We start from the raw sequence: 112,591 nt of genomic DNA, 5'->3' as shown, positions 1-112,591 counted from the left end.
CGGCGCTGCACACGCTGCTTTTCACGGTGTTCTTCTCCATGATGCTGCCGCAGGTCGCCTCGCTGGCGCTGATGCTGACCGGCCCGCGTGCCCAGGGCCTGCACGACCTGATGCTGGGAACGGCGGCGATCAACCGCCCGGCGGCGGTCTGAGAAAGGCTTGGCGGGTCGCCCGCGCTTTGCTAGCGTTTGTCACGAACCGCAGCAAATTTGGTAGCTGAATGCGCCATACCCTGCCCCTCGCGCCCCAGTTCTATGTGACGGCCCCCCAGCCCTGCCCCTATCTCGCGGACAGGATGGAGCGCAAGCTGTTCACCGCGCTGCAGGGCGAATACGCCGAGACACTGAACGACGCGCTGTCGAAACAGGGCTTCCGGCGGTCGCAGAACGTTCTCTACCGCCCCTCCTGCGCCGATTGCGCGGCGTGCCTTTCGGCGCGCATCCGGATCGATGATTTCGTGCCCAGCCGCGGCCAGCGCCGCACCTGGCGGCGCAACGCCGAACTGACCCGGCAGGCGACCTCACCCTGGGCCACGGAGGAGCAATACGCATTGTTCCGGCGCTATCTCGATGCGCGCCACGCCGATGGCGGCATGGCCGACATGGACATCTTCGAATTCGCCGCCATGATCGAGGAGACCCCGGTGCGCTCGCGCGTGGTCGAATACAGCCACCCGCCCGCGCCTGGCAGCCGCAAGGGGGAACTCGCCGCGGTCTGCCTGACCGACGTCCTCGATGACGGGCTGAGCATGGTCTATTCCTTCTACGATCCCGACCTGGAGGGCCGCAGTCTCGGCACCCATGTGATCCTCGACCATGTGGAGATCGCGCGTGAGGCGGGGCTGCCCTATGTCTATCTCGGCTACTGGGTGCCGGGCAGCCCGAAGATGGGCTACAAGGCCAATTTCGCGGCGCTGGAGATCTACAAGCACGGGCAATGGCAGCCGCTGGGCGATCCCGCCGGCCATGCCGAGGAGACCCACCCGCTGTCGGTCGACCCGATCGCCGAACAGGTGGCCAAGATCACCCTGCCCGACACCCGCGCCGCGCGCGGCTGATCCTCCGCGCCGGGCCCGAACGCGCCGGAACGAAAAGACCCGGAAGCGGCGCTTCCGGGTCTTTTCGTGACTGCAAAGGGCAAAGCCGCCCCCGAGGGGGCGGCTTTTCCGTTTGTCAGTGCGGCAGGAGGCTCGGCACGATCGTCACGATCGAGGGGAAGAACCAAAGGATCCCCAGCCCCACCACCTGGATCAGCACGAAGGGCACGATCCCGCGGTAGATGTGGCCCGTGGTCACCTCCGGCGGGGCGACCCCCCGCAGGTAGAACAGCGCGAAGCCGAAGGGCGGCGTCAGGAAGCTGGTCTGCAGGTTCACCGCGATCATGATGGTCACCCATTTCGGATCGAAGGTGCCGCCATAGATCACCGGCCCCACGATCGGGATCACGATGTAGATGATCTCGAGGAAGTCGAGCACGAAGCCCAGCACGAAGAGCACCAGCATCACGATCAGGAACACCGTCAACTCGTTGTCGAAGCTCTTCAGGAACTGCTGGATGTAATGCTCGCCCCCGAAGGAAATCACCACCAGGTTCAGCAACTGCGAGCCGATCAGGATGGTGAACACCATCGAGGTCACCTTCGCCGTCTCGCGCACGATCGGCGGCAGCACGCCCGAACGCCACAGCACCCAGCAGCTGTACAGGATGCCGAACAGCGAGAAGTGATAGGCGCCCTGGGCCACGAAGAAGGCGATCCAATCCTCCAGCGGCACGTCCGACCGGCTGATGCGCAGGTCGAAATTGATGCCCGCCAAGATCATGATCACCACCGCGAAGGAGGACCAGATGATCAGCTTGCCGCTCTTCTGCTCCTCGGCCAGCTTGCGGTAGGCCGCCAGCATGATCGCGCCGCCCGCCCCCAGCGCCGCTGCCGGCGTGGGGTTGGTGATGCCGCCCAGGATCGAGCCCAGCACCGCCACGATCAGCACCAGCGGCGGGAAGACCACGCGCAGCAGATCGTTCTTGCCCAGAAGCGTGGCCGCGTAGCGGCAGCCATAGAGCGTCAGCACCAGCGGGATGGCCAGCAGCAGGACGGTGCGTCCCGGCGAAGTGATCGGCGAGATCAGCGCCGCATCGACGACCAGCCCCAGCACGACGCCGGCGGCGCCGATCAGCAGCGGACGGGTGTCGGCCGAGGGCGAGACGCCGCGCGCCGAGGTCAGCACCAGCGACAGCAGCACGAAGCCGGTGAGGATCGCGCTGGAGAGCGGCGCCGCGGCGGCGATCTTCGCGGCCCGCGCGGTGGCGATCTCCTCTTCGCTCAGCTGGTGGCTCTTCTCCACGCCGCCGGCGGCGTCGATGACCTTCTGCTGCTCCACCGCCAGGTCCCATTTCTCCTGGCCGTGCAGCTCGATCAGTGAGGCCTTGCACTGATCCGAGACATTGGTGCGCAGCACCGCGGTCTCGCCGGCGTCGGAATAGCTGTCCACCGTCACGTCCTGGCTGCCCACCAGGCCGATATAGCCCGCCAGGATCGCGCCGCCGATCAGCGCGACAGGTGCGCCCAGGAACCAGGTCAGCCCCTCGCGGCGGGTCACCGGCTCGCCGGTGCTGGCCTCGACATGCACGGGCGGGGCCTTGTGCGGCTTGAGCATGGCATAGCCGAAGGCATAGAGCGCGTAGAGCACGGCCAGCATGATGCCCGGCAGGATCGCGGCCTGGAACAGCGTGCCCACCGAGACCACCGCCGCCTCGCCCAGATAGGTCAGCGCGTCCGAGCAGCCGGCAAGCTGCGCGCGCTGCTCCTGCGCGGCCGAGTAGAGGTCGCCGGCCAGCGTGCCCAGCAGAACGATCACGATCGAGGGCGGGATGATCTGGCCCAGCGTGCCCGAGGCGGCGATCACGCCGGTCGCGAGCTCGGGCGAGTATTTGTTGCGCAGCATGGTCGGCAGCGACAGCAGGCCCATGGTCACCACGGTGGCGCCCACGATGCCGGTCGAGGCCGCCAGGAACGCGCCCACCACGACCACCGACACCGCCAGGCCGCCGGGCAGCGGCCCGAAGACGCGCGCCATGGTGGTCAGCAGGTCGTTGGCGATCTTGGAGCGCTCCAGGGTGATCCCCATCAGCACGAACATCAGCACCGCCAGCAGGGTCTCGATCGAGGCCCCGGCCAGCACCCGCTCGTTCATGCGGTTGACGATGAAGCTGACGTTGCGGTCAAGCGCCTGTTCCCAGCCATTCGGGAAGATCGCCGTATCCATGCGCGGCAGCTCAGGATATCGGAAGACCGATATGTGGTCGGGATGAAGCCCGCTGGCGACCAGCGCGCGGTAGGCCTCAGAGCCGGTGTCGATGGCCTGGTGCACCAACAGCCCCGCGCTGTCCAGCGCGGCGATGATCCCGAAGGAAATGATCCCGGCGCCGCCGATGGCGAAGGCCACCGGAAAGCCCGACAGAATGCCCCCGAAGAGGCAGAGGAAGACGATGATCAGGCCGATCTCGACGCCATCAAGTCCGAAAAGCATGTGTTCCTGCCCCTTTTAGTGTGTGCCTTCGTAGGCTTCTTCGCCCGCGCCAAGGGTATCCTTGTCGAGGTATTTTCCGGTGCTGGCCTCGCCCTCCACGAACTCCAGGTAGGAGCGGTAGAAGAAGGCGATCGCCTGCAGGAACACCATGGCGGTGAAGAAGACCAGCAGGATCTTGAACAGGAAATACCCGTTGAATCCGTTGGGCGAGAAGCCGATTGTCTCGACGTTCCAGCGCACGGCGCGCGCCTTCATCAGCAGCCGGTCGAGCGTGTCCGAGGCCGAGGGCTTCGGCGTGATCAGGTGGCGCCACATGAAGTACCAGCCATACATCCAGGTCAGCACCGCCACCGGCATCATGAAGACCAGCGCGCCGATCATGTCGATCACCCGCTTGGTGCGGTGCGACACGGCGGAATAGACCAGGTCCACGCGCACATGGCCGCCCTGCACGAAGGTGTAGGTGGCACAGAGCGTGACCACCAGCGCGTTGTAGAACTTCAGCTCCTCCGCCCACCAGCTCACGTCGAAGCTGACCGGAGAGCCGAAGCCGAAGGTCAGGTCGGCCCGCGCGAAGATGCGCTGGACGAAGACGATGACGATCTGCTGCAGAACCATCAGCAGGCCGGCCCAGGCGAAGAACCGCCCGATGCTGTTTGCGAAGCCTTCGAGCACGCGCACCGCGCCCCACATGATGTTGCGCTTCCACAATCCCAGCGCCGTCAGCACCAGGAAGGCGGTGAACACGACGAAGAAGAACTCGATCGAACCGCCGTAATACACGAAGCGCATGATCGCTTCTTTGTTCGACCAGTCCAGCCACAGGCTCGGATGCGTCACCGCATATCCCAGATTGTAGAAGGCCAGGCCGATGTTCTGAAAGAACCAAAGGATGCCGTCCAGCATCACGTCCCCCGTATCCCCTCCGCGCCGGGGCGCGGGTCCTACGAAAAAGTACTCCCCGGCCGAAGCCGGGAAGCACCGTTGTCAGTCGTGTTTGACTTAGCCCAGAACGCGGTCGCGCTGCTCGCGGTAGGCGCCTTCCGACTTCTGGATCCAGCCCGACGATGCTTTCATCGAGGCGATGTAGCTGTCGTAGATCTTCTTGTACAGCGGATCGCCCATGTTCTCCTGGTGCACCTCGTCGGAGGCCTTGCCGAAGGCATCCCACACAGAGTCCGGGAATTCCAGGGTCTTGACGCCGGCGGCCTGCAGCCGCACCAGGGCGGCACCATTGTTGGCCAGGAATTGCGCCAGGTTCCACTGGTGCGCCTCGGCCGAGGCGATCTCGACGATCTTCTGCTGCGCCGGGGTCAGGCCCTCGAACACTTCGCGGTTGAGCGCGATCGACAGGCCCGCGCCCGGCTCGTGGAAGCCGGCGGTGTAGTAGAACTTGGTGATCTCCTGGAAGCCGGCCTTCTCGTCGGCCCAGGGGCCGATCCACTCGGTGCCGTCGATGGCGCCCGAGGCCAGCGCCTGGTACACCTCGGCGCCGGGCAGGTTCTGCACCGATGCGCCCAGCTTGCCGAGCGCCTTGCCGCCCAGGCCCGGCATGCGGAACTTCAGACCGTTGAAGTCCTCGGGGCCGGAGATTTCCTTGGCGAACCAGCCGCCCGACTGGGCGCCGGTGTTGCCGCCGAGGAAGGATTTCAGGCCGAAGATCTGGCCCAGTTCGTCGTGCAGCGCCGCGCCGTCGCCGTGGTAGTACCAGTTGGCCAGTTCCTGCGCGGTCATGCCGAAGGGCACGGAGGTGAAGAAGGCGTAGCCGGGGTGCTGACCCACGAAGTAGTAGTCGGCACCGTGATACATGTCGGCCTGACCGGCGGTCACGGCGTCGAACACCTCGAAGGCGCCCACCAGTTCGCCGGCGGCTTTCACGTCGACGGTGAGCTGGCCGTCGGACATGGCGGTGATGGTGTCAGCGGCGTGCTGCGCAGCGTCGAACACGCCCGCCAGGCCGCGGCCCCAGGTCGTGACCATGGTCAGGGTGCGCTTGCCCTGTGCGTAAACCGGTGCAGCCAGAGTGGAAGCTGCCGCAGCGGTCCCGCCAAGCGCGGAAGTTCTCAGAAAAGAACGACGATCCATAAGGTCTCTCCTCCCGAATGAAAGCCCGGCCAGAGGCGGGCGGATCGTTTTCAGTGCCGGAAACCCTAACGGCAGCAATCCGCCGAATAAATACCTAGTAGTGCGTAGAACGCTGCGTTTTATCGGCTTTCATGCCCATTCGGCCCGAAAAACAGGCAGGCTGAGAACAATTGACGCAGCGCGCCGGCCGTTTCATCTTGCGATTCGGCCACAACATGGGGATGAGGGGCCGATGAGCGTGCAAACCGGACCCACAAGGAAACGGCGCCGCCTGAGCTACGCGCAGAAGCTGTTTCTTCTGGCAACCCTGCCGCTGGTGCTGGCGGTGGCGGCGATCGCGGGGCTGGTGGCGCATCAGTCGAAACAACTGGCCGAGCGCGAGATCGCCGCGCTCGAGGCCCAGCTGATCGCGGCCAAGCGGGACGAGCTGAAGAACTACATCTCGCTGGCGCGCACCGCCTACGCCTCGGTCTATGGCAGCGCCCTGCCCGACGACGACGCGGCCAAGGAGAAGGTGATCCAGACCCTCGCCGCGATGCTCTATGGGCAGGACGGCTATTTCTTCGTCTACGACTACGACGGCACCAATCTCGTCAGCCCGCGCCAGACCGCGTTCATCAACCGCAACTGGGCAGGGCTGGAGGATCCGGAGGGAACGCCGGTGGTGGACCGCCTGATCGCGCTGGCGCGCACGGGGGGCGGCTATCACAGCTATCTGTGGACCAAGCCCTCTACCGGCGAGACCGCGCAGATGGTCTCCTACGTCATCGGTCTGCAGGACTGGCGCTGGGCAGTGGGCACCGGCATCTTCATCGACGACGTTCTGAACACCGTGGCCGCGGCGCGGGCCGAGACCAAGGCGCGGGTGCAGCGCACCTTCCTGTGGATCGTGGTGATCACCATCGCCGCGCTGATGCTGGTCTTCCTGTCGGGCCTGTTCATCAACATCCGCGAGCGCCGCCTCGCGGACGCCAAGCTCAAGCAGCTCACCCAGCGCATCTTCGACACCCAGGAGGAGGAGCGCGGCCGCGTCGCGCGCGAGCTGCACGACAGCATCAGCCAGATCCTCGTCGGCGCGCGCTATGCGCTGGAACTGGCGCGCCGGCGCCTGACCACCGGCGACGCCCGCGCCGGCGACAGCCTGGACAAGGGCATCGCGGGCCTCAACGGCGCCATCCAGGAGGTGCGCCGGATCTCGCGCGACCTGCGCCCCGGGGTGCTGGACGATCTCGGCGTCGGCCCCGCGCTCAAGGCGCTGTGCGAGGAATTCCAGGCCCGCACCGGCATCGAGACCCAGTTCGAGACCGTGGTGTTCCGCAACCGCCTCGACCAGGACGCCAAGATCGCGCTCTACCGCATCGCGCAGGAGGCCCTGACCAATATCGAACGCCACTCCGGCGCGACGAAGGTGGTGCTGAAGGTGCGCGGCGACACCGCCGGCGCGATGCTGCGGATCGAGGACAACGGCCGCGGCCTCACCGCTGCCCAGGGCGCCCAGACCGACAGCGGCGGGCTTGGCCTGCGCAACATGCAGGAACGGATGGAGCAGCTCGACGGCACGCTGCGGATCCTGTCCTCGCGCAACGGCACGATGATCGAGGCCCGCGTGCCTTTGACGCATATGCTGCCCCCGGAAAATCAGACAAAGGCCAGCGCATGAACAAACCGGTCCGCATCGCCATCGTTGACGACCACCCGATGGTGGCCGAGGGGATCGAGGCGATCCTCGAAACCTATGACGACCTGACCGTGGTCGGCACGCTCTCCAACGGCCAGGAGGCGATCGAGAGGGTCGGCGACCTGGCCCCCGACGTGATCCTGCTCGACCTGAACATGCCGCAGGTGGGCGGGCTGACGGCGGCCGAGATCATCCTCGAACGCCGGCCCGAGACGCGGATCGTGATCCTGTCCATGCATGACAGCGCCGAATATGTGATCTCGGCGCTGAGCCACGGCGCGATGGGCTACATCCTGAAGGACGTCCCCACCGAGGAGATCAAGCGCGCCATCGATTCCGTGATGTCCGGCGAACGCTATCTGTGCACCGGCGCCAACGCCGCGCTGACGCCCAAGGCCGGCACGCCGCGCGAACAGCTCACCAACCGCGAGCAGACCATCCTGCTGCAACTGGCGCAGGGCCGCTCCAACAAGGAAGTCGCCGCCGCGCTTGACATCTCGGTCCGCACGGTCGAGACCCACCGCAAGAACATCAAGCGCAAGCTGGGAATCTCCTCGACCGCGGGGCTGACCCGCTACGCGCTGGAACACGGGGTGCTGCAGGGCACCGGCGTGGATCTCTGACAGGGAGCTGCCATGATCGCCGTCATCTTCGAAGTCACCATCGCCGAGGGCCACAAGGACGCCTATCTGGACATCGCCGCCCGGCTCAGGCCGGAGTTGGAACAGGTCGAGGGCTTCGTCTCGGTCGAGCGGTTCCAGAGCCTCACCACGCCGGGCAAGCTCTTGTCGCTGTCCTTCTGGGAGGACGAGGCGGCGGTGAAGCGCTGGCGCGAGACCGCCGATCACCGCGCCGCGCAGGCCGCCGGGCGCGACGGCATCTTCGAGGGCTACCGCCTGCGCGTGACCCATGTGCTGCGCGACTACGGCATGACCGAGCGCGACGAGGCGCCGGCCGACAGCCGCGCCGCGCTGGAAGGCCAGCCCGCCGCCGGCGCCTGAGCCGCCCACCCCGATCCCGACACAGATCGCGCACGCCGCCGCCCCCCGGGGGGCGCGGCGCCGATCGGCATGGGCCGAGGCCGCGATCCGCCCCGCCAGCGCGGGCGCTTTTTCACGGTCGCCGCCCCCTGCCGCACCGCCCCGGGCGCCGCGATCGCTTTGCGAAAACGAACGCCGACGCGGGACTGCGCGCAACAAATGGAAATTCGGCGGCCGCTTTCGCGACACATTTCTTTCGTTTTGCCGGTTGACGCCCCCTGCGCCCCCCCCTAAAGTCCGCCCCACCTGAACGAAGGAACCCGGTGGAATGAACGGCATTCTGGTACTTGTAGGGAAATGGCGCATGGGCCGGTGACGGCAACCTGAATGGTCTCCCATGCGCCCCCGTCAATCGACCGGGGGTTTTTTTATGGCCGAAAAGGCCGGCGCAATAAGGCGCGACGGACGGAGAAAGCGATGACACAGGCGATGACCGGTGCGAGGATGGTGGTGCAGGCCCTGAAGGATCAGGGGGTCGAGATCGTATTCGGCTACCCCGGCGGGGCGGTGCTGCCGATTTATGACGAAATCTTCCTGCAGAACGACATCCGCCACATCCTCGTGCGTCACGAACAGGCCGCGGTGCATGCCGCCGAGGGCTATGCCCGCTCCACCGGCAAGCCCGGCGTGGTTCTGGTCACCTCCGGCCCCGGCGCGACCAACGCTGTGACCGGCCTGACCGACGCGCTGATGGATTCGATCCCGATCGTGGTGTTGACCGGCCAGGTGCCGACCTTCATGATCGGCACCGACGGTTTCCAGGAGGCCGACACGGTGGGCATCACCCGCCCCTGCACCAAGCACAACTGGCTGGTGAAGGAGACCGACAGGCTGGCCGACACCATCCACCAGGCGTTCCACGTCGCCACCTCGGGCCGCCCCGGCCCGGTGCTGGTCGACATCCCCAAGGACGTTCAGTTCGCCACCGGCGACTACGTGGCGCCGCGCGCCGCGCGCACCGGCCATTACCAGCCGCAGGTCAAGGGCGACATCGAGGTCATCACCCGCCTGGTCGAGGCGATCGAGACCGCCGAGAAGCCGGTCTTCTACACCGGCGGCGGCGTCATCAACTCGGGCGACGCGGCCACCCAGCTGCTGCGCGAACTGGTCGAGGCCACCGGATTCCCGATCACATCGACCCTGATGGGGCTTGGCGCCTACCCGGCCTCGGGCGACAAGTGGCTGGGCATGCTGGGCATGCATGGCCTCTACGAGGCCAACCTGGCGATGCATGGCTGCGACCTGATGATCAACGTCGGCGCCCGTTTCGACGACCGCATCACCGGGCGCATCGCCGATTTCAGCCCGAACTCGCGCAAGGCGCATATCGACATCGACCCCAGCTCGATCAACAAGGTGATCCGCGTCGAGATGCCGATCCTCGGCGACGTGGCGCATGTGCTGGAGGACGTGCTGCGCGTCTGGAAGGCGCGCGGACGCAAAGTCAACAAGGAGGGGCTGGCCAAGTGGTGGTCCCAGATCGAGAAATGGCGCGCCAAGGACTGCCTGCGCTACACCAACTCGGAAAAGACCATCAAGCCGCAATACGCGCTGCAACGCCTGGAGGCGCTGACCAAGGGCCGCGACCGCTACATCACCACCGAGGTCGGCCAGCACCAGATGTGGGCGGCGCAGTTCCTGGGCTTCGATAACCCCAACCGCTGGATGACTTCGGGGGGCCTGGGCACCATGGGCTACGGCTTCCCGGCCTCGATCGGGGTGCAGATCGCGCACCCCGACGCGCTGGTCATCAACGTCGCGGGCGAGGCGTCGTGGCTGATGAACATGCAGGAGATGGGCACCGCGGTGCAGTATTGCCTGCCGGTCAAGCAGTTCATCCTGAACAACGAACGCCTGGGCATGGTGCGCCAGTGGCAGCAACTGCTGCATGGTGAGCGCTATTCGCATTCCTGGTCGGAATCGCTGCCCGATTTCGTCAAGCTGGCCGAGGCCTTCGGCGCCAAGGGCATCATCTGCAAGGATCCGGCGGATCTCGACGACGCGATCATGGAGATGCTGGACTATGACGGGCCGGTGATCTTCGACTGCCTGGTCGAGAAGCACGAGAACTGCTTCCCCATGATCCCCTCGGGCGAGCCGCACAACAAGATGCTGATGGGCGAGGCCAGCACGCAGGACGCGATCGGCTCCTCGGGCGCGGTTCTGGTTTAAGAAAGGTCGACAAATGTCTGCTCTGAAAATCGAAAAAGGCACCTCGAAACATTCGGCCTACGATCTGCGCGATCCCAATGTCGAGGTGATCGAGACCCACACGATCGCCGCGATCGTGGACAACGAGCCCGGCGTCCTGGCACGCGTGATCGGCCTGTTCTCGGGCCGCGGCTACAACATCGACAGCCTCACCGTGGCCGAGGTGGACCACACCGGCCACACCAGCCGCATCACCATCGTCACCACCGGCACGCCGGCGGTGATCGAACAGATCAAGGCGCAGCTGGGGCGCATCGTGCCGGTGCACGAGGTGCACGACCTGACCGCCGAGGGCGACGCGGTCGAGCGCGAGCTGGCACTGTTCAAGGTGGCCGGCACCGGCGACAAGCGGGTCGAGGCGCTGCGGCTGGCCGATATCTTCCGCGCCAACGCGGTGGACAGCACGCTGGAGAGCTTCGTCTTCGAGCTGACCGGCACGCCGTCCAAGATCGACGCCTTCGCCGATCTGATGCGCCCGCTGGGGTTGGTCGAGGTCGCGCGCACCGGCGTCGCGGCGCTGGCCCGCGGCGCCCGCTGATGCAAAAAGCCCCGGCCGTTGCCGGCCGGGGCGCCCCGTCTCGATCCTGCGCGCCGCCCTCAGTCGGCGGCTTCGACCAGCAGGCCGGCCTCGATGGCCGCGGCCATTTCGTCCGCATCGAGCATCGCGTCGCCGCTTGCGTCCATCTCGGCGAAAGCCTCGGCGGTGAGATCGGTATAGACCACGATCATCTCGTCATAGCTCGCCACGCCGTCGCCATCGGTGTCGATGTCGCTCATTTCGGCCGCGAAGGTCGCGCCTGCCATCAGCAGACCGGCGACCAGGGTGAAACCTTTCAGTTTCATATCTGAAAACTCCTGCATTCAGATTCAGCGGCGGCCCGATGCCGCCGCTGACGATATCTGGGTGCGGCAAGCGCCGTTGGAAGAGGGAAAAAGTTCCTATCTTGGCGCCCTGCCCGCGCGCCCTGCGCGCCGGCGGAAAACCGCGCCAGTCCCGGCTCAGATCAGCCCGAACTGCGTCGCCCGGACCACCGCCTGGGTCGAGTTTCGGGCCTCCAGCTTTTCCTTGCCGTTCTTCAGGCGCTGCTTGATGGCGCCCTCGGTGACGCCCAGCTCCTCGGCGATGGCGCGCAGGGGCTTGCCCGACTTGACATGGCGCAGCGCCTCGATCTCGGCGCGGGTCAGGTTGCGCGGCGGCAGGGATTGCTGGTGCAGGCACCGCAGCCGGGCCTCCAGCACGCGCATCTCGGTCGCGGTGAACTCGCGGTCGGAGCGGGCGAACAGGCCGAAGCTGCGCTGCCCCGCCGCCGCGTCCGGGCAGCTGGCCGCCACGCCGTAGCGCAGCCCGGCATCGGCCGCCTGGCACAGCACGTTCATCGGGTCGGGAAGGTCGATCTCGCTCCAGCGGATCGCGCCGGAATGGCCGTGCACCCAGTGCATCACCGGATCATGCGGCATCAGCCCCTGCGCGGTGTAGGCCGCGATCCAGGGCGCGGGAAAACGGTTCTCCTCGGCGACCGGAAAGGCGAAGCCGACCCGCAGCGCCACGTAGTAGCCCGCGGGTGCCAAGCTGGCGAATTGCCGGTGCGCGATCAGGTTCCCCATCGCACCGGGAACTCCATGCGCTGTCTGTCGCGGCGCATCATGGCCATTTTCAATCGCACACCTTTCGTGTAATGCGTTGGATACCGGGCTTATCCCGCCCTGACAGCAAAAACAATACGCGTGACCGGAGGTCACATGTTCAGCAGCCTGAGCCTGGACGGCACCTTGGGCCGGATCGGAGAATTATGTCCCTCGGGCTATGCCATCGCGCTGCATATCCGATTCACCACGCCGCGCTACCTGTTCCAGGCCTATGACAGCGCCTGGGTGGAGTATTATTCCCAGAACGCGCTGGTGCTGCACGACCCGCTGGTGCGCTGGGCGCTGACCCATGAGGGCGCGCGGCGCTGGGAGGATCTGGAGCACGAGGACAGCATGGGCGTTATCGCCGCCGCCCGCCGCTTCGGCTTCGCCCACGCGATCGTGATATCGCATGTGCTGGACGGCTCGCGCAGCCTGGGCGGCTTCACCCGCCCCGACCGGCCCCACAGGGACGCCGAAATCGCCGAGCTCACGCGCCTGCTGGCACGGCTGGCGGAGATGACCGCAGATCCCGGCGCCCTGCCCGAGGCCGAGCGCGCCGCGCTGCACGCGCTGTCGGTGGTGCAGACCCACAGCTAGCCGATCGCCGGACAGAAAGAGGGGCGCCCGAGGGGCGCCCCAGTTTCGCTGGATCAGGCTCATCGTTGCTACCGCCCGTTTTTTGCCTGCGGCCCGATCCGCGTCAGGGGCGAGCGCACCCGCCCCGGTGACTTGTTCCCTCAACTGCAGCCGCTCGTCGAACCGCAGGTGTTGCACTTCATGCAGGTGCCGTTGCGCACCAGCGTGTAGTTGCCGCATTCGCCGCAGGGGTCGCCCTCGTAACCCTGCATCTTGGCGCGCGTCACCGCGTCCATGGCGATCGCGCTGGTGCTGGCGCTGGCCGTTCCGGCCGAGGCCACCTTGGCCTCCGGCACCAGGGTCTGCAGCGCCGCCTCGGCGTCGGCCGCGCGGCCGAAGGCGGTCGCGCCCATGCCGCCCTGCAGCACCACCAGCTCCTGCGGGACCCGCTTACGCAGATATCCGGTCGAGCTGATCTGCTTCAGCACCTCCAGCGATTTCGATGCGGCGCTTTCCGACATCTCCTTGAGGTTCGAGACGCCCTCCTCCAGGCCGCCGCCGAGATCGTCGAAGCTCGCGCCCTGCGGTTTCACATGGGCCAGGTCCGTGCGGTCGAGATAGGAGACCGCCAGTTCGCGGAAGATGTAGTCGAGGATCGAGGTCGCGTTCTTGATGCTGTCGTTGCCCTGCACCATGCCCGCCGGCTCGAACTTGGTGAAGGTGAAGGCATCGACGAACTCCTCCAGCGGCACGCCGTATTGCAGGCCGACCGACACCGCGATGGCGAAGTTGTTCATCATCGCGCGGAAGCCGGCGCCTTCCTTGTGCATGTCGATGAAGATCTCGCCCAGGGCGCCGTCGGCATATTCGCCGGTCCGCAGGTAGACCTTGTGGCCGCCGACGATCGCCTTCTGGGTGTAGCCCTTGCGCCGCTCGGGCATCTTTTGGCGGCCGCGGGCGACCTCCTTGACCACGATCTTCTCGACGATCTTCTCGGCCAGCGTCGCCGCCTTTTCCTGGGCAGATCCGGTGGCGAGGATCTCCTCGGCCTCCTCGTCGTCCTCGACCAGGCTTGCCGCCAGCGGCTGGCTGAGCTTGGAGCCGTCGCGGTAGAGCGCGTTGGCCTTCACCCCCAGCGACCAGGACAGCTCATAGGCCTTCTGGCAGTCCTCGATGGTGGCATCGTTGGGCATGTTGATCGTTTTCGAGATCGCCCCCGAGATGAAGCTCTGCGCCGCCGCCATCATGTGGATGTGGCTGTCCACCGACAGGAAACGCTTGCCCTTCTTGCCGCAGGCGTTGGCGCAGTCGAAGATCGACAGATGCTCGTCCTTCAGATGCGGTGCGCCCTCCAGCGTCATCGTCCCGCAGACATGGTCGTTCGCGGCCTCGATATCGGCACGGGTGAAGCCAAGGTGGCGCAGCATGTCGAAGGTCGGATCGGCCAGCTTCGCCGCCGGGATGCCCAGCGTCCGGGTGCAGAACTCCTCGCCCAGGGTCCACTGGTTGAACACGAAGCGGATGTCGAAGGCCGAGGGCAGCGCCGCCTCGATCTTGTCCAGCTCGTTCTGGCCGAAGCCGTGGCCGATCAGCGAGGTGTGGTTGATGCCCGGGCAGTTGCCCAGAGTGCCGTGGCCGACCGCGTAGGCGATGATCTCCTCGATCTCGGCCGAGTTGTAGCCGAGCTTCTCCAGCGCCGCGGGGACCGAGCGGTTGATGATCTTGAAGTAGCCGCCGCCGGCGAGCTTCTTGAACTTCACCAGCGCGAAGTCGGGCTCGATGCCGGTGGTGTCGCAATCCATCACCAGGCCGATCGTTCCGGTGGGCGCGATCACCGAGACCTGGGCGTTGCGGTAGCCGTGCTTCTCGCCCAGCTCCAGCGCCTCGTCCCAGGCGCTCATCGCCAGTTCCACCAGCCGCGCGTCGGGGCAGTTGGCGTGGTCGAGCGGCACCGGCTTCACCTCAAGCCCCTCGTAGCCCTGGCCGTTGCCTTGCGCCGCGTTGCGGTGATTGCGGATGACGCGCAGCATGTGCCGGGCGTTTCGGGCATAGCCCGGGAAGGCGCCCAGCTCGCCGGCGATCTCGGCCGAGGTGGCGTAGGAGACGCCGGTCAGGATCGCGGTCAGCGCCCCGGCCATCGCCCGGCCCTCATCGCTGTCGTAACCCAGCCCCATGTTCATCAGCAGCCCGCCGATATTGGCGTAGCCCAGGCCCAGGGTGCGGAAATCGTAGGAAAGCTGTGCGATCTCTTTCGACGGGAACTGCGCCATCATCACCGAGATTTCCAGCGTCAGAGTCCACAGCCGGGTGGCGTGCATGTAATCCTCGGCCTGGAACACGCCGTCCTTGTGGAAGGTCAGCAGGTTCATCGAGGCCAGGTTGCAGGCGGTGTCGTCGAGGAACATGTATTCCGAGCACGGGTTCGAGCCGCGGATCGGGCCGTCCTCCGGGCAGGTGTGCCAGGCGTTGATGGTGTCGTGATACTGGATGCCCGGATCGGCGCAGGACCAGGCGGCGTGGCCGATCTGTTCCCACAGGTCGCGGGCCTTGACGGTCTTGGCGACCGAGCCGTCGGTGCGGCGGATCAGCTCCCAGTCGGCGTCGTTCTCGACCGCCTTGAGGAAGGCGTCGGTGACGCGCACCGAGTTGTTGGAATTCTGCCCCGAGACCGAGCTGTAGGCCTCGGAATCCCAGTCGGTGTCGTAGGTCGGGAATTCGATGCTGTCATAGCCCTGGCGCGCGTAGTCCAGCACACGCTTGACGTAAGCTTCGGGGATCGAAAGCTTTTTCGCGGCGCGGATCGCCACCTTCAGGCCCTCGTTGACCTTCGGGTCATAGGCGTCCTCGACCTTGCCGTCCCAGGCGCCGATCGCCGCGAAGATCGCGTTCAGGCGCTCTTCGTGCATCTTGGAGCCGGCGACCAGCGAGGCCACCTTCTGCTCTTCCTTGACCTTCCAGTTGATGAATTCCTCGATGTCCGGGTGGTCGGCATCGCAGATCACCATCTTGGCCGCGCGGCGGGTGGTGCCGCCCGACTTGATCGCGCCAGCCGCGCGGTCGCCGATCTTGAGGAAGCCCATCAGGCCCGACGACTTGCCGCCGCCCGACAGTCTCTCGCCCTCCGCGCGCAGGCTGGAGAAGTTGGTGCCGGTGCCCGAGCCGTATTTGAACAGCCGCGCCTCGCGCACCCACAGGTCCATGATGCCGCCCTCCTGCACCAGGTCGTCGCTGACCGACTGGATGAAGCAGGCATGCGGCTGCGGATGCTCGTAGGCCGATTTCGATTTGGTCAGCTTGCCGGTCTTGTAGTCGACATAGAAATGCCCCTGCCCCGGACCGTCGATGCCGTAGGCCCAGTGCAGACCGGTGTTGAACCATTGCGGCGAGTTGGGCGCGGCGCGCTGGGTGGCCAGCATGTAGCGCATCTCGTCGTAATAGGCCCGGGCGTCCTGCTCGGTGGTGAAATAGCCGCCCTTCCAGCCCCAGTAGGCCCAGGCGCCGGCCAGCCGGTCGAAGACCTGCTTGGCCGAGGTCTCGCCGGTGAAGCGTTCGGCCTCCGGCAGCGCGGCCAGCGCCGCCTCGTCCGGGACCGAGCGCCACAGGAACTCGGGCACGTCCTTTTCGCGCAGCTTCTTGACCCGCGCCGGCACCCCCGCCTTGCGGAAGTATTTCTGGGCGATCACGTCCGAGGCGACCTGGCTCCAGCTCGCCGGCACCTCGACATTGTCGAGGCCGAACACGATGGTCCCGTCGGGGTTGCGGATTTCCGAAGAGGTGACGGTGAAGTCCAGCTCTCCGTAGGCCCCGGTGTCGGCTTTGGTGAATTTGCGTTCGATCTTCATGTTCTGCCCCGTCCTGTGACGTTCTTTTTCGCAACCCCGGACATGGACGAAACGCGCGCCCTGTCCCCTCTTCGCGCCGGTCGCAAGCGACAGAAACCCGTTCGCAGCCCGGCAGGGTTGCGCCGCTCTTCGGATGGAGGCCGAAGCTTGAGGTGAGGAATTCTGTTCCTTGCCGGGCGGACACTAAATCTAGTGCTGCACCCGCCGGCCAACACAAGGTGACGTATTTTTCGCCCCCCGGTCAACGGATAAATTTGCATCCGGGAGGGGTTTTTTCCGTTGACGGGCGCCTCCGATTCGGGCCCCCGGCCGGGCGAGGTCGATTCAACCCTGCCCGGGGCGTTGGGGACAAATCTGGGGATACACCCGATTTGTAACCACCATATATAGGCTTAACCGCCGCAGTTCAGACGGCCTCCGGACGGATTTCAGACGGAGTTCGGACAGCGATCGCGGCGGCACGCAACGCGTCGCGCCGCGGCCGTCTCGGGCCGCTGGGCTGCACACAACCTTGAGAGGAATGGTCGGGACGGCAAGATTCGAACTTGCGACCCCCTGTACCCAAAACAGGTGCGCTACCAGACTGCGCTACGCCCCGGACCTGCGGCCCTCATAGCGGCGCCCGCGGGCAAAGAAAAGGGCTAAGGCGCGGCGCAGGGCCAGGCCGCCTGCGCCCCGAAGAACGGGTGGCGCATCTCGCTGCCCACGCTGACCCCGATGCGGCGCGCCATGCCGCCGTTGATTTCCAGCACCGCCACCACACCGGAGCCGCCGTCGATCACCGTCTCGTCCAGCGGCCGGGCGTTCTCGTGGATGCGGGTGACGCGGCCCTGCGCGTCGAGAAAGATCATGTCGAGGGGAATCAGCGTGTTGCGCATCCAGAAGGTCGCGCGTTGCGGCCGCTCGTAGAGGAACAGCATGCCGCGGCTCGCGCCGAGGCTGTCGCGGTGCATCAACCCCTGCGCGCGCTCTGCCGCGTCGTCGGCGACCTCGACCCTGAATCGCGCCTGCCCCCAGGGGCCGCGCAGCAGCGCCACCTCCGGGTCGCAGGCCAGCGCCGGGGCCGCGCCGAGACACAGCGCGGCCAGCAGGATCACTCCTCGTCGCATCTCATCGCGCTTTCCCACGAACTGACCGCGGCGGCCATGCGCCCGCGCTTGCCGTCAACCACCTGCAGGCACACCGCCTCGCCCGGCTGCAGATCGGCCAGGCCCGAGCGGCGCAGCACCTCGACATGCACGAAGACGTCCTCGTCCTTGCCGAAGACGTTGGCGAATCCGAAGCCCTTGGCCTTGTCGAACCATTTCACCCGCGCCGGCTCCAGCGGCACCGCGGCCAGCTGTTCGCCGTCCTCCGCGTCCAGATCGTCCAGCACCGGGCCGGCGCCGGGCTCGGGCGGCGCGATATGGAGGACCTGGGTGGCCTGGAAGCCGCGCTCGGTCTCCTGGATAACGACCTGGATCCCCGCCGCATCGGCAACCGAGCTCTGGCCGAAATTCCGCAGCACATTGGCATGGAGCAGAATATCTGCGCCGCCGTCCTCAGCGACGACGAATCCGAATCCCTTGGCTGGGTCGAACCATTTGACGCGGCCGTTGACGGTGCGCGTTTTGTTGCTGTTCTCGTAGTTCATTTACCTGCGTGCACGCCTTAAAGTTGTCCCCCAGCCCGCTCCCCTTTTTTACACAGACGGCGTAGGTTTCAAGGGAATTTCATTTGTGAATACAAATATTTGCAATTCACGATGCGTGAACATCAGGGGTTCAGCCGCGAAATTTCCCAGCTTTCTTCGGGGCTTGCGCGGCGCCAGCGAAAGCGGTCATGCAACCGGAACGCCCCATCCGCCCAGAATTCGATTTCCAACGGCGTGATCCGGTAACCGCCCCAGAACGGCGGGCGCCTGGGGGCGACGCCGTGCTCGGCGGTGATTTTCGCGACCTTGGCCATCAGCGCCGCGCGCGATCCCAACGGCCGGCTCTGCTGCGAGGCCCAGGCGCCGAGGCGGCTTTGCAGCGAGCGCGAGGCGAAATAGGCATCGGCCTGCGGCCCCTCCTCGCGCGCGACCAGACCGCGCACCCGGATCTGGCGGCGCAGCGACTTCCAGTGCAGCACGAAGGCGGCCTTGCCGCTGGCCTCCAGCTCGCCCCCCTTCGCGCTTTGGTAATTGGTGTAGAAGACGAAGGCGGCCGGCTCGATCTCCTTCAGCAGGACCATCCGCACGTTGGGCAGCCCCGTGGGGTCGACCGTGGACAGCGCGATCGCGTTGGGGTCGTTGATCTCGGTCTTTTCGGCCTCGTCCAGCCAGCGCTGCGCGATCGCGAAGGGATCGTCGCCTGCAAAAATTCCACCACGGTCGCTCATCTTGTCACCTCCGGTCTGACCAGGCGCGCCTAGGCGTTCCGCCCCACGGGGTCAAGCAAGGCGCCAAGCGGCGGTCTTGATGACGTTACCCAATTGGCCTAAAGGTCTTTCAATTCAACGAATGGTGGTCGAGGGGCGCCGAATGTCAACAAAACTGATGGACGGGAAACGCGGCCTGATCATGGGCCTGGCGAATGACAAATCCATTGCATGGGGAATCGCCAGGGCCTGCGCCGAACACGGCGCGGAACTCGCGTTTTCCTATCAGGGCGAGGCGCTGCTCAAGCGCGTGGCGCCCCTGGCCGAACAGCTGGGCTCGGATTTCGTGTTGCCCTGCGATGTCACCGACGAGGCCTCGGTGGACGCGCTCTTTGCGGAACTGGACAAGCGCTGGGGCAGGCTGGACTTCATCGTCCATGCCATCGGATTCTCCGACAAGAACGAGCTGCGCGGCCGCTACGTCGACACCAGCCCCGAGAATTTCCGCCTGACCATGGATGTCTCGGTCTATTCCTTCACCGCCGTGGTGCGCCGCGCCGAGAAGCTGATGACCGACGGCGGCTCCTGCCTGACGCTGACCTATTACGGCGCCGAACAGGTGATGCCGCATTACAACGTCATGGGCGTGGCCAAGGCCGCGCTGGAGGCGTCGGTCAAATACCTGGCCGAGGATCTGGGCAAGCAGAACATCCGCGTCAACGCGATCTCGGCCGGCCCGATCAAGACGCTGGCGGCCAGCGGCATCGGCGATTTCCGCTATATCCTGAAATGGAACGAGCTGAATTCGCCGCTGCGGCGCAACGTGACGATCGAGGACGTGGGCAAATCGGCGGTCTATCTGCTGTCCGATCTCGGCTCGGGCACCACGGGCGAGAATCTGCATGTGGATGCGGGCTATCACGTCGTGGGCATGAAGGCCGTGGACGCGCCCGACATCGACGCCGTCACCGGCCGCAAGTAGGGAGCCGCCGAAATGGCCGACCGTTTGCCGCATGAAAAGGGCTTCCACATCAGCTGGGACCAGATCCACCGCGACAGCCGGGCGCTGGCCTGGCGGCTGGACGGACAGGGCCCCGACGACGGCAACTGGCGCGCCATCGTGGCGATCACCCGGGGCGGCATGGCGCCGGCGATGATCGTCGCGCGCGAGCTCGACATCCGGGTGATCGACACGATCTCGGTCAAGTCCTACAACCATCAGGAGCAGACGGAGGCCAAGGTGCTGAAGGCGCCCGACGCCGCGCTGGTCGGCGATGGCGCGGGCATCCTGGTGATCGACGACCTGGTGGACAGCGGCAAGACGCTGGAGCTGGTGCGCAAGATGTATCCCAAGGCGCATTTCGCCACCGTCTACGCCAAACCCAAGGGCCGGCCCACGGTGGACACCTTCATCACCGAGGTCAGCCAGGACACCTGGATCTTCTTCCCCTGGGACATGGCGCTGCAATATGTCGAGCCCTACCGCGGCACCGACTGAGCCGCCCCGATGGCGCGCCCGCCCTCCCGCGCAGGCCACCTGCTGCACGCAGCGTTCGAAGCCACGCTCGTTCTGAAAGCGCTGGAGGCGGCCGCGGAACTGCTGGCCGGTTTCGGTCTCTACCTTGTGCCGGGCGGCGCGATCGGGCATTTCGCGGGGTGGCTTACGCGGGCCGAACTGGCCGAGGATCCGAAGGACTGGCTGGCCAACACCTTGCTCTCGCTGGCGCAGGGGCTCTCCGTCGAAACCACGCATTTCTATGCCGCGTACATGGCCAGCCACGGGGTGCTCAAGCTGGCGCTGGTGGCGCTGCTATGGCGGCGGGTGCGGTGGGCCTACCCCGCCTCCGTGGCCGTGTTCATCGGCTTCATCGCCTATCAGATGCACCGCTACGCGCTCACCCATGCGCCGATGATGATCGTGCTGACGGTGCTCGATCTCGTGATCATCTGGTTGACCCTGCGAGAGTATCGGTTGCTGCGCGCGAAAAACCACGGCTAACTGCCCCGGTCTGCTGCCGTCCTTCGCAAAGGCAACCGCCATGAGCCATCCCCTTCCCCTCAACCCGCTGATCGCCGCCACTGCCCGCCCGCCGGTAATGGAGGCGGCGCGCTGGCTGCGCGAGACGCCCCTGCCCGAGGGGATGCCGCTGATCAATGTCAGCCAGGCCGCCCCGGCGGTGCCGCCGCCGCGTTCCCTGCGCGAGGCGCTGGCCGAGATCGTGGTGAACGAGCCCGCGGCGCATCTCTACGGCCCCGACCTCGGCCTGCCGGCGCTGCGCGCGCGGCTGGCCGCAGACTGGTCGGCCGCCTATGGCGGCGCGATCGGCGCGGATCAGGTGGCGATCACCGCAGGCTGCAACCAGGCGTTCTGCGCGGCGATGATCACGCTCGCCGGCCCGGGGGACGAGGTCATCCTGCCGACGCCCTGGTATTTCAACCACAAGATGTGGTGCGACATGATGGGCGTGCGGGCCGTGCCGCTGTCCACGGGCGAGGATCTGATCCCCGATCCCGACCGCGCCGCTGCCCTGATCACCGACCGCACCCGCGCGCTGGTGCTGGTCACGCCCAACAACCCCGGCGGGGTGGAATATCCCGCGCCGGTGATCCGCGCCTTCCACGACCTGGCGCAGGCCCGTGGCATCGCCCTGATCGTGGACGAGACCTACCGCGACTTCCACGCGCAAACCGGCGCGCCGCATGACCTGTTCGGCGATCCCGACTGGGCCGAGACGCTGATCCACCTTTATTCCTTTTCCAAGTCCTACCGGCTGACCGGACACCGGGTGGGCGCGCTGGTGACCTCGGCGGGGCGGCTGGCGGAGGTCGAGAAGTTCATCGACAGCACCACCATCTGCCCCAACCAGATCGGGCAGCGCGCCGCCCTGTGGGGAATGGAGAACCTCGGTCAGTGGCTGGCCGGCGAGCGCGCCGAGATCCTCGATCGCCGCGCCGCGATCACGCAGGGCGCGCAGCACCTCGACGGCTGGCGCCTGCGCGGCGTGGGGGCCTATTTCGCCTGGCTCGAGCACCCGTTCGACATCCCCTCGGACCGGCTCGCGCAGCGGCTGCTGGCGGAGCGCGCGGTGCTCGCCCTGCCCGGCACCATGTTCATGCCCGAAGGCGGCGGGGCGGCCGCCCTGCGCGTGGCCTTCGCCAATATCGACCGGGCCGGAATTTCGCGGCTCTTCGACCGGCTGGCCGGGTTTGCCGCATGACGCTTGCGGCCTTGCGCGCAACCTTCTACACATCACCGGCGGAATTTGCGGCAAAAGGACGAGGCCATGACGAGCACTGTCAAGAAAACCGGCAACATCGTGGTCTGGATCCTGCTTTTGCTGCTGATCGTGGGACTTGCCGGCTTCGGCGTGGGCAATTTCGGCGGCTCGGTCAATGCGGTCGGCAAGGTCGGCGACGAGGAGATCACCGTCGATGACTATGCCCGCGAGTTGCAGCGCGCGCTGCGCGAGCAGTCCGCCGCGCAGGGCCGCTCCATCACCCTGGCCGAGGCGCAGGCGACCGGCGTTGTCGCCCAGGTCCGCGCCAGCGTCGTCGCCGCCGCCGCGATGGACAACGAGGCCGGCCGCATGGGCCTGTCGGTCGGCGACGCGGCGGTGCGCGACCAGCTGCTCGCCATTCCCGCCTTCCAGGGCGTCGATGGCAAGTTCGACCGCGAGGCCTACCGCTTCGCGCTGGAGCAGAACCGCCTGACCGAGGCCGAGTTCGAGGCCCAGATCCGCGAGGAGACCGCGCGTTCGCTGCTGCAGGGCTCGGTCGTGGCGGGGCTGCGCGCGCCGCAGGCCTATGCCGACACGCTCTACGATTTCATCGCCGCGCGGCGCAGCTTCACCTTCGCCCGGCTCGACGCGGCGGCGCTGGACGCCCCCGTTCCCGCCCCCAGCACCGAGCAGGCGCGCGCCTATTACGAGGCCAACGAACCCGCCTTCACCGCGCCCGAGTCCAAGCGCATCACCTATGCCTGGCTGACGCCCGACATGCTGATCGACACGGTCGAGGTGAACGAGCAGATGCTGCGCGACCTCTACGAGGAGCGCCTCTCGGACTATGTGATCCCCGAGCGCCGGCTGGTCGAGCGCCTGGTCTTCGGCACGATGGAGGAGGCCGAGGCCGCCGCGGCGCGCCTCGAGGCCGGCGAGGTCACTTTCGACGCGCTGGTGGAGGAACGCGGGCTCAGCCTCGACGATATCGACATGGGCGATGTCAGCGCCGCCGATCTGGGCGCGGCCGGCGCCCCGGTCTTCGCGCTGCAAGAGCCCGGCGTCACCGGCCCGCACATGTCCGACCTCGGCCCGGCGCTGTTCCGCATGAACGCGGTCCTGGCCGCGCAGGAGACCCCGTTCGAGGCCGCCCGCGATGAATTGCGCGCCGAACTGGCGCAGGACCGCGCCCGCCGCATCATCGCCGACGACGTGACCGATATCGACGACCGCCTCGCCGCCGGCGCCACGGTCGAGGATCTGGCCAAGGAAACCGGCATGGAACTGGGCGAGATCACCTATTACCCGGGCCTGCAGGACGGAATCGCCGCCTATGACGCCTTCCGCGAGGCCGCCGCCGCGCTGCAGGAGGGCGACTTCCCCGAGGTGATCGAGCTGGAGGATGGCGGCATCTTCGCGATGCGGCTCGACGAGGTCACCGCGCCCCGCCTGCGCCCCTTCGAAGAGGTCTCGGACGCTGTAACCGCCGGCTGGCAGGCCGAGGAGACCCGCCGCCTGCTGGCCGAGAAGGCGACCGCGCTGAAGGCGCTGCTCGATGCCGGCGACGCCTTCGAAACCCTCGGCCTGACCGTCGAGACCGCCGAGGGCCTGACCCGCGGCGCCGTCACCCCCGTCGCGCTGGCCAAGCGCCTGTTCGCGCTGGAAGAGGTCGGCCAGACGGCCGTGGTCGAGGATGCCAGCGGCGTCTATCTCGCGCGGCTGGACGCGATCCTGCCGCCCGACGACGCAGATCCCGCCACCACCTTCCTGCGCCAGACGCTTGAGGGCCAGGCCGCGCAGAGCCTGTCGCAGGACATCTACGCCTATTTCGCCGAGAGCCTCGTCTCGGGTGCCGGCCTGACGCTGGACCAGACGGCGATGAACGCCGTGCACGCGCAGTTTCCGTGATCCGAGGCTGAGATGGCAAACCTGACCCCGTCCTTCGACGCCTTTGAAACCGGCTACAACGCCGGCAAGACCCAGCTGGTCCATGTCCGGCTGGCGGCCGATCTGGACACGCCCGTCAGCCTGATGCTGAAGCTGGCCGAGGCGCGTAAGGACAGTTTCATCCTCGAATCCGTCACCGGCGGCGAGGTGCGCGGCCGCTATTCGATCGTCGGCATGAAGCCCGACCTGATCTGGGAGTGCCGCGGCACGCAGAGCCGCATCAACCGCCAGGCCCGCATCGACCCCGACGCCTTCGAGGATCTGCCGGGCCATCCGCTGGACACGCTGCGCGCGCTGCTGGCCGAATGCCGCATCGACGAGATGCCCGACGACCTGCCGGCGGCGGCCGCGGGCCTGTTCGGCTATCTCGGCTATGACATGATCCGGCTGGTGGAGCACCTGCCCGACGTCAACCCCGATCCGCTGGGCCTGCCCGATGCGGTGCTGATGCGCCCCTCGGTGGTGGCGGTGCTGGACGGGGTGAAGGGCGAGGTCACGCTGGTCTCTCCGGTCTGGGCGGGCTCGGGCCTGTCGGCGCGCGCCGCCTACAACCAGGCGGCCGAGCGGGTGATGGACGCGCTGCGCGATCTGGAGCGCGCCGTGCCCGACGCCGCGCGCGAGATGGGCGCGGCCGCGCCCGCCGGCGAGCCGGTGTCGAACTTCACCAAGGCGGGCTACATCGAGGCCGTCGAGAAGGCCAAGGAATACATCCGGGCCGGCGACATCTTCCAGGTGGTGCCGGCGCAGCGCTGGCGCCAGCCCTTCGCGCTGCCGCCCTTCGCGCTTTACCGCAGCTTGCGGCGCACCAACCCCTCGCCCTTCATGTTCTTCTTCAATTTCGGCCCCTTCCAGGTGATCGGCGCAAGCCCCGAGATCCTGGTGCGGCTGCGCGGCGAGGAGGTCACGATCCGCCCCATCGCCGGCACCCGCCCGCGCGGAGCCACCCCCGAGGAGGACCGCGCACTGGAGGCCGAACTGCTGGCCGACCCCAAGGAGCGGGCCGAGCACCTGATGCTGCTCGACCTCGGCCGCAACGACGTGGGCCGTGTTTCGAAGATCGGCACCGTGCACCCGACCGAGAAATTCGTGATCGAGCGCTATTCCCACGTCATGCACATCGTCTCCAACGTGGTGGGCGAGATCGCCGAGGGGCAGGATGCGCTGTCGGCGCTGCTGGCGGGGCTGCCCGCGGGCACGGTGTCGGGCGCGCCCAAGGTCCGCGCGATGCAGATCATCGACGAGCTGGAGCCGGAAAAACGCGGCGTCTATGGCGGCGGCGTGGGCTATTTCGCCGCGAATGGCGATATGGACATGTGCATCGCGCTGCGCACCGCGGTGCTGAAGGACGAGACGCTCTATATCCAGGCCGGCGGCGGGGTGGTCTATGACAGCGACCCCGAGGCCGAGTTCCAGGAAACCGTGAACAAGTCCAAGGCGATCCGGCGCGCCGCCGCCGACGCCGGCGCCTTCGCCCGCGGCAACGGCTGAGGCGGCCCCCGATCTTTCCGCGAATAATCGCCCGCCGCGCGGTTCAGTTCGCGCGCAGAACGGCCGAGATCGGGGCGAGGTTCACCTCTGCCCCCTTGCCTTCCAGCGCCCAGGAAAACAGCGCCGTCACCGTTTCGGCATAGCTGTGGCCCAGCATCACCACATGGCCGTCCTGCGCCGCCTTGAAGGCCGCGCGGTCGAGATAGCGCTTGATCACCGGAGCGGCCTCGCGGTCGGCGTCCAGCCTGCGGAAGATGGTGGCCGCCGGAATGCCGTCCGACAGCGCCACATGGGCGGCGGTGTTGAGCGCCTTGTCGTAGGTGACGAGGCCGTGACCGCTGTCGCCCAGCAGGTCGGTCAGCGCGCGCAGCGCCGCGTGGTCGGTCAGGAAGCCGCCGCTTTCACCCTCCATCACGGCCACGGCTTCGGGCACGCTCCGCAGCCCGGCCGAGATCGCCTCGGCGTGGGTCTGCGGGTCGCTGTCGCCCGGCTGCGCGCCGGCCAGCAGGACCACCTCGTAGCCCGCGGCGCGGTAGGCGGCCATCGCCTCGGCCGCGTCGGGGCGGGCCGGGTCGATCGCGAAGGTCACCGGGAAGGAGAAGGTGGTCAGCGCGGCGCGGTCCAGCCCCGCCGCGCCGGCGTCGATCAGGATCACCGAGAACAGCGGCTTGCCAGACGCCGGCGCGAAAGGCACGGCATAGCGGGCCAGCGCGCCCAGATCGGCGGCCGTCGCGGCGGGCACCCGGTCCCCGGCCGCGCCGATGCTGGGCAGGCGGCCGGTGGTGACCTCGGGGCGCGCGATCTCGCCGCCGGGGACGGGCACGCGGATCGCCTCGGGCGCCGCGCCGATCATCCCGGCGGGCGCGGAGGCCGAGACCTCGGGCTGGACAGCCTCGGGCTCAGGCGCGGCAGCGGGCGTTTCGGCCCCTCCCTCGGGGGCATCGTCGGGCGCGGCAGCGGGCGTTTCGGGGGCGGCGGGCCGCCCTGCCGGTTCAGGCGCGGGCGGGGCCTCGGGGGCGGCTTCGGCCTCCGGGGCCTGCGGTCCGGCGGCGGCGGGGCTGGGCAGGACAGGCTGCTCCTGCCCCGGGGCGGGCGCGGCGGCCTCCTCCTCGGGGCTGGGCGGCGTCATCATCGGCGCAGGCGTCTCCGCCGCGGCCTGCGGCGTGGCGGCGGGCCGGGTGTCGGGCCGCGGCGCCGAGGTGATCTCGGCGGCATCGGGGGCGCGGACCTCGGGCGCGGGAGCGGGCTGAGGCTGGGCGTCGGGGCCCGGCAGGCGTGCCTCGCCCTCGGGCTTGGGACGGTTGAATTCCGTCCCCGGCGGCAGCTCCACCCCGCCGGTGGCGGGCGGTGCCTCGGGCGCGGGGACATCCTGCGGCGCCTCGGGGGCGGCGTCGGGCGCCGGCGCAGGTTCGAGCGCAGGCGCGGCCGCGGGAGCCTCGGCGGCGGGCTGCGCCGAAGTCTCGGCCGGGGCCTCGGCGGGCATCTCCGCCGGCGCCTCGGCAACCGGCCCGGCGGCCGGCTCAACGGACGCGGGCGTCGCCGCCTCGCGCTGCGGCAGCGGCGCCTTCAGCGACAGCGCCCCCAGCCCCAGCGCCGAGACCACCGCGCCGGCCACGATTCCGCTGACAACACCTCTGCCCATGCTCCGCCTCCGCCTTTCCGGCTGTTTCGCTGACGATTCATTTCGCCGCCCGCGGGCCTTGACCCCGGGGCGGCGCTCTGAACATGTATAGCCCGACCACGCGCGGGGTTCACCCCCCTTTCCACGAAGGCGCCGCCATGCTGCTCTTGATCGATAACTACGACAGTTTCACCTACAATCTCGTCCATTATCTGGGCGAGCTGGGCGCCGACGTGGTGGTGAAGCGCAACGACGCGCTGGACGTGCAGCAGGCAATGGCGCTGCGGCCCTCGGGCATCGTTCTCAGCCCCGGTCCCTGCGACCCGGCGCAGGCCGGGATATGCCTGGCGCTGACCCGCGCCGCGGCCGAGACCGGCACGCCTCTGCTGGGCGTGTGCCTGGGTCACCAGACCATCGGAGAGGCCTTCGGCGGCAAGGTGGTGCGCGCCGGCGAGATCGTGCATGGCAAGACCGATGCGGTGCATCACGACGGCAGCGGCGTCTTTGCCGGACTGCCCAGCCCGTTCGAGGCCACGCGCTACCATTCGCTGATCGTCGATCGCGACAGTCTGCCCGACTGCCTGGAGGTCAACGCCTGGCTGGAGGGCGGCATGGTCATGGGGCTGCGGCACCGCGATCTTCCGATCCACGGCGTGCAGTTCCACCCCGAATCCATCGCCTCCGAACATGGGCACAAGCTGTTGAAAAACTTCCTGGACATGGTGAAGGAGCCGGCATGAGCGACGAGCTGAAACCCCTGATCGGAACCGCCGCCGACCATGCCCTGACCCGCGAGGAGGCCGAGGCCGCCTTCGAGATCCTGTTCACAGGCGAGGCGACGCCGGCGCAGATCGGCGGCCTGCTGATGGCGCTGCGCACCCGTGGCGAAACGGTCGAGGAATACGCCGCCGCCGCCGCCGTGATGCGCGCGAAATGCAGACGGGTCCATGCCCCCGCCGGCGCGATCGACATCGTGGGCACCGGCGGCACCGGCAAGCCGACGCTGCAGATCTCGACCGCGACGGCCTTCACCGTGGCGGGCGCGGGCGTGCCGGTGGCCAAGCACGGCAACCGCAAGCTGTCGTCCAACTCGGGCGCGGCGGACGCGCTGGACCAGAACGGGATCAACGTGATGGTCGGGCCGGAAGTTGTTGAAAAGGCTCTGAAAGAGGTCGGCATCGCCTTCATGATGGCGCCCATGCACCACCCGGCGATGAAACATGTCATGCCCGCCCGGCAAGAACTCGGCACGCGCACGATCTTCAACATCCTCGGGCCGCTGACCAACCCCGCTGGCGTCAAGCGCCAGCTCACCGGCACCTTCGCCCGCAGCATGATCCGCCCGATGGCCGAAACCCTGCTGCAGCTCGGCTCGGAAAGGGCGTGGCTGGTGCATGGCTCGGACGGCACGGATGAGTTGACCATCACCGGCGTCAGCTGGGTCGCGGCGGTGGAGGACGGCCGTGTGGTCGAACGCGAGGTCCACCCCGACGAGGCCGGACTGCCCGTGCACCCGTTCGAGGCCATCACCGGCGGCACGCCGGAGGCGAACGGCCGCGCCCTGCGCGCCGTCCTTTCGGGCAGCAAGGGCGCCTACCGCGATGCCGTTCTGCTGAACGCCGCCGCCGCGCTGCTGATCGCGGGCCGGGTGGAGACGCTGCCGGACGGCGTTGAAATGGCGGTCGAAAGCCTCGACAGCGGGGCGGCACTGAAGAAACTGGAGGGCCTGGCCCGCATCACATCGGAGGCGGCATGAGCCAGACCATCCTCGACAAGATCAAGGCCTACAAGCTGGAAGAGGTCGCCGCGGCCAAGGCGGCCCGCCCGCTGGCGCAGATCGAGGCCCAGGCGCGCGCGGCCGGCCCCACCCGCGGCTTTGCCGAGGCGCTGCGCGCGGCCAGCCGCACAGGTTACGGCCTGATTGCGGAGATCAAGAAGGCCAGCCCCTCCAAGGGCCTCATCCGCCCCGATTTCGACCCGCCCGCGCTGGCGAAAGCCTATGAGGCGGGCGGCGCAACCTGCCTCAGCGTGCTGACCGACACGCCGTCGTTCCAGGGCGCGCCGGAGTATCTGACCGCGGCGCGCAACGCCGTCGCCCTGCCCTGCCTGCGCAAGGATTTCATGTATGACACCTACCAGGTGGCCGAGGCGCGTGCCTGGGGCGCGGACTGCATCCTGATCATCCTCGCCTCCGTCTCCGACGCGCAGGCGGCCGAGCTGGAGGACGCGGCGCTTGCCTGGGGCATGGACGTGCTGCTGGAGGTGCATGACGCCGAGGAGCTGGAACGCGCCTGCACGCTGAAATCGCCGCTGATGGGCATCAACAACCGCAACCTGAAAACCTTCGAGACCACGCTCGACACCACGCGGACCCTCGCGCCGCGGGTGCCCGAGGACCGGATGATCATTTCGGAAAGCGGGCTGAACACGCCGCAGGATCTGGCCGCGATGGCCGAATACGGCGCGCGCTGTTTCCTGATCGGCGAAAGCCTGATGCGGCAGAACGACGTGACTGCCGCCACCAAGGCGCTGCTGGCCGGCGCCGTCGCACCGGAGGACGCGTGATGGCCGAACTGACCCATTTCGACGCCAAGGGCGACGCCCATATGGTCGATGTCTCGGACAAACCCTCGACCGCGCGCATCGCGGTGGCAGAGGGTGCGGTGCGGATGACGCCCGAAACGCTGGCCATGATCACCGAGGGCCGCGCGAAAAAGGGCGACGTGCTGGGCGTGGCGCGACTCGCCGGCATCATGGGCGCCAAGAAGACCGCCGAGTTGATCCCGCTGTGCCACCCGCTGCCGATCACCAAGGTCGCGGTGGAACTGACCCCCGACGAAAGCCTGCCGGGCGTCCGCATCGAGGCCACGGTCAAGACCGGCGGCCAGACCGGCGTGGAGATGGAGGCGCTGACCGCGGTCTCCACCGCGGCGCTGACGCTTTACGACATGGTCAAGGCCGTGGAGAAGAGCATGGTCATCGAAGGCATCCGACTGAAACTGAAAGACGGCGGAAAATCAGGCCGTTACGAGGCGATGTGATGATTTCGGTCGAAGAAGCCCTGTCGCATGTCTTCGACCTGGTCGCGCCGGTCGGCATTGAAACCGTGCCGCTGGCCGAGGCCGCCGGCCGCGTGCTGGCCGAGCCGGTGCAGGCCAAACGCAGCCAGCCGCCCTTCGCGGCCTCGGCGATGGACGGCTACGCCCTGAAAGGGGCCGAGGCCGAGCCGCACGCCATGTTCAAGGTCATCGGCACCGCCGCCGCCGGCCACGGATTCGGCGGCCGCGTGGGCCCCGGGCAGGCCGTCCGCATCTTCACCGGCGCGCCGGTGCCCGAGGGCGCGGACCGGGTGATCATCCAGGAGGATGTGACCGCCCGCGGCGACATGATCACCCTGGGCCACGATCTGGATGCAGGCCCGCATATCCGCCCGGCGGGCAACGATTTCGCGAGCGGTGCCACCGTCGAGGCGCCGCGCCGCCTGAGCCCTGCCGACCTGTCGCTGCTGGCGGCGATGAACCTGCCCGAGATCCCCGTCCGCCGCCGCCCCGTGGTGGCCATCATCGCCACCGGCGACGAACTGGTGACGCCGGGCGAGAACCCCGGCCCCGACCAGATCATCGCCTCAAACAATTTCGGCCTGAAGGCCCTGGTCGAGGCCGAGGGCGCCGAGGCGCGCCTGCTGCCGATCGCACGCGATACCCGCGCCTCGCTGGAGACCGTGTTCGGGCTGGCCGAAGGGGCCGACCTGATCCTGACCTCGGGCGGCGCCTCGGTCGGCGATCATGACCTGGTGGGCGCGGTCGCCGCCGGCCTGGGGATGGAACAGAGCTTCTACAAGGTCGCCATGCGCCCCGGCAAACCTCTGATGGCGGGCCGGATGGGGGCCGCGGCGATGATCGGCCTGCCGGGCAACCCGGTCTCCTCGCTGGTTTGCGGCCATGTGTTCGTGCGCCCTGCGCTGCGCGCGATGCTGGGCCTCGGCGCCGCCCCCGCCCCGCGGCACAGCGGCATTCTCGCGGCGCCCATCGGCGCCAACGGCCCGCGCGAGCATTACATGCGGGCCAGGATCACGCCTGACGGCCTGTCGGTCTTCGACCGGCAGGACAGCGCGTTGCTCAGCGTTCTGGCCGAGGCCGACGCGCTGGTCGTCCGCCCGCCCCATGACGGGCCGCGCGCCGCCGGAGAACGGGTCGCCTATCTGTCGCTGTGACCGGCAGTTGACACAAAACGGGAACATGCGTAGAACAAGGGGGAACAAATTCCCTGACGGACAAGGGCGAACTGCGCGAGGGTGACAGGCATGCTGACACGCAAACAGCTGGAACTGCTGGAGTTTATCCACAAGCGGATGCAGAAGGACGGCGTGCCGCCCTCGTTCGACGAGATGAAGGACGCGCTGGACCTGCGCTCCAAGTCCGGCATCCACCGGCTGATCACGGCATTGGAGGAACGCGGCTTCATCCGCCGCCTCGCCCACCGCGCCCGCGCGATCGAGATCGTCAAACTGCCGGACGCGCTCGAGGGCAAGGGCTTCGCCCCCCGCGTGATCGAGGGCGCCGCGCCCGCCGCACAGCCGGCCGGCAATGCGATGCCGGTCGAGGCAGTGCATGCGCTGGAATTGCCGGTGATGGGCCGCATCGCCGCCGGCACCCCGATCGAGGCGATCAGCCACGCCTCGCATAACGTGGCGGTTCCGGGCACCATGCTGTCGGGGCGCGGGCACCACTATGCGCTTGAGGTCAAAGGCGATTCGATGATCGAGGCCGGGATCAACGACGGCGACGTGGTGGTGATCCGCGAACAGGACACCGCCGACAACGGTGAGATCGTCGTCGCGCTGGTCGAGGGGCACGAGGCCACGCTGAAACGCTTCCGCCGCAAGGGCGCCATGATCGCGCTGGAGGCGGCGAATCCGGCCTACGAGACCCGCCTGCTGCGCGCCGATCAGGTGCAGGTGCAGGGCCGCCTCGTGGGGCTGATCCGCAGCTACTGAGACCAGGGCCGGCGGCCGGACCGAGCCGCGGCGGTGACCAGCCGCGGCCCCTCCGCGCCGCGATAGACGGCGATCGCCCCGCTCTGCCGCAGATAGGCGGCGTCGATCAGGCGGCATGCGCCCGCGGGAGGGTGGTCCAGCCGATGCGGCACCACCAGCCAGGCGGGCGGGGCGCAGGCCCCCTCCAGCACGCCTTCCCAACCCCGGCCGGACAGGAACACGAAGACCGCCCCGCCCAGATCGACGCGCAGCGCGCCCGCGCCGCCGGAAAACCCGCCGCGCGCGGCAGCGACCTGCTGCGTGGCGCGGTCGCCGTCATTTTCCAGCCAGCTTTCGGCGACGAAACCCTCGCCGCGCGGCTTGTTCAGCGCGCGGCCCTGCGGCGTCGTCACCCCCGCCAGCCGCCCGCTGGCCGAGATCAGCAGCGCCGGGCGCTCGGTTTGCTGCCACAGCCCCGCCGCCACCAGCACCGGCGCCAGCCCCGCCCAGCGGGCGCGGCCCCGCCACAGGATCAGCCACAGCATCCCCAGCGCCAGCAGCGGCAGCACCGCCGGCGCGGGCGTCGGCACCGGCCAGACCGCGCCCTCAAGCCCCGCCACCCAATGCGCCACGCCGAGGATCCACAGGATCCCCAGCCGCATCGCCGCAAGCCCGATCCAGGCCAGGCCGAACGGCGCCAGGACGCCCGCGATCACCGCCGCCGGGATCACCACCGCCCCCATCAGCGGCACGGTCAGCAGATTGGCCAGCAGGCCAAACTGCGCGACCTGGTTGAAATGGGCCGCGGCCACCGGCGCCGTGGCCGCCCCCGCCACGGCCGAGGACAGCACCACGGCCAGCACCGGCCGCAGAGTCCGCGGCACGCGCCGGCGCCCCTCGGGCCGTGCACGCAGCCCGCCGAACGCCGCCACGAGCGCGGTGCTCGCGGCGAAGGACATCTGGAAACCGGGCTCGGTCAGGCTTTCGGGTTCCAGCGCCAGGACGATCGTCGCGGCCAGCGCCACGGAGCGCAGGGTGACAGCGCGGCGATCGGCCAGCACCGCGGCCAGCATCACCGCGACCATGACGAAGGCGCGCCGCGTGGCGACATTGCCGCCCGATAGCCCCAGGTAGACCGCCGCGGCGATCAGCGCGACCGCCGCTGCGATCTTCTTGACCGGCAGGCGCAGCGCCAGCGGCGGGATCAACGCCAGCCCGTAGCGCAGCGCGGCAAAGACGAATCCGGTCAGCAATCCCATGTGCAGCCCGGAAATCGCCAGCAGATGCGCGAGGTTGGAATCGCGCAGCTCCTGCAGGCGCGCGCGCGGCATGGCCGAGCGGTCGCCGGTCAGGATCGCGGCGGCGAAGGCCCCCGCGTCGCCCGGCACCCGCGCCTGCAGCGCCCACGACAGGCCCATGCGCGCGCGGTGCACGACCAGCCCCGCGCGCCCCTCCGCCGCTGGAGCGGTGGCCACCGCCGGGCTTCGGGCATAGCCGACCGCACCCAGGCGATCGAACCAGGCGCGGCGGCGGAAGTCGAAGCCCCCCGGCTCGGCCGGCCCCGCTGGGGGCGAGAGATTGGCGGTCAGCGCCACGCGCAGCCCCGGCTCCGCCCGCGCGAATCCCTGCCCGCCGTGCAGGCTGACGCGCACCCGCGCAGGCGTATCCTCCGGCGCGACCCCCTCCAGCCAGACCCGGTCCAGCACCAGTCGCGGCACGTCCGATTGCGCGCGGTCGATGGCGACGATCCGGCCTTCCACCGCGCCGTAGACGCGATGCCCCAGCACCGGGGCCGTCATCAGATGGGTCCGCAGCGCCGCCAGGCACAGCCCCGCCAGCACCAGCGCGCCCAGCAACGCCAGCGGCGCCGCCCCCGCGCCCAGCCGGCTGCCGAGCGCCGCGAGGCACGCGCCCGCCAGCGCGCAGAGCGCCAGCGCCACCGCGTCCGGCTCCACCGGCAGGGCGAAATAGGCGCCGATCCCCAGCGACAGCGCCACCGGGACCCAGGCGAACAGCCGGCCGCGCTGCGCCGCGAGAGCTTGCAGGGGCCGCATGGCTTGTCACCCTTCGCGCGATTGCTTAATCAGGCGGCAAAGCTATCTCCCCAATGGTTACGAGAAGGTTAAGGCGCATGTCAGAGGCACAGGTCGTCACCCGGTTCGCCCCCTCGCCCACCGGTTATCTGCACATCGGCGGCGCCCGCACGGCGCTGTTCAACTGGCTCTATGCACGCGGGCGCGGCGGCAAGTTCCTGCTCCGCATCGAGGACACCGACCGCGAGCGCTCAACCCCCGAGGCCACCGAGGCGATCCTGAAGGGGATGGAATGGCTCGGCCTCGACCATGACGGCGAGGTGATCAGCCAGTTCGCGCGCGCCGCCCGCCACGCCGAGGTGGCCGGGCAACTGCTGGCCGAGGGCAAGGCGTATAAATGCTTCTCCACGCAGGAGGAAATCGCCGCCTTCCGCGAGCAGGCCAAGGCCGAGGGGCGCTCCACCCTGTTCCGCAGCCCGTGGCGCGACGCCGATCCGGCGACCCATCCCGACGCGCCCTGCGTGGTGCGGATCAAGGCCCCGCGCGAGGGCGTCACGGTGATCCGCGACAAGGTGCAGGGCGACGTCACCATCCGCAACGACCAGCTCGACGACATGGTGCTGCTGCGCTCGGACGGCACGCCGGTCTACATGCTGGCGGTGGTGGTCGACGACCACGACATGGGCGTGACCCATGTGATCCGCGGCGACGACCACCTCAACAACGCCGCGCGGCAGATGATGATCTACGAGGCAATGGGCTGGCAGGTTCCGGTCTGGGCCCATATCCCGCTGATCCACGGCCCCGACGGCAAGAAGCTGAGCAAGCGCCACGGCGCGCTCGGGGTCGATGAATACCAGAAGATGGGCTACCCGGCGGCCGGCATGCGCAACTACCTCGCGCGGCTGGGCTGGAGCCACGGCGACGATGAGTTCTTCACCGACGAACAGGCGATGGCGTGGTTCGACCTCGATGGAATCGGCAAATCTCCGGCCCGTTTCGACTTCAAGAAGCTGGAAAATCTCAGCGGCCAGCATATCGCCGCCACCGACGATGCTGCGCTGCTGCAAGAGCTTGTGGCCTTCCTGGCGGCCACCGGCCGGCCGGCCCTGACCGCCGCACAAAAAGAAATGATGGGCCGGTCGATGTACTGCCTCAAGGACCGCGCCCGAACCTTCCCGCAACTTCTTGAAAAAGCGCATTTTATCCTGGGCGACCGGCCGTTCGAACCGGACGAGGCGGCGGCGAAATCCCTTGACCCAGTATCCCGTGGTATACTGGGAGAATTGACGCCGCATCTGCAAAGTGCTAGCTGGACCCGCGACGCACTGGAGGCAGCTGTCGGCGCCTTTGCCGAGGCCCGCGAACTGAAGCTCGGCAAGTTGGCCCAGCCCTTGCGTGCAGCGCTTTCCGGGCGAACCGTTTCGCCCAGCGTGTTCGACATGATGCTTGTCATCGGCCGGGAGGAGACGTTGGCCCGGCTGGCTGACATTGCGGCCTGAGGGGGCGCATCGCCCCGCGAACAGCGCAATGCCAATGACCGGCGCGGACCGCGCGCCGGTCTCTCAAGAGAGGGACATAAATGGCTGACAGCACCAAGACCGCGACCCTGAGTTTCGGCGACAAGACGCTCGAGCTTCCGATGCTCAGCCCCACGGTGGGCCCCGATGTCATCGACATTTCAAAGCTTTACGCAAAGGGCGGCGTGTTCACGCATGACCCGGGCTTCACCTCTACCTCGTCCTGCGAATCCACCATCACCTTCATCGACGGTGACAAGGGCGAGCTGCTGCACCGCGGCTACCCGATCGACCAGCTGGCCGAGAAATCCCATTACCTCGAAGTCTGCTACCTGCTGCTCTATGGCGAGCTGCCGACCGCCGCCCAGCTGGAGGATTTCGAGAGCCGCGTCACGCGCCACACCATGGTGCACGAGCAGATGATGAACTTCTTCCGGGGCTTCCGCCGCGACGCGCACCCGATGGCGGTGATGGTCGGCGTGGTGGGCGCGATGTCGGCCTTCTACCACGACTCCACCGACATCACCGATCCCTGGCAGCGCGAGGTCGCCTCGATCCGGCTGCTCGCCAAGATGCCGACCATCGCGGCGATGGCCTACAAATACACGATCGGCCAGCCGTTCGAATACCCGCGCAACGATCTCGACTATGCCTCGAACTTCCTGCGCATGTGCTTTGCCGTGCCGGCCGAGGATTACGAGGTCGACCCGATCCTGAGCCGGGCAATGGACCGGATCTTCACCCTGCATGCCGATCACGAGCAGAACGCCTCCACCTCGACGGTGCGCCTGGCCTCGTCCTCGGGGGCGAACCCCTTTGCCTGCATCGCCGCCGGCATCGCCTGCCTCTGGGGCCCGGCCCATGGCGGCGCCAACCAGGCCTGCCTGGAGATGCTGCGCGAGATCGGCTCGGTCGACCGCATCCCCGAATTCATCGCGCGGGCCAAGGACAAGAACGATCCGTTCCGCCTGATGGGCTTCGGCCACCGGGTCTACAAGAATTTCGACCCGCGCGCGAAGGTGATGAAACAGTCCGCCGACGAGGTGCTGGACCTGCTGGGGATCGAGAACAACCCCACCCTCCAGGTCGCCAAGGAACTGGAGAAGCAGGCCCTCGAGGACCCCTATTTCATCGAGAAGAAGCTGTTCCCGAACGTCGATTTCTACTCGGGCATCATCCTCGAGGCGATGGGCTTCCCGACCTCGATGTTCACCCCGATCTTCGCGGTCAGCCGCACCGTGGGCTGGGTCAGCCAGTGGAAAGAGATGATCGCGGATCCGGCGCTGAAGATCGGCCGCCCGCGTCAGCTCTATACCGGCCATGCCAAGCGCGACTATGTCGACGTGGAAAACCGCTGAACCACCTGAAAACGACACGGACGGCCGCCCTCGGGCGGCCGTTTGCGTTTGCGCCCCCCTGCGCTGCGGCTTGCGCGCCCGGCATGCCGCGTGACAGGCTGGAACAGAGCCGCAGGAGCCCGCCATGCCCCATGACCCGCCGATCCCCGCCTCGCCGCCCTGTTTCGCGCATGAGCTGTCGGGCGGCCAGCCCGTCGATCCGCAGACCGCGCGCGACGTCGCGCGTTTCCGCAAGGCCGAGCGGGCAAGGCTGATCGCCGCCCGCCTCGCCCGACCCGCGGCCGAGCGCGCCGCGCTGGCCGATGAGGTGGCGGAGGAACTGGACCGCCTGCTGGCGGGGTATCCCGGCGCCGTGGTCGGCCTCTACTGGCCGTTCCGGGGCGAGCTCGACCTGCGCGGCTGGATGGCGCGCGCCCATGCGCGCGGCCACCCCGTCGCCCTGCCCGTGGTCGCGGGAAAGGCGCAGCCGCTGGTCTTCCGCGAATGGACGCCGGGCTGCGCGATGGCGCGCGGGGTGTGGAACATCCCCATCCCCGCCGAGGGCCGCGCGCTGCGGCCCGGGGTGGTCATCGCGCCTTTGGTGGGCGTCGATCCGCAGGGCTACCGGCTGGGCTACGGCGGCGGCTTCTACGACCGCACGCTGGCGGCCCTCGCCCCGCGCCCGCTGGCGATCGGGGTGGGCGCGCCGGAGGCGCAGATGCCGACGATCTTTCCGCAGCCGCATGACATCGCGATGGACGTGGTGGTGCTGGGCCGTGGCAAGGTCAGCCGCCGGCCGCCCGGTTAGCGCCCCTCGAAACGCGCCTTGCGCTTGTCCAGAAAGGCCACCACGCCCTCCTGGAAATCGCGGGTATTGCCCGCCGCGCCCTGCAGCCGCGCCTCCAGCGACAGCTGATCCTCGAGGCTGTTGTCGAAACTCGCGCGCAGAGCCTGCTTCACAAGGCCATAGGCGACCGAGGGCCCCTGCGCCAGATGCGCCGCGCGGGCGCGCCAATGGGCGTCGAAGGCGTCGTCGGCCACCGCCTCCCAGATCATGCCCCACTCGGCGGCCTGGGTGGCGCTGACCGGCTCGGCGAACAGGGCCGCGCCCATGGCGCGGGCGAATCCCACCTGGCGCGGCAGCCAGTAGGTGCCGCCGGCATCGGGGATCAGCCCGATCCGGGTGAAGGCCTGCAGGAACACCGCGCGCTCCGTCGCGATCACGACGTCGCAGGCCAGCGCCAGGTTGGCGCCCGCCCCGGCGGCGGCCCCGTTTACCGCGGCGACCGTGGGAATGGCGCAGTCGTAGATCCGGCGCAGCATCGGTTCGTATTCGTCGCGCAGCACGCGCTCCAGGTCGATCGCGGCGGGGTTGGCCCCGTCACCAAGATCCTGCCCAGAGCAGAACGCCCGCCCCGCCCCGGTGATCACCAGCGCGCGCGCCTCCGCCTCGGCGCGGCGCACGGCGTGGTCGATCTCGGCCCGCATCTGGGTATTCAGCGCGTTCATCACCTCCGGGCGGTTCAGGGTCAGAACCGCCAGGTCGTCGGCGATCTCAAGCGTGATGGTCTGGTACTTCATTGGGCTGCTCCGATGATCCGCTTCGCGCATCAGCATAGGCATGGCGGCGGCGCGGAAAAGGCGGACGCGCCGTCACTCGCCCAGGATTTCCTTCAGCCGCGCCTCTTCCTCGGCGCTCAGCCCGCCTGGGGCGGCCTCGTTGCCGCGGCGTCGGGTCAGCACATAGCCCGCCCCGATGCCGAGCGCCACGATCAGCAGCACCGGCCCGGCGACCCAAAGCAACAGGTTCGCCCCGGTCGCGGTCGGCTTCAGCAGGACGTATTCGCCGTAACGGTCGACCAGATAGGCCACCACCTGCTCGTCGCTGTCGCCCTTGACCAGCCGCTCGCGCACCAGCACGCGCAGCTCCTTGGCCAGTTCGGCGTTGGATTCGTCGATGCTCTCGTTGCGGCACACCAGGCAGCGCAGCCCCTTGGAGATCTCCCGCGCGCGGGTCTCCAGCGCGGGATCGGCCAGCACCTCGTCGGGCTCCACCGCGAAGGCGGGCACGGCGAGGATCAGGCCCAGGGCCAGGGTCAGACGTTTCAGCATGTCGCTCACTCCGCCGGGACGGCGCCGGAGGGCTGCGCCTTGCGCGCGCCCGCGGCCACCCGGTAACGGCGGTCGCTGAGGCTCAGCAGCCCGCCGACGGCCATGATGATCGCGCCGAGCCAGATCCAGTTGGCCAGCGGCTTGATGTAGGTGCGCACGGCCCAGCCGCCGTCCGCCTGCGGATCGCCGATCACCAGATAGACGTCGCGCAGCAAGCCGTTGTCGATCCCGGCCTCGGTGGTGGGCATCGCGGCGACCGGATAGACGCGCTTTTCGGGGTGCAGCGTGGCCACCTGCCGGTCGCCGCGCCAGACGCTCATCGTGGCCATGGTCGAGCGATAGTTCGGCCCCGGGACCTGCTCAACCTTTTCCAGCACGATGCCATAGCCGCTGACCTCGAACCGCTCGCCGATCCGGGCGGTGCGGATATCCTCGACATCCCAGGCCAGCAGGCCCGAGATTCCCAGCATGGTGACGCCGAGCCCGGCATGGGCCACCGCCTTGCCCCAGTCGGCGCGCGGCAGGCGCAGGACGCGGCCCAGCCTAGCGCCGATCGCGCCGCGTCCCGCGCGACTCCACAGGTCGACCGCCGCGCCGCTGATCAGCCAGGTCCCGAGGAACAGCCCCACCGGCCCCAGCGCCGAACGCCCCGTCTGCAGGGCGAAGACCAGCACGCCGACCGCCAGCGACAGCACCAGCGCCGCGCGCAGCTGCCACAGCGCACGGCCCAGCCGCGCACGTTTCCACGGCAGGATCGCGCCGACAGGCAGGATCAGCGCCAGCACCACCATGAAGGGGGTGAAGGCCATGTTGAAGAACGGCGGACCGACCGACAGCTTGCGGTCAAAGAACATCTCGGCCACCAGCGGCCAGATCGTGCCGATGAAAACCACCAGCGCGGCGACCGCCAGCAGCACGTTGTTGAACACCAGCGCGGATTCGCGGCTGACCACGCCGAACACGCCCTTGGCCTCCATCGCCCCGGCGCGCGCGGCATAGAGCATCAGCGCGCCGCCCATGAAGACGCCCAGGATCATCAGGATGAACACCCCCCGTTCGGGGTCGTTGGCGAAGGCGTGGACGCTGGTGATCACGCCCGATCGCACGATGAACGTGCCGATCAGCGAGAAGCCGAAGGCCATGATCGCCAGCAGGATCGTCCAGCTTTTCAGCGCCTCGCGCTTTTCCACAACGATCGCCGAATGCAGCAGCGCCGCGCCGATCAGCCAGGGCATGAAAGAGGCGTTCTCGACCGGGTCCCAGAACCAGAACCCGCCCCAGCCCAGCTCGTAATAGGCCCACCACGAGCCCAGCCCGATGCCCACGGTCAGGAACAGCCAGGCGGCCAACGTCCAGGGCCGCACCCAGCGCGCCCAGGCGGCATCGACGCGCCCCTCGATCAGCGCCGCCACCGCGAAGGAGAAGCAGATCGAAAGCCCGACATAGCCGAGATAGAGGAACGGCGGGTGAAAGGCGAGACCGGGGTCCTGCAACAGCGGGTTCAGGTCCTCGCCGTTGAAGGGCGGCACGGCCAGCCGCTGGAACGGGTTGGAGGTGAACAGGATGAAGGCGAAAAAGGCCGCCCCGATCGCGGACTGCACCGCCAGCACGCGCGCGCGCAGCTTCGGCGGCAGGTTGCCCCCGAACCAGGCGGCCATCGCCCCGAACAGCGTCAGGATCAGCACCCAGAGCAGCATGGAGCCCTCGTGATTCCCCCACACGCCCGATACCTTGTAGAGCATCGGCTTGTCGGTGTGGGAGTTCAGCACCACCACCCGCAGCGAGAAATCGGACACCACGAAAGCATAGGTCAGCGCCGCGAAACTGAACGCCGTCAGCAGGAACTGCACGGTGGCGGCGGGCTCGGCCACGGCCATCCAGCCGGTCCAGCGCTTGTGCGCACCGATCAGGGGAACCACCATCTGCACGAGGGCGACGGCGAAGGCGAGGACGAGGGCGAAGTGGCCGAGTTCGATAAACATGCGGCGGATATTAGAATTTCCCGCCGGAAAGGCCAACGCTAATGCACTGCGTTACCGCGCCACAGGCGGTGACGAATTCGTGAGCGCGCGGGCTCAGCCGCCGGGCAGCGTGGCCAGCATCGCGCCCGCGGCCAGCATCGCCAGCGCCAGCGCCTCCCCGCGCGGCGTTCGGCACCACATATCGGCGAATCCGACCGCGCTCAGCCCCGCCATCAGCGCCGCCAGACGGGCGAAATCCGCGGGACTCACCTCCCCGCCCTCCATTCCTCCAGCGCGGCGTTGCGCCCGGCCTCCTCCGGGGCGGGCCGCGCGGCCGGCACCCCGGCCCCGGCCTCCAGCGCCCGCAGGGCGTGCAGGTTGCCGGTCACCTCGCCGGCGCGGCTCATGGTCTCGGCGATCGCGCGCTGGAATTCCTGCCCCTTGGCCTGGTGCCGCGCCCCGAAATAGAACGAGATGATCGCGCCCAGGAGCCACCACAGCGGTTCGGGCACCAGCGCGATGCCCTGCATGCGCGCGGCGAACCAGATCGGGTCGGCCATCGCGGCGACGAACAGCCCCACCGTCCCCAGCGCCAGTGCCGGGCGCGGCAGGCGGTTCAGCGCGTCGATCACCCGGTCGAAAACCCCGCGCCCAGGGCCCGCGAATTCCGCCGCGAACTGCGCCAGCGCCGCCGCGTGCAGATCCGCGCCGCGCGCCCCCGCGCCTTCGGCGTTCTCGCGGAACACCTCGGCGGTCTCGCGCAGCACGTTGCGGCCGTCGCCGAAAAGGGCCGTGAATATCCCCTCGATCAGCCCCATGCCGCCACCCTGGCCCGGAACTCCGCCTCGCTGAGGTGAAAGCGCGGCGCGATGAACGCCTCGGCCCGCCTGATCCAGCCGCCCTTGCCGCCCGCCCGCGTGCGCGCGTATTTGCGCGAGGCCGGGCGCTGATCGGCGAGGCGGAAGTAGAAATTGCGCCGCGCGATGCCGTAGGCGTCGGCGATGTGATCCGGCGCGGCCCGCGCCGCCGCCTCGGCCGCCGCGATGGTCTGCGGCCCGATCGCCCCGTCCACCGCCACGGCCTGCCCCATCTCGTTCAACAGCCGTTGCAGGATGCGCACCGCGTTGGCCCCGGAATTGACATACATGTCGAAGACGGAGGGCTGCAGAAGCTCAGGCAGTTCCCCGATCCGCGGGCGGCGGTAATACTGCGCGACGAAGATCTCCACCGCCTTTTCGCGGCTCAGCCGCTTCACATCCGCCGCGCTGACCTGCCCGTCGCCGGTCAGGTCCAGCCCCAGCCGGCGCAGCGTGCCCAGCGTGACGCCGTATTTCGTGGCCCCGCCCGGGTCGTCCGGGTCGTTCGCATAGCCGCCCTCGCGGGCGACGATCTCTTCGGCGATCTGTTGAACTGACGGCATGAAAAACCCCCGAGGCCGCTTGGCATCCCGGGGGTGATTTCGCGCCGATTTCGTTAAGAACCGGCTTAGCTACCGTTCGCTGCCGGTTTGTCGGGGGCCTCGTAGACGCCCTGTTCCTTCAGCGCGTCGATGACCTCCTTGGGCATGTATTCCTCGTCATGCTTGGCCAGGATCACAGAGGCTTTGAACACGCCATCTACGTAACGACCTGTCGCGATCGTCCCTTGCCCTTCACTGAACAGATCTGGCTTGGGATCATTGCCAACGTAGTCAACAGGAATGTCTGCACCGCCGTCAGTGATAACGAAGCTGAATTGGACGCCCTGAACCGGCGTCATCGAGCCTTCTTTCACCAGCCCGCCGAGGCGGAACTCCTCGTTCGCCGCGGGCGGCTCGGCGACCACCTCGCTGGGTGAGCGGAAGAAGTTGATCCCGTCGCGCAGACCGTAGCCGATCAGCGCCGTGGACACCGCCAGCGCCACGAAGGCGACGACGATGATCTGGATCCGCCGTTGTTTCTTCAGTCCGCGCATCTCGGTTCCTCCTTACGGGAAGACGGGGGCGAGCATCAGCCCCGCGCTCTCCTCGATCTCCAGCATCAGGTTGGCGTTCTGCAGCGCCTGCCCAGACGAGCCCTTGGTCAGGTTGTCCAGCGCCGCCACCACGATCGCCCGCCCCTCGATCCGGTCCGCGACCACGCCGATATGGCAGAAGTTGGACCCGCGCACATGCTTGGTCGAGGGCAGCTCGCCGAAGGGCAGCGTGACGATGAATGTCTCATCCGCATAGGCCTTGGCCAGCGTTTCATGCACCTCTGCGGCATTGCCACGCACATAGACGGTGGCCAGGATGCCGCGGTTGGCGGGGATCAGGTGGGGCGTGAACTGCACCCGCACCGGCCGGCCGGCGATGGCAGAGAACTCCTGGTCGAACTCGCCCAGGTGGCGGTGTTTGCCGCCCGCCGAATAGGCGTGGTAGCCCTCGCTCAGCTCGGCGTGCAGCAGGTTCTCCTTCAGCGACCGCCCGGCGCCGGAGACCCCGGCCTTGAGGTCGATGATGATCTCGTCCAGGTCGATGACCCCGGCCGCGATCAGCGGGCGCAGCGCGTATTGGCCGGTGGCGGCGTTGCACCCCGTCCCCGCGACCAGCCGCGCCGAGCGGATCTCGTCGCGGTAGAATTCGGTCAGCCCGTAGACGGCGGTCTTCTGCAATTCCACCGCATCATGCGGCTTGCCGTACCATTTCTGGTATTCGGCCGGGTCGCGCAGCCGGAAATCGGCGGACAGATCGACGACCTTGACCGTCTCGGGCAGGGTCTTGATCACCGCCTGGCTGGTGGCGTGCGGCAGCGCGCAGAACACCAGGTCGACAGCGGCGAAGTCGATCTCGTCGATCTTGACCAGCGGCGGCAGGTCGAGATGGCGCAGATGCGGGAACACCTCGCCCATTTCCAGACCGGCCTTGCGGTCGGCGGACAGGGCCGCGATCTCGATCGTGGGATGGGTGGCGATCAGCCGGACAAGCTCCGCCCCGGTGTAGCCCGAGGCACCAAGGATGGCGATTTTATGCGTCATGGGTGCATCCTGTCTTTGCAGGGGATGTAGGAAGGGATCGGACGGCCCGCAATCACGCGGCCTGGAATTCGATCTTTCGTCGCAGGAACTGGACGGCCTTGTTCGACACCGCGCGCGGATCGCCCGTGGTCAGGAACATCGACTCGGTCCCGGTGCCCAGCATGTCAGGATGGCGCTCCAGGTAGTCGGCGAGGCTCGCCGCCACCAGGTTGGCCTGGGAATAGACCGCCACATCGGGCCCCAGCGCCTCCTGGAAGGCGCGTTCCAGCAGCGGGTAATGGGTGCAGCCCAGGATCGCGGCCTCGGGCCGCGGCATCCGCCGCAGCAGCGCCTCGACATGGGAGCGCACCAGCGCCTCGGCGAGGATCTCGTCGCCGGCCTCGATCGCGTCCACCAGCCCGCCGCAGGGCTGCGCCTCGACATCCACCCCGATGGCGCGGAAGGCCAGCTCGCGCTGGAAGGCGCGGCTCGCCACGGTGGCGGGGGTGGCAAACAGCGCCACATGCTTCACCGCCACCTCGCGCGGGGGGGAGTTGTCGCCCCACTGCCGCTCGGTCAGCGCCTCGATCAGCGGCACGAAGACGCCCAGCACCCGCTTGTCGCTGGGCACCCAGTTTTCCTGCATCCGGCGCAGCGCCGCGGCGCTGGCGGTGTTGCACGCCAGGATCACCAGGTCGCAGCCCGCCTCCCACAGCCGCTCCACGGCGCGGGTGGTCAGGTTGTAGACGTCATCGGCGTCGCGCACCCCATAGGGCGCATGCGCGTTGTCGCCAAAATAGACGAAGGGAACATCCGGCAGCCGCCTGGCCACCGCGTCCAGCACGGTCAGCCCGCCCAGACCAGAATCGAATACGCCGACAGCCATTACGCCCTGTATCTCTCCTCGAACTCGAAGCCGTATTCATACGACGTCAAGGGTGTCGGGGAAAGCTCATACGTCGCCTTGCGGAGGAAATCCATCATTGCCTTGGGATCGCGCGCATGCGCCGCGATCCGGCCGGGCGCGATGGGCGCGCCGATGGCCACCCGCACCGGCGCATCCACCCGCGCGCCGAACTCCCGGATCAGCAACCCCAGCCGCAGCGTCTGGTGCAGGTGGCTGGCCATCTGGAACAGCCGCGAGTTGTGCCCCTCGAAGAACAGCGGAACCACGGCCGCCCCCGATTTCGCCACCATCCGCGCGGTGAAGTTGCGCCAGCCCGGGTCCATCGGCGGCGAGAACCACCGCGCCCCGGTCGAGACCGTGCCGCCGGGAAAGATCCCCACCGCGCCGCCCTGCCCCAGGTAATCCAGCGCAGCCTTCCGGGTGGCGAGATTGACCGCCTGCGCCGCGCGCGTTTCGTCGAAGCTGACCGGCAGGATGATCCGGTTCAGTTCCTCTGCCTTTCGAAAGACCTGGTGGGCGAGGATGCGGAAATCGCCCCGCGCCCGCGACAGGACATGGCCCATCATCAGCCCGTCGAGGATGCCGTAGGGGTGGTTGGCGACCACGATCACCGGCCCCTCGGCCGGGATGTTGGACAGGCTGCCGCCGGTGACCTCAAGGCTCAGGCCATAGCGTTCGACCATCACCTCCCAGAAATCCCGGCCCGCCGCGACCTCGCGCTCATAGCCCGAGGCGCGGCGGATCAGGCTGAGCCGCCCGGTGGCGTTCTCCATCATGCGGATCACCGCCCGCCCGCCCCTGGATCGGGCGGAATGGGCATAGCTGATCTCGCGTGTGGCTGTGTGGTGCGGCATGGCCCACCCGTCCTGCGTTGTGGCCTGCCCCGGATAGCGCCCTTCGGGGGCGCTATCCAGAGGGCGCACGCCCCGCCGCGCCCGGCAGCAGCGTTATTCCGCCGCCTCGGCCGCCGTGCCGCGCCCGCCCGACGAGAAGCCCGCCAGCAGCTCTTCACGCGTCTTGGCGGCCTTGCGCTCGTTCGCTTCCTTGACCGGGCCGAAACCGCGGATCTGCAAGGGCAGTTCGGCCAGGGCGATGGCGATATCGCGGGTCTCGGCCGTGACCTGGCGCAATAGGGTTTTCATATCCTTTTCATATTGCCTGATCAGCGCCCGCTCCATGCGCCGCTCGGCGCTGTAGCCGAAGGGATCGAGCGGCGTGCCCCGCAGCGCCTTCATCCGCGCCAGCAGGCCAAAGGCGCGCAGCACCCAGGGGCCGAATGCGCGCTTCTTCGGGCGCCCGTCCGGGCCCTTGCCCGACAGCATCGGCGGGGCCAGGTGGAAGGTCATCCTGAAATCGCCGCCGAATTCCTTCGCGGCCTTCGCGGCGGTCTCAAGATGCAGGCGCGCAACCTCGTATTCATCCTTGTAGGACAAGAGCTTATGATAGCCTTTTGCCACGGCTTCCTTGAGCTCGGCATCCTCGATCCCGTCCACCAGCTTGCGATAGCGGCGCGCCAGCCGCTTGCCCTGATACGCGGTCAGGTGACCCTCGCGGAAGGCGATTTTCTCCTCCGGCGACTTGGGCTTTTCCACCACGTTGGGCGTGGCGATCCGGGCGGCCTCTTGCGGATTCAGCACCGCCCAGCGGCCGATATGGAAGGCCCGCATGTTGCCCTCCACCGCCGCCTTGTTCAGCTCGATCGCCTTGAGGATCGCCTCCTCGCTGAGCGGGATCAGTCCCCGCTGCCAGGCCGCGCCGACCAGCATCATGTTGGAAAAAATCGTGTCGCCCAGCAACGCGCGGGCCAGTTCCGAGGCGTCGAACAGGTGCAGCCTGTCGCGCAGCCGCGCCTCCAGCGCCAGTTGCAGCCGGTCGGAGGGGATGCGGAACTCCGTGTCGCGCGTGAAGTCGCCGGTGATGATCTCGTGGCTGTTGACCACCGCGCCGGTGCGGCCCGTGGTCATCAGGCCCAGCGTCTTGGCCCCGGCGGTGACCACCAGGTCGCCGCCGATCACCGTGTCCGCCTCGCCCGTCGCAACCCGGATCGCATTTATATCCGAAGGCTTTTCCGCCAGCCGGCAATGGATGTGCACGGCGCCGCCCTTCTGGGCGAGGCCCGCCATCTCCATCATGCCCGCGCCCTTGCCGTCGAGATGCGCGGCCATGGCCAGCACCGCGCCCACGGTCACGACGCCGGTGCCGCCGACCCCGGTGATCACCACGTTATGGGTGCCGTCGATCTTTGGCACTTCAGGAGCCGGCAGGTGGCCGATATCCAGTTCCGCCGTCGCCTCCTTGCGGATCTTCGCGCCCTCCAGCGTGACGAAGGAGGGGCAGAAGCCCTTGAGACAGCTGAAATCCTTGTTGCAGCTCGACTGGTCGATGGCGCGTTTGCGGCCCAGTTCAGTCTCCACCGGCACGATGGAGACGCAGTTCGACTGCACGCCGCAATCGCCGCAACCCTCGCAGACATCGGTGTTGATGAACACCCGCTTGTCGGGGTCCGGGAATTGGCCGCGCTTGCGCCGGCGACGCTTCTCGGCGGCGCAGGTCTGGATGAAAATAATGGCCGACACGCCTTTGACCTGGCGCATTTTTTCCTGAACCTGCATCAGCTCGGCGCGCTCATGCCATTCCAGCCCGGCAGGGAAGGTTTTGCGGTCGGGCGCTTCCTTTTCGTCATAGACCACGGCGATGGTCCTGACCCCCATGGCCTGCAATTCGCGGGCGATGCGGTCGGGGCTCAGGTGGCCCTCGTTCTCCTGCCCGCCGGTCATGGCCACGGCGTCGTTGTAGAGGATCTTGTAGGTGATGTTCGTGCCCGCAGCCAGCGCGGCGCGGATCGCCATCAGGCCGGAGTGGTTGTAGGTGCCGTCGCCGATGTTCTGGAAGACATGGTCGCGGGTCGAGAACGGCGCCTCGCCGATCCAGTTCGCGCCCTCGCCGCCCATATGGGTGAAGCCGCTGGTCGAGCGGTCCATCCACAGCGCCATGATGTGGCAGCCGATCCCGGCATAGGCGCGGCTGCCATCGGGCACCTTGGTCGAGCTGTTGTGCGGGCAGCCCGAGCAGAAATAGGGAATGCGCGCGGCGATATCCTCGGCGTTGTCGGCTTTCTTAGCCTCTTCAATGCGTTGCAGGCTGGCCTTCACGCGCTCGGTGCCGCGGCCCTCGTCGATCAGGATATGGCCGATCTTTTCGGCGATCATCACCGGGTCGAGCGCCATGCGGGTCGGGAACAGCTCTTCCTGGTGCATGCCGCCCGCGCCGCCCTTGTACCAGCCGTAGACACGGCGGCCGCGGCGGTCATCGAACAGCGCTTCCTTGATCTGCACCTCGATCAGCTTGCGCTTTTCCTCGACCACCACGATCAGGTCCAGCCCCTCGGCCCAGTCGTGGAAGCTGGCCATGTCCAGCGGGAAGGTCTGGCCGATCTTGTAGGTGGTGATCCCCAGCCGCTCCGCCTCCGTCGCGTCGATGCCCAGCAGATCCAGCGCGTGCACCAGGTCGAGCCAGTTCTTGCCCGCCGCGACGAAGCCGATCCGGGCGCCGGGCTTGCCCCAGACGCGTTTGTCCATCCGGTTGGCGCGCGCGAAGGCCTCCGCGGCAAAGCGCTTGTGGTCGATCATCCGCGCCTCTTGCGGGATCCAGTGATCGCCCAGGCGGATGTTCAGCCCGCCCTCGGGCATCTGGAACTCAGGCGTGACGAATTGCATCCGGTCGGGCCGGCCGTCGACGACCGAGGTCACCTCGACCGTGTCCTTCATCGTCTTCAGCCCGACCCAGACCCCGGCGAAGCGCGACAGCGCGTAGCCGTAGAGCCCGTAATCCAGGATCTCCTGCACGCCCGCGGGCGAGACGATGGGCATGTAGGCATCAACCATCGCCCAGTCGGACTGGTGGCAGACCGTGGAGGATTCGCCGGTGTGGTCGTCACCCATCGCCATCAGCACCCCGCCATGCGCCGAACTGCCCGCCATGTTGGCGTGGCGCATCACGTCGCCCGAGCGGTCCACCCCCGGCCCCTTGCCGTACCACAGCGCGAACACGCCGTCATACTTGCCCTCTCCGCGCAGTTCGGCCTGCTGGGTGCCCCAGATCGCGGTGGCGGCGAGATCCTCGTTCAGGCCCGGCTCGAAGCGGACATGCGCGGCCTCCAGGTCGGCCCTGGCGCGGCTCATCTGCTGATCGACCGCCCCCAGCGGCGAGCCGCGGTAGCCGGTGACATAGCCCGCAGTCGTCAGGCCGGCGGCGCGGTCGCGGGCCGATTGCATCAGCATCAGCCGGACCAGCGCCTGCGTCCCGTTCAACAGGACCGTCGTCTTCTCCAGGTCGTAGCGGTCATGCAACGTCACTTCCTGCCTACTCATCGCGCACCTCCCTGCAAAAAAGAGCATGGGCGGATAATAGGTCAAAATTTCTGACCTACAAAATCAATTTTCGGCAAGTTGCCGTTTGCAATAGGCCTTTGCCTGCCTGTAGGTATCTTGCGAAAACCTGCATGGCAGCTATGCGAGAATTGCAAGATGGACTGGGACAAGCTCAGAATATTCCACGCCGTGGCCGATGCCGGCAGTCTGACCCATGCCGGCGAGGTGCTGCACCTGTCGCAATCGGCCGTAAGCCGGCAGATCCGGGCGCTCGAGGATAGCCTGAACACCACTCTTTTCCACCGCCACGCGCGGGGGCTGATTCTCACCGAGCAGGGCGAATTGCTGTTCGATGCCACCTCGGCGATGGTCAAGCGGCTGGACGCCGCCGCCGCGCGCATCCGCGACAGCGAAGAGGAGGTCTTCGGCGAACTGCGCGTGACTACCACCACCGGCTTCGGCACGCTGTGGCTGGCGCCCCGCCTGACCAAGCTCTACGAGAAATACCCCGACCTGAAGATCGACCTGATGCTTGAAGAGCGCGTGCTCGACCTGCCCATGCGCGAGGCCGACGTGGCGATCCGCATGAAGGAGCCCAGCCAGGCCGACCTGATCCGCAAGCGCCTGATGAGCGTGAAGATGCGCCTCTACGCCTCGCCCGCCTACCTGGCCGAGCGTGGCACGCCCGAGCGGCTGGAGGATCTGTCCCGGCACCGGCTGATCTGCCAGAACACCAGCTCGGCCCAGGTCAGCGCCGGCGCCAAGCTGGTGCAGGAGCTGATGACCCACGACATCCCCTCGACCCTGACGGTGAACAACTACTTCGGGGTGCTTCAGGCGGTGCTGCACGACCTGGGCATCGGCGTGCTGCCCGACTACCTGACCGAGGACTTCCCCGATCTGGTCCGCGTCCTGCCCGATGTCGAGAGCAACGAGGTTCCGGTCTTCCTCGCCTATCCCGAGGAACTGCGCCAGTCGAAGCGGATCTCGGCCTTCCGGGACTTCGTGACCGAGGAAATCTTCGAGCACAGAAAGCGCATCAAAGAGGCACGCTGAGCCGCCGCGGCCCAACAAATCACCATTTTGGAATGTGAGTTATGCGTGCCACGCATGGCGGCCATGTTGCAGATGCGGCATTTTATGACTTGCACGGGCAGAGCCCGGCCCATACATGGGGCGTCGAAGAACGTAGCAAGCGCTACTTCTTCACCTCCCTGTTGGACTTTGGCCGAGCTTTGTCTCGGCCATTTTTTTTGGCCTTTTCCAATAGCATACGGGTTTTCGGCGCAGGTGGGCGGGGCGTCCCGCGCGCCTCTTGGGGCGCGGGGCGTCACCCGGCCCCGACGCCGGCCGACGCCGCCGGGCAGCGGCGACGCGCGGCGACGGTTTCCGGGCCGGAACGCGGCGCGGGCGCGGCGCGACAGCCGCGGACCGCCCGCTCTGCGCCGCTTCTGCGCCCCTGCGCCGCGCCTTTGCCTCTTTCCCCGCCAGCCCCCATGCAATATGACGCAGGCAAGACGTGGCCGAAGGGAACACAGACGCGATGCAAGAGCCCCAAATCACCGAAGAGCTGATCCAGGCCCACGGGCTGAAGCCCGAGGAATATGCCGAGATCATCCGCCTTCTGAACCGCGAGCCCACCTTCACGGAACTGGGCATCTTTTCGGCCATGTGGAACGAGCATTGTTCCTACAAGTCGTCCAAGAAATGGCTGCGCACCCTGCCCACGACGGGTCCGCAGGTCATCTGCGGCCCGGGCGAGAACGCCGGCGTGGTGGATATCGGCGACGGCCAGGCCGTGGTCTTCAAGATGGAGAGCCACAACCACCCCTCCTATATCGAGCCCTACCAGGGCGCCGCGACCGGCGTCGGCGGCATCCTGCGCGATGTCTTCACCATGGGCGCGCGCCCGATCGCGGCGATGAACTCGCTCAGCTTCGGCGCGGTGGATCACCCCAAGACCAAACAGCTGGTGCATGGCGTGGTCGAGGGCATCGGCGGCTACGGCAACTGCTTCGGCGTGCCGACCGTCGGCGGCGAGGTGCGCTTCCACCCCGCCTATAACGGCAACTGCCTGGTCAACGCCTTCGCCGCGGGTCTCGCGGACGCGGACAAGATCTTCTACTCCGCCGCCTCGGGCGTCGGCATGCCGGTGGTCTATCTCGGCGCGAAGACGGGGCGCGACGGCGTCGGCGGGGCCACCATGGCCTCGGCCGAGTTCGACGACACCATCGAGGAAAAGCGCCCCACCGTTCAGGTCGGCGACCCCTTCACCGAAAAGCGCCTGATGGAGGCCACGCTGGAGCTGATGGCCACCGGCGCGGTGATCTCGATCCAGGACATGGGCGCGGCGGGCTTGACCTGCTCGGCCGTGGAGATGGGCGACAAGGGCGATCTCGGCGTCGAGCTGCATCTCGAATGCGTGCCGCAGCGCGAAGAGAACATGACCGCCTACGAGATGATGCTGTCGGAATCCCAGGAGCGGATGCTGATGGTTCTCAAGCCCGAGAAAGAGGAAGAAGCCCGCGCGGTGTTCGAGAAATGGGATCTCGACTTCGCCATCGTCGGCCACACCATCGACGAGGACCGCTTCCTGATCAAGCACAACGGCGAGATCAAGGCCGACCTGCCGCTCAAGGCACTGTCGGGCACCGCCCCGGAATACGATCGCCCGTGGCAGGAGACCCCGGCCGCGGCCCCGATGGCCGAAGTGCCGGGGATCGACCCGATCGACGGGCTGAAGGCACTGATCGGCTCGCCCAACTACGCGGCCAAGCAGTGGGTCTATCAGCAATACGACCACATGGTCATGGCCGACACCGTGCGCGTGCCGGGGCTGGGCGCTGGCGTGGTGCGGGTGCATGGCACCGACAAGGCGCTGGCCTTCACCTCGGACGTGACGCCGCGCTATGTGCGCGCCAACCCCTACGAGGGCGGCAAGCAGGCGGTGGCCGAGGCTTACCGCAACCTCTGCGCCGTGGGCGCCAAGCCGCTGGCCACCACCGACAACCTGAACTTCGGCAACCCCGAAAAGCCCGAGATCATGGGCCAGTTCGTCGGCGCGATCAAAGGCATCGGCGCGGCCGTTGCGGCGCTGGACATGCCGATCGTGTCGGGCAACGTCTCGCTTTACAACGAGACCGACGGCCAGGGCATCCTGCCCACACCGACCATCGGCGCGGTGGGTCTGCTCGACCATCTCGACGACCTGATCGCGGGCCAGCCGCGCGACGGCCATGTCGCGCTACTGATCGGCCGGACCAGGGGCCACCTGGGCCAGTCGGCGCTGCTCTATGAGGTGTTCAACCGCGAGGACGGCGACGCGCCCGCGGTGGACCTGGAGGAGGAGCGCCGCAACGGCGAGTTCATCCGCGCCAACCGCGCCTTCATCCGGGCCTGCACCGACCTGTCCGACGGCGGCCTGGCGCTGGCCGCCTTCGAGATGGCCGAGGCGGCGGGCATCGGCGTGCATCTCGACGCGGGCGACACCCCCACCCTCTTCGGCGAGGATCAGGGCCGCTATCTGGTGGCCTGCAGCTTCGACCAGGCCGAGGCGCTGATGGTCGCGGCAGGCAAGGCCGGCGTGCAGATCGAGACCGTGGGCCGCTTCGGCGGCGACACCGTGCGTTTCGACGGCGCCGAGGCGCCGATGCAGGAACTTTCCGCGCTCTACCGCGGCGCCTTCGCCGCCGCGATCGACTGATCGCGGCGCTGCGGCTTTCCGCACGCCGGTTCTGCGCCCACGCGCCTTGCGCGGGGCGCGGGGCCGCTCTATTTCTGGGGGGAAAGCAAGGAGACAAAGATGGCCATAGAAGCCCAGGAAATCGAGGACCTCATCCGCGCGGCCTTTCCGCAGGCGAAGATCACCGTGACAGACCTCGCCGGAGACGGAAACCACTACGCCGCCGAGATCATCGACGAAAGCTTCCGCGGCCAGAACCGGGTGCAGCAGCAACGCGCCGTCTATGCCGCGCTGAAAGGCAAGATGGACGGCAAGGCGGGCGAATTGCACGCGCTGGCCCTGACCACCAAGGCGCCCGAATAACGCGCTGACCGAACCCCGAAGGATACAAAATGACCGCGCAGAAACAGATCGAAGACACCATCGCCAGCAACGATGTGGTGCTGTTCATGAAGGGCACCAAGGAAATGCCGCAATGCGGGTTTTCCAGCCGCGTGGCCGGCGTGCTGAACTACATGGGCGTCAATTACCAGGACGTGAACGTGCTGGCCGATGACGAGATCCGCCAGGGCATCAAGGATTTCTCCGACTGGCCGACCATCCCGCAGCTCTATGTGAAGGGCGAATTCGTCGGCGGCTGCGACATCATCACCGAGATGACCCTGTCGGGCGAGCTGGACCAGCTCTTCGACGCCAAGGGCGTGGCCTATGACAAGGACGCCGCCGACAAGATCCGCGAAGCCAACGCCTGAGGCGGGCTGAGACGACCGGAAAAAGGGGGCCGCGCGGCCCCCTTTTTTGTTGATCCACAGTTCGCGGCCCGAGGACCGGAAGCCCCCAGCCGCGCGCAACCGAGGGGGCGCAAGCGCCCCGGGCGTCCTTCGGATGGCAGGGTCTGCCCGTCCTGTCGGGCGGCGCGGGCGCGATGTCTGGCCGCGTGCCCGGTCGGGCGTCAGGACGGCGCGGCTGACGGATGTTTCGACTCAGCCGGCGGCCTTTTCCTCGATCGCGTCGGCCAGCGCCTCGGCCCGCGCGGCGATCTCGGCCAGTGTGTCGGTGACGCTGCCGGGGATCACCGGCACCTCGATGCGGTCGGGCTTCGGGGCGGGGCGCGACTTCAGCTCTTCGAGTTCGGCCTCCTTCTGGCCCAGCACCTCCTCGGCGTTGCGCAGCTTTTCCTCGAGCCCGGCGGTCTTGTCGGCCAGCATCAGCCCGGCCATAAGCAGCATCCGCGCCTCGGGCAGCCGCCCGATCTGGCTGACCAGCACCGAAGCCTCGTTGTCCAACAGCGCCGCGGCTGCCCGCAGGAACCGCTCTTCGCCCTCCTGGCAGGCCACCTCGAAGGCGCGCCCACCGATGGTGATCTGAACGTCAGGCATTGGCATTCTCCTCGGTCAGCGGGGTCAGCTCGGCGATGATGCCGTCAAGCTCGGCGCGGTCGCTGTCGCGCAATGCGCGCAGAGCCTCGAGTTCGGCCTCCAGCGCCGCGTTGATCAGCGCGGCATCGCCCAGGCCTTCGGCATTGGCCGCGCGCAGGGCGCGGTTCGACTCGCGCAGCATGTCGTTGACCGCGCGCAGCCGCGCCACCTCGGCCTCGGCCGCGCCGGCGCGCGCGCTCAGCGAGGCGACCTGGCCGTCCTGCTTGTCGCGGATCGCGCGCAGCCGCTCCTCCATCTGATCGTTGGCGGTTTTCTCGGCCTCCAGTGCCTCTTTCAGCCGGGCCATCTGCTCGGCGTCCGCCACCGGGGCTTCGGGCGTCCTGGACAGCGCCTCGACCCCGCGGCCCACGCGTTCCAGCGCGGCGGTGATCCGGCCCTCTAGCTCGCTCAAATCGCTCATTCTGCCTGTCCCCCGTTCTGATTGTCGTCCACCCTGCGCGCAACCTGGGGTCATGCGCGAATCAGAGCCTTTCCCCTGCCAGCTTACCTTACCCGCTGGCCAGCGGAATGGCCCGGCTTTCCCTTGACCGGCGCTTGAACTCGCGCCAGACGCTGCTATCACCGGCGCAAACATTCCTCGCGCCGCCTCCCGGCCCCAGACAAAGGATCCGCCCCCGTGGACATCCAAGCCCTCCGCTCCGCCCATCCCGAGCATTGGAACAAGGCCTGCGCGCTGCGCGTGCTGGCCATGGACGCCATCCAGGCCGCCAATTCCGGCCATTCCGGCATGCCCATGGGCATGGCCGACGTGGCCACCGTGCTGTTCGAGAAACACCTGAAATTCGATGCCGCCGCACCGCACTGGCCCGATCGCGACCGCTTCATCCTGTCGGCCGGGCACGGCTCGATGCTGCTTTACGGGCTGCTGCACCTGACCGGCTACCGGGACATGACGCTGGAGCAGATCAGGAATTTCCGCCAGCTCGGCGCGATCACCGCGGGCCATCCCGAATACGGCCACGCCACCGGCGTCGAGACCACCACCGGCCCGCTCGGCCAGGGCATCGCCAACGCGGTCGGTTTCGCGCTGGCCGAGGAGATCCAGCGCGCGCGCTACGGCAAGAGGATCGTCGATCACCACACCTATGTCATCGCCGGCGACGGCTGCCTGATGGAGGGCGTCAGCCAGGAGGCCATCGGGCTTGCCGGCAAGCATGAGCTGAACAAGCTGATCGTGCTGTGGGACAACAATGGCATCACCATCGACGGCAAGGTCGAGATCGCCGACCGCACCGACCAGCTGAAGCGGTTCGAGGCCTCGGGCTGGTCGGTCTACGCATGCGACGGTCACGACCCCGAGGATATCGACCGGGTGATCACCGCCGCCAAGGGATCGAAGACGCCGACGCTGATCGCCTGCAAGACCCATATCGGGCTGGGCTCCTCGGCGCAGGACACTGCCAAGGCGCATGGCGCGCTGACCGAAGCGCAGCTCGTCGCCGACACCAAGGCCGCCTATGGCTGGGAGCACGCCCCCTTCGAGATCCCGGCGGAGATCCGCGCCGCCTGGGCCGCGATCGGGTCGCGCGGCGGGGCCGAGCGCGCCGCCTGGGAGGAACGCCTCGCCGCCCTGCCCAAAGGCAAGCGCGCGGAATTCGAGCGCGCCTACGCGGGCGAGGCCCCGAAAAAGCTGTCGGCCACCATCAAGGCGCTGAAAAAGCAGATCTCGGACGAGGCGCCGAAGGTCGCCACCCGCAAATCCAGCGAGATGGTGCTGGAGCTGGTCAACCCGATCATGCCCGAGACCGTGGGCGGCTCCGCCGACCTCACCGGCTCTAACAACACCAAGACGGGCGATCTGGGCATCTTCAGCCCCGAGAACCGCAAGGGCCGCTACATCCATTTCGGCATCCGCGAGCACGGCATGGCCGCGGCGATGAACGGCATGGCGCTGCATGGCGGCATGCGCCCCTATGGCGGCACCTTCCTGGTGTTCACCGATTACGCCCGCCCCTCGGTGCGGCTGTCGGCGCTGATGGGCGTGCCGGTGACCTATGTCATGACCCATGACTCGATCGGCCTGGGCGAGGACGGCCCGACCCACCAGCCGGTGGAGCATCTCGCCATGCTGCGCGCCACGCCCAACATGATGGTGTTCCGTCCCGCCGACACGGTGGAGACCGCCGAGGCGTGGGAGATCGCGCTGAGCGCCAAGACCACGCCCTCGACGCTGGCGCTCAGCCGCCAGAACCTGCCCACCGTGCGGCTTGAGCACAAGACCCGGAACCTCACCGCCCAGGGCGCCTACGTCCTGGCCGAGGCGACCGGCAAGCGGCAGGCGATCCTGCTGGCCACCGGCTCCGAGGTCGAAATCGCCCTGAAGGCGCGCGATCTGCTGCAGGCCGCGGGCATCGGCACCCGCGTCGTCTCCATGCCCTGCTGGGAGCTTTTCGCCCAGCAGGAGGAAAGCTACCGCAAGCGCGTGCTGCCGGCGGGCCCGGTGCGCGTGGCCGTCGAGGCCGGCGTGCGGCTGGGCTGGGACCAGTGGCTGCTGGGCGAGCGCGGGCGCGAGGCCAAGGCGGGCTTCGTCGGCATGACCGGATTCGGCGCCTCGGCCCCGGCCGAGGAGCTCTACAGCCATTTCGGCATCACCGCCGAGGCGGTGGCCGACAAGGTGAAATCGCTGCTGTAATGCCGGCGGGGGGCCGCGCCGCCCGCGCGGCCCCCCGGCTCAGAACAGCTCGCGGATGTCGTCGGTGAAGGCGGTCTCGACGTCCTCCATCTCGCCCTCCGAGACATGCGCGCGCAGCACCGCCATCACCGCCGCGATGGCCTCCGGCGCGTCGCCCATCGGGTCGGGCTCGAAATCGCGCTGCACCGCATCGATGAAGGCCGCGCGGGTGCGCATCCTCACCGGCGTCTTCGACGGGTTCCAGCCCTCGAAATAGATCCCGCGGATCAGCACCGGCAACTGCGCGGCCAGCTGCGCGGCCTCGTCCACGTTCAGGTGGTCGCGGATCGCGTGCAGCACCGCCCGCAGCAGGCGGTAGGCGCGTTGCTTGTTCTCCCACCCCGTGCCGTCGTTCACCGCGTTGACCCATTCGTTCGCGGCCTGCACGGCATCGTCGATGATCTTCAGTCCCAAGGCGCTCATGACGCGTTCCTCCCCGTTGTCCTCGGCGCATGAGGCCACGGAACGGCGCGCCGCGCCTTGACCTGCATCAGACCCCGCGCCCACCTTGACGCAGATCATGGATTCCGACCGCCCGAACGGCGAGCCTTGCAGGGATGACACCTGAGGAGGGCTTACCATGGAAACAGACCCGCAGATCACCTTCCGCGGCCTCGATAGATCGCCCGCGATCGAGGACATTATTCGCGAGAAGATCGACAAGCTTGAGCGATTCTACGATCGCATAACCTCCTGCAGGGTGACGGTCGAGAAGACCACCCAGCGCGGGCACAAGGGGCATCTCTTCCACGTCGCGGTCGAGCTGGAGGTGCCCGGCGGCGTGATCATCGCCAACCGCAAGCCTGGCGACATCAACGCCCACGAAGAGCTCAACGTCGCCGTACGCGACAGTTTCAATGCCGCGCAGCGCCAGCTCGAGGATCACGTCCGCAAATCGGGCGGCGTCCATGTGAAGGATCATCCGGAGAAACGTTATGGCACCGTGGTGCGGCTGTTTCCCGACGAGGGTTACGGCTTTGCCAAAATGTCCGACGGCTCCGAGGTCTATTTTCAGCGCGACAGCGTGGTGCGCGACGACTGGGAGAAGCTGGACATCCTCTCCGAGCTGGAATTCAGCCTGATGGACGGCGAAAAGGGCCCCTTCGCGGTGAATGTCTCGGTGCGGGCGTGACGCGCTGTCCGGTCGCGCCGGGATGTTCGCGCTAACGGCACATATTTTGCGCTAACATGTTGGCGGAAAGGGTTTTTCGCCCTTTCCGCCGCGGATGTGCGTGGGTATAGGCAAGGCGAGTTCAAAAATCTCTTTCCACCCCAACATCCCTGGAGAGCGCGCATGACCATCACTCTTGGCATCAACGGTATGGGCCGGATCGGCCGCTGCACCCTGTCCCACATCGCGGAAGCCGCGCGCGAGGATGTCAAGGTGGTCAAGATCAACGCCACCGGCCCGATCGAGACCAATGCCCACCTGCTGCGCTACGATTCGATCCACGGCCGTTTCGGCGGCGAGATCACAGTCGATGGCGACATGATGGATGTCGGCCAGGGCCCGATGAAGGTGTTCTCCACCTACGACCCGACCGAGCTGGACTGGACGGGCTGCGACGTCGTGCTGGAATGCACCGGCCAGTTCAACGACCGCGCCAAGGCCGCCGTCCACCTCGAACACGGCGCCAAGCGCGTGCTGGTCTCGGCCCCGGCCAAGAACGCCGACAAGACCGTCGTCTTCGGCGTGAACGACCATGAACTCGCCGCCGCCCACATGGTGGTCTCGAACGGCTCCTGCACCACAAACTGCCTGGCGCCGGTGGCCAAGGTGCTGAACGACGCGATCGGCATCGAATCGGGCATCATGACCACGATCCACGCCTATACCGGTGACCAGTATACGCTGGACCGCCGGCACAAGGATCTCTACCGCGCCCGCGCCGCGGCGATGTCGATGATCCCGACCTCGACCGGCGCCGCCAAGGCGCTGAAAGAGGTGCTGCCGGAGCTTGAGGGCAAGCTCGACGGTTCGGCCATGCGGGTGCCCACGCCGAATGTTTCGGCGGTGGACCTGACCTTCCTCGCCTCCCGGGACGTGACCGTGGAGGACGTGAACGAGATCGTGCGCGAGGCCGCCGCCGGCCCGATGGGCCGCGTGCTGGGCTACGATCCCGAGCCCAAGGTCTCGGTCGATTTCAACCACACCACGCAATCCTCGATCTTCGCGCCCGACCAGACTAAGGTGATCGGCGGCCGCATGGTGCGGGTGCTGGCTTGGTATGACAACGAGTGGGGCTTCTCCTGCCGGATGGCCGACGTGGCCGCAGCGATGGGGCGCCTCCTGAACTGAGGAGACGGGGGCCCCCGTGCCCCCACGCCATAGCATGAGTGACAAGGTCGCCCTATTCCTGGCCCTGGTGATCGTCGCGGCGCTGGGCGCGGATTATGTCTTCGCCGATCTCAGCAATTCGCTCTTCCTGGCGCGGAAACTCTCCGACCTGCGCGTTTATATCGCCTTCTGGCGCTGAAAACCGGTGTTGACTCTGCGCCGCGCTGGCGCAGGTTGCAGCGAAACCGCGCGCGCGGCAGCAACCATCCGAGTGTCGAAGGAGAGTCCCGGCCATGTCTGTCAAACTCGCCATCAATGGCTTCGGCCGCATCGGGCGCAACGTCCTGCGCGCCCTGGTCGAGCAGGACCGCCGCGATCTCGAGGTCGTGGCGATCAACGATCTCGGCCCGGTCGAAAGCCTCGCGCATCTGCTGCGTCACGATTCGGTGCATGGCCGCTTTCCCGGCACGGTGACCACCGGCGCCGACAGCCTCGATGTCGGCCGCGGCCGGATCGCGGTCACCGCGCAGCGCGACCCGTCGCGCCTGCCCTGGGGCGATGTCGATATCGTGCTCGAATGCACCGGCCTGTTCACCAGCCGCGAAAAGGCCGCCGTGCATCTCGCGAACGGCGCCCGGCGGGTGCTGGTTTCGGCCCCGGCCGAGGGCGCGGACAGGACCGTCGTCTATGGCGTGAATCACGACCGGCTGACGGCCGCGGACCTTGTGGTCTCCAACGCGTCCTGCACCACCAACTGCCTGGTGCCGGTGGTCAAGGTGCTGAACGACGCGATCGGGATCGCGCGCGCCTTCATGACCACGGTGCATTCCTACACCGGCGACCAGCCGACGCTGGACGCGCTGCACAGCGATCTCTATCGCGGGCGCGCCGCGGCGTTGTCGATGGTGCCGACCTCGACCGGCGCCACCCGGGCCCTGACGGTGGTGCTGCCCGAGATGAAGGGCCGCATCGACGGGGTGGCGGTGCGGGTGCCCACGCCCAATGTCTCGCTGGTCGACCTGACGTTCGACGCCCCGCGCCCGACAACCGCCGAGGAGATCAACGACGCGATCCGCGCCGCCGCCGCCGGGCCGCTGAAGGGGATCCTCGGCGTGACCGAGGAGAAGCTGGTCTCGGTCGACCTGACCCACGAGCCGCACAGCTCGGTCTTTGCGACCGACCAGACCCGGGTGACCGACGGCACGCTGTGCCGGATCCTCACCTGGTATGACAATGAATGGGCCTTCTCCTGCCGGATGCTGGACACCGCGGCGGCCATGGCGAGGTTCCTGTAGGCGCCCTCAGCAGCGGGCGAACTTGCCCAGCAGCGCCTCGTTGACCTCGGGGGTGACGAAGCGCGACACGTCCCCGCCCAGCCGGGCGATTTCCTTGACCAGCTTCGAGGCGATCGCCTGGCGCCGCGCGTCGGCCATCAGGAACACCGTCTCGATCGAATCGTCGAGCGCCCGGTTCATGCCGACCATCTGGAACTCGTATTCGAAATCGGCCACCGCGCGCAGGCCGCGGATGATCACCTTGGCCCCGACCTCATGGGCGCAGTCGATCAGCAGGTTCTCGAACGGATGCACCACGATCTCGGTGCCGCTGCGCGCCGCCAGCTTGGCGCATTCGGCCTCGACCATCGCCACGCGCTCTTCCAGCGTGAACAGCGGGCCCTTGTCGCGGTTGATCGCAACGCCGATGACCAGCCGGTCGACCAGCGCCGTGGCGCGGGTGATGATATCGACATGGCCCAGCGTCAGCGGGTCAAAGGTGCCGGGATACAGACCGATGCGCATGCGCGTCCCCTTCCATTATGTCTGGCGGCACGCAACAATATTGCGCGCTGCTTTGCAAGGGGAATGCGGGGCTAATGCCCCATGATCATGCCTTCGAGGGCATCCTTTTCCATCGCCAGTTCCGACAGCCGCGCCTTGACCACGTCGCCGATCGAGATCAGCCCGACCATCGTCTCGCCCTCCATCACCGGCAGGTGGCGGAACCGGCCTTCGGTCATTCTCTGCAGGATTTCGTCGGCGCCGTCGGTCATCGCGCAGACCGAGACCTCGCGGGTCATGATGTCCTCGACGGGGCTGGCCAGGCAGACGGTGCCGCGGCGGGCCACCTCGCGCACGATGTCGCGCTCTGACAGGATGCCGGCCACGCTGCGGCCGTCTGGCGACACCACGACCGAGCCGATCCGCCGCGCCGACAACAGCGCGGCCGCCTCGGAAACGATGGCGCCGGGCTGGATGGTGACGACCCCGTCATCGGCCTTGGACTTGAGAATCTGGTGAACACGCATGGCTGCCCTCCCTCGGCTGTGCTTTCAGCGTCACCCGGAGTGCGACATTTTGTCAAGTTCGGTGCGCGCTGGCCGGCCTCAGGTCAGCGCCTCCAGCCGCGCCACCTCGGCGCGCAGCCCGTCGCACAGCGCCTGGGAAAAGCGGTTCAGCCGCTCCACCTTGCGGTCGTCGCCGTGCCGGATCAGGTAGAAGCTGCGGGTCAGCGACAGCGCGTCCGCCAGCACCTTGCGCAGGCCCGGCGCGGCGGGAATGGCGAAGTCGTGGACGATCCCCACGCCGGTCCCCTGCCGGATCCAGTTGAACTGAACCGAAACCGAGTTGGAGGCGAAATCCGCCCGCTCCGCCCCGATCTCGGAGAGATAGTCCAGTTCCTTGTCGAAGATCATGTCGGGGATGTAGCCGATCAGCCGGTGCGCCTTCAGATCGGCGAGGCTTGCGATCGGCGGACTCCGACGCAGGTAGCTGTCGGCGGCGGCCAGATGCAGGTGGTAATCGGTGATCTTCTGAACCGTCAGCCGTGTCCCGGTCGAGGGCGGGCTGACCGCGATCGCCATGTCGGCCTCGCGCTTGGTCAGGTTGAACACCCTCGGCAGCGCCACGATCTGCACCTCCAGCCCGGGATGGGCGTCGCAGATCGCCGCGCAGACCTGCGGCAGCAGGTAGTTGGCGCAGCCGTCCGGCGCCCCGATACGGACCGTCCCCGAGAGCTGCCCCGCCTGCCCCTGGGTTTCCTCCAGCGCCAGCGCGATGGATTGTTCGGCCTGCTCGGCGCGGGCCAGAAGGCGCTCGCCCTCGGCGGTCAGCGCGTAGCCCTGCGGCGATTTCGCGAACAGCGTGACCCCCAGCGCCTCCTCCAGCCGCTGCACGCGGCGGCCGACGGTGGCCGGATCGTTCTTCAACACCCGCCCCGCGCCCGAAAGGCTCTCCTCGCGCGCCACGGCAAGGAAAACCCGCATGTCGTCCCAGTTCAGATCCATCCCGGCACCAGAAATTCCGCAAAACCCTTTTGAGAAACTGGCCCTTTTGCCCGGAAAAATGCAAGGCTATTCTCCGCGCGAACGCAGTACGGGAGGATCCGATGCAAGAGCTTACCCATTACGTCAACGGCGAGAAGGTCGCGGGCACGTCCGGCCGCTTTGCCGATGTCTTCAACCCCGCCACCGGCGAGGTGCAGGCCAAGGTGCCGCTGGCCTCGAAGGACGAGATCGACGCGATCATCGCCAAGGCCGCCGAGGCGCAGCCGGCATGGGCCGCCACCAACCCGCAGCGCCGCGCCCGCGTCATGATGCGCTTCGCCGACCTGATCAACCAGAACATGGACCAGCTGGCCGAGCTGGTCAGCCGCGAACACGGCAAGACCCTGCCCGACGCCCGCGGCGACGTGCAGCGCGGCCTCGAAGTGGTCGAGGTCTGCATGGGCGCGCCGCACATGCTGAAGGGCGAGTTCATGGACAGCGGCGGCCCCGGCATCGACCTCTACTCGATGCGCCAGCCGCTGGGCGTGGTGGCCGGCATCACGCCGTTCAACTTCCCCGCCATGATCCCGCTGTGGAAAATGGCCCCGGCGCTGGTGTCGGGCAACGCCATGATCCTGAAACCGTCCGAGCGCTGCCCCTCGACCTCGATCATGCTGGCCGAACTGCTGAAAGAGGCCGGCCTGCCCGACGGGCTGCTGCAGGTCGTCAACGGCGACAAGGAAGCGGTGGACGCGATCCTCGACAATGAGACCATCCAGGCCGTGGGCTTCGTCGGCTCGACCCCGATCGCGCAGTACATCTATGGCCGCGCCGCCACCAACGGCAAGCGCGCCCAGTGCTTCGGCGGCGCCAAGAACCACATGATCATCATGCCCGACGCCGACCTCGATAAGGCCGCCGACGCGCTGGTGGGCGCAGGCTACGGCGCCGCCGGCGAGCGCTGCATGGCGATCTCGGTCGCGGTTCCGGTCGGCGAGGAAACCGCAGACAAGCTGATCGAGAAGCTCGTGCCGCGCATCGAGAAGCTCAAGGTCGGCCCCTACACCGCCGGCGAGGACGTGGATTACGGCCCCGTCATCACCGCCGCCGCAAAGGCCCGCATCGAAGGGCTGATCGACAGCGGCGTCGAGCAGGGCGCCAAGCTGGTCCTCGACGGCCGCGGCTTCCAGATGCAGGGCTACGAGAACGGCTTCTTCGTGGGCCCGAGCCTGTTCGACAACGTCACCCCGGACATGGAGATCTACAAGGAAGAGATCTTTGGCCCGGTGCTGTCGACGGTCCGCGCCAAGAGCTATGACGAGGCGCTTAACCTCATCATGAAGAACCAGTACGGCAACGGCACCTCGATCTACACCGCCGATGGCGACACCGCGCGCGACTTCGCCTCGAAGGTGAATGTCGGCATGGTCGGCATCAACTTCCCGATCCCGGTGCCGCTGTCCTACTTCACCTTCGGCGGCTGGAAGAAGTCGGCCTTCGGCGACCTCAACCAGTACGGTCCCGATGCCTTCCGCTTCTACACCAAGACCAAGACGGTCACCGCGCGCTGGTTCTCGGGGATCAAGGAAGGCGGCGAATTCGCCTTCAAGCAGATGGACTGATCCTCAGCCCGCAGGAACAGGAAAGCCCCGGCCGCCGCGCCGGGGCTTTCTCGTTTTCGCTCAGGCCTCGGGCCGCCACCGCCCCGGCGCCGGGTCGAGGATATGGGCCGGGGGCAGCTCCGGCGCCTCGATCGCCGCCGCGGCGGCGGGCGCGACGGGCAGCGATCCGCGCCGCATCGCCTCGGCCAGCGCGCCGCGATGCTGGCGCGCCTTGAGGCATTCGAAGCTGCCGGCGCGGAAGGCGCGGCAGGCGGTGGGGCGCTCGGCGTAGATTCCGCAGACCAGCCGCTCCTCCTCCGTGCGGATCAGTTGCGCGCAATGCCCGCCCGACATCCTCATGTAGCGCCGCCCCTCGATCTCCTGGGTGGCGGCGGCCGGAACGGCGCGCGCCGCGTCCTCGGGCAGCAGCACGATATAGCGGTCGTGCCCGCCGAAACAGCAGGCCCCGCACGCCGTGCAGTCCAAAGTCTCTGTCATCTTCTTTGTCCAGAAAGCCGCCGCCCGGCCCCGGCACGATGCCTCCGGTCACGGCGCTGCGGCGCATCTAGAGCGCGCGGGGCGCCGCGGCAAGAGGCGTTTTCGCGGGGCGATGGCGCGCGCCCCGCTTGCCGTGGCCGCGCCGCTCTGCTTTGCTTGGCGCGACAAGGCGGGGACGGCGCGGCGATGCCCATCACGGAGAACAACTTCACCCTCGGGATCGAAGAGGAATACCTGCTCGTCGATCTCGAAAGCTGCGACCTGGCCGAGGCCCCGCCGAAGCTGATGGAGGAGGCCGGCGCCGCGCTGGAGGGCCAGTTCAGCGCCGAGTTCCTGCAATGCCAGGTCGAGATCGGCACCCGCGTCTGCCGCGACATCGCCGAGGCGCGCGAGGACCTCAGGCACCTGCGCGCGACCGTCTCCCGCATCGCGCGCCGTCATGGGCTGGCGCCGATCGCCGCCTCCTGCCACCCGTTCGGCAGGTGGAAGGCGCAGCATCACACCGACAAGGAGCGCTACAACGCGCTCTACCGGGATCTCGCCGGCGTCGCCCGGCGGATGCTGATCTGCGGGATGCATGTCCATGTCGGCATCGCCGATCCCGACCTGCGGATCGACCTGATGAACCAGCTCGGTTATTTCCTGCCGCATCTGCTGGCGCTCTCCACCTCATCGCCGTTCTGGCAGGGCGAGGATACGGGGCTCAGTTCGTTCCGGCTGACGGTGTTCGGAAACCTGCCCCGCACCGGGCTGCCGCCGCGCTTCGCCAGTTGGGGCGAATACGAGCGCTCGGTCGGGGTGCTGGTCGATCTCGGCCTGATCGAGGACGCCACCAAGATCTGGTGGGACCTGCGCCCCTCGGCCCGGTTCCCGACCCTCGAAACGCGGATCTGCGATGTCTCGCCGCGGCTGGAGGACGCGCTGTCGCTGGCCGCGCTGACGCAATGCCTGATACGGATGCTCTATCGCCTGTCGCGCCAGAACCAGCGCTGGCGGCTGCACGACAATTTCCTGATCGCCGAGAACCGCTGGCGGGCGGAGCGTTACGGCCTGACCGAGGGGTTGATCGATTTCGGCAGGCGCGAGATCCGCCCCGTGGCCGATCTGCTGGAGGAGATGCTGGAGCTGATCGCCGAAGATGCCGCGGCGCTGGGATGCGCGGCCGAGGTCGCGGCCGCGCGCGACATCGTGAGGACCGGCACCTCGGCCGAGCGCCAGCGCGCCGCGTTCCGGTCGGCCCGCGCCGCAGGGCAGAGCCGCAAGGAAGCGCAGCGCGCCATGGTGCGGCAACTGATCGAGGAATTCCACGAGGGGCTGTGACGCTGGCCTCCCGGATGCCGGGCGGACGTGGCGGCCCCTTGCGCGGGGCGGCGCCCGACCCTGGGCGGGCACGAATGGCGGCCTGCCGGGAGGCGGGTCCGGCGCTGCCCTCTGTGCCGAATTTCAGGGCATGACAGCCTCCAAACCGGCCATCCGTCGGCGCCAACGCCCGTTCCGACCACACATTTCCGTGTATTCCGTTTTTGTGATCTGTCCCCCTCTGGCCGCATGGCCGAGGCTGTGGGATGGTCCCGGCATCGAGCATCCAATGACTTGGAGGACAGTGTTCATGTCACGCCACATTCCCTCGCGCCGCGCCGTGCTGACCGGCCTCGCCGCGGCCCTCGCCACCCCGTCGATCCTGCGCGCCGAGACGCGCGAACCGCTGATCCGCGGCGACGAGGGCGTGCGCCGCAACGCCTCGAGCTTCATCATCCAGCGCTGGGAGGACCATTTCGAAACGCTGGGCAAGGCCGCCATCGTGGCCGACACCACCTCGCGCGCACTGCATTTCTGGAGCGGCGACGGGTCCGACTACCGCCTCTACCCGACCTCGGTGCCGATGAGCGAGGACCTCACCCGCCGCGGCTATACCGAGATCGTGCGCAAGCGCGTGGGCCCCGACTGGCATGCGACGCAGGACATGATCAAACGCGATCCCGACATCCCGCGCTACATGCCGCCGGGGCCGGGCAACCCGCTGGGCACGCATGCCATGTATCTCAGCTGGCCGGCCTACCTGATCCACGGCACCCATGACACGCGCAAGATCGGGCGGCGGTCATCGTCGGGCTGCATCGGGCTCTACAACAGCAAGATCGCGGAGCTGTTCGAGATCGCCCCGATCGGCACGCAGGTGCGGCTGATCTGACCTGCACCTCCCTTGCCGCGGAACACGATTTTCTAGGGTTGCAAAACTGCTGCAACAATCGGAAATTAAATAAACACGTGTTCAATTCACGCGGCAAGGGAGGAGCCCCATGGATTTCGCTTTGACCGAAGAGCAGGAGGCCATCTTCGACATGGCCCGCGCCTTTGGCGCCGAGCACATCGCGCCCAACGCCCGGAAATGGGAGGCAGAGGGCACCATCCCCAAGGAACTGTGGCCGCAGTTGGCCGAACTCGGCTTCGGCGGGCTCTATGTCAGCGAAGACTCGGGCGGCTCCGGTTTGAGCCGCCTCGACGCCACCTTCGTCTTCGAGGCGCTGAGCATGGCCTGCCCCTCGGTCGCCGCCTTCCTGTCGATCCACAACATGTGCGCCGCGATGATCGACAAGTTCGGCAGCGATGACCAGAAGGCGCGCTACCTCGCCCCCGCGATCACCATGGAGAAGTTCTTCTCCTACTGCCTGACCGAGCCGGGCTCGGGCTCGGACGCGGCGGCGCTGAAGACCAGGGCCGTGAAGACCAACGCGGGCTACACGCTGGACGGCAGCAAGGCGTTCATCTCGGGCGGCGGCTATTCTGACGCCTATATCGTGATGGCGCGCACCGGCGACGACAGCCCGCGCGGCATCTCGGCGCTGATCGTCGATGACGGGGCCGAGGGGCTGTCGTTCGGCGGGCTGGAACAGAAGATGGGCTGGAAAAGCCAGCCCACCCGCCAGGTGCAGTTCGACGCCTGCAAGGTGGAGGCCGAAAACCTGCTGGGCGAGGAAGGCAAGGGCTTCAAATACGCAATGGCCGGGCTCGACGGCGGGCGGCTGAACATCTCGGCCTGCTCTCTCGGCGCCGCGCAGGCCGCGCTGAACGCCACGCTCGACTACATGGGCGAGCGCAAGGCCTTCGGCAAGAGTATCGACCAGTTCCAGGCGCTGCAATTCCGCCTCGCCGACATGGAGATCGAGTTGCAGGCCGCCCGCACCTTCCTGCGCCAGGCGGCGTGGAAACTCGACAACCAGGCCCCCGACGCCACCAAGTTCTGCGCCATGGCCAAGAAATTCGTGACCGAGGCCGGCAGCCGCGTGGTCGATCAGTGCCTGCAGCTGCATGGCGGCTACGGCTACCTCGCCGATTATGGTATCGAGAAGCTGGTGCGCGACCTGCGCGTGCACCAGATCCTCGAAGGCACGAACGAGATCATGCGCGTGATCGTGGCGCGGCAAATGCTGGCGGAACGGGGCTGACATGGGCGATATCGACATCCGCATCGAGGGCCGGATCGGGCGCATCACCCTGACCCGGCCCAAGGCGCTGAACGCGCTGAGCTACGCCATGTGCCTGGAGATCGAGAAGGCGCTGGACGCCTGGGCCACGGACGACGCGGTGAGGATGATCCTGCTCGACGCCGAGGGCGAGCGCGCCTTCTGCGCCGGCGGCGACATCCAGGAGATGTACGAGACCGGCACCGCGGGCGATTTCAACTACGGCCGCAGGTTCTGGCGCGACGAATACCGCATGAACGCCAAGATGTTCGCCTTTCCGAAACCCGTGGCGAGCCTGATGCAGGGCTTCACCATGGGCGGCGGGGTGGGCATCGCCTGCCACGGCTCGCACCGGGTGGTGGGCGAGACCAGCCAGATCGCCATGCCCGAGTGCGGCATCGGGCTGGTGCCCGACGTGGGCGGCTCGCTGATCCTGTCGCGCGCGCCGGGACGGCTGGGCGAATACCTGGGCACCACCGGCGCCCGCATGGGGCCGCGCGACGCGATCCTGGCGGGATTCGCCGATTATTTCGTGCCCCAGGAGAAATGGCCCGCGCTGACCGCCGAGTTGGTGCAAACCGGCGACTGGGAGGCCATCGACCGCGCCGCCGAAGACGCCCCCGAGGGCCGTCTCAACGCGCTGCAGGAGGCGATCAACACCCATTTCGGCGGCGAGAACCTCGGCGACATCCTGCGTTCGCTGAAGGCGGACGACAGCGAATTCGCCACCCGGACGCTGGAGATCCTGGGCCGCAACTCGCCGCTGTCGATGGCCTGCACGGTGGAGATGATTCACCGCCTGCGCGGCACCGACGACATCCGCCGCGCGCTGGAGCTGGAATACCGCTTCACCCACCGCGCGATGGAGCAGGCGGATTTCCTGGAAGGGGTCCGCGCCGCCATCATCGACAAGGACCGCAACCCGAAATGGCAGCACGCGCCCCTGGAGGACGTGGCCGCGATCGAGGTCACGCGGATGCTGCTGCCCCTGGGCGCCGACGCCCTGAAGCTTGAGGAGGAACAGGCATGAAAATCGGATTCATCGGGCTGGGAAACATGGGCGCGCCGATGGCGGCCAACCTGGTCAAGGCCGGGCATGAGGTAACGGGGTTCGACCTCGCCGCGCCCATGCCCGAGGGCGTCACCAGGGCCGGCAGCGCCGCCGAGGCCGCCAAGGGTCAGGACGTGGTCATCACCATGCTGCCCAACGGCGCGATCCTGCGCGCGGTGGCCGAGGAGGTGATCCCGGTCATGGAGAAGGGCGCCGTGCTCTGCGATTGCTCGACCGTGGACGTGGACAGCGCCCGCGCGGTGGCGGAACAGGCCGGGGCCGCGGGGCTGGGCGCGCTGGACGCCCCCGTTTCGGGCGGCGTGGGCGGTGCGGCCGCCGGCACGCTGACCTTCATGGTGGGCGGCGGCGACGCGGCCTTCGCCACGGTCAAGCCGCTGTTCGACATCATGGGGCAGAAGGCGGTGCATTGCGGCGCCTCCGGCGCCGGCCAGGCCGCCAAGATCTGCAACAACATGATCCTGGGCGTGACCATGATCGCCACCTGCGAGGCCTTCGCGCTGGCCGACAAGCTGGGTCTCGACCGGGGCAAGATGTTCGACGTGGTTTCCACCTCGTCCGGTCAGAGCTGGTCGATGAACACCTATTGCCCGGCGCCGGGCGTGGGGCCGACCAGCCCCGCCGACAACGATTACAAGCCCGGCTTCGCCGCCGAACTGATGCTCAAGGACCTGCGCCTGAGCCAGCAGGCGGCCGAGGCGGTGGATGCCGACACGCCGATGGGCCAGCGCGCCGCCGCGCTCTACGAGACCTTCGTCGAGAGGGAGGACGGCAGGGGCCGCGACTTCAGCGCCATGCTGCCGCGGTTTGAGAAACGCGGACGCGAAAACTGACAGGTGCGATCTCCGTTTCCGGGTATATAGTCGGGGTTATCGTCTAACAGCCTTTCGGAGATTCAAGATGTTGAAGAAGAACGTTGGCAGCACCGACCGCATCGCGCGCATCGTGCTCGGTGCCGCGATGATCCTGGCCTTTTTCATGGTGGAGGGGAAATTCAGCTGGCTCTACCTGCTGGGCATCGTCCCGCTGGCGACCGGCCTGATGTCGAGTTGCCCGCTCTACACGATCCTCGGGATCAACACCTGCCCGAAGGATAAGTAACCCCGGGACGGCGGGCGCCTCAGGCGCCCCCTGCCCGCCCGGTGCAATCCAGGATCCAGTCCTTCTGCGCCCGCACGATGCGCCGGCCTTCTGCGATGGCCTCCTCGCCTCGGTGCAGTTCCAGCACCGTGATGTCCGACAACTCGGCGTTCAGCAGCACATGCGGCGGCTCGCCCGCCAGCCGCGCGCGGCGGATCTGTTCGGTCATCACGTCGATCGCCGTGGCGACCACATCGGCATAGCCGGGCGGGCTGTCGTCTTTCGGCTCGGGCAGCAGCGCCTTGGCCAGCCCCTCGGGCAGATCGCGCAGCAGTTTTTCCCAGGCCGGCGCGGGGCGCTGCCAGATCCGGCCGTGCAGATTCGCGTTGGGATTGACCGCGATGATCACCTCGGCCCCCATCGCGCGGGCCACCGAGACCGGCACCGGGTTGGTCAGCCCCCCGTCCAGCAGCCAGCGCCCGTCCAGGCGGTGCGGGCTGATCACGCCGGGCAGCGCCACCGAGGCGCGCACGGCATCCGCCAGCTTTCCCTCGCGCAGCCAGACCTCGCGCCCGGTCTCCATGTCGGTGGCGACCGCCGCGAAGGGGATATCCAGATCCTCGATCCGCTCGGGCAGGCCGAACTTCTTCAGCATCGCCACGATCTCGCTGCCGGCCACGATGCCGCCGCTGCCGGGACGGATGTCGATCAGCCCGACGACACGCGCCGGGGTCAGGCTGCGGACCCATTTCTCCAGCGCGTCGAGCTTGCCGCCCGCGTAGGCTGCGCCGACCAGCGCCCCCATCGAGCAGCCGGCGATCACGTCCGGCCTGACGCCGATCTCCTCTAGCGCGCGCAGCACGCCGATATGGCACCAGCCGCGCGCGCCGCCCGACCCCAGGGCCAGCCCGACCGTCACCACCGGCCCTACTCCGCCGCCACGCGCTTGGCCGAGAGGATCTCCTTCAGGTAGCGCCCGGTATGGCTGCGCCCGACCTCGGCGACCACTTCGGGCGTGCCCACGGCCACGATCTCGCCGCCGCCATCGCCGCCCTCGGGTCCGATGTCGATGATCCAGTCGGCGGTCTTGATGACGTCGAGGTTATGCTCGATCACCACGACCGAGTTGCCCTGATCGACCAGCTCGTGCAGCACCTCCAGCAGCTTCTTCACATCCTCGAAATGCAGCCCCGTCGTCGGCTCGTCGAGGATATAGAGGGTGCGGCCGGTGGCGCGCTTGGACAGCTCTTTGGACAGCTTCACCCGTTGCGCCTCGCCGCCCGACAGGGTCGTGGCCTGCTGGCCGACCTTGATGTAGCCCAGCCCCACCCGGGCCAGCGCATCCATCTTGTCGCGGATCGCGGGAACCGCCTTGAAGAACTCCTGCGCATCTTCAACCGTCATATCAAGAACGTCGGCTATACTCTTGCCTTTGAAACGGATTTCCAGTGTCTCGCGATTATAACGTGCGCCCTTGCAGGTCTCGCAGGTGACGTAGACATCGGGCAGAAAATGCATCTCGATCTTGATCACGCCGTCACCCTGGCAGGCCTCGCAGCGCCCGCCCTTGACGTTGAAGCTGAACCGCCCCGGCTTGTAGCCGCGCGCCTTGGCCTCGGGCAGCCCGGCGAACCAGTCGCGGATCGGGGTGAAGGCGCCGGTGTAGGTTGCGGGGTTCGACCGCGGCGTGCGGCCGATCGGGCGCTGGTCGATATCGATCACCTTGTCCAGATGCTCCAGCCCCTTGATGGTCTCGCAGGGCGCGGGGGTCTGGCGCGCGCCGTTCAGCCGCATCGACGCCGTCTTGAACAGCGTCTCGATGGTCAGGGTCGACTTGCCCCCGCCCGAGACGCCGGTGACGCACACGAACCGGCCCAGCGGGAACTCCGCCGTCACGTCGCGCAGGTTGTTGCCGCTGGCCTTGACCACGGTGATCGCCTTGCCGTTGCCCGCGCGCCGCTCGGCCGGGATCGGGATCCGGCGCGTGCCAGTCAGGTATTGCCCGGTGATCGAGGCCGGGTCGGCGGCGATCTCCTCGGGTGTGCCGCGGGCCACCACCCGCCCGCCATGCACGCCCGCGCCGGGGCCGATGTCGAGAACGTAATCGGCCTCGCGGATGGCCTCTTCGTCGTGCTCGACCACGATCACCGTGTTACCCTGGTCGCGCAGGTTCTTGAGCGTGGTCAGCAGCCGGCCGTTGTCGCGCTGGTGCAGGCCGATCGAGGGCTCGTCGAGCACATAAAGCACCCCCGTCAGCCCCGAGCCGATCTGGCTGGCCAGACGGATGCGCTGGCTCTCGCCGCCCGAGAGCGTGCCCGCGTTGCGCGAAAGGGTCAGGTATTCCAGGCCCACGTTGTTGAGGAAGCCCAGCCGCTCTCGGATTTCCTTGAGGATGGTGCGAGCGATCTCGTTCTTCTGGGCGGTCAGGTGCCCGGGCACCGTCTCGCACCACTTGTAGGCCTCCTTGATCGACATCTCGACCACCTGGCCGACATGCAGGCCGGCGATCTTGACCGCCAGCGCCTCGGGCTTCAGCCGGTAGCCCTCGCAGGTGCCGCAGGGGCGGTTGTTCTGGTAGCGCTCGAATTCCTCGCGCACCCAGCTGGAATCGGTCTCGCGGTAGCGCCGCTCCATGTTGGGGATCACCCCCTCGAAGACCCGGCTGACCTGGTAGACCCGCCCGCCCTCGTCATAGCGGAACGGGATCTCCTCCTCGCCCGAGCCATAGAGGAACACCTGCTTCACATGCGCCGGCAGATCCTTCCAGGGCGTGTTAGGGTCGAATTCGTAATGCCGCGCGATGGCCTGGATGGTCTGGGTGAAATAGGGCGACTTGCCCTTGCGCCAGGGCGCCAGCGCGCCGTCGAGCACGCGCAGGCTGGCATCGGGCACCACGAGGCGTTCGTCAAAGAACAACTCCACCCCAAGGCCATCGCAGGCCGGGCAGGCGCCGAAGGGCGCGTTGAAGGAAAACAGCCGCGGCTCGATCTCGGGGATGGTGAAACCCGAAACCGGGCAGGCGAAGTTTTCGGAGAAGGTGATGCGCTCCGGCTCACCCTCCTTTGGCGCGGTCTCCAGGATGGCGATGCCGTCGGCAAGGTCCAGCGCGGTGCGGAAACTGTCGGCCAGGCGCGTCTCCATCCCCTCGCGCACCACGATCCGGTCCACCACGACGTCGATGTCGTGGCGGAATTTCTTGTCCAGCGCGGGCGGCTCGTCGAGGTCGTGGAATTCCCCGTTCACCTTGACCCGCTGGAAGCCCTGCTTGCGCAGTTCCAGGAATTCCTTGCGATATTCGCCCTTGCGGTCGCGCACGATGGGCGCCAGCAGATAGGCGCGCGTGCCCTCCTCCAGCGCCATCACCCGGTCCACCATGTCCTGCACCTGCTGCGCCTCGATCGGCAGGCCGGTCGCGGGGCTGAAGGGCGTGCCCGCGCGGGCAAAGAGAAGGCGGAGATAGTCGTAGATCTCCGTCACCGTGCCGACGGTGGAGCGCGGGTTCTTGGAGGTCGTTTTCTGTTCGATGGAGATCGCGGGCGACAGGCCGGAGATGTGGTCCACATCCGGCTTTTCCATCATGTCCAGGAACTGCCGCGCATAGGCGGACAGGCTTTCGACATAGCGGCGCTGGCCCTCGGCATAGATCGTGTCGAAGGCGAGGCTGGACTTGCCCGAGCCCGACAGGCCGGTGATCACCACCAACTCGTCGCGCGGGATGTCCACGTCGATGCCCTTGAGATTATGCTCGCGCGCGCCGCGCACCTCGATCTTTTTCAGCTCGGCCATTACCGCCCCCTGATCCATCGGTTAAGAAATAGTGGAGGACGCCCGAGTCTCCAACCGAAAACTAGGAACATTGCGCGAACATGCCGCGCCGCGCGCATCTCGTGCATGAGAAGCCTTCACATTCACCTTCAGGAATATATATCTGCGCCAACGCTGCTCAAGACGAACAGGACAACTGACATGCTGAACTTTCTCCGCCCCTCCGGCCCCCGCGTGGCCGCAATCGACGCCCAGGACGCCATCGCCAGGGTCGCGGCCGGCGCGCTGACGCTGATCGACGTGCGCGACGGCAACGAGCTGAAGATGACCGGCCACGCCGCGGGCGCGATCCACATCCCCCTGCCCGTGCTGCGGATGAAGGCCGATCCCGCCAGCCTCGAATTCCTCGCCGAACTGTCGGTGGACAAGCCGGTGGCGCTCTACTGCGCCTCGGGCGCGCGCTCGCAGATGGCGGCGCAGATGTTGCTGCAGTTGGGGTTCAAGGAGGTTTACAACCTCGGCGGGCTGCATCACTGGCAGACGGCCGGCGGCGCCGTCACCCACTGAGCACCGCCGCATGGCCGCGCAGGCGGCCATGCCGGGCCCAACCGGGGCCGCGGGCCGGCAGACCCGCGCGCCCCTGGCGGGAGCGCCCCGGCGGAACACGCGAACGGGGCGCCCCAAAAGGGGCGCCCCGCCGTGGTTTTCCGGGCCGCGCTTACTTGCTGAAGCCGCTGATCACCAGCAGGTCGTCGGTGCCGTAATCGTCGACCTTCGCCATGTTGGCGTCGTCCGAATGCTGGATCGACACATAGGCCTGCGTGCCGTCCTGCGAGAACATGAAGCCGGTCGGCTCGGCCGAGCTGTCCTTCACCGACAGCACACGGATGCAGCCGTCGCTCTTTATGTCGCGGTCGGCGCCGTCGGGCAGGCAGGCCCAGATGTCGCCGTTCTCGTTGTCCTCGACCACATAGAGCAGCCCCGACACCGGGTTGAAGGCCAGGTTGTCCGGCGCGTTCAGCTCGCTGTCGCCCTCGATGAAGCGGTTGATCACCACGTTCAGGGCGCCGGCATCGGCGTTCAGCGGCGCGCGGTCCACGCCGCACATCACCTCGCCATAGTTCCCGGCCTTGGTATTGCCGGTGTTGGTCCAGCAGAAGCGCACGCCCTCCCCGGCATAGACCGGGTCCACATGCAGGTCCTCGGGGCGGTAGAAGCCGGTGGCCCCGGCCAGATCGGCGCCGACGCGGGCGCGGGCGGGATCGATTGCGACCCAGGCGCCGTTACCGACTTCGCAGCCCTGGCCGTATTGCTCCTTCTTGTTCACGCAGGAGACCCGCAGCGCGTAGCTGGCGCCCTCGGACAGCGGCGAGGCGTCGAGGCTGTCGATCATGCCGCCGGCATGGGCCTCGGCCGGAACGAACTTGAAGAGCGCGCCGCCGTCGGTGCCGGGATAGGCGGTGCCCGGGCGCAGCTCGTCGCCGCCGATCACCACGCCGCTGTCCAGCACGGTCAGGCCCTCCCAGGCCATTGTCGGCAGGGCCGGGCGCTTGACCATCAGGGTCGGGTCGGTGGTCTCGCCGCTGTCACGGTCGATGACGGTGACCTCGGCCATCTCCAGCGGGTCGAGGATCTCGTAGGCCGCACCGTCCTCGGTCTCCTCGGTGGCCAGCACCGTGCCCCAGGCGGTGGTGCGGATGCCGTCGCAGCGGTCCATGCCGCGCACGATGGTCTCGACCGAGCTGCCGTCCAGCGCGATGCGCTGCACCGAGGGGTTCATCTTGCCCGCGGCGATCTCCTCGCGGCCGCCCTCGACGCAGGCGATCAGATGGGTCGGGTTCGCGGCCGGATAGAGCGCGAACATGTCCAGCTTGTTGGCGACGTCCCGGGACAGGTAGGCGGCGCTCAGGCCCTCGGCCAGCAGCACCTGGTCGGCAGCCGCCTGATCGGCGCCGCGATAGGCGCCCTCGGTCGACGGGGCGGAGGCCGCCAGCGGCGCGCTCACGCCGAACAGCGCCGGCAGGTTGTCCTGCATCATCTTCTCGACCATCGCGCCGAAATCCATGCTCCCGGCCAGCGCGCCGGTCGTGGTCAGGGCGGCGACGGCCGTCGCCAGGGTGAGGGTCCGTTTCATGTCTTCTCCTTCGGAAACCGCACGGCGCCGCAGAGCGCGGGCCGTGTCCGCCGTCCGGGTAGCGAAGAGATGTAACGGCTCTTCACCAGTTTGATGACATATCTGTGAAAATGAATGTCTTCGGCGGCGGGGCCTCTCACAGCGGCGGCTCGTGGCGCCGCACCGCCAGCCGTGCCAGCTCGCCCAGCCGCGCCAGCATGGCCGCCGCAACGTTGCCAAAGGTAATGGGCACCAGAACGACCAGCCCCTGCCCCGCGACATAGCCGGGGTTGCGGGACTTGAAATACCGCACGTCCGGCAGGTCGCCGCGCCGGTCCAGCGCCTTTTCCTGCGGCGTCTCGATGGTGATCCAGCCGACCGCGCGCACCAGCGGGTCGGACGCATCCGCCGCCGGGTCGGGAAAACTGTCGGCCAGTTCCAGCGCCACCGCGCGCGCGGCCTCGGGGAACCCCAGATCGGGGTGCGGATAGACGCGCGGGAAATACTTGAAGAACAGGTGGTAGCTCGACGTGTGCACGAGCGTGCCGAGGTAGTAGACCGCGGTGAAGGGATGGCGCAGCTTTTCGGCCAGCGCGCGGATCATGCCAAACCAGTAGGTCGTGCCGCGCCCGCGGTATTCCGGCCGCAGCCCGGCCTCGGCCCGCAGGACGATCGTGTCGCGCCCGCCGATGCGGCGCCGGTAGCGATGCACCGCGCAATACCCCACAACCTCGCCCCCCGCGCCGAGATAGATCTGCACCGCGGTGCTCTCTGCCGGGGGCTCGATGACATGCGATCGAAACCGTTCCTCGGTGACGCCAGAGAATATCTGCCGGTGGATCGCATAGAGCTCGCGGCCGAACGCATCGCGCGCCGAGGGCGACAGGCGCGACGGATCGACCGTCCTGCGGCCCGTGATCCGACAGCGATCCGCGGTGGCTGTGCTGTCCATTCTCATCCCCCCGGGGCCGGCGCCCGATGGCGTCCCGCGCCGTTCCGGCGCGCGGCGAGACGTTCATAAAGCGCGTCGATCTCGGGCCGGTGCCGCGCCTCGATCTCCTGCCTGCGGATTTTCAGGGTCGGCGTCAACGTGCCATCGCCGACGGTCCAGGGGGCCGGCGCTACATGAACGCCGCGCACCCGGGCATGGGGGGCGAGGCCCGCCGTCGCCGGCGCGATGCGCGCCAGGATCGCGCCGGCGGCGGCGGGATGGTTCGGATCGCGCGGGTCGAGGCCGGTTTCGGCGGCGAGCTCCGCCCATGCGCTGGCGTTCAACACGACGATCGCCACAAGGCTGGCCCGGCCGTTGCCCACGACGCAGGCCTGATCGACCAGCGGAACGCGCTCGATTGCGGCCTCGACTTCGACGGGGGCCACCTTTTTCGCGGTGGACAGCACGATCACCTCCTTCAGGCGCCCCCTGATATAGACCCGGCCCTGCCGGATCTCGGCGATGTCGCCGGTGCGCAGCCAGCCATCGCCGGTGATCGCGGCGGCGGTCTGCTGCGGGTCGTTCCAGTAACCCGCCATCATCGCAGGCGTCCTGACCTGCAACTCGCCCTGCGCGTCGAGCCGCAGCGCGACACCGTGCAGCGGCCGCCCGACCGAGCCCGGCGCATTGTCCTCGAAGGACGCGGCGGTGACCACCGGCGCCGCCTCGGTCAGCCCGTATCCCTCGATCAGCGGCACGCCGAGCCCGATCAGGAAACGGCTGACCTCGGTCGAAAGCTGCGCGCCGCCGCTGACCGCGACCCGCAACCGCCCGCCGAAGGCCGCCTGCACCGGGCGGGCGACCAGGCGCTCCAGCAGCGGCCACAGCAGGTGGCGCGCCACCGGCCCGGGGCGTGCGCCGCGCCCCTGCCCCGCCTCGAAGATCCGCCAGCCGAGATCGGCGGCGGCGGCGGCAAGACGCCTTTTGACAGGATTCACCGCCGCCGTCTGGAGGATGGCCTCGTAGAGGCGCTCATAGAGCCGCGGCACGGCGATCAGGACGGTCGGCCTGACCGTCAGCATATCCTCGCGCAGGCAGTCCAGCCCGCGCGCATAGGCCACGCGCGCGCCGCCCATCATGGCCAGGTGATAGCCCATCGTCCGCTCGAAGGCATGGGCAAGCGGCAGCAAGGACAGGAACACGTCGCTTTTCAGCGGTGGGACGAAGCGGGTGACGGCCTCCGCGTTCCACAGCAGCGCATGGTGCGACAGCATCGCGCCCTTGGGCCGGCCGGTGGTGCCTGAGGTGTAGATGATCGTGGCGATATCCTGCGGGCCGCATCTGATGTCGTCCGGGCTGACCTCGCCTTCGCCCAGCACGGCAGACAGGGCCGAGACCCGGGGCGCGCGCCCGGGCGCCGCATCTTCGCCGCCCGCCCGCAGCCAGACATCGCCGAGGGCGTCGCAGCCGGACAGATGCGGGGCCAGCGCCCGCCATTGCGCGCCGCTTTCGACGACGCACAGCCGCGCGCCGGCCCCCGCCAGGATGAAGCCGGCGTTTTCGGGGCTGTCGTGGAAATAGAGCGGCACGGTGATCAGCCCGTTCGCCGCCGCCGCGATGTCGAACGCCACCCAGTCCGGGCCGTTCGGCAACCACAGCGCCACCCGCTCGCCCACCCGCAGTCCGGCATCGTCGAGCGCGGCGCGCAGGCGCGCCACCCGCCGCGCGATCTGCCCCCAGGTGAATTCGACCCACCGCCCGTCGCGGAACCCGGCATAGGCGACGCGCTCCGGGTCGCGCGCGGCCCGGCGGAAGAACAGCCCTGGAATGGTCCGCGCCTCGGCGCAGCCGATGAGATCGATGTCAGGGGGCGAAGCGGTCTGCATCCGCCGATTAGACGGCCCCGGGCGGTCGCGCGCCTTGACCCCGATCAAGCTTGCGCGGCCCGCCCACCGTTCACATGTGGATCACGCGGCCAAAGGCGTCGAGAACGCTTTCATGCATCATCTCGCTCAGCGTCGGATGCGGGAAGACCGTCTGCATCAGCTCGACCTCCGTCGTCTCAAGCTGGCGGCCGATGACATAGCCCTGGATCATCTCGGTCACCTCGGCGCCGACCATATGCGCGCCCAACAGCTCGCCTGTTTTCGCATCGAACACTGTCTTGACCATCCCCTCGGGCTCGCCCAGCGCGATCGCCTTGCCGTTGCCGATGAAGGGGAAGCGGCCGACCCGCACCTCATGGCCGGCCTCCTTGGCCTTAGCCTCGGTCAGACCGACGCTGGCGACCTGCGGGTGGCAATAGGTGCAGCCGGCGATGCTGCCCGGCTTGATCGGGTGGGCGTGCTGTCCGGCGATCAGCTCGGCCACCATGACGCCCTCGTGGCTGGCCTTGTGCGCCAGCCAGGGCGCGCCGGCGATGTCGCCAATGGCATAAAGCCCCTCGACCCCGGTGCGACAGAATTCATCCGTCACCACATGGGTGCGGTCGATCTTGACGCCCGCCGCTTCCAGGCCCAGCCCCTCGACATTGCCGACGATGCCCACGGCCGAGATCACGGTGTCGAAGTCGCGCGTCTCGATCTTGCCGCCGGTTTCGATATGGGCAGTGACCTTGCCCTTGCCGCGGTCGAGTTGCTTGACCATGGTCTTTTCCATGATCGTCATGCCCTGCTTGACGAACTGCTTCTTGGCGAAGGCCGAGATCTCGGCGTCCTCGACCGGCAGGATGCGGTCCATCACCTCGACCACCGTCGTCTCGGCGCCCAGCGTGTTGTAGAAGCTGGCGAATTCGATCCCGATCGCGCCCGAGCCGATGACCAGCAGCTTCTTCGGCATGCGGGCGGGTTGCAGCGCGTGCTTGTAGGTCCAGACCAGATCGCCGTCGGCCTCCAGGCCCGGCAGTTCCCGCGCGCGCGCGCCGGTGGCCAGCACGATGTTCTTCGCGCTCAGCGTCTCTTCGCCCTTGTCGGTCTTCACCGCCACCGTGCCGCGGCCGGCAAGACGCGCCTCACCCATCACCACGGTCACCTTGTTCTTCTTCAGCAGGTGCCCGATGCCGCCCGACAGCTGCCCGGCCACCGCGCGCGAGCGTTTCACCACCGCCGGCAGGTCGTAGCCGATGCCGTCGGCCTTCAGGCCGAATTCCTTGGCGCGGTGCATCAGGTGGAACACCTCGGCCGAGCGCAGCAGCGCCTTGGTCGGGATGCAGCCCCAGTTCAGGCAAATGCCGCCCAGATGCTCGCGCTCGACTACGGCCACCTTCAGGCCCAGCTGCGCGCCGCGGATCGCGGCGACGTAGCCGCCGGGCCCCGCGCCGATCACGATCATGTCAAAGGATTTGCCCGCCATGCCTTGTCTCCCCTGCCGGTTTGCGCCCGATGCTAGTCGAGCCGGCGAAGGGGTTCAACGCCAAGACGCGCGCCCGCGCTCAGGCGCGCAGCTTTTCCAGCGTCCGGCCGTAGCCACCTTCCTTGACGAAGGCGCGCTCGCCCTCGGAATAGCTGCGCTTCAGCGCCTCGTTGCGGTAGGGGAAGCGGCCGAAGCGGCGGATCACCTCGCGATGCGCCTTGGCATGCAGCAGGTTGCCCGCGCCGGTCTCGGCCATCCGGGTCACCATCAGCCGCACGCAGCGGTCCTGATCGGTCAGGCATTCGGAATGCATCAAGGGCAGGTAGAAGAACTGCCGCTCGGGCTCGGCCACCTTCATGTCGAAACCGCGGTCGATGCCGCGTTTCGCCTCGGCCCGGGCGATGCCGTCGGTGGCGAAGGCACGCGCCTCGCCGCGGAACATGTTGCGCGGGAACTGGTCGGTGAGGATCAGGTAGGCCAGCATGCCGCGGGGCGTCACCAGCCAATCGTGCAGGCCCCCGTCACGGGCGCGCTCCCACAGCCCCTCGAACCTGTCGCGGATGCGGGCATCGAGCGCCGGATCGGTCGCGTACCACCCCTGCGGCCCGACCTCGTCCAGCCAAAACGCATTCACATCTTCGGGGCCCAGCATGGTTCACCTTCCTCGCCTTGGCTCAGCCTGTTTTCCCGAAAGGTCTCAGATTTGTAACGGTCTCGCAACAAAATTGCGCGTCACCTGCCGGCCACAATGGCCGCACCCTCTTCGGCTGCGTCTTCCCCGGCCTCTTCCAGTCCCTCGATGAACACTTCCTGGGCAACTTCGACGGCGACCGCCGTGGCGCTGGGCAGGACCGGCGAGTAGGAGCCGGTGTCCTCGATCGCGGGCGCGGGACGCTGCGTCATGCGGTAGCCGGCATAGACCGCCAGCGCGCCCATCAGCAGCGCGACGAACAGGAAGAATCCCCAAGGCCCCACCGCGCTCATCATCCAGCCGGTGATCAGCGGCCCGGCGATCGCCCCCACGCCGTTGACGAAAAGCAGCCCGCCCGAGGCGGCGGCCATGTCGTCATGCTCGAGAAAGTCGTTGGTATGCGCGATCAGCAGGGCGTAAAGCGGGTTCGAGGTGCCGCCGACCAGGAACGCCGCCAGCAACAGCACGCCCAGCGCGCCGCCCAGCGCCATGCCCAGCGCCGCCGCCGCCGCCCCGCCCAGCGCCACGCCCAGGATCAGCACGCGCCGGTCCATCCGGTCCGACAGCCAGCCGATCGGGAACTGCGTCAGCAGCCCGCCGAGATAGATCGACGCCACGAAAAGCGAGATCTGCGCCACGCTCAGCCCCGCCTGCGAACCGAAGACCGAGGCCATGCCGAACAGCGCCGAATAGACCCCGCCCATCAGGAAGATCCCCACCAGCCCCAGCGGCGAGACCTCCAGCAGCCGGCGCAGGCTCATCGGCTTGGTGGTGTCGAAGGCGGGCGTGGGGCTGACCGACAGCAGGATCGGCGCGAAGGAGATCGAGACCAGCACCGAGGGCACGATGAACAGGATGAACCCGCCCGGATCGCCCAGCACCAGAAGCCCCTGCGCCGACACGATACCGGCCATCTGCACGATCATGTAGAGCGACAGCGCCTGCCCGCGGGTTTCGTTGGTGGCCGAGTTGTTCAGCCAGCTTTCCGCCGTCACATAGACGCCCGAGAAACAGAACCCGATCGCCACCCGGAGCACCACCCAGGCCCAGGGCTCGGTGATCGAGGGAAACAGGATCAACGCCGCCGAGATGAACGACCCCAGCGCCGCGAAGACCCGCACATGGCCGACGCGCCGGATCATCTCCGGCGCCAGGCGCGAGCCGCCAAGGAAGCCCAGGAAATAGGCCGACATCACCAGCGACATCTCGAAGGTCGAGAACCCCTCCAGCCCGCCGCGCACGCCCAGAAGCGTGCCCTGCAGCCCGTTGCCGACCATCAACAGCAACATCCCCAGCAACAGGGCCCAGGAGCTGGCCAATACCTGAATCACGCGCCTCTTCCTCTTTGTTTCGGGTTGCTTAGACCAGGCCAGCGTAACAGGGATGTGCCACAGGCGACAGACCGGTGGCCGGATGCGGCCTCAGGGGATCAGAAGCGAGGCGTCGCCATAGGAGAAGAAGCGGTAGCGCCCGGCGATGGCATGGGCGTAGATGCGGCGGATCCGCTCCGTCCCCATCAGCGCCGAGACCAGCATCATCAGCGTCGATTTCGGCAGGTGGAAATTGGTCATCAGCCCGTCGGTGACGCGGAAACGGTATCCCGGCGTGATGAAGATGTCGGTCTCGCCGCGGAACGGGTGCATGACGCCCGCCTCGTCCGCCGCGCTTTCGATCAGGCGCAGCGCGGTGGTGCCCACCGGGATCACACGGCCGCCCGCGGCGCGGGTGGCGTTGATCTCTGCCGCGGCCCGCTCGCTCACCTCTCCCCATTCGGCGTGCATCCGGTGCTGGCTCACGTCATCGACCTTAACCGGCAGGAAGGTGCCCGCGCCGACATGCAGCGTGACCTCGGTGAATTCCACCCCCATCGCGGCGAGCTTTTCCAGCAGTTCCCGGTCGAAATGCAGCGAGGCCGTGGGCGCGGCCACCGCGCCCGAGTGACGGGCGAAGACCGTCTGGTAGTCGTCCTTGTCCTGCGCGTCGGCAGGGCGCTTGGCCGCGATATAGGGCGGCAGGGGCATGGCGCCGGCCTCGGCCAGGGCGGCATCGAAATCCGCGCCGGCGAGGTTGAACTCCAGCACCAGATCGCTCTCGCCCTTCTCCACCACCCGCGCCGACAGCGAGTCGGAGAACAGCAGTTCCTCGCCCTGGCGCAGCTTGCGCAGCGGCTTGGCCAGCGCCTGCCAGCGCCCGGCCGGACGCGGCTCCAGCAGGGTGATCTCGACCTTCGCCTCGACCGTCCCCTCTGGCGTTTCGCGTCGCCGCCGCCCCGACAGCCGCGCCGGGATCACCCTGGTGTTGTTCAGCACCAGCCGGTCGCCCGCGCGCAGCAGGCCGGGCAGGTCGTAGACATGCAGATCGCGGATCGCGTCGCCCTCGGCGGCCAGCAGCCGCGCCGAGGGGCGCGGACGCGCGGGCCGGGTCGCGATCAGCTCTTCCGGCAGGTCGAAATCGAACTCCGACAGCCTCATTCCCCCAGCTCCGGTGCCGGGCCGCGAAAGATCTCGCGCAGCATCCCCGGCGTCAGGATCGACAGCGGGTTGACCGAGACCTTGGGCGCGCTGGCATCCCCGCGCAGGCGGTAGTTGAAGCCGAACAGCCCCTCGCCCCGGCGCGTCAGCACGCTGCCGATGACGTTGAACATGTAGATGGGGGAAATCACGCCCTGCATATTCAGCTTCTTGCTTTCGAATTCGTAGATCCCGGCCAGCGAAATCCCCAGCGAGGGGCCGACGGCGGCGCCCCTCTTGATGTGCAGCGCCTCGGGCGTCAAGGTGAAAGCGGCCGAGACATCGGAAAAGGCCAGCCCCTCGCCCCCCATCTGCTCCAGCAGGCCGACGACGCTGATCGCGCTCAGCAGTTCGGCCAGAACCGGCGCGCCGCGCACCCGGGTGTTCCGGATCGACAGCGTGCCCTTGTAGTGGCCGGGCCGGTCCAGCGGCGTCAGCATCAGGTCCATCCGGCCGCCATGCGATTTCTCGAACACGCCCGCCCCGCGCAGCACGCCGCCGGCGTCCTCGGACTGGACCCTTATGCCGGTGCCCCCGGCCTGCGGGGCCAGCGTGACGCGCACCGGCGCGCCGTCCACCACCTGCCCGGTGAGCGTGCCGTTAAGACCGCCGGTGCGGCTGAGCGTGCCGCGCAGACCGGCGAGCCGGATGGTCTCGGACACGATCAGCCGGTCGAGCGCCACCTCGATCGGCGCGCCGCCGCCGCCCGCGCCGCCGCCGATGCCGCCCGGATCGGTCCGGCCGCGCAGATCGACCGTGCCGCCATCGAGCCGCACCGCGGGCGAGCGGCCCTTGCCCCGGCCGCTGAGCACCACCGGCGCGTCCAGCCAGCCGCCCAGCCGCACGCGGGAAAAGCGCGCCTCGCGCAGCGCCCCCTCGGGGGTGATGCTGACCGCGCCGGTGGCGGAAAGCCCCGGCGCCGACAGCTCGACGCTCTCGATCTCGGGCGGCGCGCCCAGCGTGCCCGCCACATGCAGCCGCCCGGGCACGTTGCGCGGCTTGGACCAGCCGAGGTCGGCCAGGCTGAGCCCAACCCGGTTCAGGTCGGAGGTCAGGGTGAAGCGCGGCGCCGCGCCGCGCACCAGATCGACCGCGACCGTGCCCCAGCCCGCACCGCTGACGCTGCCCGCGGGCAGGCCGATGTCGAAGGCCTCCACCGCCCGCTGCGACAGCTCGACCATGCCCTCGACCCGGCTCACGCCGCGATGCTCCGGCCCCATCTTCTGCACCCAGGCGCCGCGCACCGGCACCCCGTCCAGCGTCGCCGCGCCCCCGATCGACAGCTCCGTGCGATCCGCGCGCAGCTCCAGCGTCTCGGCCGCCAGAACCCGCCCCTTGACCAGCGTCTCGGAGCGCACCCCCTCAAGCCGCCCGGTCACGCTGTAATCCACGTCCGCGGGTTTCACCCCCTTGACCAGCGGCAGCGCGATATGCGCCTCGGTCACCGCGTGACCCTCGGCCAGGTCCACCGGCCGGCCGGCCTTGGACATGATCTGCAGCGGCGGCAGGTCGAGCAGCGACAGCGCCGCCTCAAGGCCGCTGTCGGTGCGCAGGTCGATCTCGGCGCGGGCCGGACGTTGGGTGATGTCGGGCACCCGCATCACCGAGCCCGCCACGTCCACCCGCCCGCCCGATGGCGCGGTCACGCGCCCCTCCTCCACCACCAGGGTGAAGCTGTCGCCCAGGATGGAGGCGTAGCCGCTCCCGTGCTCCACCGGCGGCATGGTCCGCAGGAAACGCACGGTGGCATCGCGGAACTCGTGGCTCAGCGCGACGCGCGGCGGGACCTCGGGCGACAGCCGCAGGGCGGCGGTCACGTTCTCCAGGTTTCCCGTCACCACGTTGGTCGCGATCCAGTCGCGGGTGCGCGGCGCCAGATCGACCGGCCAGAGCGCCAGCAGCCGCGCCTCGGTGATCGCGTCGAGCGACAGGTCGAGATCGACCTGCCAGCCGTCGGGCCGGGCGCGCACCATGCCCTTGCCGCGATAGGCCGAGCCCTCGGCGTCCAGCAACGCCACCTGCCCGATGGTCGCGGTGAACGGGGCGAGTTCCAGCTTCAGGTCCAGCGCGCCGCCGGTGAAACGCGCCGGCGCCTCGAACACGCCCTCCGGGTCCAGCTCGACCTCGCGGAACTGGATCTGGCTGACCAGCGTGCGCGGCCAGCCATCCACCGCATCGCGCAGAAAGGCATGACCCTCGGCGCGCAGGCGCAGCGCGGCGGTGTCCAGCGCGATCTCGTCGAGCGTGATCTTGCCCTCCTCGGGGGCGTAGGAAAAATAGCTCTTGCCGCGGTTGAAGCGGATCGGCGGCGCGCCGGCCTCGGGCCTGAGCGCCCCGGCGCCGATCTCCAGCGCGGCATTCAGCGGCGCGATCGCCCCATCCGGCGTCACCCCGCTGCGCATCGCCCCCGAGATCGGCGCGTCGATCACCGACAGGAAGGCCAGCGCCGGCGATTGCGTGGCGATATCGGCCGCCTCCATGTCGCTGAAATTGGCCGAGACGCGGGTCTCGGGCGAGCCCTTCACCGTGTCGAAGCTCAACGCCACCTCCGAGGGCGCGCCGCGGTCATTGCGCAGCGAGAAGAACAGCCGCAGCGCCACGTCGTCGGGCGTCTGGTCCAGCGTCAGCAGCCCATTCTCCACGTTCCACACGCGACCGGCGCGCGCATCCTCGTAGCTCAGCGCCAGCTGCTCGACCGAGACCCCCTCCAGCCCAGCCAGCACCGGGTTCAGGAACACCCGGTCGATCCCGTCCAGAACGTCGACCAGGCTCTCGGCCTCGCGCACCGGCACCACCGCGTCGCCGAGCGCCAGGTCGAACGAGCCGTCCGAGGCGCGCCGCAGGGTCAGCTCGGCCCCGGTCAGCGCCACCCGCTGCAGCGCCAGCTGGCCCTGCATCAATGGCCCCGGCGCCAGCACCGCGCTGGCCTCGGGCACGCGCGCCACCGGCCGCCCGGCCCCGTCCGAGATCACCACCTGGCGCAGATGCACCTGCGGAACGCCGCCGGCCGAGAAGAACACGTCCACGCCCCCCAACCGCACCGAGACCGGCGCGGTGGCGGCGTTCACCCGTGCCTCGATCCGGGCCGTCACCCAGCCGGGCAGGCCAATCATGCGCCCGGTCAGCGACAGCGCGGCCACGCCAGCGAGCCCGGCCAGAAGGGCCAGGCTGAGCAGCATCCAGATGCCGAAGCGCCGCTTGGGACGCGGCGGGATCGGGGAGGTCGTGTCGCTCATGTGGCGCCTGCTGCGCGTCCTCTTGCCTCGGGCTCGGCGCGGCTTTGACTTCTTGCCGCGCGCTCTAGTATTGAGCCCAGTGTAACCCGACGCGAGGACATGAGCCAGATGACAGATATCGGCGCGCAAGCCCCCGACTTCACCCTGCCCGACGAGACCGGCGCGGAGGTCACCCTTTCGGCGCTGAAAGGCGGGCCGGTGGTCCTCTATTTCTACCCGCGCGACGACACCCCGGGCTGCACCACCGAGGCGCTGGAGTTCACCGCCCTTCTGCCCGAATTCGCGGTCGCGGGCGCGAGGGTCTTCGGCATCTCCAAGGATACCGTGGCCAGGCATTGCAGGTTCCGCGAAAAGCGCGAGCTGGCGGTCAGCCTGCTGTCGGACGCCGACAGCGACGTCTGCGAGCGCTACGGCGTCTGGGTCGAGAAGACCATGTATGGCAAGAAAAGCATGGGCATCCAGCGCACCACCTTCCTGATCGGCGCGGACGGCAGGATCGCGCAGGTCTGGCCCAAGGTGAAGGTCGCCGGCCACGCCGCCGAGGTGCTGGACGCGGTGCGCGCGCTGTGAGCGGCACGACGCTGACCGGGATGGCCACGGAGGTTCTGACCACCGCCGACGGCCGCGAAAAGACCGCGCTCAGCCGCCGGCACGCTGCCGCATGGTTCGCCGCCCGCGCGGCGGGCGATCCCCTGCCCGTGGGCACCGCAACCCCGCCGCTGCGCCCGGCGCGACCTGAAAAGCCGGCGCTGCTGTCGCCCCGCGACGTGCCGCGCCGCAGGCCCGGCACGCCCGAGGGGCGCATCGCGCTACTACATGCCGTGGCGCATATCGAGCTCAACGCCGTGGACCTGCACTGGGACGTGATCGCGCGCTTCGGCCATGTGCCCATGCCCATGGGATTCTACGACGACTGGGTGAAGGCCGCGGACGAGGAGAGCAAGCATTTCAACCTGGTCTGCGACTGCCTGGAGCGGATGGGCAGCCATTACGGCGCCCTGCCCGCCCATGCCGGCATGTGGCGCGCGGCCGAGGACACCGCCGAGGACCTGATGGGGCGCCTCGCCGTGGTGCCCATGGTGCTGGAGGCGCGCGGGCTGGACGTGACCCCGGGCATGATCGAGATCTTCCGCAAGGCCGGCGACGACAGGGCCGTCGCGGCGCTTGAGGTCATCTACGGCGAGGAGGTCGGCCATGTCGCCTATGGCTCGAAATGGTTCCACTTCCTCTGCGGGCGGCACGAAAAGGACCCAAAGGAGGTGTTCCACGCCCTCGTCCGCAAATATTTCCACGGCGCGCTTAAGCCCCCCTTCAACGAGGAAAAACGCGCCGAGGCGGGCCTGCCGCCGGATTTCTACTGGCCGCTCGCCGAGGGCAGCAACATACGCTAACCACCCGGCGCATCGGCAGATTTCTGCCCATTTTGCGTAAAGCCGCGCAGCCGGTGGACCGCATTGTTCAAAAAACTTGCAGCAATGACCGACGCTGGGTAAGGGATTCCCGACCGTGATGTTGGGGAGCGATCGGTCGGCAAGACTGGGGTGGGACAAGAGGCAGAGCAGTGAGCCACAGGCTGATACACCGTTTCAACGCGGCGCTTGAGCGCTACCTTCCGGAACAGCGCCTGTTTCTGCGCACCGACGACAGCACGCGGTTCATCCGCCTCAGCCCGGCGACGCAGCTTCTGGCGCTCGGCGGATCGGCCCTGACGCTGGGCTGGGCGATCGTCGCCGCCGCGATCCTGGCGATGGACAGCATCGGGGCGGGCAGCCTGCGCGACCAGGCCGCGCGCGAACAGCAGACCTATGAGACCCGGCTCAACGCCCTCGCCGAAGAACGCGACATCCGCGCCGAGGAGGCCCATGCCGCGCAGGCCCGCTTCAACGTGGCGCTGGCCGAGATTTCCAAGATGCAGTCGGCGCTGCTCGCCTCCGAGGAGCGGCGGCGCGAGCTGGAAACCGGCATCGAGGTGATCCAGACCACCCTGCGCAACACCATGACCGAGCGCGACGAGGCGTTGCAAAAGGCCGGGATCCTGACCGCGGAACTCGACGGCGTGGCCGACTCGGTCGATGCCCGCGTCGGCCGGATGGCGGACATGGAATCCACCCTGGCCTTCATGACCGACGCGTTGCAACTGACCGCGGTAGAACGCGACGCCGTCGCCGCCGAGGCCGCCAAGGCCTATGACCTGACCGACGAGCTGCTCTATGAGCGCCGCCTCGCGCAGGACCGCAGCGACCATATCTTCAGCCAGATCGAAGAGGCGCTGACGGTCTCGGTCGAGCCGCTGGACAAGATGTTCCGCGCCGCCGGCCTGTCCACCGAGAACCTGATCGACCAGGTGCGCCAGGGCTATTCCGGCATGGGCGGGCCGCTGACGCCGATCGGCATCTCGACCAAGGGCGAGGCGCCCAGTGCCGAGCAGCTGCGCGCCAACCAGATCCTGCACGGGCTGGACCGGCTGAACCTCTACCGCATCGCGGCGCAGAAGACGCCCTTCGCGGTTCCTGTCAAATCGGCCTTCCGCTTTACCAGTGGCTTCGGCCCGCGCTGGGGCCGGATGCACGAAGGCACCGATCTCGCCGCCTCTTACGGCACACCCGTCTACGCCACCGCCGATGGCGTCGTCACCCATGCCGGCTGGTCCAGCGGCTATGGCCGTCTGATCAAGATCCAGCACGAATTCGGGATCGAAACCCGCTATGCCCACCTGGCCAAACTTCGCGTGAACGTCGGGGATAGGGTCTCGCGCGGGGACCGGATTGGTGATATGGGGAATTCCGGCCGTTCCACCGGCACCCATCTGCACTATGAGGTGCGCGTCGGCGACAAACCCATCAACCCGATGACCTATATCAAGGCAGCCAGAGATGTTTTCTAAAAGCAGGATCAATGAGCCCGGCCCGAAACAGGCCGGCGACGCAGAAAAAGCCAAGGCGCCCGAGACCGCAGCCGCGCCCAAGCCCGAGACGCAGGCCACCGCCCCCAAGGCGAAGCCGCCCGCATCGCTGCTGTCCTCGGACCTGACCGTGACTGGCAACCTGAAAACCACCGGCGACATCCAGGTCGAAGGCGTCGTCGACGGCGACATCCGCGCCCATCTTCTGACCGTGGGCGAAGGCGCCACGATCCGCGGCGAGGTCATCGCAGACGACGTGGTGGTGAACGGCCGCATCGTGGGCCGCGTGCGCGGTCTGAAGGTGCGCCTGACCTCGACCGCGCGGGTCGAGGGCGACATCATCCACAAGACCATCGCGATCGAATCCGGCGCGCATTTCGAAGGTTCGGTGCAGCGCGCCGACGATCCGCTCTCGACCGGCGGTGCCGCCAAGCCCGCGCAGCCGCCGCGCCGCGCCCCCGAGCAGGGCTGAGCCCCGCCGCGCAGGCGCGCATGTCCCAGTCCGACGGGCACCCCTGGGGGTGCCCGTTTCGTTTTGGCTAGCCCGCGGGCGAGACCAGCGCCCGGCGATAGAGATGCCAGGTGGCGTGCCCCAGCACCGGCAGCGCCACCAGCAGGCCCAGGAACAGCGGCACCATCGACCAGAACACCAGCGTCGCGATAACGAAGGCCCAGGCCAGAAGCACCGCGAAATTCTCCTGCACCGTGCGGAAGCTGATCAGCATGGCGCTGACGAAATCGATCTCCTTGTCCAGCAGCAGCGGCAGGCTGACCACCGTCAGGCTGTAGAGGACGAAGGCGAAGGCCCCGCCGACCACCAGTTCCACCGCGATCATGCTCAGCCCGCTCGCGGTCAGGAACACCTCCAGCGACGAGCTGATATTGGTCATCACGCTCAGCCCCATGAACAGCGCGAAAATCATATGCGCGAGGAAGGTCCAGAACAGGAAATAAATGACAATGATCGCCCCCATCCAGGGGATCTGGCGGTCCTTCTCGCGTGCCACCACGCCCAGGATCTCGCGCCACACGAGGGGCTGGCCCTGCTCCAGCCGGCGGCTGACCTCGTAGAGCCCCACCGCGGCGAAGGGCGCGACCAGCGGAAAGCCCAGCGAGACCGTCAGGGTCCAGGCCACGGTGCCCGCCCCCAGCAGCACCAGCGCCAGCCCGCCCAGCACATAGACGCCGCTGAAAAACAGGCCGAAGCCCGGCGCGCGCCTGAAATCGCGCCAGCCATCGGCCAGCGCCCCCTTCAGATCGTGGAAATGCAGCCGGGCGATCTCCGGCCGCGGCGACGCCTCAACGGCGGTCACATCGCTCATGTCTGTCCTCCCTCATACGCTTTCCCGCGGCGTATGCGGACAGGTTACACGGAAATCGCGACCATCAAGGGAATTTTCGCGGCGCCCGGGCGGCCGCGCCGACGCTGCGCGCCCATCGCCGGGCCCGGATGCGTTCGCCCCGCGGGCAGCGGCCGCCCGCCCCGCGGGCCTGCCGGCCGTCAGTCCTCGTTCTGCGCCTCGGCGCGAGACTTGCCGGCCACGTCCATCGCCAGCGTCGCAGCCATGAAGCGGTCCAGATCACCGTCGAGGACGCCCTGCGTGTCCGAGGTCTCGACGCCCGTGCGCAGGTCCTTCACCATCTGGTAGGGCTGCAGCACATAGGAGCGGATCTGGTTGCCCCAGCCGGCCTCTCCCTTGGCCTCATGCGCCTCGGTGATCGCGGCGTTGCGCTTGTCCAGTTCCAGCTGGTAGAGCCGCGATTTCAGCGCCTTCATCGCGATGTCGCGGTTCTGGTGCTGCGATTTCTCGGAGCTGGTCACCACGATCCCGGTCGGCATATGCGTGATCCGCACAGCCGAGTCGGTGGTGTTGACGTGCTGCCCGCCCGCCCCCGAGGAGCGGTAGGTGTCGATGCGGATGTCGGCGGGGTTGACCTCGATCTCGATATTGTCGTCCACCACCGGGTAGACCCAGACCGAGCTGAACGAGGTGTGCCGCCGCGCCGCCGAGTCGTAGGGCGAGATCCGCACCAGCCGGTGCACGCCGCTTTCCGATTTCAGCCAGCCATAGGCGTTGGGCCCGGAGATCTTGTAGGCGGCCGACTTGATTCCCGCCTCTTCGCCCGCGCTTTCGGACTGAAGCTCGACCTTGTAGCCGTGCTTCTCGGCCCAGCGGACATACATCCGCGCCAGCATCGAGGCCCAGTCGCAGCTTTCCGTGCCGCCGGCGCCCGCGTTGATTTCGAGGAAGGTGTCGTTGCCGTCGGCCTCGCCGTCGAGCAGCGCCTCCAGCTCCTTCTGCGCGGCGCGCGCCTTGAGCGCCTTCAGGGCCGCCTCGGCCTCGGCCACCACCTCGGCGTCGTCTTCCATCTCGCCCAGCTCGATGAGCTCGATGTTGTCCTCCAGCTCCTGCCCGATGCCCTTGTAGGTGTCGATGGCGTCGACCAGCTGCTGACGCTCGCGCATCAGCGCCTGCGCCTTGGCAGGGTCGTTCCACATGTCCGGGTCCTCGGACATCGCGTTGAATTCCTCGAGCCGGTGCTCGGCGGTTTCCCAATCCATGCGCTGCGCCAGCAGCTTCAGCGATTTGCGGATATCCTCGACGATGTTCTGCGTTTCAGCACGCATTGGCGGACCTTCGGTTCGTGGCGTTCAGGTGGGGGTGATAACGGCTCGGGCGCAGCGGGGCAAGCTCAGTAAAGCCCACCCGAGCTGAGCGATCCGAAGCTGGCCTTGGGCCCCACCGTCGCGGTCTCGCCGGTCGAGGTGGTGACCTGCTCGGCCTCAAAGGTCTCGTCCTCGCCGGGATCGAACAGCGGCAGGTTCGACCCCATCGCGAAACCCCCGTCGATCAGCGCGCCGAGGCCGAAGATCGGCTCCTCGCCGTCGCGGAAATACTCGGCCACCACGTTGGGGCCGGAGGCGTCGTCGGTCAGCCGCCCGCCGGAATAGCGGTCGATCTTGATGAAATGGCCGCCCGGGGGCAGCTTGAACTTGCCGCCGCCGTATTTCTCGGTCGCCTTCTGCATGAACTGGTTGAAGACCGGCGCGCACATGCTGCCGCCCGCGGCGCCGCGGCCCAGCGGGCGCGGCTGGTCATAGCCCATGTAGCAGCCCGCCACGATGTTCGAGGTGAAGCCCACGAACCACACGTCCCGCGCGTCGTTGGTGGTACCGGTCTTGCCGGCGGTGGGCACGCCCAGGTTCACGCGGCCGGCGGCGGTGCCGCGCTCGACCACGCCGCGCATCATCGAGGTCAGCTGATAGGCGGTGATCGCGTCGATCACCCGCTCGCGGTCCGAACGGATGCGCGGAGCCACGCCCTGCTCCAGTTGCGCCGCGCCGCAATCGAGGCATTCGCGCTGGTCGTGGCGGTAGATCGTGTTGCCCCAGCGGTCCTGCACCCGGTCGACCAGCGTCGGCTCCACCCGCTCGCCGCCATTGGCGAACATGGCGTAGGCCGACACCATGCGGTAGAGCGTGGTCTCCTGGCTGCCCAGCGCGTTCGACAGGAACGGCTGCATCCTGTCGTAGACGCCGAAGCGTTCGGCATAGCCCGCAACGGTCTCCATCCCGATTTCCTGCGCCAGCCGCACCGTCATCAGGTTGCGCGAGCGTTCGATGCCGGTGCGCAGCGGCGTCGGCCCGTAGAATTTGTTCGAGGCGTTCTTGGGGCGCCAGATCTCGCCGCCGGTGTCAATCTCGATGGGCGCGTCGATGACGATGGTGGCGGGGGTGAAGCCGCTGTCGAGCGCCGTTGCATAGACGAAGGGCTTGAAGCTTGAGCCGGGCTGGCGCGTGGCCTGGGTGGCGCGGTTGAACACCGAATGCTGGTAGGAAAACCCGCCCTGCATGGCGATCACCCGCCCGGTGTTGACGTCCATCGCGACGAAGCCGCCCTGGATCTCGGGCACCTGCCGCAGGCTCCACCGGACGAAGCTGCCGTCCTTGTCGCTGAGCAGGCGGCGCAGATGCACCACGTCGCCGCGCTTGAAATTCTCGGCGAAATCGCCCTTGAACCACTCGATGTCCTTGCGCGGGACGGTGGCGATCTCCTCGACGCCCTCGACGCCGAGGCGCATCTGCTGCGCGCCGATCTCCAGCACCACGGCCGGGTGCCAGCCCTCGATGTCACGGGCCACATCGACCTCGGCCAGCGCGGCGCGCCAGGCGGTCTCGTCTGCCAGCTTGTCCGCCTCGATGGTCTTTCCGGTGCCGCGCCAGACCCCGCGCGAGCGGTCGTATTCCTCAAGCCCGGCGCGCAGGGCGCGGGCGGCCTCGACCTGCATCTCGGGGTCGATGGTGGCGCGGATGGTCAGGCCGCCGCCGAAAAATTCCCCCTCGCCGAAATCGCGGCTCAGCTGGCGGCGGATCTCGTCGGTGAAATAGTCGCGCGGCGGCAACTGGGCGCGGAACGGTTCGTAATCGCCGTTCTGCACCGATTTCAGCGGTGCGGCGACGGCCTTTTCATAGGTGGCCTGGTCGATATAGCCGTTCTCGCGCATCTCGCGCAGCACATAGTTACGCCGGTCGACGGCGTCCTGCATGTCGCGCACCGGGTGCAGCTGAGCCGGCTTCTTGGGCAGCGCGGCGAGATAGGCGGCCTCCTCGGGCGCCAGCTCGGCCAGGGTCTTGTTGAAATAGGTCTGCGCGGCGGCGGCCACGCCATAGGAATTGGCGCCGAGATAGATCTCGTTGAGATAGAGCTCCAGGATGCGCTCCTTGCTCAGCGTCTCCTCGATGCGGGTGGCGAGGATGATCTCCTTGATCTTGCGCTCAGCCCGGCGCTCCCCCCCCAGAAGGAAGTTCTTCATCACCTGCTGGGTGATGGTCGAGGCGCCGCGCACGTTGCGGCCCCGGCTTTTCACCGCGTCGATCACCGCCGATGCGATGCCGCGGGTGTCATAGCCATGGTGGGTGTAGAAATTCTTGTCCTCGGCCGAGATGAAGGCCTGCTTGACCAGATCGGGGATCTCGTCGGCCGGCGCGAAGAGGCGGCGCTCCTCGGCGAATTCGTCAATCATGCGCCCCTCGCCGGAATAGATCCGGCTGATGGTCTTGGGCGAATAATTGGCCAGTTCCTCGTGATTGGGCAGGTCGCGCGAATACATCCAGAAGATCGCGCCGATCATCAGCGCCGCCAGCGCCGCGCCGATGGTCAGGAAGCTGAACACAGCCCCGAAGAAGGAAAGGATGAACCTGGTCACGCGCGCCCCCGAATTGTCGCCCGGCCTATATAGGGGTCCGGGGCGGCCGGGTCAAAACCCCCCGATGCCGCGGCTCGGCTGAAAAGCGCCACCAGCGCAACAGGCCCGTTGCCGCGCCGCCCGCCCTGCCCTACGGCTGGGCCATGCGTCCCGAGGATATCCTGCCCACCTACCAGCGCGTCGCCGAGGGCTTCGCCCGCGTCCGCGACAAGACCCTGTTCGAGCGTCCGTGGCTCGACCGGATGCTCGCCCATGCGCCGGGCCGGCGGGTGCTCGACCTCGGCTGCGGGCCTGGGGTGCCGATCGCGCGCTACCTGTGCGACCGGCGCGCGCAATTGACCGGCGTCGATGGCGCGCCGGCGATGGTCGCCCTCTTTCGCGCCAACCTGCCGGGGGCGGAGGCGATCCACGCGGACATGCGCGGGCTCGACCTGGGGCGCGCCTTCGATGCGATCCTGGCCTGGGACAGCTTCTTCCACCTCGGCCCCGACGACCAGCGCGCCATGTTCCCGGTCTTCGCCGCCCATGCCGCGCCGGGCGCGGCGCTGATGTTCACCGCCGGGCCGGCCGCGGGCGAGCCCATCGGAGAGATCGAGGGCGCGCCGGTCTACCATTGTTCGCTGGAACCCGAGGATTACCGCGCGCTTCTGGACGACAACGGCTTCGACCTCGTGCGCTTTGCCCCCGAGGATCCGGGCTGCCGCGACCACACGGTCTTTCTCGCCCGCAGGCGCGCTAACGCCTGAGCAGCGCCGCCTCCGCCGCATCCTCCACCGCCCAGGCCCGCAGCGCGTCGCGGATGCCCGCCGCCGCGCGCCGGCGCCAGTCCGGATCGAGCAGGTTGTCGCGGTCGCGGTCGCTCGACAGGAAGCCCAGTTCCACCAGCACCGAGGGGATGTCGGGCGATTTCAGCACCGAGAAGCCGGCGCTGAGCCGCGGCCGCTTGTGCAGCCCGCCGACCGTTTCCCGCAGCCCCGCAACCACCGCATCGGCCAGCCGGTCGGCGCGCGGGCTCGATTCCAGCCGGGCGAGATCCATCAACACGTCGGCGATCACGTCGTCGTGGCGGCTGAGATCGACCCCGGCCAGCAGATCCGCGCGGTCGTGCCGTTCGGCCAGCTTGGCCGAGGCCGTGTCGGAGGCGGTCTCGGACAGGGTGTAGACCGTGGCCCCCGAGGCCCGCCCCTCGGCCAGCGCATCGGCGTGCAGCGACAGCAGCACGTCGGCCTGCGAGGCACGGGCGACGGTGATCCGCGTCTCCAGCGGCACGAAGATGTCGGTCTCGCGGGTCATGACCACCTGCATGCCGGCGCGCACCAGGAGCTCCTTCAACTCGCGCGCGAAAGTCAGCATCAGGTCCGCCTCGCGCACGCCCTCGCGCTCGGCGCCCGGATCGACGCCGCCGTGGCCGGGGTCGAGCACCACCCGCAGCGGCCGCGTTCCGTCCTGCCGGCGCCGCGGCGGCGCGGTGGCGGCGGGGACCTCCTGTTCGGGCGGGCCGAGATGCGCGGCGAAGTCCTCCGCGCTGGCGGGGCTGAGCGCCAGCGTCAGAACCGCCCGCCCGGTGGCCTGGTCGACGCGCATCTCGGCGCGGCTGACCAGCATCGGCGACGACAGGGCCAGCGTCATCCGCGACCAGCCCGGCCGGACCGCGCCCATCGCCGCCACCTCTGCGCGGCGGCTGGCGCCGAGGGCGGCGGGCGTCAGGCCGGTCCAGTCCACCTCGCTGAACTCCAGCAGCAACCGCGGCGGGCCGTCGATGAGGCGCAGGGCGTAGGGAACGGGCTGGCTGAGCGTCAGGCGCAGCTCCACCCCCGCGCCCGCGTCCGACATGTGCGACGCGGCGGCATCGACGCGCGCCAGCCCCGACAGCGGCTGCGCCGCCACCGGCGCCGCCGGCACCGTCAGCGCCAGCCACAAAAGGATCGCCCGGAAAAGCCTGCTCATCTGCCCTGCTCTTTTGCGCGCCATCCTAGCGCAAGGCCCCCGCGCTGGAAACCGCTCAGCGGCTGGCCATGAACGCCTTGAGCCGCGCCAGCCCCTCGCGGATATCCGCCGTCGACCGCGCGTAGGAGAAGCGCAGCGTGCCCGCCCCCCGGTCGGGGTCGAAATCCAGCCCCGGCGTCACCGCCACCCCGGCCTTGTCCAGAATCTCGGCGGCGAAGGCGCGGCTGTCGTCGGTCAGCGCCGAGACATCGGCATAGACGTAGAACGCCCCGTCGGGCGGCGCGATCTCGGAGAAGCCCGCCTGCGGAAGACCCTCCAGCATGAGGCGGCGGTTCTCGCGGTAGACATCCATGTTGGCCTGAAGCTCGTCATCGCAATCCATCGCCGCCAGCGCGGCCACCTGGCTGGCGTGCGAGGCGCAGATGAACATGTTCTGCGCCAGCCGCTCGATCCGCCGCACATGGTCGGGCGGCACCACCATCCAGCCCACGCGCCAGCCGGTCATCGAGAAATACTTGGAGAAGGAGTTGATGACATAGACGTCGTCGCTGATCTCCAGCGCGGTCACCGCCTTCTTCTCGTACTCGATTCCGTGATAGATCTCGTCCGAGATGAAGGCCGTGCCGCGCGCCGCACAGGCGTCGATCAGCGCGCGCATCGCGTCGCGGTCCAGCATCGTGCCCGAGGGGTTGGCGGGCGAGGCCACCATCAGCCCGGCGAGATCCGCCGGCAGGTCCGCCGGCACCGGCTGCAGGCGGTTCTCGGCCGCGCATTCGATCATCACCGGGCGCACGTCCATCGCCTTGAGGATCTGCCGGTAGGACGGGTAGCCCGGTGCGCCGATCCCCACCCGGTCGCCGGTGTCGAACAGCGCCGTGAAGGCCAGCAGGAACGCCCCCGAGGAGCCGGAGGTCACGATCACCCGCTCCGGGTCGAGATCGACGCCATACCAGTCCTTGTAGAGCCGCGCGATGCGCGCGCGCAGCGCCGGCAGGCCGAGGGCAACGGTGTATCCCAGCGCCTCGCGCTCCAGCGCCTGCGCCAGCGCCGCGCGCGCGCCTTCGGGCGCAGGGGTCGAGGGCTGGCCCACCTCCATGTGGATGATGTGGCGCCCGGCCTCCTCGGCCTTGCGGGCGGCCTCCATCACGTCCATCACAATGAAGGGATCGACCTCGCCGCGCCTTGAACTCCGCATGTAACCCTCCATAGACTGCCGGTGTTTGTGCCGCTTTGTTCCAGCGCGAGGGCCCGCCGTCAATGCCAGCTTTCCCCAGCCTGTCCCGGTTGCTCGCCGCGCTGACGCTGCTGGCCGTTCTGGCGCTGCCCCCGGTGGCGGCCCGCGCCCAGAGCCTGATCCGCGACGCCGAGATCGAGCACGCCCTGCGCGAGCTCCTGGGTCCGGTGGCGGGCGCCGCCGGAATCCCGCTGTCGCAGCTGCGGGTGATGGTGATCAATGACGGCTCGCTCAATGCCTTCGTGATCGACGGGCGCACCATCTTCGTCCATTCCGGCCTGATCCTGAGGCTCGACCGCGCCGAGGCGTTGCAGGCGGTGATCGCGCATGAACTGGCGCATATCGCCAACGGCCATATCGCCCGCCGCCTGGCCAACCTGCGCGGCGCCAATTCGGTCGCGGCGATGGGTGCGGTTCTGGCCGTCGGGCTGGCGGCATCGGGCAACGGCGGGGCGGCGGCGGGGGTGGCGCTGGGCACGCAATCCTCGGCGCAGCGGGTGTTCTTTTCGCACAGCCGCGCCGAGGAGGCCTCGGCCGACCAGGCCGGCATCCGCTACATGGCGCGCGCCGGCGTCGATCCGCAGGCGATGGTCGAGGTGCTCGACATCTTCCGCGGGCAGGAGGCGTTGCAGCCGGGGCGGCAGGATCCCTATGTCCGCACCCACCCGCTGAGCGCGGACCGGCTGCGCGCGATGAAGGGCTATGCCGCCGCCTATGGCGGCGAGGCCCGCGACGACCCGCAGGCCGATTACTGGTTCGCCCGCGCCCGCGGCAAGCTCGGCGCCTTCCTGCAGAACTCCGGCTACACGTTGCGCAAGGTCGGCAAGACCGACAAATCCGACGTCGCCGTGATGCGCCGCGCCATCGCCTATCACCGCCGCCCCGACACCGAGGCCGCCGTGGCCGAGGTGAACCGGCTGGTCGCGATGCGCCCGAACGACCCCTATTACCAGGAACTCAAGGGCCAGATCCTGCTGGAATCGCGCCGCTTTCCGGCCGCGGTCAGCGCCTATGGCCGCGCCGTGGACATGGCCCCGCGCGAGCCGCTGATCCTGGCGGGCTACGGCCGGGCGCTGCTGGCGCTGGAAAGCGCCGACGGCAATTCCCGCGCGCTGGCGGCGCTGGAAAAGGCCCGCGCGCGCGACCCCTACGACCCGCGCATGTTGCGCGACCTGGCCGTCGCCTGGGCGCGCGCCGGAAACAACGGCATGGCGTCGCTCGCCACCGCCGAACGCTATGCGTTGATGGGCCGGCTGAAAGACGCCGGCACGCATGCCACGCGCGCCTCTGACCTCCTGCCGCATGGCTCTGCGGGTTGGCTTCGGGCGCAGGATGTGTTGAGAACGGCCGAGGCCGCAGCAAAACGGAGTAAACGCTGATGATCCGAAAGACCCTCGCCGGTGCCGCGCTGGCGCTGAGCTTCGCCGCACCGGCCATGGCCACGGATATCGTGACCATGACCGAGGCCGAGCGCACCGCCTTCCGCCAGGAAGTGCGCGCCTACCTGCTGGACAACCCCGAGGTTCTGATGGAGGCAATCGCCATCCTGGAACAGCGCCAGGAACAGGCCGCCGCCGCCAATGACGAGCAGCTCGTCCAGACCAACGCCAAGGACATCTTCGAGGACGGGCATTCCTGGATCGGCGGCAATCCGGAGGGCGACATCACCCTCGTCGAGTTCAGCGACTACCGCTGCACCTATTGCCGCAAGGCCCATCCCGAGGTGGAGGAACTGATCAAGTCGGACGGCAACATCCGCTTCATCGTCAAGGAATTCCCGATCCTGGGCGAGCAGTCGGAACTGTCCTCGCGCTTTGCCATCGCGACGCTGCAACTGGCCGGCCCCGAGGCCTACAAGAAGGCGCATGACGCGCTGATCACCTTCCGCGGCAACGTCACCGTGCAGAGCCTCGAGAACCTGGCCGACCGGCTGGACCTAGACGCCAAGGAGATCATGGCGCGCATGACCTCGCCGGAGGTCGACACCGTGATCCAGGAAAACCGCGCGCTCGCGCAGCGCCTGGCCATCTCCGGCACGCCGACCTTCGTGCTGGAAAGCACCATGTTGCGCGGCTATGTGCCGCTGGACGGGATGCGCCAGATGGTGAAAGAGGTCCGCGCCGACTGAGGCCATCGCCAGGGTTGGAACAGGAAAGGCCCGCCCGGCAGGCGCCGGAGCGGGCCTTTTTGTGACGGTGTCACAAGTCCGACGGGCCGTTCGCCGCGCCGCCCCCAGGGCGGGCGCGATTGTGCTCACCCTCGGACAGTCGCGGCCCGCTGTGGATCTGGAAAGGGATTTCCCTGTCGTCGGATGCCGGCGGAAGGGAGCCCGTGCGCCTATTCGGCCGCCTCTGCCGCCTCCGCGGCCTCGATCTCGGCGGCGCGCTTCTCGACCTGCTCGACGATGTGGTCGATCATCTGCGCGTTGCTCATCTTGTGGCTCTGCTTGCCGGCGAGATAGACCATGCCCGAGCCGGCGCCGCCGCCGGTGAAGCCGACATCGGTCATCAGCGCCTCGCCCGGCCCGTTCACCACGCAGCCGATGATGCTGAGGCTCATCGGGGTCTTGATGTGCTCCAGCCGCTTTTCCAGCGCCTCGACCGTCCTGATCACGTCGAAGCCCTGCCGCGCGCAGGACGGGCAGGAGATGATGTTCACGCCGCGGTGGCGCAGCCCCAGCGCCTTGAGGATCTCGTAGCCGACCTTGACCTCTTCCACAGGGTCCGCCGACAGCGACACCCGCAGCGTGTCGCCGATGCCCATCCACAGCAGGTTGCCCAGCCCGATCGCGGATTTGATCGTGCCCGACATCAGCCCGCCCGCCTCGGTGATGCCGAGATGGATCGGCGCGTCGGTGGCCTCGGCGATGCCCTGATAGGCGGCGGCGGCGAGGAACACGTCGCTGGCCTTCACGCTGATCTTGAATTCGTGGAAATCGTTGTCCTGCAGGATCTTGATATGCTCCAGCCCGGATTCGACCATCGCCTCGGGGCAGGGCTCGCCGTATTTCTCCAGCAGATGCTTTTCCAGGGAGCCCGCGTTCACCCCGATTCGGATCGAGCAGCCGTGGTCGCGCGCGGCGCGGATCACCTCCTTCACCCGGGTTTCGTCGCCGATATTGCCGGGGTTGATCCGCAGGCAGGCGGCGCCGCTCTCGGCGGCCTCGATCGCGCGCTTGTAGTGGAAATGGATGTCGGCCACGATCGGCACCGGGCTTTCCGCCACGATCTGCTTCAGCGCGCGCGCGCTGGCCTCGTCGGGGGTGGAGACGCGCACGATGTCGGCGCCGGCTTCGGCCGCGGCCTGCACCTGCGCCACCGTCGCCGCCACGTCGGTGGTCAGCGTGTTCGTCATCGTCTGCACCGAGATCGGCGCATCGCCCCCCACGGGCACGTTGCCGACATGGATCTGGCGGGACTTGCGGCGATAGATGTTGCGCCAGGGGCGCACATGGTTCAGCGACATCGGACCATCCGTTTCAGGCAGGTTTGGCCGTTTCAGGCAGGTTTGAGGGCTAGATAATGGCCCCGGCGGGCGCTGGCAACGGCGGCGGGCACGGTTATTCCGCGCCGCCCTCCTGCCACTGCGCGCGCAACTCGGCCACCATGGTGGCCACGCCCGGGTCCTCGGCCAGATCGACGGGCTGGAATTTCTCCTTCAGCGCCGCCTGCTCCAGGACCAGGTTCTTGACCACCTGCGCGCCACGGGCGGCCGGGCCGTAGGCCTCGCCGTTCACCGCGAAATAGACCGAGCCGGAATTGCCCGCGCGCAGCACCGGCGGCTCCTCGGTTTGCGGCAGAACGTAGTTTTCGCCGGCGTCGAGGATCTTCTCGAACAGCACCGTGCCATCGGCAGCGCGCACCCGCACCCAGGCCGGGCGCGTGGCGAAGATCGCCAGTTCCGGCATCCGGTCCTCGACCACCTTCACCGAAGTCTCCGCCTCGGGGAGGGCCTCGGCGGCGGCCTCGGCCACCTCCAGCTGCGGCAGTTCGGGCACGGCCAGCGCGCCGATGGCGCCGGGCGGCAGGGTCGAGATCGGGCCGTCGCGGGCCACCAGGACCGGCACGTCCAGCGCCTGCGGACGATAGAGCCGGTCCAGCGCCTCGGGCGTGGGCGCGGCGTTGGCCGCCGCGGCGCCGGTCGGCTCTTCGCCGTCGGCCTGCGGCATGGCCACCCCGGCCAGCGGATCGAGCTCGGCCAGAACGCCCGGCGCCTGTTCGACGGGGGCGAGATTCACCTGCTGGATTTCCTTGAGCACCGACCAACCGCCGAAGCCGAGCGCCCCGATCAGCGCCATCAGGACCAGGCTCGACCCGATCGCGCCGGGCTCGATCCTAGCCAGCAGCGCCTCGCCGCGCGGCACGAAGGTGGCGTTGGGGTCGGCCAGCGGGTCGGCCTTGGCGGCGGCGGGCTTGGCCGTCGACGGCTTCGGCGACGCGGCGGCCGCGTCCATGCCGTGCACCTTGGCGAAATTTCCCTCCCGGCAGAAGGTCGCATAGGCCCATTCCGGGTCGAGCCCGAGATAGCGCGCGTAGGAGCGCACATAGCCGGCGATGAAACCGGGCGTCTCGAAGGCGGAGGGATCGGCGTTTTCGATGGCGGCGATATAGGTGGCCTTGATCTTCAGCTCGCGCTGAACATCGAGCAGAGATTTGCCAAGCGTCGCGCGTTCGCCCCGCATGATATCGCCCAAGCGCAGTTCGAATGCGTCGAACCCTTTTGGCTGATCGTTCTCAGCTGCAACCGGCGGCTGCTTGCGCCTGATCATCTGCCCTGCCCCGTGCCCCTGTTCTCACCCCCGTGTTCCGGCGATTCCTCGAAGTCGCCGGACCGATTGGAAGATTCCTACCACACGGGAGCGTGTATTGCACCTGCAGAACGGATCAGGCCGACAGTTCGGCACGATTCAGCGCACAGTGCGACCAGAGCTGATCCATCGCCTTCACCAGCTTGTCCATCTCGTCCGGGCCATGCACCGGCGAGGGGGTGAAGCGCAGCCGTTCCGTGCCGCGCGGCACGGTGGGGAAGTTGATCGGCTGCACATAGATGCCGAAATCCTCCAGCAGCATGTCGCTCAGCTTCTTGGTGTGCACCGGGTCGCCCACGATCACCGGAACGATGTGGCTGCCATGGTCGATGATCGGCAGGCCCATGCCCTTCAGCCGCATCTTCAGGATCCGGGCCTGGGTCTGGTGCAGATCGCGCAGGGCCTGGTCGGTCTTGAGATGCCGGACCGAGGCCGCAGCGCCCGCTGCAACCGCCGGCGGCAGCGAGGTGGTGAAGATGAAGCCCGGCGCGTAAGAGCGGATGGCGTCGCACATTTTGGCGCTTGCCGCGATATAGCCGCCGAACACGCCGAAGGCCTTGGCCAGGGTGCCGTTGATGATGTCGATCCGGCCCATCAGCCCGTCGCGCTCGGCCACGCCGGCGCCGCGGGGGCCATACATGCCCACGGCATGGACCTCGTCGATATAGGTCAGGGCGTTGAACTCGTCCGCGAGGTCGAGGATCGCCTCGATCGGGCCGAAATCGCCATCCATCGAATAGACCGATTCGAAGGCGATCAGCTTGGGCGCCTTGGGATCGTCGGCCTCCAGCATGGCGCGCAGATGCGCCACGTCGTTGTGCCTGAAGATGCGCTTGGAACCGCCGTTGCGGCGGATGCCCTCGATCATCGAGGCGTGGTTCAGCTCGTCGGAATAGATGATCAGGCCGGGGAACAGCTTGGGCAGGGTCGAGAGGGTGGCGTCGTTGGCGATATAGGCCGAGGTGAAGACCAGCGCGGCCTCCTTGCGGTGCAGGTCGGCAAGCTCCGCCTCCAGCGCCTTGTGGTAGACGGTGGTGCCCGAGATGTTGCGCGTCCCGCCCGACCCGGCGCCGGCGGCGTCGATCGCCTCGTGCATCGCGCTCAGCACCACCGGGTGCTGGCCCATGCCGAGATAATCGTTGCCGCACCAGACGGTGATTTCCTTCTTGGTGCCGTCGGGACGGGTCCAGATGGCCTTGGGGAACGCGCCCTTGCGCCGTTCAATATCGATGAAGGTGCGATAGCGCCCTTCCTCGTGAAGCCGGTTCAGTGCTGCATCCAGTCCCGCGGTATAATCCACCAGGTCTCTCCTTCGTAACCCCGGCCTTTCGGCCTCTCCTGCCGGCGGCACCGGCCCTCTCCCTGTCGCTCAGGCCGCCTCGTCGCCCGAGACCGGCTTGTCGTCCTGTTCCGTCCGCTCGGGCGCCGGCAAGGCCAGTGCCTCATCGGGCAAGGTTTCCGGCAGGTCAAGTTCCAGCTTCCCCGAAGCCGGATCAATGATCAGCCGGGGCTTCTCGGGCAGCGCGGCGACGGCCGCGTTCAACTCCCGGATCAGCCTTTCCAGCTCCTCCCTCTGCGTCTCGGCGACCGACGCTTCCGCCCGCGGCCGCATCCCGAACAGGAACCTCAACATGAGCGCACCCTTCTTCGCATAAATTTCATATTAGAAAAACTAAAGATGTCGATGCATCTTGTCGCGGCGAAATGCCGCCCTCTCACCGTCATCTCCATGGTTTTCCCCGGTTTTGGTTCCGATCGGAAACGCCGGTTTCGATCCCGGCCCCGGCAGGCGCCCCGTTCGCCCGGTCAGATAACCCGATCCGCACCGCCGTCTCCTTGATTTCGGTCAAACGCGCCCGCCCGGCAGCACTGGACAGGCTCCGCGCGGGTGCTAGGCTCGCCGGCGAAACAGACATGGAGCCCCGCGCATGACCCTCGATCCCGTTCTCGCCCGCATCGACGCCGACCTGCCGCAGGCCACCGAACGGCTGATGCAACTGCTGCGAATCCCCTCGATCTCCACCGATCCGGCCTATGCCGCCGACTGCGAGCGCGCCGCCGACTGGCTGGTTGAGGCGCTGAACGACATCGGCTTCGACGCCTCCAAGCGCCCCACCCCGGGTCATCCGATGGTGGTGGCGCATGGCCAGGGCGAGGGCCCGCACCTGATGTTCTACGGCCATTACGACGTGCAGCCGGTGGACCCGCTGGCGCTGTGGCACCGCGACCCCTTCGAACCCGCGATCGAGGAAACCCCCAGGGGCAAGGTCATCCGCGGCCGCGGCGCCTCGGACGACAAGGGGCAGCTGATGACCTTGGTCGAGGCCTGCCGCGCCTGGAAGGCAGTGCATGGCGCCCTGCCCGCCCGCATCTCGGTCTTCTTCGAGGGAGAGGAGGAATCGGGCTCGCCCTCGCTCATCCCCTTCATGAAGGAAAACGCCGACGAGTTGAAATCCGACATCGCGCTGATCTGCGACACCGGGCTGTTCGGCGACAGCACGCCGGCCATCGTGACCATGCTGCGCGGGCTTCTGGGCGAGGAGCTGACCATCACCGGCCCCTCAAAGGATCTGCATTCGGGCATGTATGGCGGCGCGGCGATCAACCCGATCCGGGTGCTCACGCGCATCATCGCGGCGCTGCACGACGATCAGGGCCGGATCACCATCCCCGGCTTCTACGACGGCGTGCCCGAACTGCCCGAGGAGATCGCGGCGCAATGGCAGGCGCTGGGATTCGACGCCAAGGCCTTCCTCGGCGAGGTCGGCCTGTCGGAACCCGCGGGCGAGCGGGACCGCACCGCGCTTGAGATGATCTGGTCGCGCCCGACCTGCGAGGTCAACGGCATTTGGGGCGGCTACACCGGCGACGGGTTCAAGACCGTGCTGCCCTCGCAGGCGCATGCCAAGATCAGCTTCCGCCTGGTGGGCCGGCAGGATCCCTTCGCGATCCGCGAGAATTTTCGCGCCATGGTGCGCGGGATGCTGCCGCCGGATTGCGAGGTCGAATTCCATGGCCACGGCGCCTCGCAGGCATCGCAGATGTCGATCGCGGACCCGGCCTTCGAGAAGGCCCGCGCGGCGCTGTCCGACGAATGGCCGAACCCGGCGGCCTATGTCGGCTGCGGCGGCTCGATCCCGATCGCGGGCCATTTCAAAAAGATCCTCGGCACCGACGCCATGCTGATCGGCTTCGGCAAGGACGACGACCAGATCCACTCGCCCAACGAGAAATACGACCTGGAGAGTTTCCACAAGGGCATCCGCAGCTGGGCCCGCATCCTGGCCGCCCTGTCGGAGTGAGCGCCACCGCCGCGCGCCGAGGCGCGCGGCGCGGCCCAACGGGATGAGCGGGCCCCGCCCGCGAAGACGGGCGGGAGCGGCCCCGCCCTATTCCGGCCGCGCCGGGCGCGGTCGTCCGTCCTCGTCCAGCGCGACGAAGGTGAACACCGCCTGTGTCACCTGCTCGCTCTGCGACTGGTGGCGCGCGCGGCGGAAGGCGCGCACCTGAATCCGCATGGAACTGCGCCCCACCGACAGCATCTCGGCATAGAGGGACACCTCGTCGCCGACCTTCACGGGGCGGTGGAACGCGATCTGCTCGACCGAGATCGTGGCGCTGCGCCCGCGCGAATAGAGCGAGGCGACCGAACCCGCCGCCAGGTCCATTTGGGCCATCAGCCAGCCGCCGAAAATGTCGCCCGACGGGTTGGTGTCGGCGGGCATGGCGATCACGCGGATGGTGGGGGCGCCTTCGGGCGGGGTGGTCTCGCTGGCCATGGTGGCTCCTTCTCGCTACGGGGCGTCCAGAGTGCACCGGGCGCGGGCGGAAGGAAAGCGGTGCGCTCAGCCGCGGGTGGTCATCCGCGCCAGCTTGGCCAGCAGCAGCAGCCAGGGCGTCGCGTGCAGCAGCAGGTCGAAGATGTCGATGCCGCGCCTCAGCTCGCTGGCGGCCAGCATCTTCAGCTTTTCCCACAGATGCGGCTCGGGCACGAAGGGCGCGAGGCCCAGCGTCAGCGCCAGGATCACGGCCATGCCCAGCGGCAACTCGTCAAGATAATGACCGATCTGCTGCATGCGGCGCCTCGGAATGTGGGGAAAATGGCGCGGTTGACGGGGCTCGAACCCGCGACCCCCGGCGTGACAGGCCGGTACTCTAACCAACTGAGCTACAACCGCGTTTTTCGGCTGGGCGTCTCGGGGAAGCAGTGGCGCGGTTGACGGGGCTCGAACCCGCGACCCCCGGCGTGACAGGCCGGTACTCTAACCAACTGAGCTACAACCGCTCTGCTTGCCCCGGGCTTGGCCCGGCGTGAGGTGCGTTCTATGGCCAGCGCCGGCGGGCGTCAAGCGGCCTTGTGCAGAAAAGCCGCGATTTTCCGTCCACCTCCGAGAGCCCGCCCGCCGGCGGTGCGAAAGCCTGTTCCGGGCTCGGTCGCCGACCCGCCGCCCCGGCCCGTGCCGGGTCCGCTTGCGACGAATCGCGGCCACGGCGCGCGCGGCTCAACCGATGATCTCGAATTTCTCGACATCCACCAGGCCGCGGTCGGTGATCTTCAGCGCGGGAATCACCGGCAGTGCCAGAAAGGCGAGCTGCAGGAAGGGCTCCTGCAACGTCACGCCCAGCACCCTGGCCGCCGCGCGCAGCCTGCGCAGATCGGCCTCGACATCCTCGAAGGGCGCCAGGCTCATCAGCCCGGCCACGGGCAGCGCCAGTTCGGCCCGCACGCGGCCGCCCGACGCCACCACGATGCCACCCTCGATCTCGCCCAGCCGGTTCACGGCGAGCGCCATGTCGGCGTAATCGGCCCCCACCGCCACGATGTTGTGGTGATCGTGGCAGACGGTTCCGGCAATCGCGCCGTGGCGCAGGTCGAAGCCGCGCACGAATCCGGTGGCGATGTTGCCGTTCCTGCCGTGGCGTTCGATCACCGCGATGCGGTTGAGGCCAAGCGCCGGGTCGGCGGGCTTGTCGCCATCGACGACCACGACCTCCTCGCGCAGATGTTCGGTCAGGATCTTGCCGGGCCGGATGCCGATCACATGCGTCGCCTCGGAGCGGTCGGGATGCCGGAAATCCGCGGCCGTCACCCTCGGCGCCCTGACCGAGCGCCGCGCCACCGGCGCCACCACCTCGCGCGCGGCATAGGCGGCGGCGCCGACCACCTGCCCGCCCGCGATCACCAGTTCCGCCCGGCACGCCTCCAGCGAGGGCAGCCCGACGATATCGGCCCGCTTGCCCGGCGCGATCTGGCCCCGATCCTTGAGTCCGAATGCCTCCGCCGCCGACAGGCTGGCCGCACGGTAGACGGCAAGCGGCGGCACCCCCAGCGCGATCAGGCTGCGAATCATGTAGTCGAGATGCCCGTGCTCCGCGATGTCGAGCGGGTTGCGGTCGTCGGTGCACAGGCACATGTAGGGCGCTGTCCGCTCTGTCAGCACCGGCGCCAGCGCGTGCATGTCCCTGGAGACCGAGCCCTCGCGGATCAGCACCCGCATCCCCTTCTGCAGCTTCTCCAGCGCCTCCGCCGCGGTGGTCGCCTCGTGCTCGGTGCGGATGCCGGCGGCGAGATAGGCGTTCAGCGCCTTGCCGGAGAGCAGCGGCGCGTGGCCGTCGATATGCCGGCCGCGGAACGCCTCCAGCTTGGCCAGCGCCGCCGGATCCTTGGCGAGCACGCCGGGATAGTTCATGAATTCGGCCAGGCCGATGACCCGCGGGTGGTCCTTCAGCGCGGCCAGCTCGTCCGCTCCGATCCGCGCGCCGGAGGTCTCCATCTCGGTAGCGGGCACGCAGGAGGACAGCTGGACCCGGATGTCCATCACCGTGTGCGCCGCGGCCTCGAGGAAATAGGTGATCCCCTCCAGCCCGGCGACATTGGCGATCTCATGCGGATCGCAGATCGCCGTGGTCACGCCGCGCGGCCCGACGCAGCGGTCGAACTCGTAAGGCGTGACCATCGCGCTTTCGATGTGCAGATGGGTGTCGATGAAGCCGGGCACCAGCGTCAGCGCGCCCACGTCGATCACCTCGCGCCCCTCGTAGGCGTCGCCGATGCCGACGATCGTGTCGCCGCAGATCGCCACGTCGCCGGCGATCATCTCGCCGGTCACGAGGTCCAGCACCTGGCCGCCGCGCAACACCAGATCGGCCGGCGCGGCCCCTTTCCCCTGATCGATCAGGTCTTCCAAGCGGGCAGACGGCATCGCGACTCCTCCCTGGCGGCTCAGCCTACAGTTGCAGGCTCCCGCCCGCCGATCAAGCTTTACGAAAGAGGTCGCGCGCGGCTTGGCGCCCCCGGGGCCGCGCGGGCGCCGGGAATGCCCGGATCGGACCGCCTTCGGAAGCCGGGACGGCGGGACGGCGGGTCTGAGCGGAGGGGGATGGTGGGTGATGAGAGACTCGAACTCCCGACATCCTCGGTGTAAACGAGGCGCTCTACCAACTGAGCTAATCACCCGCCGGGTCCCGCCTCATAGCAAGGCGCGCCGCTGCCGCGCAAGCCCCCGGAAGGCAAAAAGCGCGCCGTCGATCCGCGGCGCGCTTTTCGGGAATTCTGGTGGATGATGAGGGATTTGAACCCCCGACATCTTCGATTTGTATGACCCCAACTAGATCTAGCTAGTTTGGTCAGTCCATACCCATGAAATTCAACGGCTTAGGCCACGGGGCTGCCGAGGCCCTATACATCCAACACAACATCTTGCGTTACAGTATCGTGACAGAAGGTTTCCTGCGTCACAGTATTGGCACAGCAGGAATACGTGTCGAACACGGAGGATAGGCGCAACGCAACCTGCAACAACGATGGTATGGGCTGACCGCAGTAACTGCATAGAGCGCTCAACCGACCTTCTCCAACTCCCTACCCCACGGACCCGACATCCTCGATATCTCGTTTCGCATCGCGGACGATTACCCACGACGAGTGGAGAAAGAGCACGGCGATGGCAAAGGCTACGATCAGGTCAGGCCATACCGAGTTGGTCCACATGACCAGAAGAGCAGCAATGATGACGGCCGCATTGCCAATCGCATCGTTGCGCGAGAACAACCAGACCGCTCGGACGTTCGCGTCACCGGCTCGGTGGGGGACCAAGACCAGCGCCGCCGCGACATTGACAGCAAGGGCGATCAAGGCCACGACACCCATCAAACCCGCTTCAACTGGTTGTTGCGAGAAGACGCGCCAAATGGTGTTCCCGACGACGCCCAAACCGAGCGCGCCAAGAAACACCCCCTGGATCAGGGCCGAGCGCGCGCGCCAAAGCAGGCTCCATCCGATAGCGAGCACGCCGAGAAAAGTGATCAACCCGTCTCCGAGGAAGTCGAGAGCGTCGGCCTTCAATGCCTGCGACCCGGACATAAAACCGGCGATCATCTCGATGATGCCATAGCCGACGTTCAGCCCGATCACGCCCCAGAGTGCTCGTCGATACCCGGCTGTGATATGGGTCTGATCGACATGAGACCGGTCGCTCGGCGAGCCTGAAAGCCGATCGAGATGGTATCCAGCCTGTGCGACGGCCCGTTCGACAGCATGAAGGCGCTCATCATTCGAGGTGACGTTGAGGGTGAGTATCTGCGATGCCGTCGAAATCTTCGGGTCAGCCACACCTGCCGAGCGCACAGCCTTCTCTATCTTCGCGGCACACGACGCGCAGTCCATCCCCGTAACGCGGTATCGCATGGTCTCTCTCAATCCCTTCCCCCCTGCGTATGCCCATCGGACATGGCGTCTATCTGGCACTTGGCACGTCCGCAATGTCCGCAACCCGGACGTTGACCGAAGCCAGGCTAGCTGCTCTCAGCCGAGCAAGAGGCCCCGATCAAGCAACAACAATAATAACAACAATAACCCCCTCTTTTTGAAGTCGGTTACCCGCCCCAAAGGAGGCACAATACTACGTGAATTTCTTACTTGGAGGCGTCGCCCGAAACGACTTTTTCAAGACGACAGAACACTTCGAGCGTGGCGGAAGAGCCAAGCTTGCGAACCTCTGCATCCTGAAACGTGCAGTCCTTGAAACCCTCGTGCGTCATTCGATAGTGCTCAAGTCTATCGGGGGAAGTCATAGTTCGAGTTTCCGTCCGCCCCATATGCTCTTTGCCTGACCAAACATCAGCTTCGTCCGGCTCTGATACGAACTTCACCGAGCGAGTATCCGAGGGCCAAAGCCCGAAACCACGAGCCACAACCACCATAAGATCGTCAGTTCGGCTCGCGAGTTCGTCCAGTTCTGGGCCAAACAGCTGGAGGCCCTCACCCGGAGCAACCGGATTGTATTTGGCGATGCCAAGGTCGCCTTCCGGGACCTTCAAACCGACGATGCCGTTTGCATCGACTACAACTGCCGTCTGGGACTCTTGAATGGCAAACGTGCCGCCAGCGTCGAACGACTCGAATATCCAAAACGACGTTGTGTTGTCTTGGCCTGACAACGAGGTTGTATTGGCCTCAAATTGAGCGACCACGCGCCCGAGGAAGCCATCTTGTTGGTCACGAATTACAAGCGGCTCGTGTGACGGCATAGTGCATCCAAGCACGTTAGATAATGCCTCAAGAACGCCCCCTGGCTGATAGGCAAACTCTTGAAAGGGCTGTCCCTTGGCTGCCTCAATGTCCTCAGGTGTGCAGAAGCGGCTTTCGTCTTCGGCCCAAACAACAAATGGCGTGACCGAGAAGACAAATAATATCGGGCCAAGTCCACGCATTAGAAACCTCCAACTCACTCCACCTCAAAGGCCTATTTCCTTACAACCGCCTCAGATGCGACAAACACAACCCCGGTTGCGGACAGGACCAGGAAAAGGGCCTGCCTCCCAAAGGCCACCTGCAGTGATCTAAACTCCTGAAGAAGGTCGTCATAGCCGTCGTAAGTGAATGTCAGCAGGTCAAGGGTCTGCGCTCTTGCTGCAAAGCCAAAGAACAACGACAGCACAGCCATTAGAAAGAATAAGAGGCCAGCAACAACTGAGGGAACCCCGACATCCCGCACAGAACGATTGGCGTTACTCATTGTGAAGCCGACGACCACAAAGAGTGCTAAGGTCAGGGTGGTTAGCATTGATGCTATTTGATCCCCAGCTTCGATTAGCGCGTCAATTGAGGCATGCACTGTGGTTGGATCGGACGCTGCGGGCATCGCTCTCTCTTGGAATTCGCCAATTAGTTGCGAACCAAAGAGAACAAGGCAAACAACGAAAACAAGCCAAAGAACGGCTGCAAGATATGGGATGGAGCCTCTTCCCGGTTTCATCGGCAACATTATCCAGCATCACAAAGTAGCTCGATAGTTGAATAATACATCTGATGACTTTCGTCCAAGCCTAGGGTCAGGACTCACAACCAGAACATGACGGTGGCTGCGATGCAGATGGCGGATAGGAACAGCTCTCCGCATCTGTCGTAGCGGGTGGCGATCCGGCGCCAGTCCTTGAGGCGGGCGAAGAGGTTCTCGATCC

Annotated in this window: 102 protein-coding genes, 4 tRNA genes and 1 pseudogene (1 of these 107 cut by a window edge); 48 read left to right on the top strand and 59 right to left on the bottom strand. The window is 67.9% G+C overall.

What is annotated here, in order from left to right; all coding sequences use genetic code 11:
- Nucleotides 1-152, top strand: partial view of an RDD family protein gene (locus tag KCI33_RS10115; protein WP_212524664.1) — the final stretch only. It extends 289 nt beyond the left edge of the window; 152 of the gene's 441 nt are visible here — the last part of the coding sequence; its start codon lies off the left edge, out of view; the stop codon is at nt 150-152.
- Nucleotides 153-220: 68 nt separating this feature from the next.
- Nucleotides 221-1,057 (top strand): arginyltransferase, encoded by an 837-nt coding sequence (locus KCI33_RS10110; RefSeq protein ID WP_212524663.1) that lies wholly within the window; start codon nt 221-223, stop codon nt 1,055-1,057.
- Between the two features lie 115 nt (nt 1,058-1,172).
- Here KCI33_RS10110 and KCI33_RS10105 read toward each other — a convergent pair whose 3' ends face one another.
- The 3 genes from KCI33_RS10105 to KCI33_RS10095 all read right to left on the bottom strand — a co-directional run bounded on the left by KCI33_RS10105 (nt 1,173) and on the right by KCI33_RS10095 (nt 5,612).
- A complete protein-coding gene (locus KCI33_RS10105) occupies nt 1,173-3,527 on the bottom strand; it encodes a TRAP transporter large permease subunit (protein WP_212524662.1) in 2,355 nt (784 codons plus the stop codon).
- A 15-nt stretch (nt 3,528-3,542) separates the two neighbouring features.
- Nucleotides 3,543-4,433 carry a TRAP transporter small permease subunit gene (locus tag KCI33_RS10100; RefSeq protein WP_212524661.1) on the bottom strand — a complete coding sequence of 297 codons (891 nt, stop codon included), beginning with the start codon at nt 4,431-4,433 and terminating at the stop codon, nt 3,543-3,545.
- 96 nt (nt 4,434-4,529) lie between these two features.
- Complete coding sequence (locus KCI33_RS10095) at nt 4,530-5,612, bottom strand: ABC transporter substrate-binding protein (RefSeq protein WP_212524660.1); 1,083 nt, start codon at nt 5,610-5,612, stop codon at nt 4,530-4,532.
- Nucleotides 5,613-5,844: 232 nt separating this feature from the next.
- On the opposite strand from KCI33_RS10095, the gene KCI33_RS10090 reads away from it, so the two are divergent.
- The 5 genes from KCI33_RS10090 (at nt 5,845) to ilvN (ending at nt 11,079) form a co-directional block, all read left to right on the top strand.
- A complete protein-coding gene (locus KCI33_RS10090) occupies nt 5,845-7,272 on the top strand; it encodes a cache domain-containing protein (RefSeq protein WP_212524659.1) in 1,428 nt (475 codons plus the stop codon).
- A complete protein-coding gene (locus tag KCI33_RS10085; protein WP_212524658.1) occupies nt 7,269-7,913 on the top strand; it encodes a response regulator transcription factor in 645 nt (214 codons plus the stop codon). The genes KCI33_RS10090 and KCI33_RS10085 overlap by 4 nt, the downstream gene beginning before the upstream one ends.
- Before the next feature lie 12 nt (nt 7,914-7,925).
- The gene (locus KCI33_RS10080; protein WP_212524657.1) at nt 7,926-8,291 is read left to right on the top strand and encodes an antibiotic biosynthesis monooxygenase; all 366 of its coding nucleotides are present in this window, start codon (nt 7,926-7,928) and stop codon (nt 8,289-8,291) included.
- 456 nt (nt 8,292-8,747) lie between these two features.
- Nucleotides 8,748-10,502 carry an acetolactate synthase 3 large subunit gene (locus KCI33_RS10075; RefSeq protein WP_212524656.1) on the top strand — a complete coding sequence of 585 codons (1,755 nt, stop codon included), beginning with the start codon at nt 8,748-8,750 and terminating at the stop codon, nt 10,500-10,502.
- A gap of 13 nt (nt 10,503-10,515) precedes the next feature.
- Nucleotides 10,516-11,079 carry an acetolactate synthase small subunit gene (ilvN, locus tag KCI33_RS10070; protein WP_212524655.1) on the top strand — a complete coding sequence of 188 codons (564 nt, stop codon included), beginning with the start codon at nt 10,516-10,518 and terminating at the stop codon, nt 11,077-11,079.
- A 59-nt stretch (nt 11,080-11,138) separates the two neighbouring features.
- On the opposite strand, the gene KCI33_RS10065 is transcribed toward ilvN, so the two are convergent.
- Together KCI33_RS10065 and KCI33_RS10060 are read right to left on the bottom strand one after the other, a co-directional pair.
- Entirely contained in the window at nt 11,139-11,384 is a 246-nt protein-coding gene (locus tag KCI33_RS10065) for an EF-hand domain-containing protein (RefSeq protein WP_249139008.1), read from the bottom strand.
- 156 nt (nt 11,385-11,540) lie between these two features.
- The gene (locus tag KCI33_RS10060) at nt 11,541-12,146 is read right to left on the bottom strand and encodes an autoinducer binding domain-containing protein (protein WP_212524654.1); all 606 of its coding nucleotides are present in this window, start codon (nt 12,144-12,146) and stop codon (nt 11,541-11,543) included.
- Between the two features lie 135 nt (nt 12,147-12,281).
- On the opposite strand from KCI33_RS10060, the gene KCI33_RS10055 reads away from it, so the two are divergent.
- A complete protein-coding gene (locus KCI33_RS10055) occupies nt 12,282-12,767 on the top strand; it encodes an autoinducer binding domain-containing protein (RefSeq protein ID WP_212524653.1) in 486 nt (161 codons plus the stop codon).
- A gap of 140 nt (nt 12,768-12,907) precedes the next feature.
- Here the strand turns inward: KCI33_RS10055 and KCI33_RS10050 are convergent, their stop codons facing one another.
- From KCI33_RS10050 to pdxH, 5 genes are all read right to left on the bottom strand, one after another.
- Nucleotides 12,908-16,588, bottom strand: a complete 3,681-nt coding sequence (locus KCI33_RS10050) for a vitamin B12-dependent ribonucleotide reductase (RefSeq protein WP_212524652.1) — start codon at nt 16,586-16,588, stop codon at nt 12,908-12,910.
- Nucleotides 16,589-17,109: 521 nt separating this feature from the next.
- Nucleotides 17,110-17,186, bottom strand: a tRNA-Pro gene (locus KCI33_RS10045).
- Between the two features lie 43 nt (nt 17,187-17,229).
- Entirely contained in the window at nt 17,230-17,697 is a 468-nt protein-coding gene (locus tag KCI33_RS10040; protein WP_212524651.1) for a DUF192 domain-containing protein, read from the bottom strand.
- Complete coding sequence (locus KCI33_RS10035) at nt 17,682-18,221, bottom strand: cold shock domain-containing protein (protein ID WP_212524650.1); 540 nt, start codon at nt 18,219-18,221, stop codon at nt 17,682-17,684. Before KCI33_RS10035 ends, KCI33_RS10040 begins: the two co-directional genes overlap by 16 nt.
- Nucleotides 18,222-18,343: 122 nt before the next feature.
- Nucleotides 18,344-18,949 carry a pyridoxamine 5'-phosphate oxidase gene (gene pdxH / locus KCI33_RS10030; RefSeq protein ID WP_212524649.1) on the bottom strand — a complete coding sequence of 202 codons (606 nt, stop codon included), beginning with the start codon at nt 18,947-18,949 and terminating at the stop codon, nt 18,344-18,346.
- 142 nt (nt 18,950-19,091) lie between these two features.
- Between pdxH and fabI the strand changes: the two genes are divergently transcribed.
- From fabI to trpE, 6 genes are all read left to right on the top strand, one after another.
- Nucleotides 19,092-19,910, top strand: a complete 819-nt coding sequence (fabI, locus tag KCI33_RS10025) for an enoyl-ACP reductase FabI (RefSeq protein WP_212524648.1) — start codon at nt 19,092-19,094, stop codon at nt 19,908-19,910.
- A 12-nt stretch (nt 19,911-19,922) separates the two neighbouring features.
- Entirely contained in the window at nt 19,923-20,426 is a 504-nt protein-coding gene (gene gpt, locus KCI33_RS10020) for a xanthine phosphoribosyltransferase (protein WP_212524647.1), read from the top strand.
- 9 nt (nt 20,427-20,435) lie between these two features.
- Nucleotides 20,436-20,927, top strand: a complete 492-nt coding sequence (locus KCI33_RS10015; RefSeq protein ID WP_212524646.1) for a DUF2127 domain-containing protein — start codon at nt 20,436-20,438, stop codon at nt 20,925-20,927.
- A gap of 40 nt (nt 20,928-20,967) precedes the next feature.
- Nucleotides 20,968-22,146, top strand: coding sequence for an aminotransferase (locus tag KCI33_RS10010; protein WP_212524645.1), 1,179 nt, complete (start codon nt 20,968-20,970; stop codon nt 22,144-22,146).
- Between the two features lie 66 nt (nt 22,147-22,212).
- A complete protein-coding gene (locus tag KCI33_RS10005; RefSeq protein WP_212524644.1) occupies nt 22,213-24,054 on the top strand; it encodes a peptidylprolyl isomerase in 1,842 nt (613 codons plus the stop codon).
- Between the two features lie 12 nt (nt 24,055-24,066).
- Nucleotides 24,067-25,581, top strand: coding sequence for an anthranilate synthase component I (gene trpE, locus KCI33_RS10000; RefSeq protein ID WP_212524643.1), 1,515 nt, complete (start codon nt 24,067-24,069; stop codon nt 25,579-25,581).
- 43 nt (nt 25,582-25,624) lie between these two features.
- Here trpE and KCI33_RS09995 read toward each other — a convergent pair whose 3' ends face one another.
- The gene (locus KCI33_RS09995) at nt 25,625-27,223 is read right to left on the bottom strand and encodes a divergent polysaccharide deacteylase family protein (protein WP_212524642.1); all 1,599 of its coding nucleotides are present in this window, start codon (nt 27,221-27,223) and stop codon (nt 25,625-25,627) included.
- Nucleotides 27,224-27,360: 137 nt separating this feature from the next.
- Here KCI33_RS09995 and KCI33_RS09990 point away from each other — a divergent pair, with 137 nt between their 5' ends.
- From KCI33_RS09990 to lexA, 6 genes are all read left to right on the top strand, one after another.
- A complete protein-coding gene (locus tag KCI33_RS09990; RefSeq protein ID WP_212524641.1) occupies nt 27,361-27,942 on the top strand; it encodes an aminodeoxychorismate/anthranilate synthase component II in 582 nt (193 codons plus the stop codon).
- Nucleotides 27,939-28,958 (top strand): anthranilate phosphoribosyltransferase, encoded by a 1,020-nt coding sequence (trpD, locus tag KCI33_RS09985; protein ID WP_212524640.1) that lies wholly within the window; start codon nt 27,939-27,941, stop codon nt 28,956-28,958. Before KCI33_RS09990 ends, trpD begins: the two co-directional genes overlap by 4 nt.
- Nucleotides 28,955-29,767 carry an indole-3-glycerol phosphate synthase TrpC gene (gene trpC / locus KCI33_RS09980; RefSeq protein ID WP_212524639.1) on the top strand — a complete coding sequence of 271 codons (813 nt, stop codon included), beginning with the start codon at nt 28,955-28,957 and terminating at the stop codon, nt 29,765-29,767. The genes trpD and trpC overlap by 4 nt, the downstream gene beginning before the upstream one ends.
- Nucleotides 29,767-30,243: a cyclic pyranopterin monophosphate synthase MoaC gene (moaC, locus tag KCI33_RS09975; RefSeq protein WP_212524638.1), complete on the top strand. Its 477-nt coding sequence runs from the start codon at nt 29,767-29,769 to the stop codon at nt 30,241-30,243. Before trpC ends, moaC begins: the two co-directional genes overlap by 1 nt.
- Nucleotides 30,243-31,415 carry a gephyrin-like molybdotransferase Glp gene (gene glp, locus KCI33_RS09970; RefSeq protein ID WP_212524637.1) on the top strand — a complete coding sequence of 391 codons (1,173 nt, stop codon included), beginning with the start codon at nt 30,243-30,245 and terminating at the stop codon, nt 31,413-31,415. Before moaC ends, glp begins: the two co-directional genes overlap by 1 nt.
- 90 nt (nt 31,416-31,505) lie before the next feature.
- On the top strand, nt 31,506-32,198 hold the full coding sequence (lexA, locus tag KCI33_RS09965) for a transcriptional repressor LexA (protein WP_212524636.1): 693 nt from the start codon (nt 31,506-31,508) through the stop codon (nt 32,196-32,198).
- Here lexA and KCI33_RS09960 read toward each other — a convergent pair.
- Nucleotides 32,192-34,231, bottom strand: a complete 2,040-nt coding sequence (locus tag KCI33_RS09960; protein ID WP_212524635.1) for a ComEC/Rec2 family competence protein — start codon at nt 34,229-34,231, stop codon at nt 32,192-32,194. The genes lexA and KCI33_RS09960 overlap by 7 nt on opposite strands.
- Nucleotides 34,232-34,308: 77 nt before the next feature.
- On the opposite strand from KCI33_RS09960, the gene gltX reads away from it, so the two are divergent.
- From gltX to KCI33_RS09945, 3 genes are all read left to right on the top strand, one after another.
- The gene (gene gltX / locus KCI33_RS09955) at nt 34,309-35,712 is read left to right on the top strand and encodes a glutamate--tRNA ligase (RefSeq protein WP_212524634.1); all 1,404 of its coding nucleotides are present in this window, start codon (nt 34,309-34,311) and stop codon (nt 35,710-35,712) included.
- A gap of 80 nt (nt 35,713-35,792) precedes the next feature.
- On the top strand, nt 35,793-37,088 hold the full coding sequence (gltA, locus tag KCI33_RS09950) for a citrate synthase (protein ID WP_212524633.1): 1,296 nt from the start codon (nt 35,793-35,795) through the stop codon (nt 37,086-37,088).
- A gap of 124 nt (nt 37,089-37,212) precedes the next feature.
- A complete protein-coding gene (locus KCI33_RS09945; RefSeq protein WP_212524632.1) occupies nt 37,213-37,875 on the top strand; it encodes a 5-formyltetrahydrofolate cyclo-ligase in 663 nt (220 codons plus the stop codon).
- Here the strand turns inward: KCI33_RS09945 and KCI33_RS09940 are convergent.
- The 11 genes from KCI33_RS09940 to KCI33_RS09890 form a co-directional block, all read right to left on the bottom strand.
- Nucleotides 37,872-38,648, bottom strand: a complete 777-nt coding sequence (locus KCI33_RS09940) for an enoyl-CoA hydratase-related protein (RefSeq protein WP_212524631.1) — start codon at nt 38,646-38,648, stop codon at nt 37,872-37,874. The two genes, KCI33_RS09945 and KCI33_RS09940, sit on opposite strands and share 4 nt — an antisense overlap.
- Nucleotides 38,649-38,720: 72 nt before the next feature.
- Complete coding sequence (locus tag KCI33_RS09935; RefSeq protein WP_212524630.1) at nt 38,721-39,179, bottom strand: cytochrome c-type biogenesis protein; 459 nt, start codon at nt 39,177-39,179, stop codon at nt 38,721-38,723.
- Nucleotides 39,180-39,184: 5 nt separating this feature from the next.
- Entirely contained in the window at nt 39,185-41,161 is a 1,977-nt protein-coding gene (locus KCI33_RS09930; RefSeq protein ID WP_212524629.1) for a heme lyase CcmF/NrfE family subunit, read from the bottom strand.
- Nucleotides 41,162-41,254: 93 nt separating this feature from the next.
- On the bottom strand, nt 41,255-41,410 hold the full coding sequence (locus KCI33_RS09925) for a hypothetical protein (RefSeq protein WP_212524628.1): 156 nt from the start codon (nt 41,408-41,410) through the stop codon (nt 41,255-41,257).
- Complete coding sequence (locus tag KCI33_RS09920; protein ID WP_212524627.1) at nt 41,407-41,958, bottom strand: holin family protein; 552 nt, start codon at nt 41,956-41,958, stop codon at nt 41,407-41,409. The genes KCI33_RS09925 and KCI33_RS09920 overlap by 4 nt, the downstream gene beginning before the upstream one ends.
- The gene (locus KCI33_RS09915) at nt 41,949-42,560 is read right to left on the bottom strand and encodes a holin-associated N-acetylmuramidase (protein WP_212524626.1); all 612 of its coding nucleotides are present in this window, start codon (nt 42,558-42,560) and stop codon (nt 41,949-41,951) included. Before KCI33_RS09915 ends, KCI33_RS09920 begins: the two co-directional genes overlap by 10 nt.
- Nucleotides 42,561-42,625: 65 nt before the next feature.
- Nucleotides 42,626-43,093, bottom strand: a complete 468-nt coding sequence (gene ccmE, locus KCI33_RS09910) for a cytochrome c maturation protein CcmE (protein ID WP_212524625.1) — start codon at nt 43,091-43,093, stop codon at nt 42,626-42,628.
- 12 nt (nt 43,094-43,105) lie between these two features.
- Entirely contained in the window at nt 43,106-44,134 is a 1,029-nt protein-coding gene (gene argC, locus KCI33_RS09905; RefSeq protein WP_212524624.1) for an N-acetyl-gamma-glutamyl-phosphate reductase, read from the bottom strand.
- 52 nt (nt 44,135-44,186) lie between these two features.
- A complete protein-coding gene (gene murI / locus KCI33_RS09900; RefSeq protein WP_212524623.1) occupies nt 44,187-44,999 on the bottom strand; it encodes a glutamate racemase in 813 nt (270 codons plus the stop codon).
- Nucleotides 44,999-45,874 (bottom strand): lysophospholipid acyltransferase family protein, encoded by an 876-nt coding sequence (locus KCI33_RS09895; RefSeq protein WP_212524622.1) that lies wholly within the window; start codon nt 45,872-45,874, stop codon nt 44,999-45,001. The genes murI and KCI33_RS09895 overlap by 1 nt, the downstream gene beginning before the upstream one ends.
- A gap of 93 nt (nt 45,875-45,967) precedes the next feature.
- Complete coding sequence (locus KCI33_RS09890; protein ID WP_212524621.1) at nt 45,968-49,390, bottom strand: indolepyruvate ferredoxin oxidoreductase family protein; 3,423 nt, start codon at nt 49,388-49,390, stop codon at nt 45,968-45,970.
- 156 nt (nt 49,391-49,546) lie between these two features.
- On the opposite strand from KCI33_RS09890, the gene KCI33_RS09885 reads away from it, so the two are divergent.
- From KCI33_RS09885 to grxD, 4 genes are all read left to right on the top strand, one after another.
- Nucleotides 49,547-50,446 (top strand): LysR family transcriptional regulator, encoded by a 900-nt coding sequence (locus KCI33_RS09885; protein ID WP_212524620.1) that lies wholly within the window; start codon nt 49,547-49,549, stop codon nt 50,444-50,446.
- 487 nt (nt 50,447-50,933) lie between these two features.
- A complete protein-coding gene (gene purL, locus KCI33_RS09880; protein WP_212524619.1) occupies nt 50,934-53,093 on the top strand; it encodes a phosphoribosylformylglycinamidine synthase subunit PurL in 2,160 nt (719 codons plus the stop codon).
- 99 nt (nt 53,094-53,192) lie between these two features.
- Nucleotides 53,193-53,435 carry a BolA family transcriptional regulator gene (locus tag KCI33_RS09875; protein ID WP_212524618.1) on the top strand — a complete coding sequence of 81 codons (243 nt, stop codon included), beginning with the start codon at nt 53,193-53,195 and terminating at the stop codon, nt 53,433-53,435.
- 29 nt (nt 53,436-53,464) lie between these two features.
- Nucleotides 53,465-53,824, top strand: coding sequence for a Grx4 family monothiol glutaredoxin (gene grxD / locus KCI33_RS09870; protein WP_212524617.1), 360 nt, complete (start codon nt 53,465-53,467; stop codon nt 53,822-53,824).
- Nucleotides 53,825-54,055: 231 nt separating this feature from the next.
- On the opposite strand, the gene KCI33_RS09865 is transcribed toward grxD, so the two are convergent.
- A complete protein-coding gene (locus KCI33_RS09865) occupies nt 54,056-54,451 on the bottom strand; it encodes a cell division protein ZapA (protein WP_212524616.1) in 396 nt (131 codons plus the stop codon).
- The gene (locus tag KCI33_RS09860; RefSeq protein ID WP_212524615.1) at nt 54,444-54,911 is read right to left on the bottom strand and encodes a hypothetical protein; all 468 of its coding nucleotides are present in this window, start codon (nt 54,909-54,911) and stop codon (nt 54,444-54,446) included. The genes KCI33_RS09865 and KCI33_RS09860 overlap by 8 nt, the downstream gene beginning before the upstream one ends.
- Before the next feature lie 216 nt (nt 54,912-55,127).
- Between KCI33_RS09860 and tkt the strand changes: the two genes are divergently transcribed.
- Complete coding sequence (tkt, locus tag KCI33_RS09855) at nt 55,128-57,143, top strand: transketolase (protein WP_212524614.1); 2,016 nt, start codon at nt 55,128-55,130, stop codon at nt 57,141-57,143.
- Nucleotides 57,144-57,182: 39 nt separating this feature from the next.
- Here tkt and KCI33_RS09850 read toward each other — a convergent pair whose 3' ends face one another.
- Nucleotides 57,183-57,605: a DUF2267 domain-containing protein gene (locus KCI33_RS09850; protein WP_212524613.1), complete on the bottom strand. Its 423-nt coding sequence runs from the start codon at nt 57,603-57,605 to the stop codon at nt 57,183-57,185.
- A 157-nt stretch (nt 57,606-57,762) separates the two neighbouring features.
- Between KCI33_RS09850 and KCI33_RS09845 the strand changes: the two genes are divergently transcribed.
- The 4 genes from KCI33_RS09845 (at nt 57,763) to gap (KCI33_RS09830) (ending at nt 60,755) form a co-directional block, all read left to right on the top strand.
- Complete coding sequence (locus KCI33_RS09845) at nt 57,763-58,314, top strand: HPF/RaiA family ribosome-associated protein (protein WP_212524612.1); 552 nt, start codon at nt 57,763-57,765, stop codon at nt 58,312-58,314.
- Between the two features lie 162 nt (nt 58,315-58,476).
- Nucleotides 58,477-59,481 (top strand): type I glyceraldehyde-3-phosphate dehydrogenase, encoded by a 1,005-nt coding sequence (gap, locus tag KCI33_RS09840; protein WP_212524611.1) that lies wholly within the window; start codon nt 58,477-58,479, stop codon nt 59,479-59,481.
- Between the two features lie 34 nt (nt 59,482-59,515).
- On the top strand, nt 59,516-59,659 hold the full coding sequence (locus tag KCI33_RS09835) for a hypothetical protein (RefSeq protein WP_212524610.1): 144 nt from the start codon (nt 59,516-59,518) through the stop codon (nt 59,657-59,659).
- 94 nt (nt 59,660-59,753) lie between these two features.
- Nucleotides 59,754-60,755: a type I glyceraldehyde-3-phosphate dehydrogenase gene (gene gap / locus KCI33_RS09830; protein WP_212524609.1), complete on the top strand. Its 1,002-nt coding sequence runs from the start codon at nt 59,754-59,756 to the stop codon at nt 60,753-60,755.
- 6 nt (nt 60,756-60,761) lie between these two features.
- On the opposite strand, the gene coaD is transcribed toward gap (KCI33_RS09830), so the two are convergent.
- From coaD to KCI33_RS09815, 3 genes are all read right to left on the bottom strand, one after another.
- On the bottom strand, nt 60,762-61,259 hold the full coding sequence (gene coaD, locus KCI33_RS09825) for a pantetheine-phosphate adenylyltransferase (RefSeq protein ID WP_212524608.1): 498 nt from the start codon (nt 61,257-61,259) through the stop codon (nt 60,762-60,764).
- 71 nt (nt 61,260-61,330) lie between these two features.
- The gene (locus tag KCI33_RS09820) at nt 61,331-61,765 is read right to left on the bottom strand and encodes a CBS domain-containing protein (RefSeq protein ID WP_212524607.1); all 435 of its coding nucleotides are present in this window, start codon (nt 61,763-61,765) and stop codon (nt 61,331-61,333) included.
- Nucleotides 61,766-61,843: 78 nt separating this feature from the next.
- Nucleotides 61,844-62,737, bottom strand: a complete 894-nt coding sequence (locus KCI33_RS09815; RefSeq protein ID WP_212524711.1) for a LysR family transcriptional regulator — start codon at nt 62,735-62,737, stop codon at nt 61,844-61,846.
- Between the two features lie 107 nt (nt 62,738-62,844).
- On the opposite strand from KCI33_RS09815, the gene KCI33_RS09810 reads away from it, so the two are divergent.
- Nucleotides 62,845-64,344: a CoA-acylating methylmalonate-semialdehyde dehydrogenase gene (locus KCI33_RS09810; RefSeq protein ID WP_212524606.1), complete on the top strand. Its 1,500-nt coding sequence runs from the start codon at nt 62,845-62,847 to the stop codon at nt 64,342-64,344.
- Nucleotides 64,345-64,404: 60 nt separating this feature from the next.
- Here KCI33_RS09810 and KCI33_RS09805 read toward each other — a convergent pair whose 3' ends face one another.
- On the bottom strand, nt 64,405-64,821 hold the full coding sequence (locus KCI33_RS09805) for a YkgJ family cysteine cluster protein (RefSeq protein ID WP_212524605.1): 417 nt from the start codon (nt 64,819-64,821) through the stop codon (nt 64,405-64,407).
- Between the two features lie 186 nt (nt 64,822-65,007).
- Here KCI33_RS09805 and KCI33_RS09800 point away from each other — a divergent pair, with 186 nt between their 5' ends.
- From KCI33_RS09800 to KCI33_RS09775, 6 genes are all read left to right on the top strand, one after another.
- Nucleotides 65,008-66,141, top strand: a complete 1,134-nt coding sequence (locus KCI33_RS09800; protein ID WP_212524604.1) for a carboxylate-amine ligase — start codon at nt 65,008-65,010, stop codon at nt 66,139-66,141.
- A gap of 289 nt (nt 66,142-66,430) precedes the next feature.
- Entirely contained in the window at nt 66,431-67,012 is a 582-nt protein-coding gene (locus KCI33_RS09795; protein ID WP_212524603.1) for a L,D-transpeptidase, read from the top strand.
- 109 nt (nt 67,013-67,121) lie between these two features.
- Nucleotides 67,122-68,267, top strand: coding sequence for an acyl-CoA dehydrogenase family protein (locus KCI33_RS09790; protein ID WP_212524602.1), 1,146 nt, complete (start codon nt 67,122-67,124; stop codon nt 68,265-68,267).
- Nucleotide 68,268: 1 nt separating this feature from the next.
- Nucleotides 68,269-69,315 carry an enoyl-CoA hydratase/isomerase family protein gene (locus tag KCI33_RS09785; RefSeq protein WP_212524601.1) on the top strand — a complete coding sequence of 349 codons (1,047 nt, stop codon included), beginning with the start codon at nt 68,269-68,271 and terminating at the stop codon, nt 69,313-69,315.
- Nucleotides 69,312-70,187 (top strand): 3-hydroxyisobutyrate dehydrogenase, encoded by an 876-nt coding sequence (gene mmsB / locus KCI33_RS09780; protein ID WP_212524600.1) that lies wholly within the window; start codon nt 69,312-69,314, stop codon nt 70,185-70,187. The genes KCI33_RS09785 and mmsB overlap by 4 nt, the downstream gene beginning before the upstream one ends.
- Nucleotides 70,188-70,254: 67 nt before the next feature.
- Nucleotides 70,255-70,455, top strand: coding sequence for a DUF2892 domain-containing protein (locus KCI33_RS09775; RefSeq protein ID WP_212524599.1), 201 nt, complete (start codon nt 70,255-70,257; stop codon nt 70,453-70,455).
- Between the two features lie 19 nt (nt 70,456-70,474).
- On the opposite strand, the gene KCI33_RS09770 is transcribed toward KCI33_RS09775, so the two are convergent.
- Both KCI33_RS09770 and uvrA read right to left on the bottom strand, forming a co-directional pair.
- Nucleotides 70,475-71,353, bottom strand: coding sequence for a patatin-like phospholipase family protein (locus KCI33_RS09770; RefSeq protein ID WP_212524598.1), 879 nt, complete (start codon nt 71,351-71,353; stop codon nt 70,475-70,477).
- 8 nt (nt 71,354-71,361) lie between these two features.
- A complete protein-coding gene (uvrA, locus tag KCI33_RS09765; RefSeq protein ID WP_212524597.1) occupies nt 71,362-74,220 on the bottom strand; it encodes an excinuclease ABC subunit UvrA in 2,859 nt (952 codons plus the stop codon).
- Between the two features lie 180 nt (nt 74,221-74,400).
- On the opposite strand from uvrA, the gene KCI33_RS09760 reads away from it, so the two are divergent.
- Nucleotides 74,401-74,766, top strand: coding sequence for a rhodanese-like domain-containing protein (locus KCI33_RS09760; RefSeq protein WP_212524596.1), 366 nt, complete (start codon nt 74,401-74,403; stop codon nt 74,764-74,766).
- Between the two features lie 151 nt (nt 74,767-74,917).
- Here the strand turns inward: KCI33_RS09760 and KCI33_RS09755 are convergent, their stop codons facing one another.
- The 8 genes from KCI33_RS09755 to KCI33_RS09720 form a co-directional block, all read right to left on the bottom strand.
- Complete coding sequence (locus tag KCI33_RS09755; RefSeq protein WP_212524595.1) at nt 74,918-76,333, bottom strand: alkaline phosphatase PhoX; 1,416 nt, start codon at nt 76,331-76,333, stop codon at nt 74,918-74,920.
- A 136-nt stretch (nt 76,334-76,469) separates the two neighbouring features.
- Nucleotides 76,470-77,264: a hypothetical protein gene (locus tag KCI33_RS09750; RefSeq protein ID WP_249139007.1), complete on the bottom strand. Its 795-nt coding sequence runs from the start codon at nt 77,262-77,264 to the stop codon at nt 76,470-76,472.
- 2 nt (nt 77,265-77,266) lie between these two features.
- On the bottom strand, nt 77,267-79,129 hold the full coding sequence (locus tag KCI33_RS09745; RefSeq protein WP_212524593.1) for a long-chain fatty acid--CoA ligase: 1,863 nt from the start codon (nt 79,127-79,129) through the stop codon (nt 77,267-77,269).
- Nucleotides 79,130-79,199: 70 nt separating this feature from the next.
- Nucleotides 79,200-80,594, bottom strand: coding sequence for a dihydrolipoyl dehydrogenase (gene lpdA, locus KCI33_RS09740; protein ID WP_212524592.1), 1,395 nt, complete (start codon nt 80,592-80,594; stop codon nt 79,200-79,202).
- A gap of 79 nt (nt 80,595-80,673) precedes the next feature.
- Entirely contained in the window at nt 80,674-81,246 is a 573-nt protein-coding gene (locus KCI33_RS09735) for a DUF924 family protein (protein ID WP_212524591.1), read from the bottom strand.
- 80 nt (nt 81,247-81,326) lie between these two features.
- Nucleotides 81,327-82,616, bottom strand: coding sequence for an MFS transporter (locus KCI33_RS09730; protein WP_212524590.1), 1,290 nt, complete (start codon nt 82,614-82,616; stop codon nt 81,327-81,329).
- A gap of 90 nt (nt 82,617-82,706) precedes the next feature.
- Entirely contained in the window at nt 82,707-83,756 is a 1,050-nt protein-coding gene (gene queA / locus KCI33_RS09725) for a tRNA preQ1(34) S-adenosylmethionine ribosyltransferase-isomerase QueA (RefSeq protein ID WP_212524589.1), read from the bottom strand.
- Nucleotides 83,753-87,031 carry an AsmA-like C-terminal region-containing protein gene (locus KCI33_RS09720; RefSeq protein ID WP_212524588.1) on the bottom strand — a complete coding sequence of 1,093 codons (3,279 nt, stop codon included), beginning with the start codon at nt 87,029-87,031 and terminating at the stop codon, nt 83,753-83,755. The genes queA and KCI33_RS09720 overlap by 4 nt, the downstream gene beginning before the upstream one ends.
- 108 nt (nt 87,032-87,139) lie before the next feature.
- Between KCI33_RS09720 and bcp the strand changes: the two genes are divergently transcribed.
- From bcp to KCI33_RS09700, 4 genes are all read left to right on the top strand, one after another.
- Complete coding sequence (gene bcp, locus KCI33_RS09715; RefSeq protein ID WP_212524709.1) at nt 87,140-87,601, top strand: thioredoxin-dependent thiol peroxidase; 462 nt, start codon at nt 87,140-87,142, stop codon at nt 87,599-87,601.
- A gap of 20 nt (nt 87,602-87,621) precedes the next feature.
- Nucleotides 87,622-88,422 carry a ferritin-like domain-containing protein gene (locus KCI33_RS09710; RefSeq protein ID WP_212524710.1) on the top strand — a complete coding sequence of 267 codons (801 nt, stop codon included), beginning with the start codon at nt 87,622-87,624 and terminating at the stop codon, nt 88,420-88,422.
- Nucleotides 88,423-88,592: 170 nt separating this feature from the next.
- Complete coding sequence (locus tag KCI33_RS09705; protein WP_349252200.1) at nt 88,593-89,915, top strand: M23 family metallopeptidase; 1,323 nt, start codon at nt 88,593-88,595, stop codon at nt 89,913-89,915.
- Nucleotides 89,905-90,405 (top strand): polymer-forming cytoskeletal protein, encoded by a 501-nt coding sequence (locus KCI33_RS09700; protein WP_212524587.1) that lies wholly within the window; start codon nt 89,905-89,907, stop codon nt 90,403-90,405. The genes KCI33_RS09705 and KCI33_RS09700 overlap by 11 nt, the downstream gene beginning before the upstream one ends.
- Nucleotides 90,406-90,472: 67 nt before the next feature.
- Here KCI33_RS09700 and KCI33_RS09695 read toward each other — a convergent pair whose 3' ends face one another.
- The 3 genes from KCI33_RS09695 to KCI33_RS09685 form a co-directional block, all read right to left on the bottom strand.
- The gene (locus tag KCI33_RS09695) at nt 90,473-91,255 is read right to left on the bottom strand and encodes a DUF2189 domain-containing protein (protein WP_212524586.1); all 783 of its coding nucleotides are present in this window, start codon (nt 91,253-91,255) and stop codon (nt 90,473-90,475) included.
- 179 nt (nt 91,256-91,434) lie between these two features.
- Nucleotides 91,435-92,562 carry a peptide chain release factor 2 gene (prfB, locus tag KCI33_RS09690; protein ID WP_212524585.1) on the bottom strand — a complete coding sequence of 376 codons (1,128 nt, stop codon included), beginning with the start codon at nt 92,560-92,562 and terminating at the stop codon, nt 91,435-91,437.
- A 65-nt stretch (nt 92,563-92,627) separates the two neighbouring features.
- Entirely contained in the window at nt 92,628-95,141 is a 2,514-nt protein-coding gene (locus KCI33_RS09685; protein ID WP_212524584.1) for a PBP1A family penicillin-binding protein, read from the bottom strand.
- A gap of 143 nt (nt 95,142-95,284) precedes the next feature.
- On the opposite strand from KCI33_RS09685, the gene KCI33_RS09680 reads away from it, so the two are divergent.
- Nucleotides 95,285-95,887: a class I SAM-dependent methyltransferase gene (locus tag KCI33_RS09680; RefSeq protein WP_212524583.1), complete on the top strand. Its 603-nt coding sequence runs from the start codon at nt 95,285-95,287 to the stop codon at nt 95,885-95,887.
- Here KCI33_RS09680 and KCI33_RS09675 read toward each other — a convergent pair.
- The gene (locus KCI33_RS09675; RefSeq protein WP_212524582.1) at nt 95,877-97,088 is read right to left on the bottom strand and encodes an N-acetylmuramoyl-L-alanine amidase; all 1,212 of its coding nucleotides are present in this window, start codon (nt 97,086-97,088) and stop codon (nt 95,877-95,879) included. The two genes, KCI33_RS09680 and KCI33_RS09675, sit on opposite strands and share 11 nt — an antisense overlap.
- Nucleotides 97,089-97,143: 55 nt before the next feature.
- Nucleotides 97,144-98,283 carry a pyridoxal phosphate-dependent aminotransferase gene (locus KCI33_RS09670; protein WP_212524581.1) on the bottom strand — a complete coding sequence of 380 codons (1,140 nt, stop codon included), beginning with the start codon at nt 98,281-98,283 and terminating at the stop codon, nt 97,144-97,146.
- A 62-nt stretch (nt 98,284-98,345) separates the two neighbouring features.
- Here KCI33_RS09670 and KCI33_RS09665 point away from each other — a divergent pair, with 62 nt between their 5' ends.
- Nucleotides 98,346-99,701 (top strand): M48 family metalloprotease, encoded by a 1,356-nt coding sequence (locus tag KCI33_RS09665; RefSeq protein ID WP_212524580.1) that lies wholly within the window; start codon nt 98,346-98,348, stop codon nt 99,699-99,701.
- Nucleotides 99,701-100,450, top strand: coding sequence for a DsbA family protein (locus KCI33_RS09660; protein WP_212524579.1), 750 nt, complete (start codon nt 99,701-99,703; stop codon nt 100,448-100,450). Before KCI33_RS09665 ends, KCI33_RS09660 begins: the two co-directional genes overlap by 1 nt.
- A gap of 209 nt (nt 100,451-100,659) precedes the next feature.
- Here KCI33_RS09660 and ispG read toward each other — a convergent pair whose 3' ends face one another.
- The 4 genes from ispG to KCI33_RS09640 all read right to left on the bottom strand — a co-directional run bounded on the left by ispG (nt 100,660) and on the right by KCI33_RS09640 (nt 104,762).
- On the bottom strand, nt 100,660-101,787 hold the full coding sequence (gene ispG / locus KCI33_RS09655; RefSeq protein ID WP_212524578.1) for a flavodoxin-dependent (E)-4-hydroxy-3-methylbut-2-enyl-diphosphate synthase: 1,128 nt from the start codon (nt 101,785-101,787) through the stop codon (nt 100,660-100,662).
- A gap of 94 nt (nt 101,788-101,881) precedes the next feature.
- Nucleotides 101,882-103,090 carry a helix-turn-helix domain-containing protein gene (locus tag KCI33_RS09650; protein WP_212524577.1) on the bottom strand — a complete coding sequence of 403 codons (1,209 nt, stop codon included), beginning with the start codon at nt 103,088-103,090 and terminating at the stop codon, nt 101,882-101,884.
- A gap of 115 nt (nt 103,091-103,205) precedes the next feature.
- Nucleotides 103,206-104,429 (bottom strand): 5-aminolevulinate synthase, encoded by a 1,224-nt coding sequence (hemA, locus tag KCI33_RS09645; protein WP_212524576.1) that lies wholly within the window; start codon nt 104,427-104,429, stop codon nt 103,206-103,208.
- Nucleotides 104,430-104,498: 69 nt separating this feature from the next.
- Entirely contained in the window at nt 104,499-104,762 is a 264-nt protein-coding gene (locus tag KCI33_RS09640; protein ID WP_212524575.1) for a hypothetical protein, read from the bottom strand.
- A 295-nt stretch (nt 104,763-105,057) separates the two neighbouring features.
- On the opposite strand from KCI33_RS09640, the gene KCI33_RS09635 reads away from it, so the two are divergent.
- Nucleotides 105,058-106,431 (top strand): M20/M25/M40 family metallo-hydrolase, encoded by a 1,374-nt coding sequence (locus KCI33_RS09635; RefSeq protein ID WP_212524574.1) that lies wholly within the window; start codon nt 105,058-105,060, stop codon nt 106,429-106,431.
- An 87-nt stretch (nt 106,432-106,518) separates the two neighbouring features.
- On the opposite strand, the gene KCI33_RS09630 is transcribed toward KCI33_RS09635, so the two are convergent.
- The 10 genes and pseudogenes from KCI33_RS09630 to KCI33_RS09585 all read right to left on the bottom strand — a co-directional run.
- Nucleotides 106,519-106,908, bottom strand: a complete 390-nt coding sequence (locus KCI33_RS09630; protein WP_212524573.1) for an acyl-CoA thioesterase — start codon at nt 106,906-106,908, stop codon at nt 106,519-106,521.
- A gap of 66 nt (nt 106,909-106,974) precedes the next feature.
- Nucleotides 106,975-107,205, bottom strand: coding sequence for an RND transporter (locus KCI33_RS09625; RefSeq protein ID WP_212524572.1), 231 nt, complete (start codon nt 107,203-107,205; stop codon nt 106,975-106,977).
- A 25-nt stretch (nt 107,206-107,230) separates the two neighbouring features.
- A tRNA-Asp gene (locus tag KCI33_RS09620) sits at nt 107,231-107,307 on the bottom strand.
- A gap of 30 nt (nt 107,308-107,337) precedes the next feature.
- A tRNA-Asp gene (locus tag KCI33_RS09615) sits at nt 107,338-107,414 on the bottom strand.
- 217 nt (nt 107,415-107,631) lie between these two features.
- Nucleotides 107,632-109,332: an adenine deaminase gene (gene ade, locus KCI33_RS09610; RefSeq protein ID WP_212524571.1), complete on the bottom strand. Its 1,701-nt coding sequence runs from the start codon at nt 109,330-109,332 to the stop codon at nt 107,632-107,634.
- A gap of 178 nt (nt 109,333-109,510) precedes the next feature.
- Nucleotides 109,511-109,586 (bottom strand) — tRNA-Val (locus KCI33_RS09605).
- A 405-nt stretch (nt 109,587-109,991) separates the two neighbouring features.
- Nucleotides 109,992-110,816 (bottom strand): cation diffusion facilitator family transporter, encoded by an 825-nt coding sequence (locus KCI33_RS09600; protein WP_249139006.1) that lies wholly within the window; start codon nt 110,814-110,816, stop codon nt 109,992-109,994.
- 227 nt (nt 110,817-111,043) lie between these two features.
- A complete protein-coding gene (locus tag KCI33_RS09595; protein WP_212524570.1) occupies nt 111,044-111,841 on the bottom strand; it encodes a hypothetical protein in 798 nt (265 codons plus the stop codon).
- A 32-nt stretch (nt 111,842-111,873) separates the two neighbouring features.
- Nucleotides 111,874-112,395, bottom strand: a complete 522-nt coding sequence (locus tag KCI33_RS09590; RefSeq protein WP_212524569.1) for a hypothetical protein — start codon at nt 112,393-112,395, stop codon at nt 111,874-111,876.
- 74 nt (nt 112,396-112,469) lie between these two features.
- Nucleotides 112,470-112,591: pseudogene (locus KCI33_RS09585) on the bottom strand (IS5/IS1182 family transposase); the annotation flags it as partial.

It is taken from the genome of Actibacterium sp. MT2.3-13A, assembly GCF_018139985.1.
Taxonomy (GTDB): Bacteria; Pseudomonadota; Alphaproteobacteria; order Rhodobacterales; family Rhodobacteraceae; genus JAGSOU01.
The sequence above is the reverse complement of the archived record's forward strand: the minus strand, read 5'-3'. Positions and strand labels throughout refer to the sequence as shown.

Bases quoted from the DNA above. Each gene is read 5' to 3' on its own strand.
- KCI33_RS10110 (WP_212524663.1), top strand. From the start codon at position 221: ATGCGCCATACCCTGCCCCTCGCGCCCCAGTTCTATGTGACGGCCCCC.
- KCI33_RS10105 (WP_212524662.1), bottom strand. From the start codon at position 3,527: ATGCTTTTCGGACTTGATGGCGTCGAGATCGGCCTGATCATCGTCTTC.
- KCI33_RS10100 (WP_212524661.1), bottom strand. From the start codon at position 4,433: ATGCTGGACGGCATCCTTTGGTTCTTTCAGAACATCGGCCTGGCCTTC.
- KCI33_RS10095 (WP_212524660.1), bottom strand. From the start codon at position 5,612: ATGGATCGTCGTTCTTTTCTGAGAACTTCCGCGCTTGGCGGGACCGCT.
- KCI33_RS10090 (WP_212524659.1), top strand. From the start codon at position 5,845: ATGAGCGTGCAAACCGGACCCACAAGGAAACGGCGCCGCCTGAGCTAC.
- KCI33_RS10085 (WP_212524658.1), top strand. From the start codon at position 7,269: ATGAACAAACCGGTCCGCATCGCCATCGTTGACGACCACCCGATGGTG.
- KCI33_RS10080 (WP_212524657.1), top strand. From the start codon at position 7,926: ATGATCGCCGTCATCTTCGAAGTCACCATCGCCGAGGGCCACAAGGAC.
- KCI33_RS10075 (WP_212524656.1), top strand. From the start codon at position 8,748: ATGACACAGGCGATGACCGGTGCGAGGATGGTGGTGCAGGCCCTGAAG.
- ilvN (WP_212524655.1), top strand. From the start codon at position 10,516: ATGTCTGCTCTGAAAATCGAAAAAGGCACCTCGAAACATTCGGCCTAC.
- KCI33_RS10065 (WP_249139008.1), bottom strand. From the start codon at position 11,384: ATGAAACTGAAAGGTTTCACCCTGGTCGCCGGTCTGCTGATGGCAGGC.
- KCI33_RS10060 (WP_212524654.1), bottom strand. From the start codon at position 12,146: ATGGGGAACCTGATCGCGCACCGGCAATTCGCCAGCTTGGCACCCGCG.
- KCI33_RS10055 (WP_212524653.1), top strand. From the start codon at position 12,282: ATGTTCAGCAGCCTGAGCCTGGACGGCACCTTGGGCCGGATCGGAGAA.
- KCI33_RS10050 (WP_212524652.1), bottom strand. From the start codon at position 16,588: ATGAAGATCGAACGCAAATTCACCAAAGCCGACACCGGGGCCTACGGA.
- KCI33_RS10040 (WP_212524651.1), bottom strand. From the start codon at position 17,697: ATGCGACGAGGAGTGATCCTGCTGGCCGCGCTGTGTCTCGGCGCGGCC.
- KCI33_RS10035 (WP_212524650.1), bottom strand. From the start codon at position 18,221: ATGAACTACGAGAACAGCAACAAAACGCGCACCGTCAACGGCCGCGTC.
- pdxH (WP_212524649.1), bottom strand. From the start codon at position 18,949: ATGAGCGACCGTGGTGGAATTTTTGCAGGCGACGATCCCTTCGCGATC.
- fabI (WP_212524648.1), top strand. From the start codon at position 19,092: ATGTCAACAAAACTGATGGACGGGAAACGCGGCCTGATCATGGGCCTG.
- gpt (WP_212524647.1), top strand. From the start codon at position 19,923: ATGGCCGACCGTTTGCCGCATGAAAAGGGCTTCCACATCAGCTGGGAC.
- KCI33_RS10015 (WP_212524646.1), top strand. From the start codon at position 20,436: ATGGCGCGCCCGCCCTCCCGCGCAGGCCACCTGCTGCACGCAGCGTTC.
- KCI33_RS10010 (WP_212524645.1), top strand. From the start codon at position 20,968: ATGAGCCATCCCCTTCCCCTCAACCCGCTGATCGCCGCCACTGCCCGC.
- KCI33_RS10005 (WP_212524644.1), top strand. From the start codon at position 22,213: ATGACGAGCACTGTCAAGAAAACCGGCAACATCGTGGTCTGGATCCTG.
- trpE (WP_212524643.1), top strand. From the start codon at position 24,067: ATGGCAAACCTGACCCCGTCCTTCGACGCCTTTGAAACCGGCTACAAC.
- KCI33_RS09995 (WP_212524642.1), bottom strand. From the start codon at position 27,223: ATGGGCAGAGGTGTTGTCAGCGGAATCGTGGCCGGCGCGGTGGTCTCG.
- KCI33_RS09990 (WP_212524641.1), top strand. From the start codon at position 27,361: ATGCTGCTCTTGATCGATAACTACGACAGTTTCACCTACAATCTCGTC.
- trpD (WP_212524640.1), top strand. From the start codon at position 27,939: ATGAGCGACGAGCTGAAACCCCTGATCGGAACCGCCGCCGACCATGCC.
- trpC (WP_212524639.1), top strand. From the start codon at position 28,955: ATGAGCCAGACCATCCTCGACAAGATCAAGGCCTACAAGCTGGAAGAG.
- moaC (WP_212524638.1), top strand. From the start codon at position 29,767: ATGGCCGAACTGACCCATTTCGACGCCAAGGGCGACGCCCATATGGTC.
- glp (WP_212524637.1), top strand. From the start codon at position 30,243: ATGATTTCGGTCGAAGAAGCCCTGTCGCATGTCTTCGACCTGGTCGCG.
- lexA (WP_212524636.1), top strand. From the start codon at position 31,506: ATGCTGACACGCAAACAGCTGGAACTGCTGGAGTTTATCCACAAGCGG.
- KCI33_RS09960 (WP_212524635.1), bottom strand. From the start codon at position 34,231: ATGCGGCCCCTGCAAGCTCTCGCGGCGCAGCGCGGCCGGCTGTTCGCC.
- gltX (WP_212524634.1), top strand. From the start codon at position 34,309: ATGTCAGAGGCACAGGTCGTCACCCGGTTCGCCCCCTCGCCCACCGGT.
- gltA (WP_212524633.1), top strand. From the start codon at position 35,793: ATGGCTGACAGCACCAAGACCGCGACCCTGAGTTTCGGCGACAAGACG.
- KCI33_RS09945 (WP_212524632.1), top strand. From the start codon at position 37,213: ATGCCCCATGACCCGCCGATCCCCGCCTCGCCGCCCTGTTTCGCGCAT.
- KCI33_RS09940 (WP_212524631.1), bottom strand. From the start codon at position 38,648: ATGAAGTACCAGACCATCACGCTTGAGATCGCCGACGACCTGGCGGTT.
- KCI33_RS09935 (WP_212524630.1), bottom strand. From the start codon at position 39,179: ATGCTGAAACGTCTGACCCTGGCCCTGGGCCTGATCCTCGCCGTGCCC.
- KCI33_RS09930 (WP_212524629.1), bottom strand. From the start codon at position 41,161: ATGTTTATCGAACTCGGCCACTTCGCCCTCGTCCTCGCCTTCGCCGTC.
- KCI33_RS09920 (WP_212524627.1), bottom strand. From the start codon at position 41,958: ATGGGGCTGATCGAGGGGATATTCACGGCCCTTTTCGGCGACGGCCGC.
- KCI33_RS09915 (WP_212524626.1), bottom strand. From the start codon at position 42,560: ATGCCGTCAGTTCAACAGATCGCCGAAGAGATCGTCGCCCGCGAGGGC.
- ccmE (WP_212524625.1), bottom strand. From the start codon at position 43,093: ATGCGCGGACTGAAGAAACAACGGCGGATCCAGATCATCGTCGTCGCC.
- argC (WP_212524624.1), bottom strand. From the start codon at position 44,134: ATGACGCATAAAATCGCCATCCTTGGTGCCTCGGGCTACACCGGGGCG.
- murI (WP_212524623.1), bottom strand. From the start codon at position 44,999: ATGGCTGTCGGCGTATTCGATTCTGGTCTGGGCGGGCTGACCGTGCTG.
- KCI33_RS09895 (WP_212524622.1), bottom strand. From the start codon at position 45,874: ATGCCGCACCACACAGCCACACGCGAGATCAGCTATGCCCATTCCGCC.
- KCI33_RS09890 (WP_212524621.1), bottom strand. From the start codon at position 49,390: ATGAGTAGGCAGGAAGTGACGTTGCATGACCGCTACGACCTGGAGAAG.
- KCI33_RS09885 (WP_212524620.1), top strand. From the start codon at position 49,547: ATGGACTGGGACAAGCTCAGAATATTCCACGCCGTGGCCGATGCCGGC.
- purL (WP_212524619.1), top strand. From the start codon at position 50,934: ATGCAAGAGCCCCAAATCACCGAAGAGCTGATCCAGGCCCACGGGCTG.
- KCI33_RS09875 (WP_212524618.1), top strand. From the start codon at position 53,193: ATGGCCATAGAAGCCCAGGAAATCGAGGACCTCATCCGCGCGGCCTTT.
- grxD (WP_212524617.1), top strand. From the start codon at position 53,465: ATGACCGCGCAGAAACAGATCGAAGACACCATCGCCAGCAACGATGTG.
- KCI33_RS09865 (WP_212524616.1), bottom strand. From the start codon at position 54,451: ATGCCTGACGTTCAGATCACCATCGGTGGGCGCGCCTTCGAGGTGGCC.
- KCI33_RS09860 (WP_212524615.1), bottom strand. From the start codon at position 54,911: ATGAGCGATTTGAGCGAGCTAGAGGGCCGGATCACCGCCGCGCTGGAA.
- KCI33_RS09850 (WP_212524613.1), bottom strand. From the start codon at position 57,605: ATGAGCGCCTTGGGACTGAAGATCATCGACGATGCCGTGCAGGCCGCG.
- KCI33_RS09845 (WP_212524612.1), top strand. From the start codon at position 57,763: ATGGAAACAGACCCGCAGATCACCTTCCGCGGCCTCGATAGATCGCCC.
- gap (WP_212524611.1), top strand. From the start codon at position 58,477: ATGACCATCACTCTTGGCATCAACGGTATGGGCCGGATCGGCCGCTGC.
- KCI33_RS09835 (WP_212524610.1), top strand. From the start codon at position 59,516: ATGAGTGACAAGGTCGCCCTATTCCTGGCCCTGGTGATCGTCGCGGCG.
- gap (WP_212524609.1), top strand. From the start codon at position 59,754: ATGTCTGTCAAACTCGCCATCAATGGCTTCGGCCGCATCGGGCGCAAC.
- coaD (WP_212524608.1), bottom strand. From the start codon at position 61,259: ATGCGCATCGGTCTGTATCCCGGCACCTTTGACCCGCTGACGCTGGGC.
- KCI33_RS09820 (WP_212524607.1), bottom strand. From the start codon at position 61,765: ATGCGTGTTCACCAGATTCTCAAGTCCAAGGCCGATGACGGGGTCGTC.
- KCI33_RS09810 (WP_212524606.1), top strand. From the start codon at position 62,845: ATGCAAGAGCTTACCCATTACGTCAACGGCGAGAAGGTCGCGGGCACG.
- KCI33_RS09805 (WP_212524605.1), bottom strand. From the start codon at position 64,821: ATGACAGAGACTTTGGACTGCACGGCGTGCGGGGCCTGCTGTTTCGGC.
- KCI33_RS09800 (WP_212524604.1), top strand. From the start codon at position 65,008: ATGCCCATCACGGAGAACAACTTCACCCTCGGGATCGAAGAGGAATAC.
- KCI33_RS09795 (WP_212524603.1), top strand. From the start codon at position 66,431: ATGTCACGCCACATTCCCTCGCGCCGCGCCGTGCTGACCGGCCTCGCC.
- KCI33_RS09790 (WP_212524602.1), top strand. From the start codon at position 67,122: ATGGATTTCGCTTTGACCGAAGAGCAGGAGGCCATCTTCGACATGGCC.
- KCI33_RS09785 (WP_212524601.1), top strand. From the start codon at position 68,269: ATGGGCGATATCGACATCCGCATCGAGGGCCGGATCGGGCGCATCACC.
- mmsB (WP_212524600.1), top strand. From the start codon at position 69,312: ATGAAAATCGGATTCATCGGGCTGGGAAACATGGGCGCGCCGATGGCG.
- KCI33_RS09775 (WP_212524599.1), top strand. From the start codon at position 70,255: ATGTTGAAGAAGAACGTTGGCAGCACCGACCGCATCGCGCGCATCGTG.
- uvrA (WP_212524597.1), bottom strand. From the start codon at position 74,220: ATGGCCGAGCTGAAAAAGATCGAGGTGCGCGGCGCGCGCGAGCATAAT.
- KCI33_RS09760 (WP_212524596.1), top strand. From the start codon at position 74,401: ATGCTGAACTTTCTCCGCCCCTCCGGCCCCCGCGTGGCCGCAATCGAC.
- KCI33_RS09755 (WP_212524595.1), bottom strand. From the start codon at position 76,333: ATGAAACGGACCCTCACCCTGGCGACGGCCGTCGCCGCCCTGACCACG.
- KCI33_RS09750 (WP_249139007.1), bottom strand. From the start codon at position 77,264: ATGGACAGCACAGCCACCGCGGATCGCTGTCGGATCACGGGCCGCAGG.
- KCI33_RS09745 (WP_212524593.1), bottom strand. From the start codon at position 79,129: ATGCAGACCGCTTCGCCCCCTGACATCGATCTCATCGGCTGCGCCGAG.
- lpdA (WP_212524592.1), bottom strand. From the start codon at position 80,594: ATGGCGGGCAAATCCTTTGACATGATCGTGATCGGCGCGGGGCCCGGC.
- KCI33_RS09735 (WP_212524591.1), bottom strand. From the start codon at position 81,246: ATGCTGGGCCCCGAAGATGTGAATGCGTTTTGGCTGGACGAGGTCGGG.
- queA (WP_212524589.1), bottom strand. From the start codon at position 83,756: ATGAGGCTGTCGGAGTTCGATTTCGACCTGCCGGAAGAGCTGATCGCG.
- KCI33_RS09720 (WP_212524588.1), bottom strand. From the start codon at position 87,031: ATGAGCGACACGACCTCCCCGATCCCGCCGCGTCCCAAGCGGCGCTTC.
- bcp (WP_212524709.1), top strand. From the start codon at position 87,140: ATGACAGATATCGGCGCGCAAGCCCCCGACTTCACCCTGCCCGACGAG.
- KCI33_RS09710 (WP_212524710.1), top strand. From the start codon at position 87,622: ATGGCCACGGAGGTTCTGACCACCGCCGACGGCCGCGAAAAGACCGCG.
- KCI33_RS09700 (WP_212524587.1), top strand. From the start codon at position 89,905: ATGTTTTCTAAAAGCAGGATCAATGAGCCCGGCCCGAAACAGGCCGGC.
- KCI33_RS09695 (WP_212524586.1), bottom strand. From the start codon at position 91,255: ATGAGCGATGTGACCGCCGTTGAGGCGTCGCCGCGGCCGGAGATCGCC.
- prfB (WP_212524585.1), bottom strand. From the start codon at position 92,562: ATGCGTGCTGAAACGCAGAACATCGTCGAGGATATCCGCAAATCGCTG.
- KCI33_RS09680 (WP_212524583.1), top strand. From the start codon at position 95,285: ATGCGTCCCGAGGATATCCTGCCCACCTACCAGCGCGTCGCCGAGGGC.
- KCI33_RS09675 (WP_212524582.1), bottom strand. From the start codon at position 97,088: ATGAGCAGGCTTTTCCGGGCGATCCTTTTGTGGCTGGCGCTGACGGTG.
- KCI33_RS09670 (WP_212524581.1), bottom strand. From the start codon at position 98,283: ATGCGGAGTTCAAGGCGCGGCGAGGTCGATCCCTTCATTGTGATGGAC.
- KCI33_RS09665 (WP_212524580.1), top strand. From the start codon at position 98,346: ATGCCAGCTTTCCCCAGCCTGTCCCGGTTGCTCGCCGCGCTGACGCTG.
- KCI33_RS09660 (WP_212524579.1), top strand. From the start codon at position 99,701: ATGATCCGAAAGACCCTCGCCGGTGCCGCGCTGGCGCTGAGCTTCGCC.
- ispG (WP_212524578.1), bottom strand. From the start codon at position 101,787: ATGTCGCTGAACCATGTGCGCCCCTGGCGCAACATCTATCGCCGCAAG.
- KCI33_RS09650 (WP_212524577.1), bottom strand. From the start codon at position 103,090: ATGATCAGGCGCAAGCAGCCGCCGGTTGCAGCTGAGAACGATCAGCCA.
- KCI33_RS09640 (WP_212524575.1), bottom strand. From the start codon at position 104,762: ATGTTGAGGTTCCTGTTCGGGATGCGGCCGCGGGCGGAAGCGTCGGTC.
- KCI33_RS09635 (WP_212524574.1), top strand. From the start codon at position 105,058: ATGACCCTCGATCCCGTTCTCGCCCGCATCGACGCCGACCTGCCGCAG.
- KCI33_RS09630 (WP_212524573.1), bottom strand. From the start codon at position 106,908: ATGGCCAGCGAGACCACCCCGCCCGAAGGCGCCCCCACCATCCGCGTG.
- KCI33_RS09625 (WP_212524572.1), bottom strand. From the start codon at position 107,205: ATGCAGCAGATCGGTCATTATCTTGACGAGTTGCCGCTGGGCATGGCC.
- ade (WP_212524571.1), bottom strand. From the start codon at position 109,332: ATGCCGTCTGCCCGCTTGGAAGACCTGATCGATCAGGGGAAAGGGGCC.
- KCI33_RS09600 (WP_249139006.1), bottom strand. From the start codon at position 110,816: ATGCGATACCGCGTTACGGGGATGGACTGCGCGTCGTGTGCCGCGAAG.
- KCI33_RS09595 (WP_212524570.1), bottom strand. From the start codon at position 111,841: ATGCGTGGACTTGGCCCGATATTATTTGTCTTCTCGGTCACGCCATTT.
- KCI33_RS09590 (WP_212524569.1), bottom strand. From the start codon at position 112,395: ATGTTGCCGATGAAACCGGGAAGAGGCTCCATCCCATATCTTGCAGCC.